This window comes from Saccharopolyspora gregorii (assembly GCF_024734405.1).
In the GTDB taxonomy this organism is placed as follows: domain Bacteria; phylum Actinomycetota; class Actinomycetes; order Mycobacteriales; family Pseudonocardiaceae; genus Saccharopolyspora_C; species Saccharopolyspora_C gregorii.
Map to the genome: position 1 here is coordinate 4984582 of NZ_CP059556.1, position 113476 is coordinate 5098057.

Genomic DNA, 113476 nt, shown 5'->3' on the forward strand with positions numbered 1-113476 from the left:
CTCGGCTCCCGGTGAGCTGCTCTTTGATGTCGTCGAGGAATTGGCGGTCGGCGGGGGTGAACATGTCGCCCTCCAAGGCGTCATGGATTTGCGCTCGCACGTCGTTCATGCTGATCGATCTGTCAGGAGGAGCGAAGCCCGGATCCCACTTCCCGGTCACGGACGTCTCGTAGTGCCCCTTGATCCATTCGGGACCACGGTTCAGGATCTCGCAGATGACCGCACCGAGCTGCACCATCGAATGCCATTGCGCGTCAGTCATGGGATTCGTGCCCGGGTAGACGATCTCGTGTCCCCACACCATCCGGTTGAACACCCCGGTGTCGGGGAATGGCCTGGTTCCCCGCCCTCCGGAGGCGCCCGCGTGGTTGGCGGGATGGGCGGCGACGATGGTGATCGACCCGTCCGAGCACCCCGCGCTGTTGCACAAGGGACCGGAAAGATCCGGTCGCCCGGCGACCAGTGCGGGAAAGGCGTCCCCGTACGCGGTGGCGGTGTGGTGCATGATGCCACCCGCGTAAGCACTGGTCTGCCCATTGCCGTTGCGCCGCCAGTCCGTCCAGTTGTCACTGACGACCACACCGCGCGCCCGGAGGCGTCTGATCACTTCGGTGGCGAATGCGACGCTCATGGCTCGGCCTCCGCAGGGTCGTAGTTCTCGTCCAGGTAAGCAGCCTCCGGTGCGCGGTTGAGTCGACCGATCACCTCGACCACCTGTCCGTCGGCATCGGTGATGTGCTCGATCTCCACCTCGTCGGCAAAACGCCTCTCGTCATCGTCGTGGTCGACGCACGCCGACAGGTTCGCCCGAACCACCGATTCCTGGAAGTCCGCTGTGGATTCGCCGATCTCTCGGGAAAGTCGTCGTGGTCGTCATGGCGTGGGCTCCGCCGGGGCGTTCTCGCCGGAAGGCTGAGAAGGAACCGACACCGTCATCGCCGTGCGCACGGCCTCCCGGGCCTTGGTCACGACCTCGTCGGAGTTGACCGAGCCCGACCGCAACGCGGTGGCCAGCGCACTGATCGCGGCTGCCTGCCCGGCTTCCTTGCCTTCGATCTTCCACGAGTTGGAGGCGAAGCGGATGTAGTCCGTCAGCGTCTCCTTGTTGCCGTTCACGAGGTTCTCCCAACCTGGGAACTGGCCGGGTTGTCTGCTGCCGGAGAACTGCTCTGCGATGTCGATCAAATTGTGCTGATCGCGTTCTGTGAACATGTCGTCTCCTTGGAGAGTGTGCTCGAGTTCCGGTCTCGTGCCGCCGAAGGCATTGACATCGACGGGAGTGTGCCCCGCGATCGTGGACTCGTCGCTGAACTGGAGAACGGCGACGTCGAGACCGCCGTATCCGTTCCAGAATTCGGCGGGAACGCGGCCGAAAATGTGCCCAGGCGCACCCGGAAGATCGTTGACGTAGCGCGAGGACCACAGGGCCGGTGCCAGCCCGCGCAGGTCGGGCCTCCCGATCTGTTCCCACCACCAGCGAGGAAGGTAGAGCAACGGCAGCACGCGCCCACTGGTGCGTAGCCGGTTCGTCACGTCCCAGGTCTTGTGGATGTCCGCTCCTTGCCCGTTCCTGTCTCGCTCGACATCGAGGATCACCGGGCAGGAGGAGGGCACGGTTCGCAGCACGTGGTCGGCGTTGATCTCACCCGTTTCCCACGGCGCGATGAAGTGGTACGCCGCGACCACCATGCCCGCCTCACGTGCGACGCGGAGGTTGCGGTGGAAATGCATGTCGACCGCGTTGGTAGCCCGGTCCCAACAGCGGATGATCGCGAACTCGACGCCTTCGACGCGGGCCCGGTGAAAGTCGACGTTGCCGCCCTGCCAGCGGCTCACGTCCATGCCGAAGATCATGTTCCCGTCTCCTCAGCGCTCGTCCGCGGAGTGGACTCGACAGCCTCGTGGTCGGCACCTGCAGCACCCGCAATGATTCGCGCCGGGAAGCTGCGGGCGGAATGGGCCAGGGGGTTCAGAGTGGATTCAACGGCCTCAACGTCATCTGCGGTGAAGCAGCGGCTTGCGCACCGTCCTAGGAAAAGTGCAGGCGCTCCCCCAACGGGGAGTGAATGAATCTCCGGTGGACCCAGCGGTCCATTGCCCGCGGGGCCTGGTGTGCGCCCTACTGAAATCGACTGCACGTCCGCAGCAGAGCGCACCCGAGAAGGTGCACGGGGAGGGCATCATGGTGGATTGCGACACCTACACTGTGCAGAGGGGCGACACGCTCTCGGAGATCGGTGAGTGGTTCCACGTTCCGTCGAAGGAGCTCCAGTACCTCAACGACATCCGAGACCCGGACTCGATCTATCCGGGTCAGGAGCTCCGCTTGGCCCGCGATCAACAAGTGTGCACGGTCTACACGGTTCGCGAGGGCGACACCCTGTCGGAAATCGGTGAGCTGTACCGCGTGCAGTGGCAGACGCTCGCGCACTACAACCACCTCGCCAATCCTGACGTCATTCGTCCGGGGCAGAAGATCTGCATTCCGCAGCAGGCCGGCGCGTGCTGAGAGCACCGGGGAGATCCGTCCACGGCCCACCGCCGACGGGCGGACGAGCAGGCCGGATGAATCTCGTGGGGGTGGCAGCATGCCGCGGATGGACGTCGCACGCCCGGAGGGACCACCGGGACTGATCGCGGAGGGCATTGCCGGGGAGCCTCGGCTCCGGCGGTTGGTGGTGGGCCTTGATCCGCCCGAAGGGACGCCGCTGGACGACCGGGACCTGGCAAGGCTGCGAGACCCCCTAGCCGTCCTCGTCTTCCACCGTGGGCTCTACCCCGTGACGTTGCGTGAACTGCTGCACGCGCTGGACTCCGCGACCGGTCCCCAGGCCATCCCCGTGCAGCGGACCTTCCTGACCGGTGAGGGCAGTCAGATCCCGTGGACGGCAGCGACCCGCGAGCTCGAGCGCCAGCTGCGGTGCACCGTCACCCGCGGCCCCGATCGGGAGCGCACGGATCTGCTGGTGACCACCTCACCGGACGCGGACTCCCCGACCGCCTTCCTGCAGGTTCTCGCCTGGGATGCCGACCGCCGGGTCTTCAACTACTACCTTCGCGTCGAAGGCACCGGCACCTGGACGTGGGCCGGGGACTCCGACCACGCCCTCACCCCGGCCACGCGTGGGCGGGGACCATTCCTGGCGCACGTCAACGGTGGTCCGGTGATGCGCGAGCTGCGCGAGCCGTGGAACAACTGGCACTCCTCGCGGGCGGGAGTGCACGACGCCATCCCACCGGCGAGCCCTCTGCGCACCGACCCGCTGTGGCGGCGACCGCAGGCCGCTGACGTCTTCGAGAAGGTCACCAAGCGCTGCGTCGAGCGGTGGACCGAAGCCCGACTCCAGCGGATCGTCGAGCGCGGCCGCATCGAGCACCCCGCTCGTCTCCTGCGCCACCTGTTCGACACGACCACGGTGAACCTGCGCACCACGGACACGGAGAGCGCCGCACTCGAGGACTCGACCGAGCTCGCGATGCCCCTGACGTTCTTGTTCAACCTGGAGGCGCTGGAACCCCTCTGCCAGGACCTCCCGGCGCGGGCCCCCCTGATTTCGGGCGGCCACTACCGGAGCGCACTCAGCCACCACCGGTCCCGGCTGGCAGATGACCGGGGGTGGGAACGGCTCGGCGATACGCACTTCGCCTTCCTGTTCCCCGAGCCCGCCCTGGAGGACAACGCGGTGGTGCGCCTTGCGGTGAGGGCGGGCCTGCTGACCGAGCGTTTCGCCGGATGCGCGTTGATGGTCGACTTCCCCAACCCGGTGTACTCACCGCGTCGCGCTGCCCTGCTGCACCACGCACCGGAGGCAGCGACCGTCGACGGGCACGGGTCGAACCTCCCGGAGTGCACGGCGCAGCGGATCGTCGAGGCAGCAGCCGAGCAAGGCAAGGAGAGCGGTCGTGGACTGCGTTCTTCGGAGCGAACCGGCTGGGTTCACTCGCCGTCTCCGCGTACGGTCGGCTGAGTCACCCTGAAACCGACTCGTTGGCGGGCTCATTGCTCGGCTCATTGTCACCGACCGACACGAAAGTTCGAGCTCTGGTCATCTCAGACCTGGCGCTGTCGGCTGCCCGGCACTTGGATCTTGATAGGGCGAGCGGACTAGTGGACGAAGCACTCCCGCTAGCGACGCGCCATGAGGCATCGCTTGCCATCGACCGGCTGTTGGAGATCACGGAGACGCTCCCGCAGTCGACGACAGGAACGTCGGGCCAACTGCGGCAGCGCATCACCGCGGAGCTGCTACCAGCTCAAGCTTGAGTCTCTTCGTCGAGCCAGCTCAGGTAGGCATCGTGTCCCGAGACGATCGGCGTAACGATGATCTCGGGAACGTCATACGTGTGGTGCTTCTTGATGTGTTCGATCAGGAACTCGACGCGGGCCGATGAGGTCTTCACCTGCAGCTGCCACTCGGGGTCGTCCTGAACAGCCCCATCCCACTTGTAGAAGCTCCGGATCGGCACGACCTGGACGCACGCACCCCCGCGAGCATCGACGATGCTCCGAGCGAGCGTAGCTGCGGCCTCTTCGGAGTCTGTTGTCGTCACGACTTGCGCGTAGTCAGCCATGCCTCGCAGGGTATCCAGCACCGCGGACATCTGGTCGGATGCCCGGTCGCGGTTCGGCGATCATGGAGGGCAGGCGGCGGTCGGACGGGTGCTCAGTGGCGGTGGACGCGCTGGTGGAGGCCACTGATGGTGGGTATGCGGTGATGGACGCGTCGGGAGCGGTCGGCGATGTCCGGGACATCGACTGCCCGCGGCAGCATTCGGCGAGCATCCTCGACTGCCTCACTGGGCTTCAGCGCACTTCCCGGGCGGACCTAGATCCGATCGCCGAGCGAGAGCCGTCGATGAGCGTCCCGGGCGCGCTCGTCGGCGAGCGATGCGCCGTAGCGGCGCAGCATCTGCGGCGAGCGCCAGCCCATGAGCCTCATCAGGTCGGACTCATTACCACCGGCGGCAAGCCACTCGTGTGCGTTGGTGTGGCGGAACTGGTGGGCGTGCAGGTTGGCGAGCGGAGGATCGAGTGCCCGGCCACGGCGGCGGAGCATGATCTTGATGCCGTTGGAAGCGAGCGGCCCGCGGTTCTTCTCACCGAGCCAGAGCTGGGACGACTTGGCGAACTTCTCGCGACTGCGCACGCGGAGGTAGCGCGACAGCGCGAGTGACGTGTTGGAGCCGATCGGCAACATCCGGGGCCGGCTGCCCTTGCCGAGCACGAGCACCTGGTCCTGTTCCAAGTCGAGGTCGTCGACCTTGAGGCCGGTGATCTCCGCCAGGCGACCGCCGGTGTCGATGAGCAGCCGGATGATCGCGGCGTCGCGGCGACTCATCAGATCCTTGCCGTCGCACTGCTTGAGCAGCGCCTTGACCGTCGCCAACGGAACTACTGGTACCGGAACCTCGGGAACGTGCGGGGGCTTCATCCGTTGCATCGGCGAGACAGTGATCTCGTCCTCGTCGACCAAGAAGTGGAACCACTGCTGCAAGGCGCGGAATCGGCCGTTGGCGGTCGCGGGTTTGCGGGTCTCCAGCAGTTCCGTGATCCAGTCACCGACGTCGGCGCGAGTGACCGCAGCGACGTCGCCGAGGCGGTCTTGCGTCGCAAGCCAGTCGGCGAACCGGGTCGCCGTCGAGACGTAGAGCTCGATGGTCTTGGAGGACTTGTTCTCGCACTTCAGCGCCTTGCCGTAGTCCCGGATCAGGCCGTCCCACTGCTCCTGCACGGGTCATAATTGAGGGCTCGCTGCGCAAGCGGAGCACCCCTCGACGGAAACCCCGTTTTCGCTGGTCAGTCGACCAAGGTGGGCGCAGCTGGGTTCGAACCAGCGACCCCTTGCTTGTAAGGCAAGTGCTCTTCCGCTGAGCTATGCGCCCCGGGCGCGGCCGTCCGAAGATCGGCCGCGCTTCGGCCGGATCACTGTACCGACCGGGAACCGCCGGGCCTCACGCGGCCAGTTCGGCCAGCGCCTTCTTCCAGACGTTCTGGTCGCGGGCCTCGCCGGGCTGGTTGACCTCGGCGAAGCGGACCTTGCCGTCCTTGTCGATGAGGAAGGTGCCGCGCAGCGCCATGCCCGCCGGTTCGTGGAACACGCCGTAGGCCTTGGCGACCTCGCCGTGCGGCCAGAAGTCCGACAGCAGCGGGAAGGTGTAGCCCTGCTGCTCCGACCACGCCTTCAGCGCGAACGGGGTGTCCACCGAGACGCCCAGCACCTGCACCTGGTCGTTCTGGAAGTCGGCCAGGTCGTCGCGGACCTGGCACAGCTCGCCCTGGCAGACCCCGCTGAACGCGAAGGGGTAGAACACCAGCAGCACGTTCTTGTCGCCCTTGAAGCCGGACAGGGAGACCTGCTCCTTGTTGTAGTCCGGCAGCGTGAAGTCCGGAGCATCGGCGCCGACCTCGACCGTCATGCGCGCACCCTTCTGTTCGGCCTGTGCACGTACGCCGCCGAACCTACACCGATCACGCACACCTGGGCACCGGCGGCAGGTCGCCACCGGTGCCCAGGTGGTGGGTACGGCGATCCGCTCGGCGCTGGGCCGAACTCGTCAGCGCTTGGACTTGGCCTTGCGGTAAGCGAGCCTGGTACCCATCCAGGCTTCCCCCAGACTCGCGTTCGAGGTCTGGGCCAGGTTGGACGTGGACGCTGCCTCAGCGATGTCACTGGGTTCCACGTAGCCGTCCCGACCGGTCTTCGGCGTCAGCACCCAGATCACCCCCTCGTCGGCAAGAGGCGTCATCACGTCGAGGAGCGTGTCCGTCAGGTCACCGTCATCGTCCCGCCACCACAGCAGCACGACGTCGACGACCTCGTCGGCATCCTCATCGAGCAGTTCGCTCCCGCAACGCTCCTCGATCGCGGCACGAACGGCGTCGTCGACGTCCTCGTCCCAACCGATCTCCTGAACGACCATCTCCGGCTCGATGTCGAGCCTGTCGGCGACGTCGACCTCGCTCTTGCCGGCGTCTCCCGCGGCGACCACGGCGTTCTCACTCCTCCAATGCGGTGGTGCGGTGCCTCCACCGCACCCAGGTTGGGCAGATCTGGCCGATAGCGAACACTGCGAACCGCTTCCGGCGCAACTGCTGGGCGCACGACACGCCGGTATCCGGCGTGGAACTCGACTGTAGGCGCCCGCATCCAGGTCAGGCTAGAACGGTACCGCCAAGTAATGACCGCGGTGCACGCAGCGGCCGTGAAGATGGGGGACCATGGGACGTGTCGGGCGTCACCCCAGCCCGCGACAAGCACCGCAAGCAGTCGAGGAGTTCCTTTGCCCGCGCACAGCAACGACGTCGGCGGCACCCCGCAACGGGTGCGGGTCATCCGAGACGGTCTCGCCTCGCATCTCCCGGACATCGATCCGGAGGAGACCGAAGAATGGTTGCAGTCGTTCGACACGATGCTCGGTGAGCACGGCCAGCAGCGTGCCCGCTACCTGATGCTCCGCCTGCTGGAGCGCGCCCGCGAAGGCGGCGTCGGCGTTCCCGCCCTGACCAGCACCGACTACGTGAACACCATCGCCACCGACCAGGAACCGTGGTTCCCCGGCGATGAGGAGGTCGAACGGCGCTACCGCGCCTGGATGCGGTGGAACGCTGCGATGATGGTGCATCGTGCACAACGGCCCGGGATCGGCGTCGGCGGGCACATCTCCTCGTTCGCCTCGTCCGCCAGCCTCTACGAGGTCGGGTTCAACCACTTCTTCCGCGGCAAGGACCACCCCGGCGGGGGCGACCACCTCTACATCCAGGGCCACGCCTCCCCCGGCATCTACGCCCGCGCCTTCCTCGAAGGCAGGCTGACCACCGACCAGCTCGACGGGTTCCGCCAGGAGCACTCGCACGCGGGCCCCGGTGGCGGGCTGCCGTCCTACCCGCACCCGCGGCTGATGCCGGACTTCTGGGAGTTCCCCACCGTGTCGATGGGCCTCGGCCCGATGAACGCGATCTTCCAGGCCCGGTTCGACCGCTACTTGCACGACCGCGGCATCAAGGACACCAGCCAGCAACGCGTGTGGGCGTTCCTCGGCGACGGGGAGATGAACGAGCCCGAATCGCGCGGACTGCTGCACGTTGCGGCGAACGAAGGGCTGGACAACCTGACGTTCGTCGTGAACTGCAACTTGCAGCAGCTCGACGGGCCGGTGCGCGGCAACGGGAAGATCATCCAGGAGTTGGAGTCGTTCTTCCGCGGCGCGGGCTGGAACGTCATCAAGGTCGTGTGGGGCCGCGAGTGGGACTCGCTGCTGCACGCCGACCGGGACGGCGCGCTGGTCAACCTGATGAACACCACGCCCGACGGCGACTTCCAGACCTACAAGGCCAACGACGGCGCCTTCGTCCGCGAGCACTTCTTCGGCCGCGACCCGCGCACCAAGGACATGGTCAAGGACCTCACCGACGACGAGGTGTGGGCACTGCGCCGCGGCGGCCACGACTACCGGAAGGTCCACGCCGCCTACAAGGCCGCCACCGAGCACCACGGGCAGCCCACCGTCATCCTCGCCAAGACGATCAAGGGCTACGGGCTCGGCCCGCACTTCGAGGGCCGCAACGCCACGCACCAGATGAAGAAGATGACCTTGGACGACCTCAAGCTGTTCCGGGACAGCCTGCGGATCCCGATCAGCGACGAGCAGCTCGAAGCCGACCCGTACCTGCCGCCCTACTACCACCCCGGCGAGGACGCTCCCGAGATCCAGTACCTGCGGGAACGCCGACAGCGGCTCGGCGGCTACCTGCCGGAGCGGCGGGTGAAGGCGAAGTCGCTCGTGCTGCCCGGCGACGACGTCTACGACGTGATCCGGCGCGGCTCCGGCAAGCAGGAGGTCGCCACCACGATGGCGTTCGTCCGGCTGCTCAAGGACCTCGCCAAGGACCCCGAGGTGGGACCGCGGATCGTGCCGATCATCCCGGACGAGGCGCGGACCTTCGGGATGGACTCGATGTTCCCGTCGCAGAAGATCTACAACCCGAACGGGCAGTCCTACACGCCGGTCGACTACCGGCTGATGCTCGCCTACCGGGAGAGCGAACAGGGCCAGATCCTGCACGAAGGCATCAACGAGGCCGGGTCCAGCGCCTCGTTCACCGCCGCGGGCACCGCCTACGCCACCCACGGCGAACCGATGATCCCGATCTACATCTTCTACTCGATGTTCGGGTTCCAGCGCACCGGCGACAGCCTGTGGGCCGCCGGGGACCAGATGGCGCGCGGGTTCCTGCTCGGCGCCACCGCCGGGCGCACCACGCTCACCGGGGAGGGCCTGCAGCACGCCGACGGGCATTCGCTGCTGCTGGCGGCGACGAACCCCGCGGTGGTGTCCTACGACCCGGCGTGGGCGTTCGAGGTCGCGCACATCGTCAAGGACGGGCTGCGGCGGATGTACGGGCCGGACGCCGAGAACGTCTTCTACTACCTGACCGTCTACAACGAGCCGTACCGGCAGCCCGCCGAACCGGACGACGTGGACGTGGACGGGCTGCTGCGCGGGCTGTACCTGTTCCGCCGCGGCACCGGTGGCTCCGTCCCCGCGCAGGTGCTGGCCTCCGGGGTGGCGATGCCGGAGGCGCTGCGCGCGCAGCAGCTGCTCGCCGAGGAGTGGGACGTGCGGGCCGACGTGTGGTCGGCGACCTCGTGGACCGAGCTGCGCCGCGAGGCCGAGTCCGTCGACCGGCACAACCTGCTGCACCCCGACTCCGAGCCGAAGGTGCCGTACGTGACGCGCGCGCTGCTGGACACCGACGGGCCGGTGGTGGCGGTCAGCGACTGGATGCGGGCGGTGCCGGACCTGATCCGCTCGTGGGTGCCGGGCGACATGGTGAGCCTGGGCGCCGACGGGTTCGGCTTCTCCGACACCCGCCCGGCCGCGCGCCGGGTGTTCCTGGTGGACGCCGAGTCCACCGTGGTCGCCGTGCTCGCCGCGCTGGCCCGCCGCGGACTCGTCGACCGGTCCCGGGTCACCGAGGCCGCGCAGCGCTACCGGCTGGGCGATGTGCGAGCAGCAGGCCCCCAGACCTCCGACCCGGGTGACGCTTGACGGGCCATCCGCTCAGCTTCGCGCTGACCGGAGAACGACCCGACCCGCTGGGCGAGGTGAGCAGTGGCAGCTGAACGGGCCGTCCCCGCCGCGGGGACGGCTCGTTCGGCGTTTCAGACTCGGGCGGGGGCCAGCTGCTGCGACTTGGCGGTGCGGTTCCAGCTCCACCAGCCGTGCACCACCAGCGCGGCGAACACTACGTAGATCGCGGCGCTGAAGTGCAGCCCGGACGCCAGCTGCAACGGCACCCCGACCGCGTCCACGGCCAGCCACACCAGCCAGAACTCGACCAGACCGCGGCCCTGCGCCCAGAACGCGACCGCGGTACCGACGAAGATCCAGGCGTCCGGCCACGGCGCCCAGGAAGCGTCCAGCGCCGTCAGCAGCAGCGCGAACCCGGTGGTGGCCGCCGCCAGCACGCCCAGCAGCACCAGCCGCTCGCGCGCGGTCCCCTTGCGCACCGCCACCCCGTACACCGGGTCGCTGCGGCGGCTCCACGCCCACCAGCCGTACACCGAGATCAGCAGGATCACGATCTGCCGGACGGCCAGCCCGCCGAGCTGCGCCGACGCGTACACCGCGAACAGCAGCACCGTCGCCGTCACCTGCACCGGCCAGGTCGCCAAGGTGCGGCGCTGCGCCAGGAAGACCACGGCGAGCGCGCACAGCTGCCCCACCAGCTCCGCCCAGGAGATCTGCTGGCCCAGCACGGTGATCCCGTTGCCGAGCAACCATTCCGCCGCAGCGCGCACAACCCACTCCTCCCAGCCGGTCCTGGCGCCGGGGATGGTCGGGAACGCGACGGGCGCCGGTGCCGCGGACGGCGACCGGTTCCGGTCAGGTACCCGTGCGCCGCCTCCCATCCGGACTGTCACCGTCGGTTCCGGAGTTCCACCGGATCGGCCGGGCTCCCCGGGCCGGGTTCGGCCGGGAGGCGCCGGTTCGCGGACTGTCACCGCCGGTTCGGAATCTCACCGAGCCCCGGAGCGCACGACTTCTCGTACTCCTGCCAACATCGTCGACCGCGGGAGTTGTTCCGTCGCCAACTGGTGGCTCGGATCACACCACGGGTGAGTCGTCGCTCAAGTGATCGAACAGACGTGCGTCGCGGGGTACAGTGGCGATCTCCGGTTGAACGGATCTCATCGGCCGGGCGGCGAGCGCTCGACGCGAAGGGGGTGGCGGGGTGAACGACGTCGATCAGGCGATCCTGGCGTTCGAGAGCGAGTTCTGGCGCTACCCGGGCAGCAAGGACCGCGTCATCCAGGAGCGGTTCGGCCTCTCGCCGACGCGCTACTACCAGCGGCTCAACCGGTTGCTGGACGAGCCGGAGGCGCTGGCCCAGCAGCCGGTCCTGGTGAAGCGATTATTGCGGATGCGGGCCGAACGCTCCGATCGTCGAGCGGCGGCCCCCCGGCGCTGACCTCCGCCGAGTTCGACCGCCCACGGCCCGCCCCTCGGCTCCGGGCGCGGGGAACTCGGGCAGCAGAACCGCGGCGGCTTCCTCCCGGAGACCCGGTCTCGGGCACTCCGGCGACTCCCTCCCCGGGGAACCGGCGAAGCACCACCGCGCGCGGGGACGAGCCGTGCGGTTCCGCCCCCACCCAGGCGATGAGCGGCCGAGCGGTGGCCTAAGCGTCCGCGGCGGCCTGCTGCTCCGGGGTGAGCTGGCGCTCCTGCTGGATGCGCACCAGGTCCGCGAGCAGCGGCGCGGCCTGCGCCGGCGACAGCGCGGTGAACGCGGCCTTGATCGACTCGACGTCGCCCGCGGTCTGCGCGGGAGCCGGTGGACCCTGCTGCTGCGGCACGGCGGGCGCCTGCTGCTGCGGGGCGGCCTGCTGCTGCGGCGCGGGGGTCTGCGTGGCGAGCAGCCCGTTGACGAGGTCCACCAGCATCGCCACCGGGGTGCGCGGTCCGAGCGCGGTGTTCCAGCCGGCGATCTGCCCTTCCGGCCCGCGCGGGCCCAGCAGCTCGTTCTCGATGCGGCGCAGGATCGCGTCCTGTTCGGGCGTCATGTCGGCGTTCTCCTGTTCACTCGTGGCGAGTTCGGCCCGGAAACGGTCCAGGTCGACGTGGCCGGGGTCGATCTTGCCGGTCACGCTGGTCTCCTTGTGCCCGCGCGCGGCCTCGGGAGGTGCTCCGATGTGGTCGAGCACGGCCCTGGTCGCGGTCAGCGCTGCGGCGTACTGCTCGGGGCTGGGCCCCTGCTCGACGCCCTGGTAGTCCCATTCGAAGCCGACGTAGAGCACGTTGCCGTCGCCTTCGGGCACCGGCCCGGAGGCCCGCGCCTTCCCAGCGTGGTTGGCGCGCCCGGCGGAGATCAAGTGCACCACGCCGTCGAAGCCGATCAGCCCGTGGCACAGCGGCCCGGCCAGGTCGGACCGCCCGTCGACGACGAGCTGCAGGCTCGGCGCCGGGTCCTCGTAGGAGGCGACCGTGGCGGTGTGGTGCTCCAGCACCCCGACGGGTTCGGGCTGCGCGCCCGAGTTCGCGGTGCGCTCCAGCCAGCCGGGCGTCTCCACGACGGTGAGCCCCGCCGCCCGCAGCACGTCTCCCAGCCACACCAGCGGCAGAGCCATCGCCATCACTCCCCTGGCGGCCGTCGGTGGCCGCGTCGCCTGCTCCCATCGTGTCCCGCGGTGCGCCGCACCGGCCACGCCTGATCGGATGAAATGCCGCTGCGCTGCCGGTTTCCGGGGGCCGAACCGGGCGCGGCGAGCGGGCGACGCCGCGCCGGACTCCGGTCCCGCCTACCTGGTCGCCCGGTCCGCGGTGCACGCGGTGCCCGGCACCGGGCGTCGCGGGGGCGTGCGATTCTGGCGGCATGCATTCCGAAGGCGCAGGTGAACAAGGCGAACGCATTTCCTCGACCACCCTGCGCGCACTGGAGCGGGCTTCCGGTGACCTGGCGACGGCGAGCGTCGGCGCCATGGAGCAGCGGTTGCCGTGGTTCCGCAGGCTGCCCGCCGATCAGCGGGCGAGCGTGCTGCTGGTGACGCAGACCGGGGTGTCGAACTTCGTGGCCTGGATGCAGGATCCGACGGAGGCCATCCGGTTGACGGCGGAGGCCTTCCGCGCCGCTCCGAAGGACCTGTCGCGGTGGGTGAGCCTGCGGCAGACGCTGGACCTGGTGCGCGCGGCGATCGACGTGTTCGAGCAGCGGTTGCCGGAGCTCGCCGAGCAGGAGGCGGAGCGCACCGCGCTCACCGAGTCGATCCTGCGCTACACGCGGGAGATCGCGTTCGCGGCGGCCACCTCGTACGCGGCGGCGGCCGAGGCGCGCGGTGCGTGGGACGCGCGGCTGGAGGCGCTCGTCGTGGACGGCATCGTGCGCGGCGACCCCGAGGAGTCGCTGCTGTCGCGGGCCGCCGCCCTCGGCTGGGAGCCGGGTTCGGAGGCGACGGTGCTGGTCGGCACGGCCCCCTCCGACGACCCGCCGACGATCATCTACCAGGTGCGCCGGAGCGCGGCCCGCGCCGGACGTCCGGTGCTGCTCGGCGTGCAGGGCACCCGCTTGGTGGTGGTGTTCGGCGGCCCGTCCGACGACCACGGCGCGCCGGCGGCGGCGGACAAGCTGGCGGAGGCCTTCGACAGCGGCCCCGTGGTGGTCGGCCCGACGGTGGCGAGCCTGTCCGAGGCGCACCGCTCGGCGGCGGACGCGATGTCCGGCCTGCGGGCGGTGGTGGCCTGGCCGACGGCGCCGCGCCCGGTGCTGGCGGAGGACCTGCTCCCGGAGCGCGCGCTGGCCGGTGATCCGGAGGCGGAGCGCCAGCTGGTCGAGGGCATCGTGCTGCCGCTGGTGGACGCGGGCGGTGCGCTGCTGGAGACGGTGGACACCTACCTGGAGCTGGGCGGGGTGCTGGAGAACTGCGCCCGGCAGCTGTACGTGCACCCGAACACCGTGCGGTACCGGCTGCGCCGGGTCGCCGAGCTGACCGGCCGCACCCCGGCGAACGCGCGGGACGCCCTGGTGCTGCGAGTAGCGTTGTCCGTGGGCCGGCTGGCGCGGGCCCGCGGCCTGTGGTGATCGGCCCCGTTTCGGCACCGGACCGGCACGAGCGACAACGAATCACGGTGCGTGATGCCCGAATCGTCGCTGCCCTTGTAGACACTCCACAAGATTGTGCCTCGGACTTCGTCCGTACCGGCATCACGCCGATCTCGGTCGGCCATGTGTAGTAGCAGGGTGATCGCGCTCCTCGCTCCCGGACAGGGCTCCCAGGCCCCCGGCATGCTCTCCCCGTGGCTCGAACCGGACGGCGCCCGCGAGCGCGTCGAGGCCTGGTCGGAGCACGCCGGCCTGGACCTGGTCCGGTTGGGCACCACCGCCGACGCGGACGAGATCAAGGACACCGCGGTCACGCAGCCGCTGGTGGTGGCGCTGTCCCTGCTGGCGGCCGAGCAGCTGCGCGCCCGCTTCGACGTGCCCGCGGAGACCCCGGTGGCTGGTCATTCGGTGGGCGAGCTGGCGGCGGCGGCGATCGCCGGCGCGCTCTCCCCCGACGACGCGGTCGCGCTGGCCGCGGTGCGCGGCCGGGAGATGGCGGCGGCGTGCGCCCTGGAACCGACCGCGATGTCCGCGGTGATGGGCGGGGACCGGGACGCCGTGATCTCCCACCTGGAGTCGCTGGGCCTGGACCCGGCGAACTGCAACGGTGCGGGCCAGATCGTCGCGGCCGGCCGCAAGCCCGCGCTGGAGGCGCTGGCCGAGGAGCCGCTGCCGGGCACGAAGGTGCGTCCGCTGGCCGTGGCCGGGGCGTTCCACACCCGCTTCATGGCTCCCGCGCAGGACGCGTTCGGCGCGCGGGCGCAGGAGGCGGCGGCGAAGGACCCGGCGTTCCCGCTGCTGTCCAACTCGGACGGCTCGTTCGTCGAGTCCGGCGACGAGTTCGTGCGCCTGCTCGTCGCGCAGATCACCCGGCCGGTGCGCTGGGACCACTGCATGACCGCCCTCGCCGAGCGCGGGGTGACGGCGGTGGTCGAGTTCCCGCCCGCCGGTGCGCTGACCGGCCTGGTGCGCCGCGAGCTCAAGGGCACCAAGACCGTGGCGCTGAAGAAGCCCGAAGACCTCGACAAGGTCGCCGACCTGCTGGCAGCGGACTCCGAGGAGACCGCCCAGGACGCGAACACCTCTGGGAGCGATGCGTGAGCACACCGACCCTGCGCAAGTCCACCGGACCGGCGGCGACCAAGCTGCTCGGCTTCGGTAGCACCCAGGGCAACCGGGTCGTGACCAACCACGACCTGGCCGAGATCGTCGACACGAACGACGAGTGGATCCAGCAGCGCGTCGGCATCGTGCACCGCCGCCTCGGCGACGAGGACCAGACCGTGGTCTCGATGGCCGTGGAGGCCGGTTCGAAGGCCATCGCCGACGCGGGCCTGACCCCGGCGGACGTCGACCAGGTGATCATCGCGACCTGCACGATGCCGGGCGGGATCCCCAACGCGGCCGCGCAGGTCGCCGACAAGATCGGCATCAAGGCGTCCGGCGCGTTCGACCTCAACGCCGCCTGCGCCGGGTTCTGCTACGCGCTCAACACCGCATCGGACATGGTGCTGGCCGGTTCGGCCCGCCGGGTGCTGGTGATCGGCGCGGAGCGGTTCCAGGAGTGGATCGACTGGGAGGACCGGGCGAACTGCATCATCTTCGCCGACGGCGCGGGTGCGGCGGTCGTGGGACCGGCCGACGAGCCGGGCATCGCCCCGGCCGCGCTGGGCAGCGCGGGCGACCTGGTCGACACGATCTACCTGCGCGACGGCAAGTACATCTACCAGGAGGGCCAGTCGGTCTTCCGCTGGGCGACCACCCAGATCGCGCCGGTGGCGATGCGGGCCGTGGAGCTCGCGGGCCTGGAGCTGTCCGATGTGGACGCCCTGGTCGCGCACCAGGCGAACCTGCGGATCGTCGAGGGCATCGCCAAGAAGCTGCAGAGCCAGGGTGCCCGCGACGACCTGGTGGTCGCGCGTGACATCGTCTACTCGGGCAACACCTCGGCCGCGTCTATCCCGCTCGCGATCGACCACATGCGGTCGGCGGGCGAGCTCTCCAGCGGCGATGTGCTGCTCCTGGTCGGTTTCGGGGCGGGATTGTCCTACGCCGGCCAGGTCGTGATCTGCCCCTGAGCGCGTCCGCGCTCACCGGAACCGCCGCGGGCACGTCCGCGGTGACCACCGCAACAACGAAAGGAACCATCGTGGCGAACGAGGAAATCGCGCAGGGTCTCGCCGGCATCGTCGAAGAGGTCGCGGGTGTGGACGCCGACGAGGTCACCGTCGAGAAGTCCTTCGTCGACGACCTCGACATCGACTCGCTGTCGATGGTCGAGATCGCCGTGCAGGCGGAGGACAAGTTCGGCGTCAAGATCCCCGACGACGAGCTGGCGAACCTCAAGACCGTGGGTGATGCGGTGGACTACATCACCAAGAACGCATGACGGCGACCGACGTCGTCATCACCGGGATGGGCGCGACGACACCACTCGGTGGTGACGTCGCGTCCACCTGGGACGGTCTGCTGACCGGTCGCAGCGGGGTGCGCAGGCTGACGGCGGAATGGGTCGACAAGTACGACCTGCCCGCCAAGATCGGCGCTCCGCTGGTCGTGGAGCCCGCCGAGGTGCTGCCCCGCGTGCAGCTGCGCCGGCTGGACCGCTGCCAGGCGATCGCGATCATCGCGGCCCGCCAGGCCTGGAGCGACGCCGGTTACGACATGCCCACCGACGAGCACCAGTCGGTGGATCCGGATCGGCTCGGTGTCGCGCTCGGCACCGGGATCGGCGGTCCGGTGACGCTGCTCGACCAGGACGACCTGCTGGAGCAGCACGGGCTGCGCAAGATCTCGCCGCTGACCGTGCCGATGCTCATGCCCAACGGGCCCGCGGCGCACGTCGGCATCGACCTGCGCGCGCGAGCCGGGGTCCACTCCCCCGCCTCCGCCTGCGCCTCCGGTGCGGAGGGGCTGGCGCGCGGGTGGGACATGATCCGCTCCGGGCAGGCCGACGTGGTCGTGGCCGGTGGCGCCGAGTCCTGCATCCACCAGATCACCGTGGCCGGGTTCTGCCAGGCCCGGACGCTGAGCACCCGCAACGACGAGCCGGAGCTGGCCTCGCGCCCGTTCGACACGGGCCGGGACGGCTTCGTCCTCGGCGAAGGCGCCGGCGTGGTGATCTTGGAGAGCGCCGAGCACGCCAAGGCGCGCGGAGCGCGGATCTACGGCCGGCTGGGCGGGGTGGGCATCACCTCCGACGCCTACCACATCACCGGCAGCCACCCGGACGGCGTCGGCCAGGTCAATGCGATGACGCAGGCCGTGCGCACCGCGGGCCTGTCCACCTCCGACATCGAGCACGTCAACGCGCACGCGACCTCCACCGTGGTCGGTGACGTGGGGGAGGCGGCGGCGATCCGCAAGGCGTTCGGCGACGGGGTCGCGCTGACCGCGCCGAAGAGCGCGCTCGGGCACCTCGTGGGCGGTGCCGGTGCGGTCGAGAGCATCGTGACGCTGCTGTCGATCTACCACGGGCAGATCCCGCCCACCCGCAACCTCGACGAGCTCGACCCGAAGGTGGAGCTGGACGTGGTGACGGACAAGCCGCGGCACGTCGAGGTGTCGGCCGCGGTGAACAACTCCTTCGGTTTCGGCGGGCACAACGTGGCATTGGCCTTCACCAAGGCCTGATTTCCCGGCCGCTCGCGCGAGCGCCCCGCCTCCCGGTGCGAACCGGAGGGCGGGGCGCTCCTCGTCGTGCGGGTGCCGTCAGCAGGGGACGGCGAGCGCGCTGCCCGGCAGGCTGTTGGTGTCGAGCCGGAACCCGCCGCCGTCCACGACCATCGGGTAGACCACGCGCCACCGCAGGCACGCCGACTGCATCCCGGCGGGCGCGTCCTTCGGGTCCTGGGTGCTGACGAAGGTCATCAGGACCCGCACCGAGTCCTCCGGGCCCGGTTCGATCCGGTGGACCTTGATGGCGGCGTCGCGCGTGGTGGCGTACTCGCGCTGCCACTTGTCCTCGGGCAGCTGCTGCTGCTTGGCCGCGACGACCGTGGTCTTCCAGGTCTCGTAGCGGCGCGTGTTGATCGCGTTGAAGTGCATCTGGAGGGTCCAGCGGATGTCCGCGTGGTCCGGGTGCGCCTCCGCGTCCGGGGTGAACTCGATGTTGGCGTACTCGGAGCTCTCCGGCTGCCCCGGCACGCCCGGGTCGATGCCCGCGGGCACCGAGTCGGGGTAGTACTGCTGCGCCGCGACCCCGCCGACGCCCGCCGCGATCAGCACGAGCGCGGCGATCGGCACCCCCCACTTCCACCAGGAGTGCTGCGAACGACCGGCCGGAGAATACGACTGCACGCCGATCAGCTTCCCACAGCCGCACGTCCCGCGACCGCACCGGGCGCGGACCGGACCTCGGTCAGCCCACCCGGTGCAGCCAGCTGACCGGTGCGCCGTCGCCCGCGTGGCGGAACAGCTCCAGCTCCGCGTCCCAGGCGGCGCCGAGCAGCTGGTCGACGCGGTGGGTGAACGATTCGGAGCCGCGGCTGTTGGCGGCGAGCGTGCGCAACTGGTCCTCGCTGACGACGATGTCGCCGTTGGCGCTGGTGCGCGCGTTCCACAGGCCGAGCCCGGGCACGTGGCAGAAGCGCTGCCCGTCGATCCCCGGGCTGGGGTCCTCGGTGATCTCGAAGCGCAGCATCGGCCACGCGCGCAGCGCGGTGACGAGTTTGGATCCGGTACCGGGTTCGCCGGTCCAGGTGAGTTCGGCGCGCAACTGCCCAGGCGCCGCGGGTTGCGCCGTCCAGCGGAGTTCCGCCCGCGTGCCGAGTGCGCCGGCAACGGCCCACTCGATGTGCGGACAGACCGCAGACGGCGACGAGTGGACGTAGATCACGCCACTTGTGCTGCCACGGGTGCTCACTGCTGACCTCCGCTGTTCGACGAGGGACGTCTTCCCCTACGACCTCGTCCTGCGGCGATCCGATCACGGGTGATCGGCGTCATTCTGCACGGGCCTCGACCGCGACCGCCACATGAAGTGGGTGAACTCCCCGTACGGGTCACGCGGTTCGACTACGGTTCGCCGGAGCTTCCCGGCCCACCCGGCGCGGGGTCGTCGCAGTTCCGGGCGCACCCGCGCGACGCAGCGGGCGCCCCGAACGGCGCAACGGAGCAGGTGCGGACGAGTGGCCGATACCACTCGAACGGGGGAGTACGCGGAGTAGGCGAGAATGCCGACCCGGGCCCGGCGGCGGCAGGCCGGCCCGAGCTTCGGGGACGGGAGACGAGCATGCGAGTGGTGCGGCTCGGCGAGGAGCCGACCGAGATCGGCGCGGACATCCGGGCGGCCGTGACGGCCTGGGGGCCGGGCAGCGGCGTGTACGGCGGGGTCGCGGTGTGCGGCGTGCGGCCGCCGGGGGCGCCGCGGGCGCTGGACGCGGTGCTGGTGCTGCCCCGCGGCATCGTGGTGGTCGTCGGCGTGGACCTGCCGGGGTCGGTGCTCTCGCTGGAGGCCCCGGTGCAGACGCCGTGGACGGTGGACGGCTGGCCGCTGCTGCGCCAGGACTCGGCGATGAACCCCGCGCTGGACGCGCTGGAGTCTGCCGCCGCGCTGGCCCGCGCGCTGCAGTCCCGGGGCGCGGAACCGCTGCCGGTGGCCGCGATCATCGCCGTCGGTCCCTACGCGGAGCGGATCATCCAGCCGACGAGCGATCTGCACCGCGGGGTGCGGGTGCTGTACCCGTCCACGACGAGCATGCTCGCGGCGGCCCGCGAGCTCGCCACCTACGAGCGGGCGTGCGGGGTGGAGGCGGCCCGGAAGGTGCTGGGCGTCCTCGACGAGCGCACGCGCCGGATCTCGGTGGCGGAGCTGACCGAGGAGGGCTTCCCGGATTCGGTGGCGCCCGACCTCGCCGTGGCGAGCACGCTGCTCATCCCGAAGGTGACCGACGAGCCGGCGCCCGCTCCGCCCGCGCGCCCGGACGACCTGCGGGAGCGGCTCGCCGCGGTGCCGCGCCGCGCGAAGCTGCTGGTGCTGGGCGCGGTGGCGGTGGTGCTGGCCGGTGCGGTGTCCGCGCTAGTGCTGACCGGTGGTTCGGAGGGGGCTCGGGAGGTCGCGGCGCAGCAGGTGGACGGCGTCGCGTTCACCCGGACCAGCGCCGAGCAGGGCGGCGACTGCACCGAGGCCGCGTTCGGGGACGTGCGGTCGTGGTTCCAGCGGCACCCGTGCGAGGGGCTGTCCCGGCAGGTCTTCGACGGGGAGACGGCGGGCCGCTCGGCGGTCGTGTCGGTCGCGGTGGTGGACCTGGGGTCGGCGACCCCGGCGCGGAACCTGCGGGAGCTGCTGAACACGCCCGGTTCCGGCGGCATCGCCGACTCGGGCGCGGAGCCGGGGATGCCGAGCTCGCCGGAGTTCGCGGACGCCGCGGCGGCGGTGCAGCAGACCGGCGGGCGGCTGCGGGTGGTGCAGGCCGCGTGGGCCGAGGGCCGGTCGGATCCGGACGACGTCGCGCTGCGCGCTCTCGCCGAACGGGGCCTCCGCCTGCGCGCCCCGGCGTAGCGGCCACCCGTTCCGCCCGCCGATGAGCGAATCCACGCGCGGGCCGCCCGGGCGTCCTCGGCTGCTCCCTCGCGCGGCGGACGTCCTCTCCGCGGCGGGAGCAGCCGGCGGTTCCGCCGCACCGGCCGAGCACGTCGGGTGCGGCGGTTCAGCCCCAGAAGGTGGCGGGAGCGGCGGCGCACCCGTCGTCCGAACAGGCCGGTGCGACCGGGCGCACGTCGGTGCCGTCGACGAGCCACTGCCTGCCGTCGCCGACGGACACGAGGTACCGGCCGACGCGGTCCACCGACAGCTGCACCTGCTCGGCGGGGACGTCGCCCCCGGTGCCGAACGGAACACCGCCGCCGATCGCCCGGCCGCTGTCCGCGTCGAGCGTGGCGATCCGCAGCCGCTCCGCACCGCCGCAGTCGGTGGCGGCGAGCACCGCGAGGTCCCGCTCGGTCCAGGCGAGCGCACGCGGCCCGCAGGTCCCGGCGGGCTGCGGCACCGGCGCCCCCAGTTCGCCGGCGCCGGGCGCCACCACGTGGATCGCGGAGTCGGAGGTGAGCACCGCGAGCCGCCCACCACCGCCGACCGCCAGGTCGTGCACCTGCTGCCCGGCCGGAACGGGTATCCGGCGTGCCGGACCGGCTCCGTCGACGACGATCTCGTCGTCGTCGGAGTAAGCGAACAGCCCGTCGCCCGCGGCCAGCGCGGTGCCGCTGCCGGTGCGGTGCGCCACCGGGCGCACGATGCGGTCCGGGCCGAGCACGACGATGTCGCTGCCGCCGTCGGCCGGGACGGTCGCGTACACGCGGTTCCCGTCGGCGGCCAGCGACCCGCGCACCGGCGCGGGCAGGTCGGCGAGCACGTCGTTGCGCTTCCCGGTGAGCACGTCGAACGAGGCGAGCGACGTGGCGGGCGCGGCGACGTAGCTGTTCGGGGCGATGCTGACCGGTTCCGGCGCCCGCGGGCCGGTGGGCACGACCGCGAGGACCACCAGGAACGCGGCGGTCGCGGCGACCGCGATCCCGCCCGCGGCGATCAGCGGGCGTCGCGAGGGCCTGCGGGACCGGCGCTGCCGGGCGGCCAGCAGCCTGGGCAGGGTGTCCCCGCGCGGCTCGACGTCGTCGACGATGGCGTGCAGCGCGCTGCGCAGCTCGTCGACGTCCTGCGTGTCGTTTGGATCCCTCACACCCGCTCCCGCAGCAGATCCGACAGCCGTGCCACTCCCCGCGAGCAGTACGACTTCACCGCACCCTGGCTCACGCCCATCAGCTGCGCGGTGCGCGCTTCGCTGAAGTCGGCGTAGTAGCGCAGCACGACCGCTTCCCGCTGCCTGCGCGGCAGCTGGGTGAGCGCGTCGGCGAGCACCGCCCGGTCCAGTCCGCGCCCGGTGTCGTCCGGACGCGAGTCCTCGGTGGCGATCCGAGGTTGGTACCGCTTGGCGACCATCCGGCGCCGCAGCACCGACCGGGCCCGGTTGAGCACCGCCTGCCGCAGGAACGCCAGCGCCTTCTCCGGATCGCGCAGCCGCGCCCTGGAGTCGAACACCCGCACGTAGGCGTCCTGCACGATGTCCTCCGCGGAGGCGCGATCATCGACGAGCAGCACGGCTATGCGCAGCAGTTGCCGGTAGTTGTCCTGGTAGAGCTCGGTGAGTTTGGTCGTCAGTTCATCCATGGCCGCCAGCCCGTCGCCCGGCCAGGCGGTCACGGGCAATGCGATCGAAACCGTCACATCTCTGCACGACGCCCGAGACCCCCTTCGCGGTTGGCAGCCGACGCGGACCGGATTTCCACCGTTGGCTCCGACCGGCGGAGAGGCGCAGCTTACCGTCCGCCACGAACGGCCTCGCGGAGTGATCGTCCGCCTCGGACGCGACGGCCGGTCCCGGTACCGCGCAGGACCAGCGGAGGCCGGTCCGCGCAGGCCTCGCGGCCTGCGGGGCCACCGCCGCGCCGGGTTCGCCGCATCCGGCCGACCGTTCGGTCCACAGCGGACGGAAGTGGTCGCGACCTGGCTCCAGCAGGACGCGGCGACGAGTGGGAATCGACACATCCAAGATCGTCCTGATGGTGTAACCGCTGGTCAGCCGATCAACGCCGCGCTCACTCGCCCGTTTGGCAGCCGATGCCGCCGGGTGCGCGTTCGACTACCGTCGGCGGCGACACGGGATCTGTTCCGCGTTCGGCATGCGATGGGAGGATAGGCGGCCTCCCGGCCGCCTGAACCGACATGAAGTTCGGCATCTCGACGTTCAACACCGACGAAGGCATCGGGCCCGCGGAACTGGGCCGCGCTCTGGAGGAACGCGGGTTCGACGCGCTGTTCCTCGCCGAGCACACCCACATCCCCGCGAGCCGCGAGACGCCCTACCCGGGCGGAGGCGACCTGCCCCGCATCTACTACCGCACCCTGGACCCGTTCGTGAGCCTCACCGCGGCCGCGGCCGTGACGGAGAAGCTGGTGCTGGGCACCGGGATCGCGCTGATGGTGCAGCGCGACCCGATCACCACGGCGAAGGAGGTCGCCAGCCTGGACCTCGTCTCGGGCGGGCGGGTGGTGTTCGGCATCGGCGCGGGCTGGAACCGCGACGAGATGCGCAACCACGGCACGGATCCGGGCAGGCGCGGCGCGCTGATGGACGAGCGGATCCGGGCGATGCGCGAGATCTGGACCAACGAGCTCGCCGAGTTCCACGGGGAGCACGTCGACTTCGACCCGGTGTACTCGTGGCCGAAGCCGGTGCAGAGCCCGCACCCGCCGATCTACATCGGCGGTGAGAGCGAGCGCTCCTTCGCCCGCGTCGCCGAGTACGGCGGCGGCTGGCTGCCCCGGGCGGGCACCGAGAACCTGGGCGAACTGGTCGAGAAGGTGCGCGAGCGCGCCGGGTGGCGGGTGCCGGTGTCGCTGTACGCCGCGCCGAAGGACGCACCGCTGGAGGAGTACGCGGCGGCCGGGGTGGACCGCGTCCTGTTCTACCTGCCGACGAAGCCGCGGGACGCGACGCTGGAACGGCTCGACCTGCTCGCCGGCGTGGTGGCCCGGCACGGCTGAGCCGCGCGGGGGCGGCCGGTGCCGGCGGCCGCCCCTTACATCCTGGTTACTTCCCGGTCTTGCACTGGACATGGGGGACACCGCAGGCAGATCCTTGCGACTGCTTTGCAGATCGGTGCGATCAACGAGGCATGTTGCGTGCACAACTGCTTGATCGCGGAAACGGAGACCGGGGACGGTGGCGAACACGACGACAACGACGCCGACGGACGAGGCGTCACCACGACGGAAGTGGAGTCCCCGGCAGGTCCTCGTGTGGACGCTGGTGGCAGTGGTGGGGGCCATCGCCTGGGGCGTCATCGCGCTCAGCCGCGGCGAGGAGATCTCCGCGGCCTGGCTGGTGTTCGCCGCGCTGGCCTCCTACGCGATCGGGTACCGGTTCTACGCGCGGTTCATCGCCTACCGGGTGCTGCGGACCGACGACACCCGCGCCACCCCGGCGGAGCGGCTGAACAACGCGGCCGACTTCCAGCCCACCGACCGCAGGGTGCTGTTCGGGCACCACTTCGCGGCGATCGCGGGCGCCGGACCGCTGGTGGGGCCGGTGCTGGCCGCGCAGATGGGCTACCTGCCCGGCACCATCTGGATCATCGTCGGCGTCGTGTTCGCGGGCGCCGTGCAGGACATGGTGGTGCTGTTCTTCTCCACCCGCCGCGACGGGCGCAGCCTCGGGCAGATGGCGCGGGAGGAGATCGGGCCGGTGGGCGGCATCGCCGCGCTCATCGCCGTGCTCGCCATCATGATCATCCTGCTGGCGGTGCTGGCGCTGGTCGTGGTCGGTGCGCTGAAGGGCTCGCCGTGGGGCACGTTCTCCATCGGCATGACCATCCCGATCGCCCTGTTCATGGGCATCTACCTGCGGTTCCTGCGGCCGGGGCGGATCATCGAGACCTCGATCATCGGGATCGCGCTGCTGCTGCTGAGCATCATCGGCGGCAGCTGGGTCGCCGACTCCGCGCTCGCCGGGACGTTCACGCTCTCCGGCAACGAAGTGGTGCTGGCGCTCGTCGTGTACGGCTTCATCGCCTCGGTGCTGCCGGTGTGGATGCTGCTGGCGCCGCGGGACTACCTGAGCACGTTCATGAAGGTCGGCGTCATCGTGATGCTGGCCGTGTCGATCCTCATCGCGATGCCGGTGATGAAGACCGAGGCGATCACCGAGTTCGCGTTCAACGGCCAGGGGCCGGTGTTCGCGGGCACCCTGTTCCCGTTCGTGTTCATCCAGATCGCCTGCGGTGCGCTGTCCGGGTTCCACGCGCTGGTGTCCTCCGGCACCACGCCGAAGCTGATCGAGAAGGAATCCCAGGTCCGGGTCATCGGCTACGGCGGGATGCTCACCGAGTCGTTCGTGGCGATCATGGCGCTGGCCGCGGCCTGCATCATCGACCCGGGCATGTACTACGCGATGAACATGCCCAGCGCGGCGCTCGGCGACACCCTGCAGTCCGCGTCCGACGCGGTCGCCGGGGTCGGGTTCTCCATCAGCCCCGAGCAGCTCGCCGCCGCGGCCGCCGCCGTGGACGAGGAGACGCTGGTGGGCCGCAGCGGCGGCGCCCCGACCCTCGCCCTCGGCCTCTCCGAGGTGTTCTCGCAGGTCCTCGGCGGGGACGCGATGCGGGCGTTCTGGTACCACTTCGCGGTCATGTTCGAGGCGCTGTTCATCCTCACCACCGTCGACGCGGGCACCCGGGTGGGGCGGTTCATGCTCCAGGACACCGTCGGCAACGTGTGGAAGCGCTTCGGCGACGTCACCTGGAAGCCCGGCATCTGGATCTCCAGCGCGGCCATCGTCGGCGGCTGGGGCTACTTCCTGTGGACCGGGGTGAACGACCCGCTGGGCGGCATCAACCAGCTGTTCCCGCTGTTCGGCATCGCCAACCAGCTGCTGGCGGCCGTCGCCCTCGCCGTCGCGACCACCGTGCTGATCAAGTCGGGCCGGGCGAAGTACGCGTGGGTGACGATCGTGCCGCTGGCCTGGGACGCCGTGGTGACGCTGACCGCCAGCTGGCAGAAGGTGTTCTCCGCGGACCCGAAGCTCGGCTTCTTCGCGCAGCGCAGTGCCTACCAGGCCGCGATCGACGCCGGGGAGACCAGCAAGGGCTCGGCGGCCACCGTCGACGAGATGCGGCAGGTCGTCACCAACTCCACCGTGTGCGGCGTGCTCAGCGTGCTGTTCGCCGTGCTCATCCTGGTGGTGCTCGCCGACGCGATCCGGGTGTGGATCAAGGCGCTGCGCAGCACCGCACCGCTGCCCGACACCGAGACCCCGCACACCGAGTCGGCGCTGTGGGCGCCGTCCGGGCTGGTCCCCACCGCCGAGGAGCGGCGGATCATGCGGGAGCGGCGGGAGCCGGAGGACCGGCAGGAAGTGGGCGCGGGGACGTGAGCCCCCGGTCCGCCGCCGCGCGGGCGGTGCTGTCCCGGCTGGGACGCTCCGCCCGCGAGGCCTGGCAGATCGCCCGGGGCATCGTCGGCGAAACCGCCTACGAGCGCTACCTGGAGCACCACCGCGCGCACCACCCCGGCACACCGCCGCTGGGCGAGCGGGAGTTCTGGCGGCGGCACGTGGACCGCGGGGACGTCCAGCCCGGCTCGCGCTGCTGCTGACCGCTGCTGTTCGGGGGCGGAGGACGGGTTCCGCGGGCCTCGCGAGGAGACGGCTGCGGTGGTGCGTGCGAGCTGTTCAGCGGCTCGGCCTCCCCGCGCAGCGGCTCCGCCTCCTCGCGCAGCGGCTCCGCCGGAGCACGAGCGGATCTACCGGGCGAGACCGGAAAGCGGGCGCCGAGGTGCGCGCGGCACTCAGGCCGAGGAACGTCGTCCCCGTCGGATGCAAGCCGACGGCTGGAGGACGCCATGCAGAAGATCACCACGTGCCTGTGGTTCGACGGGCAGGCCGAAGAGGCCGCGCGGTTCTACACCTCGATCTTCCCGGACTCCCGGATCACCGAGGTCCTGCGCCACGGCGAGGCCGGGCCCGGTGCGGCGGGCACCGTGCTCACCGTGACGTTCGAGCTCGCCGGGCAGGAGTTCCTCGGCCTCAACGGCGGCCCCGAGTTCACCTTCAGCGAGGCCATCTCGTTGCACGTCGACTGCACCTCGCAGGACGAGGTGGACCGGATGACGACGCGGCTCACCGCCGGTGGCGAGCAGGGACCGTGCGGCTGGGTGAAGGACCGGTACGGCCTGTCCTGGCAGATCGCGCCCCGCGAGCTCACCGACATGCTGCACGACCCCGACCCGGCCCGCGCCGATCGCGTGATGCGGCAGATGCTCACCATGCACAAGCTCGACCTCGAACCGCTCCGCCGGGCCTACCTCGCGGAGTGAGCGGACCGCGCACCCGTTCCGATCACTCACCTCGGAGGTGGTTCGCCGCGGGCGGTGAGGCGGGCGCGGAGGGCCGCGTTCTCCGCTTCCAGCGCGTCGAGGCGGGCGTGCGTGCGGGCCAGGTCCGCTTCGGAGTAGCGGTGCGGGATGTGCTTCGGGCAGTTCCAGTCGTGCGCCTCGACGTCGATCAGCACCAGCCGCTCGACCCGGCCGCCGGCGCGCGGCGCGTCCAGCCGCGCGGTGAGCCGCGGATCCTCGTCGAGCCCGCGCACCGAGGCCCGCCCGAACAGCTTCAACCGGGTCCGCGTCGCGTAGTCCATGAAGAACAGCGCGACCCGCGGATCGCCGCGCAGGTTCCCGCCGGTGATGTACTGCCGGTTCCCGCGCACGTCCGCGTAGCCGAGGGTGCGGTCGTCGAGGACGTGCACGAAGCCGGGCGGGCCACCGCGGAACTGCACGTAGGGCCAGCCGGTCTCCCCCACCGAGCCCAGGTAGCAGCCGTCGCGGGCGGCGATGAACGCGCGTTCCCGCTCCCCCAGCGGATCGGGTTCGAGCCCCACACCGGCGCCCAGTTCGGCGCGGTGCGCGGGACGGCTGCCCTGCTCGACCTGCATGGCGCGCACCGCCGCGGTGAACGCCAGGCGCGCGTACCGGCTCATCGTGCTCCCTCCGACCCGGTGCTCCCTCCGACTCGGTCCACCCTCACCCGAGTCTCGGGCGACGGGGTCCGCGGCCACGCGGAAAGGAGATCCGCTTTGCCGCGAGGGGAAACGGGCGGCGGTTTTCCGCCCGAGCCCCGCGCGGTCTCGGGACCACGCGCCAAGGCAGACTGAACGGTCCACAACGGAGGAGGATGCTGTGAGCGATCTCAAGGTCGAGGACACCAATGTCGGCGAGGGAACCGAGGCCCAGCCCGGCCACGTCGTGACCCTGCACTACACGGGCACGCTCAGCGACGGCTCGAAGTTCGACTCGTCGCACGACCGCGGCGAGGGCCTGACCTTCGTGCTGGGTTCCGGCCAGGTCATCGAGGGCTGGGACAGCGGCGTCGTCGGCATGCGCGTCGGCGGCACCCGCACCCTGACGATCCCGCCCGCCCAGGCCTACGGCGAGCGCGGCGTCCCGCCGATCATCCCGCCGAACTCCACGCTGCACTTCGACGTCGAGCTCCTCGAGGTCAAGTGAGCCACCCGCCCGCCCGCGCGCCGATCGGTGCGCGGGCAGGTGGCCGGGCCACCTCCGCGACATGAATTTCAACGCTTGAAACGACGGTAGGATCGGCGGGGTGGAGCCTTGGGAGACCTCGCCGCAGCGACGTGCGTGGCGGCCGTACATCGAGACGAGCCTGCTGCTGGAGACCCGCCTCGACGAGGATCTGCGCGCGGCCGCCGGGATGAGCTTGATGGACTACCACGTGCTGCTCGTCCTGTCGGAGTGCCCGGAGCAGCGCCAGCGGATGGGCGAGCTGGCCGCGCGGATGGTGTTCTCGCCGAGCCGGCTGACCTACCAGGTGAAGGTCCTGGAGCGCCGCGGCTGGGTGGTGCGGCACCCGTCGCCCGATGACCGGCGCGTGCACCACGCGGTGCTGACCGCGGCCGGGCTGGAGGCGCTGCGGGCGGCGGACGCCCACCACGTGCGGACGGTGCAGCGGCTGTTCACCGACGACTTGGACGAGCAGGAGCTGGACGTGCTCCGGCGCGTGTTCACCCGCACCCAGGACCGGCTGCGCGGAACCGCGGGCCGCTGATGCCCGCGCATGGCGCTCGTCACCCCCTCGACCTCGCCGGAATACCTCGCGCCGGGCCGTCGTTCGACCGATTAGTTCAGATTTGAAGGAAGTGGTCGAGATGCAGTTCGGAGTGTTCACCGTCGGGGACGTGACCCCCGACCCGACGACCGGGCGCACGCCGACGGAGGCCGAGCGGATCAGGGCGATGGTCGCCATCGCCGAGAAGGCCGAGGAGGTGGGTCTGGACGTGTTCGCCACCGGTGAGCACCACAACCCGCCGTTCGTGCCGAGTTCGCCGACGACGATGCTCGGTTATCTGGCGGCTCGCACCGAGCGGTTGGTCCTGTCCACCTCGACGACGCTGATCACCACGAACGATCCGGTGAAGATCGCTGAGGATTACGCGATGTTGCAGCACCTGGCGGGTGGCCGGGTGGACGTGATGATGGGTCGTGGGAACACGCCGCCGGTGTATCCGTGGTTCGGTCAGGACATCCGGCAGGGGATTCCGCTGGCGCTGGAGAACTACGCGTTGCTGCACCGGTTGTGGCGGGAGGACGTGGTGGACTGGGAGGGCCGGTTCCGCACGCCGTTGCAGGGCTTCACCTCGACTCCGCGACCGCTCGACGGGGTACCGCCGTTCGTGTGGCACGGGTCGATCCGGAGCCCGGAGATCGCCGAGCAGGCCGCGTACTACGGTGACGGTTTCTTCCACAACCACATCTTCTGGCCGCCGCAGCACGCGGCGCGGATGGTGCAGTACTACCGGGAGCGCTTCGCCCACTACGGCCACGGCACGCCGGAGCAGGCGATCGTCGGGCTCGGCGGGCAGGTGTTCCTGCGCCGCAACTCCCAGGACGCGGTGCGCGAGTTCCGGCCCTACTTCGACCACGCCCCGGTCTACGGCGGCGGTCCCTCGCTGGAGGACTTCTCCGCGCAGACCCCGTTGACCGTGGGCTCTCCGCAGCAGGTGATCGACCGCACCCTCGGCTTCCGCGAGTACGTCGGCGACTACCAGCGCCAGCTGTTCCTGATCGACCACGCGGGCCTGCCGCTGAAGACCGTGCTGGAACAGCTCGACCTGCTCGGCGAGGAAGTCGTCCCCGTGCTGCGCAAGGAATTCGCCGACCGCACCCCGGACCACGTGCCGGACGCACCCACCCACGAGTCCCGCGCCCAGCGCGCCGGAAGGAGCGACGCATGACCCGCATCCTGGCGATCTCGGCCGGTCTCTCCCAGCCCTCGTCCACCCGGCTGCTCGCCGACCGGCTCGTCGCGGCCACCCGCCACGAGCTCGGCGAGGAGGCCGAGGTCGAGGTGGTGGAGCTGCGCGAGCACGCCCACGACATCACCGACAACCTGCTCACCGGATTCCCCGGCACTCGCCTGCGCGGAGTCCTGGAACGGCTCGCCGCCGCCGACGGGCTGATCCTGGTGACCCCGACGTTCAGCGCCTCCTACAGCGGCCTGTTCAAGTCGTTCATGGACGTCGTCGAACCCGATGCGCTGCGGGACAAGCCCGTGCTGATCGCCGCGACCGGCGGCACCGAGCGGCATTCGCTCGTACTGGAGCACGCGCTGCGCCCGCTGCTGGCCTACCTCCGCGCGCACATCGTGCCCACCGGCGTCTACGCGGCCGGCTCCGATTGGGGCGGCGGCACCGAACTCGGGCAGCGGATCACCCGCGCCGCCCGCGAACTCGTCGCCGCCGTGCGGCAACGACCGGAGCGGGAGGACACCGACCCGTTCGCGAATCCGGTGCCGTTCGAAGAACTCCTCCGCGGCGGCGCGACCTGACCAGCAGCCCACCGGCACCGACCAGGACCAGCCGGCGGGGCGGTGGGGCTGCTGGTCGCCGGCTCCGGTGGAGCACCCCGCCGAGCTCGACGCCTCGGCATCCGGATCAGGACCGGGGCGGCATCAGACGATCCGGTCGAGCGAACGGACCGCCTCGGTCAGCGCCGCCCTGGCCACCGCCCAGTCGGTGTCCGGCGGCCAAGTGCTCAGCAGCACGACGACGAGATCGCGATCCCCGCCGACCAATCCGGTGGTGTGCAGCACGGTGTTGGTCTCGGTCGACCCCCACCCCTGCTTGATCGCCCAGCGGTGTCCGGGCAGACCGCCGGGAATGCCGAAGTACTGCGGAAATCCGTCCTCCGCGGTGCCGGGAGCCCCTCCCATCGCGCCCAGCAGCAGTTTTCGCGTGCCCGCGTCGGCCTGCGCCGCCAAGTACCGGTAGACCCGCGCGACATCGCTCGCGCTCATCCGGGTGCTCCCCCACTGCCCGGACGAATCCGGCGGCGCGGTGCCCGTCAGCTTCAGCTTCGCCGCCGTGCGCCGGACGATGTCCGGACCGCCGTGGGCGACCCACAACCGGCTCGCCACAGCGTCGTCGCTGGCCGAGAGCATCCGTTCGATCTCATCATCGGTGGTGGCGCCCCCGAGGCGCTCCACCGCGTCGATCGCGATCAGCAGCTTCACCACGGACGCCGTGGGGAAGCCGCTGTCGGCGTCGAGCCGAGCGACCTCCGCGCACGAATCCAGATCCACCACTTCGATCGCCACCGAGGTGTTCTCGGCGAACGACGGCAGCTTTTCCCGCACCGACCGGGCCACGTCGTCAGTCCCGGAACCCCGTGACACACCACCGCTGCACGACGACGTCCACCGAGAGGAATTCGCCAGGCCCACGAGCCCGCCGACCACGCTCAGAACCACGACCACTACCGCCGCGATCCAGATGCTCCTCCGCGCGTCCAACCTCATCGGCCCCCCTCAGACCGGGGGACGGCCGACCCGGACCCTCGTCCGGCGACTCGTGAACCCCCACGTCCGGAGGACGCCCCATCGCGCCGCAGGTTCGGCCGGAACGTCGAACGAGCCGCAATTGCTCCGAATGCAGGAAAGACCGCCGCTCAGGTACGTCGGCAGGCCGATCGGTGCACTCGATCACGCGGAGTGCCTGCTCCTCGAAGCGACCGCGAGCGCCGGCGGGCGCGCTCGCACTACCCGGGGTCTCGCGCCGAAATCGACGAGATCGATCTCGCTTCGAACTTCGCCCGCTGGTCAGGTGGTGGGGCAGGTGGGACTTGAACCCACGGCTGACGGATTATGAGTCCGCTGCTCTGACCAACTGAGCTACTGCCCCCGAAGGCGTGATGAAACGCTCCTCTGGGTGATCGTAGCGAGGCTGGGCGGTGTGGGGCGCGTTGGGTTGCCCGCTCGACCGGGCGAAACCGGGCGGTCGCGGGCTGTCCGGAGCGGGAATTCCGGGCCGTGGCAGCAGAAAGGGCCGGCACCCGGAGGTGCCGGCCCGTGCTCGTCGCGGCGTCACATGAACGATGCGATGCTGAACGCGCCGGTCAGCTGACCGATGATCACGATGGTGGCCAGCAGCGCGCTGATCCCGGCCACCGTCAGCAGCGACAGCATGACCAGGTAGACCAGAGCCCTGATCGGCTTCGGCAGCTGGGCCACCGAGGCCAGATCGGGCAGTGCGAAGTGGTTTTCCTTGCCGATCCCCGGAGCGGACATCCCGATTTCCCCCGTCCTTTAGTCGTCCCCGTTCTTGCACCACTGCTCCGAGGACGGAGAGCAGTGGGAGTTTCGTTGGTCCTCTCGCATCATGAATCGATTTGGTTCATGCCACGTGGCCGGGACCACGGGCTGATCCAGATCGTTCACGCCCGCTATGACCTGCGGGAAAACCTCAGGGGGAAGCGGGGTGTCGCGGCGCTGCACGAATCAGATCGCGGGTCTCGACAGAATCGTTATCCGACTCTGATCAATCCGAGACTGGTTCGCCCGAAAGAGTGCGATCGCGGAAAAGGGGCACCGAATCGGCGCCCCTTCGCGGTTCAGCAGGCCTTCGGCAGGCCGACCGATCTGATTTCCGGTCGTGGCGCGTCGATCCGGTCGCGATGTCCACATCTGCTCATGCGTCACGCACCCTGTTCGACCTGCTGGGACCGGTCCTCAGACCGCGCTGCCAGCATAGCAGCCGCCGCGGACCGCACCGATTCAGCCTCCTCCTCCGCGGCACTCCCCTCAGGAACCGGTTTCTCCCGCCACCGCAGGGCTTTCCGGCCCGCCACCGGCGCTCAGCCCGAGTAGCCGCCCGCCGCGATGTCCGCGATCAACCCGGGCCCGGTCGGCGCCCAGCCGAGCAGTTCGCGGGTGCGGGCGTTCGACCCCGCCGCGTCCGCCCCGAAGAAGCCGCCGATCCAGCCGAAGTGCTCGGCGGCGTCCCGCGGATCGATCGATGCGGTCGGCAGGCCGAGGTGGTCGCCGATGGCGGCGGCGATGTCCCTGGCGAGCAGGCCCTCCTCGGCGACCGCGTGTACCCGCGTACCGGCGGGCGCACCGTCCAGCGCGAGCCGGGCCAGCCGCGCGGCGTCGGAGCGGTGCACCGCGGCCCACCGGTTCGTGCCGTCGCCGATGTAGCCGGCGACCCCGCGCTTTTTCGCGACCTTCACCAGCTGCGCGGTGAACCCGGGGTCGCCCGCCCCGTGCACGGTCGGCGCGAAGCGCAGCGCCACCGCACGGACTCCGCGGTCCACGTAGGACAGCGCCAGGTTCTCGCTGCCACCGCGCGCCGAGCCGGCGCCCTCGTGCGGTGACGGGTCAAGCTCGGTGGGCGGTTCGCCACCGGCCGCGAACCCGGCCAGGCCGGAGGCGAGCAGGAACGGCCGGTCGCTCCCGGCGAGGGCGTCGAGCATGCCCCGGACGGCGGCCTCCTCGGTGCGCCCCGCCGCGGTGAAGGCGCCGAACTCGTGCTTGAAGGCCAGGTGCACCACGGCATCGGCCTTCGCGGCCGCGGCGGCGAGGCCTTCGGGGTCGTCGAGGTCGCCGCGGACCACGTCGGCGCCCGCGGCCGCGACGGCGGCGGCCGACCGGTCGGAGCGGGCCAGGCCGAGGACCTCGTGCCCGTTCGCGAGCAGTTCCGCGGTGACGGCCGAGCCGATCCAGCCGGAGGCGCCGGTGACGAAGACGCGCATGGCGTGCTCCTCTCCCTTGATGTCAGTAACTGTCATCGACAGTAGCACCTGATGTCAGTCGCTGCCATCACTACACTCACCGGTCATGAGCCGCTGGGAACCGGGCGCACGGGACCGGATGACGCGCGCCGCCGTGGAGCTGTTCGCCGAACGCGGCTTCGAGCGGACCACCGCCGGCGACATCGCCGAGCACGCCGGGGTCACCGAACGCACCTTCTTCCGGCACTTCGCCGACAAGCGCGAAGTCCTCTTCGACGGCGGCCGCGCGATGGAGCAGGCCGTGCACGACGGGATCGCGGCCGCCGCCGACGACGTCCCACCGCTGGACGCCGCGCTGCTCGGGGTCGCCGCGAGCACCGCACTGCTCGAAGCGCGCCGCGAGCACGCCGCCCGCCGCGCGGAGATCATCGCCGCCACCCCGGTGCTGCGGGAGCGGGAGCTGCTCAAGCTCGCGGGCATGGCCGAGGCCGCCACGAGGGCGCTGCGCGAGCGCGGGACGCCCCCGCGGGACGCCGAACTCGCCGCGCACGCCGCGATGAGCGTCTTCCAGGTCGCGTTCGGGCGCTGGATCGCCGGCGGCGCACCCGACCTCGCGAGCTGCGTGCGGGAGGACGCCGCCGAGCTGCGCGCCCTGCTCGCCGATCACTGATCGCCGAGGAACACCTGCTCGCGGGTGAAGTAGAACTCGCTGCGGGACATGTCGATGAAGCGCTGCTCGTCCGGCCGGATCAGGTCCCGGTAGTCGGCCGAGGCCGTCAGCGCCGCGAGGTCCTCCGCCGAGTCGAACCACTGCCGCACCACCGCGTCCACGGTCGCCTCGGGGACGCCCGGCACCCCGAGCGGCCGCGGGTGCTCCACCACGTAGCGGCGCACGTACCGGGCGGCGGCGGGCAGCGAGGCGACCAGCGGGGCGTGCCGCTCCCGGTGGTGCCGCACGAACTGCTCGTGGGAGAGCTCCGGCAGGCGGCGCAGCAGGCTCACGAGGATCACCACGCGCTCCACCCTAGTTCGCGCACCGGCCGGATCAACGCGCCTTCCGGGTGGCGCACGCCGCCGGCCGGTGGACCGCGCGCTGCTCCGTCCGCGCGCAGCCACGACCTCGGAATTGCATATTTATGCGCCATGCCTCGCGCATCCCGCGAGCGCCGGAGGTGGCCGCTCGGACAGTCCAGGCACTGCGGAATCCCTGCCCTTCGAGGACCGGAACGACGCCTGTTACGATGAATACATGTCGAAGGTCCTGAATAATCTTCCAGTGGGTGAGCGCGTCGGCATCGCCTTCTCCGGCGGGCTGGACACCTCGGTCGCGGTGGCGTGGATGCGCGAGCGCGGCGCCCTGCCGTACACCTACACCGCCGACATCGGCCAGTACGACGAGCCGGACCTGTCGGACGTGCCGGAGCGCGGGCGCGTCTACGGGGCCGAGCGCGCCCGGCTGATCGACTGCCGCGCCGCACTGGTCGAGGAGGGCTTCGCCGCGCTGGCCTGCGGCGCCTTCCACATCCGCTCCGGCGGGCAGGCGTACTTCAACACCACGCCGCTGGGCCGCGCGGTGGTGGGCACGCTGCTGGTGCGCGCGATGCGCGAGGACGACGTGTCCATCTGGGGCGACGGCTCCACCTACAAGGGCAACGACATCGAGCGCTTCTACCGGTACGGCCTGCTGGCCAACCCGGACCTGCGCATCTACAAGCCGTGGCTGGACGAGGCCTTCGTCGGCGAACTCGGCGGCCGGGACGAGATGTCCGCGTGGCTGGTCGAGCGGGAACTGCCGTACCGCGACTCCGCGGAGAAGGCGTACTCCACCGACGCCAACATCTGGGGCGCCACCCACGAGGCCAAGAAGCTCGAATTCCTCGACACGCCGCTGGAGATCGTCGAGCCGATCATGGGCGTGCGGTTCTGGGACTCCGACGTGGAGATCCCGGCCGAGGACGTCACCGTCGAGTTCCGGCACGGCCGCCCGGTGCGGATCAACGGCAAGTCCTTCGACTCCGACGTGGACCTGGTGCACGAGGCCAACGCCATCGGCGGCAGGCACGGGCTCGGCATGTCCGACCAGATCGAGAACCGGATCATCGAGGCCAAGAGCCGCGGCGTGTACGAGGCGCCGGGCATGGCGCTGCTGCACATCACCTACGAGCGGCTGCTCAACGCGGTGCACAACGAGGACTCGGTGGCCATGTACCACACCGAGGGCCGCCGCCTCGGCAGGCTGCTCTACGAGGGCCGCTGGTTCGACCCGCAGGCGCTGATGCTGCGGGAGTCCATGCAGCGCTGGATCGGCTACCCGGTCACCGGCAGCGTCACCGTGCGGCTGCGCCGCGGCTGGGACCACACGGTGCTCAACACCGAGGGCCCGAACCTGAGCTACCACCCGGACAAGCTGTCCATGGAGCGCAGCAAGGACCAGGCGTTCGTGCCGAACGACCGCATCGGCCAGCTGTCCATGCGGAACCTGGACATCGCCGACTCGCGCAGCATGCTGGAGCTGTACGAGGGCGGCGGGCACGGGGCGCTCACCGCGTGGGGCGAGCTCGTCGGCGAGCTGGCGCCGGGCGGGGCGAGCGCGATCGCCGCGCGCGCCGAAGGCGAGGACGGCGGTGTCGAGTCCGACGCGCTGGACCACGCGGCCATCGAGGTCGGCACGGACTGACCCCGACCGTCCGACGGGCCGGTGCGACCTGGTGTCGCACCGGCCCGTCGCGTTCCTCCGGGGCTCATTCCGGCCACGGGGAATCCCGGATCACCTCGACGAAGTCGCCGCGCACGAAACCGGGCACGAAGTGGGCCAGCACGTCCGCCTTGACGTTGCCGAAGGTCGTCTCCGGACGGTGCCGGATGCCGTCGGTGAACGCGGCGAGGATCCCGTTCTTGAAGTCCGGGCGCGGGTGCGCGCCGACGACCGCGGCCCGCTGCTCCTCCCCCACCTCGTGGTAGCCGAGGCCCAGCACGTCCAGCTCCACGCCGCGGGTGACCAGCGCGATCTCCGGCGCCATGTGCAGCGGGATCTCCGGGGTGGTGTGCAGGGCGATCGCCGTCCACACCCGGTCCGCCGGCTCCCCGTCGACGCCGTGCGCGCGCAGGAAGCGGCGGGCCTCGTCCGCGCCGTCGATCTCGAAGCGCTGGTCGTCGCGGCGGAACCGCTCGGTGAGTCCGAGGTCGTGGAACATCGCCCCCACGTAGAGCAGTTCCGGGTCGAACCGCAGCCCGTCCTGCCGCCCGCGCAGCGCTCCCCACAGGAACACCCGCCGCGAGTGGTCGTAGACCAGCGGCGATGCCACGTCCCGCACCAGCTCGGTGGCCGCCCGGGCCAGCGCGCCGTCCGGGATCTCCACGCCCGCGATGGTCTCGCTCATCGATGCCGCCTCTCGTCTCGGTGCCCGACGAGACCAGGTTCGCCCGGCGGCTACCGTGGCGCCATGTCCTCGCAGCCCGGAACACCACGGATCCGGACATGACGCACCGCGTCGCATTCCTGGTGTTCGACGGGGTGACCATGCTCGACGTCATCGGGCCCGCCGAGGTGTTGCACCAGGCGGGACTGCTCGGCCACCGGTACGAGGTGGTGCTGGTCTCCCCCGGCGGCGGCCCGGTCGCCACCGCCACCGGCCCGGCGCTGGGCCCGACCACCGCGGCCGCCGACGCCGGACCCGCGGACACGGCGGTGATCGCCGGTGGCGAGCGGCTCGTGCCCGCTCCGGTGGACGAGGAACTGCTGTCGGCGGCGCGCACCCTCACCGCGGGCGCGCCGCGGGTCGCGTCGGTGTGCACCGGAGCGTTCCTGCTGGCGGAGCTGGGCCTGCTCGACGGGCGCCGGGCCACCACCCACTGGCGGCACGCGGACGCGCTGGCGCGGCGGCATCCCGCGGTGCGCGTCGAACCGGACGCCATCCACGTGCGCGACGGGCGCTACACCACCTCCGCGGGCATCAGCGCGGGCATCGATCTGGCGCTGGCGCTGGTGGAGGACGACCACGGGGCGGAGGTCGCCCGGCACATCGCGCGGGAGATGGTCGTGTTCCTGCACCGGCCGGGCGGCCAGTCGCAGTACTCGACGGCGACCGCCCCGCCCCCGGCGCGGGCCGCGCAGCTGCGCGCGGTGCTCGACGCGGTGCTCGGCGACCCGGCCGGGGATCACCGCCCGGCGCCGATGGCGCGGGCCGCGGCCGTCAGCACCCGGCACCTGAGCAGGTTGTTCCGCGCGGAGCTGGGGACGACGCCGGCGCGCTGGGTCGAACGCGTCCGGCTGGACCGGGCGCAGCGGCTGCTGCTGGACGGGCACTCGGTCACCTCGGCGGCCCGGGACAGCGGGTTGGGTTCGGACGAGGCGCTGCGCCGCGCGTTCACCCGGCACCTGGGCACCACGCCGACGGACTACCGCAGGCGGTTCGGGTCCACCCGCGGCTGATCGTCAGGGCAGCACCACGGTCATGACCAGTTCGCAGGTCTCTTCGCCCGCGCCGCGGTAGCCGTGCGGGACGTCGGCGTCGAAGGTGGCGGTGCACCCGGCGGGCACCTCGTGCTCGGCGCCGTCGACGACCAGGAGCATCCGGCCGGAGAGCACGGTGACGGTCTCCACGACACCGGCCTGGTGGGGGTGGCTGGGGTAGTCCTCGCCGGGTTCCAGCCGCCAGCGCCAGATCTCGGTGGGCGCGGGGCCGCGCGCGGTGAGCACGAGGCGGGCCTCGCCGCCGCGCTCCCCGGTCCACAGCGGTTCGACGGAGGCGGCGTCCACCACGCGCACGCGGCTCGACGCGGCGCCCTGGACCAGGTCGGACACCGGGACGCCGAGGGTGTCGGCGAGGCGCACCAGGGTGCCCAGGTTCGGGTTGCCCTGCGCGCGTTCCAGGCTCACCAGCGCGCCCTTGCTGACCTGGGCGCGGCGGCCGAGTTCTTCCAGGGACAGGCCGGCGCGGGTGCGGGCGGCCCGGACGTTCTGCGCGACCGTGCGCAGCGCGGCCTCCGACTCGGGCATCTGCTCACCTTCCGGTCGTTTGATTGCACTCACAGGTCGTTCGGTTGACAGGAAGCGGACTGTTCGCTGTACGGTGCGGTCGTTCCGTTGAACCGTAAGGGATGTGCTGTGCTCGCTCTACTGCTGGCCCTCGGCAGCTCGCTCGCGTACGGGTGCGCCGACTTCCTCGGCGGCGTCGGCGCCCGCGGCGCCCACGTGCTGCGGACCGTGGTGATCGCCGCCCCGGCCAGCCTCGCCGTCGAACTCGCGCTGTGGCCGCTGCTCGGCGCCTCCTTCAGCCCCGGAGCCCTCGGCTGGGGCGCCGCCTCGGGCGTCGTGTCGGCGGCCGCGTTCGCGCTGCTCTACCGGACGCTGGCGATCGGGCCGATGAACGTGCTCTCCCCGGTCACCGCGCTCGTCTCGGCCGGGCTGCCGGTCGCGGTGGGCCTGCTGCAGGGCGAGCGGCTGGCGCTCGCCGGTGGGATCGGTCTCGCGCTGGCGCTGATCGCCGTGGTGCTGGTCAGCGCGGGGCCCGGTGCCGGGCGGCCGTCCCGCGGGGCGCTGCTGCTGGCGTTCGGAGCGGGGGCCGCGATCGCGCTGCAGCTGGTGTTCCTGCACCAGGCGCCCGCCGACAGCGGGGTGGCGCCGCTGATCGTCGGCCGCGCCGTGTCCTCGGCGGTCACGCTGACCGCGGCCGGACTGCTGCACCGCAGGCTCGGGTCCCGGCGGCCGGCGTACGCGGTCTCGGCCGCGGCGGGCGCGCTGGACTCGGTGGCGAACCTGCTGTTCCTGCTCGCCGCGCGCAGCGGCGACCTCACCGTCGTCGCCGTGATCGTCGCGCTGTACCCGGCGGGCACGGTGCTGCTGGCCCGCGGCGTCCTCGCCGAACGCGTCCATCCCGGCCAGCTGCTGGGCCTCGGCACCGCGGCCGTCGCGGTCGGCCTGCTGGCCGCCACGTGATCACCGCTTCCGGCGGGGGCGAGCGGCGGAACCCCGCCGGGCCGCGTCCTCCTCCCGCCGGCGGCGAAGCCGCTGAGGTTCCGCCACCCGCCCCCTCCGGAACAGGAGTGGAGCGGAAGAGCGATCAACGGGTCGCGATGGTGTTCTCGATCCAGGTTCGGTGGGCGGTGAGGTCGGTGTAGATCCCGGGGCCGCTCGCGCAGTTCGGGTCGGCGTCGCCGTCGCGGCTGGTCGCCCCGATCAGCTCCCACGCGCCGGGCCGCCCCTTGAGCTGCGGGCCACCGGAATCGAGGATGCAGGCCTGCGCGCCCTCGGTGGGGCTGTCGGTGCACAGCTCGTTCGCCGGGTCGTAGTTCTCACTGCACCGGTCGTCCGCGACGAGCTCGGTGTCCAGCTCCTGCAGCACGGTCGGCAGGTCCGGGCATTCGCTGCCGTCCTCGCAGGTCATGCCCCAGCCGAGGATGCGGGTGGGAGTGCCTGCCGGTCCGGCGTCGGCGGCCAGCTCGATCGGCTGGGCCCGCACCGGGTGGTCGAGCTTCATCACGGCCACGTCGTCGTGGAACGGCTCGTAGGAGAAGTCGGGGTGCGCGATCACCTCGGTGACCTCCGCGGCCTCCCCCTTCGTGCGGTCGTGGTCGCCGATCCGCACCGAGAGCTGCTGCGGTTCGAGGTTCACCGTGCAGTGCCCGGCGGTGACGATCCAGTCGGGCGCGATCAGCGAGCCGCCGCAGTAGTGCTGCCCGTCCTTCTGCACGCTCACCATGAACGGGTAGCCCGCGGTGGCGTCGTGCCCGCCGATGATCGCCGATGCCGCGGGGGTGAACGCCGCGGTCAGCGCGACCGCCCCCGCCGTGCCGAGCAGCGCCGCCTTGCCGAGCTTGACCATGTGGTCCTCCTGGGTGGTCCCGTGTTCCGATCACCCGCAAAGCTAGGGCCCGGCGACGGCCGCGAGATCACCTCGAAGTCCACGGCGAGGTCGTACTTCCGGGCAAGTGCGCCTCGCCCGGAAGTCGCACGACGGGCGCCCCGGTGCCCGGCCACCCGCGCCCGGCAGACGACCCGGCAGCAGCCCGCCGGGGGAACGCGCGGAGCCGCTCACCGGATATCCACGAACGAGTGAACGAAGCGATTCGCACCGCGCGATCTCCGGACGACGAAAGAGCGAAGCCCCAGGCCTGTGACCTGGGGCTTCGCTCGGAAAGCTCCTCCGACTGGACTCGAACCAGTAACCCTTCGGTTAACAGCCGAATGCTCTGCCAATTGAGCTACGGAGGAATATTCGATTTCCATCAGCTCTCGTTCGTGCTGACGGGAACCACTCTAGCGCATCGTTCCGGGCCCGTTCACACCCCCCTCCGTTCAAGAACATCGCAGGTGAGCGGGTCCGGGATCAGGGCTTGTGGGCGACGACGAAGATCCGCCGGAACGGGAACCACGTGGTGCCGTCGGCACGCGCGGGATAACTGGTGCGCAGCCGGTCGGCGAGCGCGGCGCGGAACCGCTGCCAGTCCGGCTCGTCCAGCGCGGCGCGCACCGGGCGCAGCGCCGTGCCGGTCACCCATTCCAGGACGGGGTCGGGGCCGCTGAGGCGGTGCGCGTAGGTGGTCTCCCAGGCGTCGACCTCGGCGCCGAGGTCGGCGAGCACGTCCGCGTACTCCGCGGGCGCGCGCACCGAATCGGCGCGCAGCATCCCGTCGACGTCCCACCCCTGCTCGGCGAGCACCTCGTGGATGGCGCGGTAGGACGGGGATTCGAAGTTCCCGGGCACCTGGAAGGCGAACGTGGCGCCGTCGGGCAACGCGGGCAGCCAGCCGCGCAGCAGGTCGACGTGCTCGGGCACCCACTGCAGCACCGCGTTGCACAGCACCACGTCCACGTCCGGCGCGGGCCGCCAGTCCCGCACGTCCTGCAGCCGGGCGTCGACGCCGTTGCCGCGCGCGGCCTCGACCATCTGCGGCGAGGAATCGGTGGCCTCCACCGCGGCGTCCGGCCAGCGTCCGGTGAGCAGCCGGGTGAGGTTGCCAGCGCCGCAGCCCAGGTCGACGACGCGGCGGGCGGGTCGCTGCGGCACGCGGGCCAGCAGGTCGTGCGCGGGGCGATCGCGCTGTTCACTGAACGACAGGTACTTCCGCGGATCCCACACGGCGCGAACAGTACGACTGTACTGCAAGGATGTCCAGGTCCCGGAGCTCTCAGCGCGACCGGTGCAGCCGCTCCGCCACCTCCGCCGCCACCGGCGCCAGCGACCGCTCGTCGGTGCCCGGATCGGCGCGCACCTGCAGCACCAACCCGTTGCGGCCCGGCACCTTCCGCTGCACGAACCGCGCGCCGCCGCCGGGCAGCTCGCGGTGCTCGGTGCTGCGGATCGACCCGGTCACCCGCGTGTGCACGACCTCCGGCAGCGTCCCCGGTTCGGCGAGCCGCAGGCGCAGCGGGCGCAGGTCCCGCAGCAGCACCGCGTCCCCCGCCGACCCGCACTCCACCGCCTCGACCACGATCAGCACGCCGTCCCGCCAGGTCGCCTTGCTCACCAGGTGCCAGCCCAGCAGCCTCCCCTCCGGCAGCCACAGCCCGAGGTGCGTGGCGACCAGCGGCCCGTCCGCCGCGCGCGCCACCGCCAGCACCCGCTCGTCGGCGCCGAGCGCACCGGCGAAGTCGGCGGGCACCTCGGCGGTGCCGGACAACCGGGCGGCGAACCGGCGCAGCCAGGTCATCACAACGCGCCCGAAGCCTGGTGCAGCAACGACTGCCGGTACTGCTCCAGCGCCAGCATGTCGCCGAACAGCGAGTTGTACTCGTCCGGGTTCTCCGTCGGCGAGGTGCGCTGCACCCGCGACTTGATGTCCGCGATCTGGCGCCCCACCATGATCTCCTGCAGCCGGGCGATCACCCCCGCCACGTAGCGCGGGTCCTCCTCCGACTTCGTGTCCAGCGCCTCCACCGCCAGCAGCGTGAGCAGCCGCCGCGTCACCTCGTCCTGGCACTCGCGGCCCACCGCGTCCACCAGTCCCGCCCCGGACAGGCCGGACATGGTGCCGCCCGCCGCGACGATCGCCTGGTGCAGCTCGGCGTAGACCGGTTCGGTGAACGCCTCCTCCGGCAGCGAGTCGTAGACCGGGCCGGACAGCGCGGGCACCTGCAGCGCCAGCTTCAACGTCTCCCGCTGGCACCAGCGCGGGTCGTCCCGGCGCGGCCGCGGCGGCAGCTCCACGTCCATGCCCAGCGACCCCTGGTCGGGGTTGCGCGGCGCGCGGCGGCGCTGCGGCTTGGCCGGCGCGCCCGCGGACTCGCGGACCCGGCGCACGATCTGGTTCTCGTCGTTCCAACCGACCCAGCCGGACAGCTGCACTGCGTAGCCGTCGCGGCGCTCCACGTCCTTGATCTGCGCCACCAGCGGGACGGTGCGCTTGAGCGCCTCCACCCGGCCGTCCACCGAATCGAGGTCGTACTCGGTGAGCAGGCTGCGGATCGCGAACTCGAACAGCGGCTTGCGCCGCGCCACCAGGTCCCGCACCGCGGTGTCGCCGCTGGCCTGGCGCAGCTCGCACGGGTCCATGCCGTCCGGAGTGATCGCCACGTAGGTCTGGGTCGCGAACTGCTGCTCGCCGTCGAAGGCCTTCAGCGCCGCCTTCTGCCCGGCCGCGTCCCCGTCGAAGGTGAAGATGACCTCGCCGCGGAACGCGTTGTCGTCCATCATCAGCCGCCGCAGCACCGAGATGTGGTCGTCGCCGAACGCCGTACCGCAGGACGCGATCGCCGTCGGCACGCCCGCCAGGTGCATCGCCATCACGTCGGTGTAGCCCTCGACGACCACCGCCTGGTGCCGCTTCGCGATCTCCCGCTTGGCCAGGTCGATGCCGAACAGCACCTGCGACTTGTTGAAGATCGGGGTGGCGGAGGTGTTGACGTACTTCGCCTCGATCGGGTCGTCGTCGTGGATGCGGCGCGCACCGAAACCGACCACGTCCCCGGCCAGGTCCTTCAACGGCCACAGCAGCCTGCGGTGGAACCGGTCCAGCGGGCCGCGCCTGCCCTCCTTCGACAGGCCGCATTTGTACAGCTCGTCGAGCTCGAAGCCCTTGGCCAGCAGGTGTTTGGTCAGCTTGTCCCAGCCGGACGGGGCGAAACCGCAGCCGAAGCGGGTCGCGGCGGCCTCGTCGAAACCGCGCTCGGCGAGGTACTCGCGGCCCGGCAGCGCCTCCGGCGAACGCAGGTGCTCGGCGTAGAACTCGGCGGCGAGGCGGTGCGCCTCCACCATCCGCGCACGGGTGCCGCGGTCCCGCTTCGGGCCCGGCGTCCCGCCCTCGTAGGTGAGCTGCACCCCGGCCCGGTCGGCCAGCCGCTCCACGGATTCGACGAAACCCAGGTGCTCGGACTTCATGAGGAAGGCGATGACGTCGCCGCCCTCACCGCAGCCGAAGCAGTGGAAGGTGCCGTGGCTCGGGCGCACGTTGAACGACGGGGTCTTCTCGTCGTGGAACGGGCACAGGCCCTTCAGAGCACCGCCGCCGGCGTTGCGCAACGCCACGTACTCGCCGACGACCTCGTCGATCCGGATGCGGTCACGAACCTCGGCGACATCGCTATCTCGGATCCTTCCAGCCACCCCGCCAGTCTAGGCGTCGCGCACGACACACCGACGGGTGTCCCCGCGGGGCGCACAATCGGCGCATGGCCAACGCCGGTCCGGAACTCGCCGCCGAGTTCGACGCCCACCGCGCGCGGCTGGTCGCGCTCGCCTACCGGCTCACCGGCGGGCTCGCCGACGCCGAGGACGCCGTGCAGGAGGCCTGGCTGCGGCTGGCCCGCGAACCCGGTGAGATCCGCGACCTCGGCGCCTGGCTGAGCACCGTCGTCGGCCGGCTCTGCCTGGACAAGGTGCGCTCCGCCGCGCACCGGCGGGAGCGGTACGTGGGGCCGTGGCTGCCCGAACCGGTGGTGAGCCCGCTGGGCGCGCCCGATCCGCAGGACGTGGTGACCGGCCGCGAGGAACTGCGGATGGCGGCGCTGCGGCTGCTGCACGAACTGCCCGCCGAGCAGCGGTTCGCGTTCGTGCTGCACGACGGGTTCCAGGTGCCGTTCGGCGAGATCGCCGACCTGCTCGGCTGCCCGGCCGCCACCGCCCGCCAGTACGCGTCCCGGGCGCGGCGGTCCCTGGCCGAGGGCACCCCGCCGCGCGCGCCGCTGCCCCGGCAGCAGGAGGTCGTCGACCGGTTCATGGCCGCGGTGACCAGCGGTGACGTGGCCGAGCTGACCCGGCTGCTGCACCCGCGGGCGGCGCTCTACGGCGACGGCGGCGGGCAGGCGTCCACCGCCCGGCGGCCCGTCGTGGGCGCGGACAAGATCTCCCGGTTCCTGCTGGGGCTGGTGGCCAAGTACGGCACCGCCTCGCTCGCCGGATCGTTCCCGGTGCTGGTCAACGGCGATCTCGGCGTGTTCGTGCCGGGCGACCCGGACGACCCGACCGGACGCACCTCGTTCCGGCGGGTGCTGGTGTTCACCGTGGCCGGTGACCGGATCGCGGAGCTGCACGACCTGGTGAGCCCGGACAAGCTGGCGCACCTCGACCCGGCCGCCTTCGATTCCTGATCGAGGGCCGCGCCCCGCCGGACGGGGACGCGGCCCGCGCCTCACGGCATCGGCACCCGGCACGCCTCGCCGGAGGCGAAGCCCTGCGCGGTGAGGCCCAGCGCGTGGTTCATGCGGGTCCGCTGGTTCTCCAGCGCGATCAGGTAGGTCAGCTCCAGCAGGCCCCGGTGGCCGAGCCTGCGGTCCAGCTCCGCGACCTGCTCGTCGGTCACCCGCACCGGCAGCTCGGTCATCGCGTCCGCGTACTCGACGACCAGCCGGTCCAGCTCGGTGAACCGCGGGGAGGTGCGGTGGTCGTCGATCTCCCGCAGCCGCGCCACGTCCAGGCCCGCGTCGCGCTGCAGCATCGTGCCGAAGTCCACGCACCACGAGCAGCCGATGCGGGTCGCGGTCCGGAACACGGCCAGCTCCCGCAGGCTTGCCGGCAGCACCCGCGCCGCCCGGTCCACCGCCAGTTCCGCGGTGCAGGACGCCAGCAGCAGGCCTCGGTGGTGCCCGAGCACCGCCATCGGGTCCGGGACCGCACCGAAGCGGCGGCGGGCGTAGCGGTAGGCGAGCTTCGTCAGCAGTCCCGCCCGCCGAGCGGGCAGGCGTTCGATCCGCGGCATGATCACTCCCGGTGGTCCCCGCCCGCCGGATGCGGGCGATCCACCACCGGGACGGGCGAGCGACCCGGAACGTGACAGCGCGCAGGGGAACGGCGCCTCCCCGAAGCGGAAGCGCCGTCCACCTCCGGGTCAGGACGGGTCGGTGACGCGGGCGAGGAAGTAGACCGCACCGGATTCGCGGTGGCGGACCAGGAACAGGAACGGGCGGTCCACCCGCACCCGGATCGGGTCGGGTTCGCGGACGATCGCGGTCAGCCGCATCATCGCCGCGGTCGCCGCCGCGCCTTCCAGCCCGGCCTCGTCCACGCGCAGCACCGCCTGGTGCACGATCGCCGAGATCTTCAGCGGTGCCTCGGTGAGCGCGCTGAAGTCCGCGCCCGGGGTGAACGCGGTGCGCACGCCGAGCGCACCGAGCGGTTCGGTGAGCTCCGCTTCCGCGGTGACGTCGAAGCGCGGCAGGAACAGCTCCACTCGCTGGTCGCGGCGCTGCGCCAGCAGTGCGTCCAGGTCGGCGGCGCTCAGCTCCGGTTCCGCGGTGGCGAGGTCCTCGTCGGGCAGCAGGAGCACGGCCTCCGCTCCGCCCGCGGCGGGCAGCGCGATCGCCTGCCAGCCGCCGGCCGCGGCGTACCCGAGGCTGCGAGTGGTGGTCATCGTCGGTACCGCCCGCTGCCCGCCGGGCGCGTGGAACGGCTGCTCGGTGGTCCGCTTCGCGTCGAAGGCCTCCCGCCAGGACACCTTCAGGTAGAGCGCGTTGACCAGGGCGGCGACCGTCTCGGGGTCGACGGCGCCCGGATCGAGCAGCTCCGGGATGAGGTCGCGCGTCGTCTCCGCCACGTCGGCGTTGATCAGTCGCCGGGCGCCGTCGGGGTCGTCGCGGAACGGGGCGGTGCGGACGGCGCTGCCGGACCACTGCCCCAAGGTGCGCAGGAACTCCTCGCGCACCGGGAGCCCGTCGTGCGCCCACAGCGTGTTGGCGACCGCCAGCACCGGCGCTTCCGCCGAGCCGGTCGCGGACAGGTCCGCGGCCGGGGACAGCGCCCCGCGCACGGCTTCCGGATCGGGGGCGCGCAGCGCGGTCAGCAGTTCGTCCCGGGTGTCGCCCGCCGCGGCCGCGGTGGCCAGGCCGAGCGCGCTGGCCACCGAGTACGGGGACCAGGTGAACGATCGGTCCGGCGCGGGGGCGAGCCGGTGGTGCAGGGCCAGGCTGAAGTCGAGGTGCTCGGTCACGGCCGGGTGGGCTCCGTTCGGCGCGGCGGCGGTTCGGGGAGGATCTCCCCCGCCGAGTCTGCCACTCCGCGCGGGCCGCGGGCCGGTCCTGGCGACTTCCAGCGCCCGCCGCTGCGAACGCGTTCGCCGACGGCGGAGTGACCGACCTCGGCCGGCGATCCCTCGCGGGACGGCGTCGTCGCGACCGCGGGCGGAATCGCCGCGGCGCGGTGCCGCGCTTCGGCCGCCCTCGCGGGTCCGGCTAGCTGACGGATTCCTCGATGTCCGACAAGCCCATGAGGCGCAGTTCCTGCGCGATGTACTCGGCCGCCCGGCGCGCTTCGGGGTCGCGCCAGCGCAGGTCGTTCACCCAGTCCGCGAGGTTGTCGGTGTTCACGTAGGGCTCGCCGTCGACGACGAGCTTCTGGATGTAGTGCCGGTTCGGCATCGAGGCTCTCCTTGCGGCGCGGGGACGGGTCGGGGGTCGCGCCACCTGCACAGCAAGTCGGCCGTTCGGGTCGGGGGTCCCGAACGGCCGACACGCTGCGTGAACACTATGCCGGACGACCGGGCGTACGCACCCCCGATCGGACCTATTTCACACAGACTTGGTGTCTCTGTGTACATGGCGTGCATGCCAGGACACCGCCTGCGCATCGGTCAACGACGCCACCTGGTCCAGCACCACCCGCAACCGCTGCGCATCGTCCGACGCCGCCGACCACGCCGGGGCCAACGCCGGGTCCAGCGACTCCGGGGCTCGCGCCGCCAGCACCGCGACCAGCTCCGCCAGCAGCTCCCGCTGCCGCTCCTGCATCCGCAACCGGCGCGGATCGCTGAGCACGAAGTGCACCGCCACCGCCTTGAGCACCGCCACCTCGGCCGCCACCTCGCGCGGCACCACCACGTCCGCCGCGTACCGGGTCAACGGCCCGGCACCGAACGCCTCCACGGTGCCCGTCACCGCCGCCGAGGTGAACCGGCCGACGAGTTCGCTGGTCAACCGCTTCAACGCCACCTGCGCGGCCAAGGTGCCGTCGTAGTCGGCGACCGCGGCCACCGCGGGCAGCACCGCCAGCCCACCCGCCGCCGCGTCCAGCTCACCCGCATCGCCGTCCGCCCAGAAGTGCTTCGCCGCCAGCCGCACGATCTCCGAGCGCTCCTCCGGCCGGGACAGCTCGTGCAGCGAGATGCGGCCCGAGTGCACCCCGTCCTCCACGTCGTGCACCGAATAGGCCACGTCGTCGGCCCAGTCCATGATCTGCGCCTCCAGGCAGCGGCGTTCTCCCACCGCGCCCTGCCGCATCCAGCCGAACACCGCCAGGTCGTCCGGGTAGGCGCCGAACTTCACCTGCCCCGGCCGGCGCGGCCACGGGTACTTCGTCGCCGCGTCCAAGCAGGCCCGGGTCAGGTTCAGCCCGCTGCCCGCACCCGGCTCGCCCGGCAGCTTCGGCTCCAACCTGGTCAGGATCCGCAAGGTCTGCGCGTTGCCCTCGAACCCGCCGCAGGCGCCCGCGAGCTCGTCCAACGCCTGCTCGCCGTTGTGCCCGAACGGCGGATGACCGATGTCGTGCGCCAACCCGGCAGTGTCCACCAGGTCCGGGTCCGCGCCCAGCGTCACCGCGATGCCGCGGCCGATCTGCGCGACCTCCAGCGAATGCGTCAGCCGGGTGCGCGGCACATCGCCCTCTTCCGGGCCCATCACCTGCGTCTTCCCGGCCAGCCTGCGCAGCGCGGCCGAGTGCAGCACCCGCGCCCGGTCCCGGGCGAACGGGCTGCGCGCCTCCCGGTGCGCGCCGGGGAAGGCCGCCTTCGGCGCTTCGGGGGCCGACCGGGCCAGGTCGTGCTCGTCGTAGCCGGGGCACAAGTCGTTCACCGCGCCCAGCTTACGGCCTACCCCCGCCCTGCCAGCCGGAACGCGGCGGCAACGGCCGGTGAACGCCGGGTCAGCTCAAGCGGCCGCTGAGGACCTCGGCCGGGGCGTGCGTCAGCCGGTAGTACAGCAGGCCACCGGTCTCCCGGAAGATGTAGTGGAACTGCGTCGCCCGGGTCTGCACCATCGGCCCCGAACGGGTCGGCGACGCCCACGCGTCCAACCCGAAATCACCGGCCATCGTGCGGGCGCGCAACGAGTGCCACGGGTCGCTGACGATCAGCGCCGAGCTCCAGCCGCGTTCCCGCGCCAAGGTCGCGACCGCCTTCATGCTGCCCAGGGTGTCCGCCCCGGTCTCCACGTCGGTGATCTTGTTCTCGGGCACGCCCTGCTCGGCCAGCCACAGCCGGCCCGTCTCCGCCTCGGTGTACTCGTCGCCGACCTGGCTGCCGCCGACGGTCACCACGTGCTCGGTCAGGCCCTGCTCGTAGAGCTCCAGGGCCTGCTCCAGCCGCGCGCGCAGCACCGGGGTGGGCTTGCCGTGGTACTGGGCCGCTCCCAGCACCACGATCATGTCCACCGGGCGGCGGTCGTCGCTGCGCGCCACCTGCCACACGCGGAAACCGGTACCGCCCAGCAGCAGCAGCACCATCAGCGCCGCACCGAGCACGGTGCGGCGCAGCACCCGGCCGGTGCTGGAACCACGGGGGGCGGTACCGGTCTCAGTCATGGGCTCGTTCCGGTGCCGGGGCCGCTCAGCAGCCGACGAGGCGGACGGCGAGGTACTCCTCCAGCTTGTCCATCGCCACCCGCTCCTGGGACATGGTGTCGCGCTCGCGGACCGTCACCGCGTGGTCGGACAGCGAGTCGAAGTCCACCGTCACGCAGAACGGGGTCCCGATCTCGTCGTGCCTGCGGTAGCGGCGGCCGATCGCACCGGCGTCGTCGAACTCGATGTTCCAGTTCCGGCGCAGCTGCGCGGCCAGGTCCTTCGCCTTCGGCGACAGCTCGGCGTTGCGGGACAGCGGCAGCACCGCGGCCTTCACCGGCGCCAGCCTGCGGTCCAGCTTCAGCACGGTGCGCTTGTCCACGCCGCCCTTGGCGTTCGGCGCCTCGTCCTCGTGGTAGGCGTCCACCAGGAAGGCCATCATCGGACGTCCCACGCCCGCCGCCGGTTCGATCACGTAGGGACGGTAGCGGGAGTTGCTGGCCTGGTCGAAGTACGACAGGTCCACGCCCGAGTGGTTCGAGTGCGTGGTGAGGTCGAAGTCGGTGCGGTTGGCGATGCCCTCCAGCTCACCCCACTCGCTGCCCGCGAAGCGGAAGCGGTACTCGATGTCGACGGTGCGCTTCGAGTAGTGCGACAGCTTGTCCTTCGGGTGCTCGAAGAGCCGCAGGTTGTCGCGGTCCACGCCGAGGTCCACGTACCAGTCGGTGCGCGCGTCGATCCAGTACTGGTGCCACTGCTCGTCCTCGCCCGGCTCGACGAAGAACTCCATCTCCATCTGCTCGAACTCGCGGGTGCGGAACACGAAGTTGCCGGGCGTGATCTCGTTGCGGAACGACTTGCCGATCTGGCCGATGCCGAACGGCGGCTTCTTGCGCGCGGTCGTCATCACGTTCGCGAAGTTCACGAAGATGCCCTGCGCCGTCTCGGGGCGCAGGTAGTGCATGCCCTCGTCGCTCTCGACCGGGCCGAGGAACGTCTTGAGCATCATGTTGAACTCGCGCGGCTCGGTGAACTGGCCGCGGTTGCCGCAGTTCGGGCAGGGGATCTGGGACAGGTCGCCCTCGGCGATCTCCTTGCCGGTGCGCTCGGCGAACTCCTCCACCAGGTGGTCGCCGCGGAAGCGGTGGTGGCAGGAGGTGCACTCGACCAGCGGGTCGTGGAACGCCCCGACGTGGCCGGAGGCGACCCACACGTCGCGGGGCAGGATCACCGAGGAGTCGAGGCCGACGACGTCGTCGCGGCCCTGCACCATGGACTTCCACCACTGGCGCTTGATGTTGTCCTTGAGCTCGACGCCGAGCGGCCCGTAGTCCCACGCCGACTTCGTACCGCCGTAGATCTCCCCGGACGGGAAGACGAAGCCACGGCGCTTGCACAGGTTGACGATCGTGTCGATCTGATCGGCGGGCACGGTCACTCCGGAATCTCAGGTCGAGGGACTCGACGATTGCTTCGGGCCGAGGCTCGACCGCGCGGGTCGGGCTCGGCGGGGGCTCCATCTGCGAGCGGGCCCGGCGGCGCTGCGCCGGTCCCCGCCGCTCGTTCCGGTCGGGGGCTCCGGGGCCTGCACCTCCCCGGGGTCGGTGAGGTCCTCCCGGCATCGGAGTCCGGCTTCCGACGATCTCCGATGCTGCGCAGGCCGCACCTGCGCACGCGTCCCGTTCCTGGGGTTTCCCAGCGTACCGATGAGGTCGCTCGCACCGGCGGCCCCACCCGCCTCCCGCGCGCCGCGGGACGGTCCCGGTCACCCGTCCGGTGCGGTCAGCGGTGCTGCGCTGGCGCGATCGCGCCCGCCCCGGGCCGCTCCCGCGAGGTGCCTACCCGTTTCGCCCGACCCGTAGGATGGGCCGTGGCAGAGGGCACCGCCGCGCCCCGCGCGGGACGCGTCCTCCGCAGCACCGCCGACCGGACCGCCGGTGCGGCAGCACTCCAGGCACGCCGGAAAGGACACCATGCCCGCCGTCAGCCCCGATCCCCTCGCCGGATCGACCGGCTCCGAGCCGGTCGAGATCGCGTCGGCGGCCGGGACGGCGAGCGGCCACCCGGACCGCGCCGAGGAGCACGTGCACTCGCCGGAGCGCGAGGCGCCGCGCCTGGTCCCGGTGCACGACCAGCAGACCCTGGTCGAAGCCGGGGAGCTGCTGCGGGCGCTGGCCGCGCCGGTGCGCATCGCGATCGTGCTGCAGCTGCGCACGGCCGAGCGGTGCGTGCACGAGCTGGTGGAGGCGCTCGGCGTCACCCAGCCGCTGATCAGCCAGCACCTGCGGGTGCTGAAGTCCGCGGGGGTCGTGCACGGGGAGCGGCACGGGCGCGAGGTCGTGTACCGCCTGGTCGACGAGCACCTGGCGCACATCGTCGTGGACGCCGCCACGCACGCGGAGGAGCTCTCCGGAACCCGTCCGCGCGGACGCGGCGCACGTCCGGCCCCCGAGAACGAGGAAACGGAGACAGCGTGACCACCGGTGAGCGTTCCGCGGCCGGCGTGCCGGGCCTGCGGGCAACCAAGCAGCGGGCGGCGGTCTCCCGCCTGCTCAGCGAGGTCGACGACTTCCGGTCGGCGCAGGACCTGCACGAGCAGTTGCGGCGCCGCGGCGAGGGCATCGGCTTGACCACCGTCTACCGCACCCTGCAGACCTTGGCCGACGCCGGCGAGATCGACGTGCTGCGCACCGACTCGGGCGAGGCGATCTACCGCCGCTGCTCCGCCGAGCACCACCACCACTTGGTGTGCCGGCACTGCGGCCGGACCGTGGAGGTCGCGGACCCGCCGGTGGAGGCGTGGGCGGAGCGGATCGCGGGCGAGCACGGCTTCTCGAACGTGGGTCACACCGTCGAGATCATCGGCGTGTGCCCGGAGTGCGCCGCCGAGTGAGCCCCGCTCAGTACTCGTAGGGGTCGTCCGGCGCCGGGATGCCGCGGGCCCCGGTGATGTCGAAGGTCGGCACCTGGCCGTTCGCCTCGGTCGCGCTGCCCGCCCGCAGCGTGCCGGTCGCCTCGATCCAGCTGTCCTGCGGGGTGGTCGCGAGCGCGTCCGCGGCGGGTCCGGCCAGGTCGATCAGCACCGGTGAGGCGTCGGCCGCGCAGCAGCTGATCCGCATCCGCGCGAGCTGGGTCCGCGCCGGGCCGTCCGCCGGGTGCACCACGAAGCCGCGCAGCCGCACGGCCCGCTGCTCCAGCGCACCGCTGCCGTCCCACACGACGCGGGTGATGAACTCCGAGACGCTCAGCTCCGGTGCCGGCCCCGGCGGCAGCTCGTCGAACAGGGCGCTCGCCCCGGTGGGCCGCTCGGGTGCCGCGGTCTGCTGGCCGCGGCCGATGGAGTCGGCGCCCAGCGCGGGCGGGGCGACCAGGAAGATCGCGAACACCGGGAGCAGCAGCATCCACGGGCTCCGGCCGCGGTGCTCGTGCGCGGCGTGCTCGGCCGGCTCGTGCTCGTGCGGTTCGGGCGGGGCGGCGAACGGGTCGTCCGCCCGCGCCCTGGCCCGCGCCGCCCGGATGTCGCGCACGATGGCGACGGCGGCCAGCAGCACCATCACCACCCCGGTGCCGATCAGCCACGGGAACAGCGCCGGTTTGACGTACCGCAGGTAGGTTCCGGTGAGCGCGATCTTGAGCAGGGCGCCGCCGAGCAGCACCAGCAGCAGGTTCTGCGTTTCGCGCCGCATCACGCGCCTCCCAGCAGCAGCAGGCCGACCAGCACCGAACTGGCGACGGCGACCACGAACGTCAGCGGGGCGAACCGGAGGGCGAAGGACCGGCCGAAGGTGCCCGCCTGCAGGGCGATGAGCTTGATGTCCACGGCGGGCCCCACGACCAGGAACACCAGCTTCGGGATCAGCGGCATCCCGGCCATCGCGGCGGCGACGAACGCGTCCGCCTCGCTGCACAGCGCCAGCACCACCGCGAGCACCGCCATCACCAGCACGCCGAGCACCAGCTGCCCGCCCAGCGAGCTCGTCCACTCCGCCGGGACCAGGACGTTGAACACCGCGGAGGTGAGCCCGCCGAGCACCAGGAACCCGCCGGCTTCGACCAGGTCGTGCCGGGCGGTCTCGGCGAACAGCGCCCACCGGCCCGCACCGCCCGGTGCGCGCCGCTCGGCCCGCCGCAGCGCGCGGTCGGCGATCCACTCGGCCTTGCCCACGCGCAGCCACAGCCAGCCCATCGCGCACGCGGTCAGCAGCGACCCGAGGAACCGGGCGAGCACCATCATCGGGTCACCGGGGAACGCGACCGCGGTCGAGACCAGCACGACGGGGTTCACCGCAGGCGCAGCGAGCAGGAACGCCAGCGCCGCGGCGGGTGCGATGCCCTGCTGCATCAACCGGCGGGCCACCGGCACGGAGGCGCACTCGCACCCGGGCAGCGCCACCCCGGCCAGCCCGGCGACCGGCACCGCGGCGCCGGGGCGCCCGGGCAGCATCCTGCGCAGCGCGCTCGGCGGCACGAACGCGGCGATCGCCCCGCTGATCAGCACGCCGAGCACCAGGAACGGCAGCGCCTGCACGCACACCGCGACGAACACGGTCGATCCGGTGCGCAGCCCCGGCACGTCCAGCAGCGCGCTGAGCTGCGCCTGGAACAGCAGCGCGAGCAGCAGCAGCACGCACAGCACTTCCATCGAGGTGACCCGGCGGCGCCGCACCGGACCACCGCTCGGACTCCCCGGGTCGCTCCCCGGGCGGAGGGTCGTGGTCACCGGCTCATCGTGCCAGCCGCACATGACCATCGTTGCCACCTGTCCTGGCCCCGGGGCCACCGGTTCCCACCCGCTCGGGCGGCCGATCACCCGTTCCGGCCCGCGGATCGGCGACCGGAGGTGATCTCCGGTGGCGCGGTTCACCCCGGATCACCCGGGTTCGGCCGTATCCGGCGAAGTCCGGGCCGCCCGGCGCCGACTCGCCGCCCGCGTGTCGGCCGAACCGGCCCCGCGCAGCACGACGCCCCACCCGGAACCGGCGCGGTTCCAGGTGGGGCGTGCGCGGTACGGCGGTTCAGTCGGCGGCCGGGGTGTCCTCTTCGACCTCGGTGAGCAGCTCACCGCGCAGCTGCGACGCGGTCGACACGACCAGCATCAGCAGCGTGCCCAGCGGCTGCTGCTCCATGCCCTCGGCGGGGAACGCGTAGCGCAGCGTCACGTCCATGCCGCGCTCGGTGCGCACCACGCCGAGCGTGCCGAACAGGCCCTGCCCGGCACGTTCCGCGGCCGACTGCGCCAGCTTCTCGTCCAGCGGCAGGTCCCACGCCACGACGCAGGTCAGGCTCAGCACGGTCAGGCCCTCGGCGAGCTGCATCGCCTGCACCGCGCACGGCACGTCGCCGTGCCGCAGCGTCAACGCGCCGTCGTCGTCGACGTTCACCTCGTGGTAGGTCTCCAGCGCCTCTTTCGCCGCGGTCAGCAGTTCCGCGGTAGTGGCGGCCTCCTGGGTCATGAGATGCCCTCCTGGGCGGTTTCAGTGGTGCTCTCGTCCTGCGCGGCACGATCGACGGCGCCGCCGAAGCGCCGGTCTCGGCGTGCGTACTGCTCGCACGCGCGCCACAGGTGGCGACGATCCACGTCGGGGAACAGGGTGTCTTGGAACACCAATTCGGCGTATGCGGACTGCCAGAGCAGGAAGTTGGAAGTGCGTTGCTCCCCGGACGGCCGGATGAACAGGTCGACGTCGGGCATCTCCGATTGGTAGAGGTGCCGGGACACGGTCCGCTCGTCCACCTTCTCTGGATTGATCTTGCCTGCGGCGGCCAGCCGGGCGATCTCACGAGCGGCGTCGCCCACCTCGGCCCGGCCACCATAGTTCACGCACATGGTCAAGTTCATGACTTCGTTGCCACGAGTGCGCTCTTCCGCGGCCTGGAGCGTGTTCACGACGCTGCGCCACAGCCGCGGCTTGCGACCGGCCCAGCGCACCCGCACGCCGAGCTCGTCGAGCTCGTCGACGCGCCGGGCGATGACGTCGCGGTTGAAGCCCATGAGGAACTTGACCTCCTCCGGGCTGCGCTTCCAGTTCTCGGTGGAGAAGGCGTACAGCGACAGCCACTTCACGCCGATCTCGATGGCCCCCCTGGCGAGCTCCAGCACGACCTGCTCGCCCCGCTTGTGCCCCTCGACCCGGGGCAGTCCGCGTTCGTTGGCCCAGCGACCGTTGCCGTCCATCACGATGGCCACGTGCCGCGGCACCAGCTCGGGCGGCAGGGCGGGCGGGGTCGCACCGGAAGCGTGCGGGGCAGGCGCCTTCACGCTCGGGTCGTCGCTACCGCGTCCACGGCGTCGCAGCATGTGTGCCTTCTCCTTTGCTCTGCGGCCGGGCGCCCATTCTCCCGGACCCGCATGTCACCCGTTCAGTGGTGTCCCGTAGCGGACTTCGAGCCGGGTGTCCGACGGCAGCCGGACCATCCCGATTCGCTGGTAGAACGCTTGCGCCCGGGTGTTGCTCGGGTTCACGCCGAGCTGCACGCCCGGTGATCCGGCGCGCGCCAGCTGCTGGAACACCGCCTGCATCAACCGCTTTCCCATGCCCTGCCCGCGGACTCCGGCGACCAGGTTGATGTGCAGGTGCGAGGGGAACCGGTCCAGCTGCGCGGGCAGCATCAGCCGCGGCCGGTGCAGAAACGCGCGCAGCTGGCTGTCCGCGTCGCGGCCGTCCACCACCCGCGAGGAGGGGTGGCTGGCGGCGAACCGCGGTGCCCACTCCAGCTGCCAGCGCGCGTAGAACTCCTCGGTGTGCAGCGCGGCGACGACGTAGCCGAGCACGGTGCCGCGGCCTTCCACGACGAAGGCCAGTTCGGGGTGCAGCAGCAGGTAGGGGTCGGCGAAGACGTGGGCGACCAGGTCGGGCTCCCGCAGGATGTGGTGCACGGGTTCGCCGCCGTCGCCGGTGGCCACGCAGATCCGGTGCACCGCTTCGGCGTCCCGGGGGCGCCAGCTGCGCACGATCAACCGGTGGCCCCGTCCGCCGTTCCCGGGATCGCGGTGGCCCGGTGGACAGGATCCGCTGCGGCCGACTCCCCAGCGACCGGTTCCCCGACGGCCGACTCCGCTCCGGCCGATTCCGCTGCGGCCGATCCGGCAGCGGTCGTTTCCTCGGCGGTGGGTTCCTCCTCCACCACCGCCGCGCGTTCGCGGATGAGCTCGGGCACCACCGGGCGGTGTTCCTGGCGCTCCACCAGCGGCAACGAGCGCAGCTGCCGCTCCAGGTGCCACTGCAGGTGCGCGGCGACGAGCCCGCTGCCCTCCCGGCGCACCTGCTCGGTGGTCCGCTCGGCGGCCGGCCAGTCGCCGTGCATGAGCGCTTCGAGCAGCGGCAGCGTCTGCTGCGCGGGGCGCGCCGAGCCGGTGGGGCGGCAGTTCACGCACATCGCACCGCCGCCCTGCACGTTGAACGCGGCGTGCGGGCCCGCCTCCCCGCAGCGCGCGCACTCGCTGAGCGCGGGGGCCCAGCCCGCGTAGGACATGGCGCGCAGCAGGAACGCGTCGAGCACCAGCGACGGGTCCCGCTCCCGCCCGGACAGCGCCCGCAGCGCGCCGGTGACCAGCAGGTACAGCCGCAGCACCGGTTCGCCTTCCTCGGCGGCGAGCCGGTCCACGGTCTCCAGCACGGCGCAGCCCGCGGTGTAGCGCTGGTAGTCGTCCACGATGTGCACGCCGAACGCGTCCAGCGTCTGCACCTGGGTGATCACGTCGAGGGTGCGCCCGGTGTGCAGCTGCACGTCCACGTGGCAGAAGGGTTCGACGCGGGCCCCGAAGCGCGAGGTGGTGCGGCGCACGCCCTTGGCGACGGCGCGCACCTTGCCGAAGCGGCGGGTGAGCAGGGTGATGATCCGGTCGGCCTCACCCAGCTTGTGGACCCGCAGCACGACGCCGGTATCCCGGTAGAGGCTCACCCCGCCATCGTCCCACTACCGGGCGACCCGGCTGCTCCGGGTGAGCGTCCGGCCGGAACGCCGGGTGCCCGCGGGATCAGGCCCGCAGCGCCTCGAAACCGGGGAGGTTGCGCACCACGCCCCACACCACGGCGGCGGCCAGCACCGCGTTCGCCGCCCAGCGGCCGGGGCGGCCGACCAGCCAGGCCGACGGGATGCCGCGGACCTCCTGGCGCGCCGAGGCGATCAGGAACAGCACCGCCACCGGCAGCACGACCACCAGGGCGAAGGCGTTCAGGTCGACGGCGCGCGCCAGGTCGCCGTGCAGCAGCGCGCCGAGCATCCGGCTGCCGCCGCAGAACGGGCAGTCGAAGCCGGTGAGGAACAGCAGCGGGCAGGGCAGCGGGACGAGTCCGGCGCTCAGCACCAAGCCGAGCGCCCCGGCTCCCGCCGCGAGGCGGGTCGTCCGGGGCGCGCGACGAAGCGGGGAGGTGGCCGCTCGCAGCAGCCCGCTCACTCGATGCTCACCACTGCTGCGGCGGCTGCTGCTGCTGCGGGTAACCGGGCTGCTGCTGGCCCGGGTAACCGCCCTGCTGGGGGTAACCGCCCTGCTGCGGGTAACCGGGCTGCGCCGGGTAGCCGGGCTGCTGCGGGTAGCCGCCGGTCGGCGCGGGGTCGGCCGGGACGACGACGGACTTGACGATCTTGTCGGCCCAGGTCTGGTTCTTCTGCTCCCACAGCGGGGCGAGGAAGCCGATCGAGCAGGGCAGCCCGTCCAGGATGTGGCAGAGCTGGCGCAGGAACGCGCCGCCGAAGCCGAGGGGCTGCCCGGTCTCCTCGCTGACGGTCTTGATCTTGACGATCTTCTGCCCGATGGTCTGCCCGGTGGTCCCGCGCTTGTAGCAGAGGTTCCAGATGTTGAACGCCATCGCGATCAGCCCGAAGATTCCGAGGACCGTGTACACGGTGCTGATCATGGACAGCGCTTCGGCTTCGGTGGTGATCGACGAAGCGGAGCCCATGACGCTCGCGAAGGTGATCCCGTAGACGATCAAGTAGGGCACGCCGACGAGCGCCCCGTCGATCAGGTACCCCAGCACCCGGGTCCCCCACTCGGAGAACGGACCGGGGTGCCCGTAGCCGTAGCCCGGCTGCCCGTACGGCTGCTGGGGCTGCTGCCCGTAGCCCGGCTGGCCGTACGGCTGCTGGCCGTACGGCTGCTGGCCGTACGGCTGCTGGCCGTAGGGCGCGGGCTGTTGCGGCATCGGGCCGGACTGCGGATAGGGCTGCTGGGGCTGGCCTCCCGACTGCGGGTACGGCTGTTGCCCGTAGGGCTGCTGCGGCTGCGGGCCGGACGGCGGCCCGCCATACGGGTTGGTCACGGAGACAATCCTTCGATCGGGTGGAATGGCAGCGCTCTGAGGAGGCCGGGCAGGAAATTACCCGAGCGCAACTCGCCACCGCGGCCGATCCGGGAAATCTTGCGCAGTCCGTTGCGAAGTCGAACTCCGCGGGATCAGAATCCCAGCCTCCGCAGCTGCTTCGGGTCGCGCTGCCAGTCCTTGGCGACCTTCACGTGCAGGTCCAGGTAGATCTTGCTGCCCAGCAGCTTCTGGATGTGCTGGCGAGCGTTGGACCCGACCTCGCGCAGCCGCTCGCCCTTGCGGCCGATCACGATCGACTTCTGGCTCTGCCGCTCCACGTAGACGATCGCGTGCACGTCCACCAGGTCGTCGCGGTCCTTGCGCTGGTTCATCTCCTCGATGCGGACGGCCAGCGAGTGCGGGAGCTCGTCGCGCACGCCTTCCAACGCGGCCTCGCGGATCATCTCCGCGATCAGCGTCTCCTCCGGCTCGTCGGTGAGCTCGCCGTCCGGGTACAGCTGCGGGCCTTCCGGCAGGTGGCCCACCAGCAGGTCACCGAGGGTGTCCATCTGGTAGGAGTCCACAGCGGACACCGGGACCAGATCGGCGAAGTCCATCACCTGCTGCAGGGCGAGCAGCTGCTCGGCGACCTGCTGCTTGGTGGCCAGGTCGGTCTTGGTGATGACGCCGAGCACCGGGGTGCGGCGGGCGACCTTCTTGAGCTGCTCGGCGATGAACTTGTCGCCGGGCCCGACCTTCTGGTCCGCGGGCACGCAGAACCCGACGACGTCCACTTCGGACCAGGTCTCGTAGACGAGGTCGTTGAGCCGCTGGCCGAGCAGGGTGCGCGGCCGGTGCAGGCCCGGCGTGTCCACGATGATCAGCTGGGCGTCGGGCCGGTGCACGATCCCGCGGATCGCGTGGCGGGTGGTCTGGGGCTTGCTGGAGGTGATCGCCACCTTCGAACCGACCAGCGCGTTGGTCAGCGTGGACTTGCCGGCGTTGGGGCGGCCGACGAAGCACGCGAACCCGGAGCGGTGTTCGGCGGGGGCATCTGGAGTGCTGCTCACCCGCCCATTGTCGCCGGACGACGAGGTGAGCGGCCCACCCGCCCCGGCGGAGGCGGCGGGCGGACCGTTCACCAGGTGTTCAGCGCAGCACGCCCCGGACCTCGCCCGCGGCGTCGGCGCGCAGCACCGGCGCGGCGGCGGTGAGGTCGCGGACGGCGGCGACGGAGTCGGCGGAGACCTCGGCGGCATCGGTGACGACGGCGGCCGCCTCCAGCCCTTCGGCACCGCTGGCGGCCGCGGTGGCCACCGCCACCTGCAGCGCGGTCAGCCGCAGCGAGGGCAGCTCGACGGTGCAGGCGGCGTAGGTGCGGCCGTCGGTGTCGCGGACCGCGGCGCCTTCGGCGGCGCCGGTGCGCGCGCGGGCCGACCGGGCCAGCGTCACGATCTTGGCGTCCTCGGCGTCCAGTTCCTGCGGGGGCGCTTGCTCAGCCACGGGTGCTGCTTCCTTCCTGGTCGGCACCGCGGTGCGATGCGGGCTCGCCGTTCGCGCGGCGCACGAGCAGCGCGTTGATGCGGATGCGGCCGCGGTGGTCCTTGCCGCCTTCGGCGCGCAACCGGAGTCCTTCGATCTCGGCTTCGGCACCGGGCAGCGGGACCCGGCCGAGGCGCTGGGCGAGCAGGCCGCCGACGGTCTCCACCTCGGATCCGTCCAGCTCCACCCCGCACAGCGCGCCGAGGTCCTCCACCGGCAGCCGGGAGGAGACCCGGACGGTGCCGTCCTCCAGGTGCTCGATCGGGCGGTGCTCCTCCAGGTCGGACTCGTCGGTGATCTCTCCGACGATCTCCTCGATCACGTCCTCGATGGTAAGCAAGCCCGCGGTGCCGCCGTACTCGTCGACGGCGATGGCCAGGTGGCTGCGGGACAGCTGCATCTCCTTGAGCAGCTCGTCGAGGCGCTTGGTGTCCGGCACGAAGCTCGCCGGGCGCATCAGCTCGCCCAGCTCCGGCCCCGGCTGGTTCAGGTCGCCGCCGTCGGCGAGGGCCTGGGTGAGGTCGCGCAACGTCACCACGCCCACCACGTCGTCCACGCTGTCGCCGATCACCGGCACCCGGGAGAACCCGGAGCGCAGGCACAGCGCGAGGGCTTGGCGGGCGGACTTGGCGCGTTCGATCCAGACGATCTCGGTGCGGGGCACCATCACCTCGCGGGCGATGGTGTCGCCGAACTCGAACACCGAGTGGATCATCTCGCGTTCCCCGGCGGCGACGACGCCGCGCTCCCCGGCCAGGTCGACCAGCTCGCGCAGCTCCACCTCCGAGGAGAACGGGCCCTCGCGGAACCCGCGCCCGGGGGTGAGGCCGTTGCCGATCAGGATCAGCAGCCGGGTCAGCGGGTTCAGCACCCGCGCCAGCACCCGCACCGGCGCCGCGACCAGCAGGCCGACCCCGTACGGGTGCTGCCTGCCGATGGTGCGCGGGCCGACGCCGACCAGCACGTACGAGACCACCAGCATGATCAGGATCGCGAGCAGCGCCGCCAACGCGTCCGACTCCACCACGCGCAGCACCACGACCGCGACCAGCACGGTGGCGCCCAGCTCGCAGGCCAGCCGCAGCAGGATCAGCAGGTTGACGTGCCGCGGACGGTCCTCCAGCACCAACGCCAGCTGCCTGGCCCCGCTGCGGTTCTCCCGCAGCAGCTCCTCCACCCGGGCGCGGGAGGCGCTGCCGACGGCCGCGTCGGCGGCGGCGAACACCCCGGCTCCCAGGACCAGCAGCACAGCCCACACCAGCAGTGCGGCCGAACTCATCTGCGCGTTCCCCCTCAGTCGCGGGGGACCTCGGGCGCGGTGCCCGGGTCCAGTCCCACGGTTCCCAGCACGCGGGAGTCCGCGTCGTGCTGCGCGGCGGCCCGCTCGGCCTCGTCCCGAGCGGTCCGGTAGTCGGCGAGGATCCGGTTCTGCAGCCCGAACATCTCGCGCTCCTCCTCCGGCTCCGCGTGGTCGTAGCCGAGCAGGTGCAGCACCCCGTGCACCGTGAGCAGGTGCAGTTCGTCGATCAGCGGATGCCCGGCCTTGCGGGCCTGGTCCTTCGCGAACGCGGGGCACAGCACGATGTCGCCGAGCAGCGCGGGCCCGGAACCGGCCGCGTCCGGGCGGCGGGACGAGTCGTACTCGTCCATCGGGAAGGCCATCACGTCGGTCGGGCCGGGCAGGTCCATCCAGCGCTCGTGCAGGTCGGACATGACGTTCAGCTCGACCAGCACGATGGACAGCTCGGCGAGCTGGCTGACGCTCATCCGGTCCAGCGCGTAGCGGGCGACGGACACGATGGTGCCCTCGTCGACCTCGACCCCGGATTCGTTGGCGATTTCGATGCTCATGCGTGTTCCCGGAACTGACCGCCGCGGCCGGAGCGGCGCGGGAACTGCTCGGAGTCCGCGTCCTGCTCGGCCTGCCAGCGGTCGTAGGCGTTGACAATGTCGGTGACCAGGCGGTGACGGACCACGTCCCCGCTGTCGAGCACGGCGAAGTGCACGTCGTCGACCCCGTCGAGGATCTCGCGGACGACCTTCAGGCCGCTGCGCTGCCCACCGGGCAGGTCGACCTGGGTGACGTCGCCGGTGACCACGATGCGGGAGCCGAACCCGAGCCGGGTCAGGAACATCTTCATCTGCTCCGGCGTGGTGTTCTGCGCTTCGTCGAGGATGATGAACGCGTCGTTGAGGGTGCGCCCGCGCATGTACGCCAGCGGCGCGACCTCGATGGTGCCCGCCTGGGTGAGCCGCGGCACCGACTCGGGGTCGATCATGTCGTGCAGCGCGTCGTACAACGGCCGCAGGTACGGGTCGATCTTCTCGTACAGCGTGCCCGGCAGGTAGCCGAGCCGCTCCCCCGCCTCGACCGCGGGCCTGGTCAGGATGATCCGGTTGACCTGCTTGGCCTGCAGCGCCTGCACTGCCTTCGCCATCGCCAGGTAGGTCTTGCCGGTGCCCGCGGGACCGATGCCGAACACCACGGTGTTCTGGTCGATCGCGTCCACGTAGTGCTTCTGGTTCAGCGTCTTCGGGCGGATCGTGCGGCCCCGCCGGGACAGGATGTCCAGGCTGAGCACCGCGGCGGGCGATTCACCGCTGTCGGCCGAGAGCATGCCCACCACGCGGCGCACGGCATCCGGGCCGAGCTGGCCGCCCTTGTCCACCACGGTGATGAGCTCGGAGAACACCCGTTCGCCGAAGGCCACGTCAGCCGGGTCGCCGGTGAGGGTGACCTCGTTGCCGCGCACGTGCACGTCGGCGGTGAGGAGTTCCTCGACGACCCGCAGGTTCGCGTCGCGGGTGCCGACCAGCGCGAGCACCGCGCTGTCCGGGACCGTCACCTTCGACCGCACCGAACGGTCGCGCGCGTGCTGCGCGGACAGGTGCTGGGCGGAGAGGTTCGACTGCTCGGGTTCCGGGCCGGTGCCGGTCGGCGTCGTGCCGTTCCGGGCGGTCGTGTCCTGCTCGGTCCCGTCCTGCGGTACGCGGTCCTGCTGGTCGTCCCTGGACTGCTGCTGTCCGGACTGGGCGGATCCACCCGCTGCGATTCCGGCCACGTGTGTTCGGGCCTGCTTTCTGCGCTCGGCGCGCGAAGTCGGTCGTCTTTCCCGCTATCGATGGTAGAGCAACCGGCGAGGCGGTTGCGCCGCCGATCCGGCCGCCCGGCGGCGTCCTAGCCCTTGATCGGGCCGCCGGTGAGGCCGCCGAGCGGTTCGCCGCCCAGCAGGTGCAGGTGCACGTGGAAGATGGTCTGCCCGGCGTCCTCGTTGGTGTTGAACAGCAGCCGGTACCCGGATTCGGCGATGCCCTCGCGCTCGGCGATCTCCCCGGCCACCCGCACCAGCTCGGCCAGCAGGTCCGGCTCGGCGGTGGCGAGCTCGGCGGCGTTGCGGTAGCGGGTCTTCGGCACCACGAGCACGTGGGTGGGCGCCTGCGGGTTGATGTCGCGGATCGCGAGGACCCGCTCGGAGTCGTGGACGACGTCCGCGGGGATCTCGCCGGCGATGATGCGCAGGAACAGGGAGTCCAGGTCGCTGTCGGTCATGCCGGGAAGGCTATCCGCCGGGAACGGCCCCGCGGGCGAACGCCCCTGCTCCGGGACCGCCGCGGGGAGATCCCCCGACCGGATGCCGCGCCGTAGTGGGGCTGGGGGTTGCCCGGCTACGGCGCGGCCTCGCCGGACCGAGGGGGGGTTGTCCGGCGAGCGCCCGGTTGGGCTCGCTCCGCGAGCCACCTAGGGGGTCGACCCGTGACCCCCAGGCGTGTGCTTCACGGTAACCCCACGTCACCCGGCCGCGCTGGAAAACGCACGAACCCGTGATCCCGGCTCCGATCCGGTGAGGCACCACCGCCGGGACGGCGCAGTCCGCGAACACCCGGCGAACCGCCCTGACCAGCACTGGTGCCGTGCGGGGCGGCGGACCGCCCCGCCACATCACGATCCGGACTCGGCCCCGGCCGGGAGCGGGCTCACTTGTGGCCGAAGGACTTGAAGCGGGAGAAGAGGCCCTGGCGCTGCCCGTTCCCGTTCGCGGTCACCGTCGGCTCCGGCTGCTCCTCGCCGCGCAGCGCCGCGAGCTGCCGCAGCAGTTCGGCCTGCCCCTCGTCGAGCCGGGTCGGCACCTGGACGTCGAGGTGCACGTGCAGGTCGCCGTGCCCGCTGACCCGCCCGTTGGAGCGCAGCTTCGGCAACCCGCGGCCGGTGAGCACGTGCTCGGTGCCGGGCTGGGTGCCGGGTTCGACGGTGAGCTCCTCGGTGCCGTCCAGGGTCTCCAGGGTGAGCACCGTGCCCAGCGCCGCCGCGGTCATCGGCACTTCGACGTTGCAGTGCAGGTCGGCGCCGTCGCGGATGAACCGCTCGTGCGGCAGTTCCTCCACTTCGACGAACAGGTCGCCCGCCGGACCGCCGCCGGGGCCCACTTCGCCCTCACCGGCGAGCCGCACCCGCATGCCGTCGCCGACACCCGCGGGGATCTTCACGGTGATGGTGCGGCGTTCGCGCACCCGGCCGTCGCCGCCGCACTGCTGGCACGGGTCGGTGATGACCTCGCCGAAGCCGCGGCACACCGGGCAGGGGCGGGAGGTCATGACCTGGCCGAGGAAGGAGCGCTGCACGGACTGGACCTCGCCGCGGCCACCGCAGGTGTCGCAGGTCGAGGGCGCGCTGCCCGCGCGGGAGCCACCGCCGTCGCAGGAGTCGCACAGCACCGCGGTGTCCACGGTGATGTCCCGGTTCACGCCGCTGGCGCACTCCTCCAGGGTGAGTTCGAGCCGCAGCAGCGCGTCGGATCCGGGCTGGACCCGGCTGCGCGGGCCGCGGCCGCCGCCTCCGCCGCCGGAGCCGCCGAAGAAGGCGTCCATGATGTCGCCGAGACCGCCGAACCCGGCGAACGGGTCGCCACCCATGCCGCCGTCGCCACCGCCCTGCGAGAGCGGGTCGCCGCCGAGGTCCACGACCTGGCGCTTCTTCGGGTCGGACAGCACCTCGTAGGCGGTCGTCACATCGCGGAACCGCTCCTGGGCACCGGCTTCCTGGTTCACGTCGGGGTGCAATTCCCGGGCGAGCTTGCGGTACGCGCGCTTGATCTGCTCCGGCGTAGCGTCCTTGGCCACCCCGAGGGTCCCGTAATAGTCCCTGGCCACCTTGTGCGTTCTTCCTCTGCTCGGTCTGCGAGTTCAGCGGGTGGATCCATTCACCCGGTCAGGCGTCAACGGCCTGCCAGGATCTCACCCACGTAAGCGGCAACGGCACGCACCGCCGCCATGGTTCCCGGATAGTCCATCCGGGTGGGGCCGACGACACCCATGCCACCCAGCACCATCCCATGCGTGCCGTAGCCGGTGGACACCACCGAGGTGGTCTGCATCTCCGCGGCCTCGTTCTCCATCCCGATGCGCACCGTCACGGTCCGCGAGTCGCGGGCCGCCGCGAGCAGCTTCAGCACCACGACCTGCTCCTCCAGCGCTTCGAGCACTTGGCGCAGCGAGTTGGGGAAGTCGGTGACGTTGCGGGTCAGGTTGGGGGTGCCGCCGAGCACCATGCGTTCCTCGGGATGTTCCACGAGGGATTCGATGAGCACGCTGGCGACGCGGGTCATGGCGTCGCGCAGTTCGGGCGGTGATTGGTCGGGCAGTTCGGCCACGGCCGCCGAGGCGTCCGCGAGCCGCTTCTCGGTCATCGCCGAGTTCAGCACGTTGCGCATCCGCGCCACGTCGTCGTCGCTGATCACGTCGCCGAGGTCGACCATCCGCTGGTCCACCCGGCCGGTGTCGGTGATGAGCACCAGCATCAGGCGGGCCGGGGTGATGGTGACGACCTCGACGTGGCGCACCGTGGAGCGGGTCAGCGTGGGGTACTGCACGACGGCGACCTGCTGGGTGAGCTGCGCGAGCAGCCGCACGCTGCGGCGCATCACGTCGTCGAGGTCGAGGGCGCCCTCCAGGAAGGCGCCGATGGCCCGCCGCTCGGCCGCGGTGAGCGGTTTGATCTCGTGCAGCCGGTCCACGAACAGCCGGTACCCGGCGTCGGTCGGCACGCGTCCGGCGCTGGTGTGCGGCTGGACGATGAGGCCTTCCTCCTCCAGGGCGGCCATGTCGTTGCGCACGGTGGCGCTGGAGACGCCCAGGTTGTGCCGGTCGACCAGGGCCTTGGACCCGACCGGTTCGTTCGTCGACACGAAGTCGGCCACGATCGCCCGCAGGACCTCGAACCGCCGTTGATCGGCGTTCACCTCGTCACCTCCGCATCGCGCCACGCCGCGCACCGCTCGCGGTGCTCACCGTCGAGTTTACGGTCCTCGAACCCGTGTTCCGACGCCGCGAGCCGGGCGGGGCCGCACCCGCCGGGCAGCGGGGGTGGGAGAACGGTCACAGCAGGCGCTGGACGACGGCGTCGGCGAGCAGCCTGCCGCGGTCGGTGAGCGCGCAGCGGCCGGCGTCGAGCGCGTCGGCGCGCAGCAGCCCGTCGGCGACGGCCTCCTTCGCGGCGAGCACGCCGTCGGAGGTGAGCGCGGACGTGGGGACGCCTTCGGCGACGCGCAGCTCCAGCATGATCCGCTCGATGCGCCGGTCCTCGTCGTCGAGCAGTTCGCGGGCGTGCGCGGGCGAGCGGCCGTCGGCGAGCAGTGCCGAGTAGCGGCCGGGGTGCTTAACGTTCCACCAGCGCACGCCGCCGACGTGGCTGTGCGCGCCGGGTCCGGCGCCCCACCAGTCGCCGCCCCGCCAGTAGCCGAGGTTGTGCGCGCAGCGCGCGGACTCGCCGGTGGCCCAGTTGGAGACCTCGTACCAGCCCAGCCCGGCGCCGGACAGCGTCGAGTCGATGATCTCGTAGCGGTCGGCGAGCACGTCCTCGTCCGGCATCGGCAGCTCGCCGCGGCGGACCTTGCGGGCCATCGCGGTGCCGTCCTCGACGATCAGCGAGTAGGCGGAGACGTGGTCGACCCCGGCGTCGAGCACCGCGGCCAGCGAGGCGCGCAGGTCGTCGTCGCTCTCACCCGGGGTGCCGTAGATGAGGTCGAGGTTGACGTGCTCGAACCCGGCGGCCCGCGCTTCCTTCGCGGCGTCGGCCGCGCGCCCGGGGGTGTGGTTGCGCTCCAGGATGCGCAGCACGTGCGCGGCGGCGGACTGCATGCCCAGCGACACCCGGTCGTAACCGCCGGCGCGGAGGGCGGCGAAGAACTCGGGCGAGGTCGACTCGGGGTTGGACTCGGTGGTGACCTCCGCGTCGGCGGTGAGCCCGAAGGAGTTCCGGACGGCGGTCAGCACGGCCGCGAGCCGTTCGGCGCCGAGCAGCGAGGGGGTGCCGCCGCCGACGAACACGGTCTGCGCGGCGGGCACGGTCCCGCCGCCCGCGGCGAGCACCCGGGCGCCGAGGTCGAGTTCGGCGCGCAGCGCTTCCAGCCAGTCCCCGAAGCCACCGGCGGGCCCGAGCTCGTCGGCGGTGTAGGTGTTGAAGTCGCAGTAGCCGCAGCGGGTGGCGCAGAACGGGACGTGCACGTACACGCCGAACGGCCGCTCGCCGAGCCCGTTCAGGGCGCTGGCGGGCAGTGACCCGTCCGACGGAGCCGGCTCACCCGGCGGAAGCTGCGAAGGCACACCCCCAGTCTCCCAAACCCCGAGACCACCCCGGCCCAACCCCAGCTGAGAGCACTTCCAGCCTTCCTCTTGTCAGCGGCGAAGCCGCTGAGCAGCGACCACGCACGCAGCAGGACCCCCCGCGGGTTCTCAGCGCTTTCCTCGCGAGGAAAGCGATTTCTCCTGTGGCGGAGCCACCGGTGAAATCGATCCCGCAGCGAGGGAAGCGCTGAGGTTCCGCCACCCGACCAGCTCAGCAAGGTTCCTCGGACAACCCTTTTTAACCCACGTCTCAGTATTCGGTTGATGTTGGACCACAGGGTGGACGCGTGGCACGCTGGCCGTCATGGGTGCGCCTGCGAAGTTGCTGCTGGTCGCTCGTCGCTACGTGGATCTGCGACGAGTCTCCAGCGCGCTGTGCCGTTCCACGGGCTGATCCCGCCGCTGCGTTCCGAACTGTCCAGTCGGCGCCGGGAGCACGCCGACTGCGAACGCCCCTTCTTCCGTGGGCTCCGCGCGGTGTGGTCGCGAGCGCCTCATCCACCACCACGGAGGTCGGGCCATGGTCCCCCCGACGGAAGCTCAGAGCCGCACCGAGCGCCGCACCCCAGCCCGCAAGGGCAAGACGCGTGGTGAGGGGCAGTGGGCGCTCGGCTACCGGGAGCCGTTGAACGCCAACGAGCGGTCGAAGAAGGACGACAACCCGCTCAACGTCCGCCACCGCATCGAGACGATCTACCAGCACGGCGGGTTCGATTCGATCGACCCGGCCGACCTGCGCGGCCGGTTCCGCTGGTGGGGCCTGTACACGCAGCGCGCCGAGGGCATCCCGGGCGCGCGCACGGGCACGATCGAACCGGAGGAGCTCGACGCCTCCTACTTCATGATGCGGGTGCGCGTGGACGGCGGGGCACTGACCACGGAGCAGCTGCGGGTGATCGGCGAGATCTCGCAGACCTACGCCCGGGACACCGCGGACATCACCGACCGGCAGAACATCCAGCTGCACTGGATCCGGGTCGAGGACGTGCCCACGATCTGGGAGAAGCTGGAGGCGGTGGGCCTCTACACGACGGAGGCGTGCGGGGACTGCCCGCGCGTGCTGCTGGGTTCGCCGGTGGCGGGGGTGGCCGCGGACGAGATCATCGACGCCACCCCGGCGATCAAGGAGATCACCGAGCGCTACATCGGGGACAAGTCGCTGTCCAACCTGCCGCGGAAGTTCAAGACCGCGATCAGCGGGTCGCCGCGCTGGGACACGGTCCCCGAGATCAACGACATCTCGCTGGTCGGCGTGGTGCACCCGGAGCACGGCCCCGGTTTCGACCTGTGGGTCGGCGGCGGGCTGTCGACGAACCCGAAGCTGGCGGTGCGGCTGGGCGCGTGGGTGCCGATCGAGGAGGCCGCCGAGGTCTGGCACGCGGTGACCTCCCTGTTCCGCGACTACGGCTACCGCAGGCTGCGGCACCGGGCCCGGTTGAAGTTCCTGGTGGACGACTGGGGCGCGGAGAAGACGCGGCAGGTCATCGAGGACGAGTACCTGGGCCGCAAGCTGCTGGACGGGCCCGCGCCGGAGACGCCGGGCGGCCACCGCGACCACCTCGGGGTGAACCCGCAGGTCGACGGCAACTTCTACGTGGGCGTGAAGTCGCAGGCGGGCCGGGTCAGCGGGTCGACCCTGGTGGAGATCGCGAAGGCCGCGGAGCGCGTCGGCTCGTCCCGGGTGCGCACCACGGTGGAGCAGAACCTGCTGGTGCTGGACGTGCCGCAGCAGCAGGTCGACGGCCTGGTGTCGGACCTGGCGGGGCTGGGCCTGCACAGCGCCCCGACGCCGTGGCGGCGCAACGTGATGGCGTGCACGGGCATCGAGTTCTGCAAGCTGGCGATCGTCGAGACCAAGCAGCGCGCCATCGACCTGATCGGTGATCTGGAGCAGCGGCTGGCGGACGTGCAGGGCGACGTCCGGGACCCGGTGACGATCAACCTGAACGGCTGCCCGAACGCGTGCGCCCGCACGCAGACCGCGGACATCGGCCTCAAGGGGCAGATGGTGCGCGACGACGAGGGCAACCAGGTGGAGGGCTTCCAGGTGCACCTGGGCGGCGGGCTCGGCCTGGACGCCGGGTTCGGCCGCAAGATCCGCGGGCACAAGGTGACCTCGGCGGACCTCGGCGACTACGTGGAGCGCCTGGTGCGCAACTACCTGGGCCAGCGCACGGACGGCGAGCGCTTCGCCCAGTGGGTGGCGCGGGCCGACGAGGACGCGCTCAAGTGACGTCCGGACCGGAAGGCGGGGCCGCCCCGGAGGGCCGGGCGGTCCCGTTCTACTGCCCGTATTGCGGGGACGAGGAGCTGGTTCCGCAGGCCGAACCCGCGGGCGCCTGGAAGTGCGAGGCGTGCCTGCGGGTGTTCACCGTTCGGCTCGTCGGACTGGCGAGCGGCTGAGGAGACGGAGATCCCATGACTGCCGAGACCACCACCGACTTCCCCACCGGCCTGGGCGTGCGCCGCAGCGATGAGGAGCTGCGCGCGCTGGTCGAGGAGGCCGCCCCGCGGCTGGCGGAGGCGAGCGCCGAGGAGGCGCTGCGCTGGGCCGCGGACACCTTCGGCGACGGCCTGATCGTCGCCTCGAACATGCAGGACGCGGTGCTGGTGGACCTGGCGGCGAAGGCGCAGCCGGGAGTCGACGTGCTGTTCCTGGAGACCGGCTACCACTTCGCCGAGACGATCGGCACCCGCGACGCGGTCGCCCAGGTCTACGACGTGAACATCGTCGACGCGAAGGCGGAGCAGTCGGTCGCCGAGCAGGACGCCGCGGAGGGCCCGAAGCTGCACGACCGCGACCCGGGCCGCTGCTGCTTCCTGCGCAAGGTGGTGCCGCTGCGCAACACGCTGGCCCGCTACGAGGCGTGGGTGACCGGCGTGCGCCGGGTGGAGGCCCCGACCCGGGCGGGCACGCCGATCGTGACCTGGGACGACCGCAACGGCCTGGTCAAGATCAACCCGATCGCGCCGTGGAGCGACGAGGAGATGGACTCCTACATCGAGCGGCACGGGGTGCTGGTGAACCCGCTGGTGCCCGCCGGCTACCCGTCGATCGGCTGCGCGCCGTGCACGGCGAAGCCCGCGCCGGGTGCCGATCCGCGCAGCGGCCGCTGGGCGGGCACGTCGAAGACCGAATGCGGCCTGCACGGCTGATCACCGCGCAGCGCCCACTGAGCAAGCACACCCGGAGAGGATGGGTATGACCGCCGAGCCGCAGCTCGACCTGCCGCAGGACCCGGTGTCCACGGGGGCACCTCCGCAGGTCGACAACCTGGACGCCTTGGAGTCCGAGGCCATCCACATCTTCCGCGAGGTGGCCGGGGAGTTCGACCGCCCGGTGATCCTGTTCTCCGGTGGCAAGGACTCGACGGTGCTGGTGCACCTGGCGATCAAGGCGTTCCGGCCGGCGCCCGTGCCGTTCCCGCTGCTGCACGTGGACACCGGGCACAACTTCGACGAGGTCATCGAGTTCCGGGACCGGCTCGTGGCGGAGCACGACCTGCGGCTGGTGGTGTCCTCGGTGCAGGACTACATCGACGACGGCAGGCTCGCCGAGCGCCCGGACGGCATCCGCAACCCGCTGCAGACGACGCCGCTGCTGGACGGGATCACCGAGAACAAGTTCGACGCGGTCTTCGGCGGCGGCAGGCGCGACGAGGAGCGGGCGCGGGCGAAGGAGCGCATCTTCAGCCTGCGCAACGCCTTCGGCCAGTGGGACCCGCGGCGGCAGCGCCCGGAGCTGTGGAACCTCTACAACGGCAGGCACCGGCCCGGTGAGCACGTGCGGGTGTTCCCGCTGTCGAACTGGACGGAGCTCGACATCTGGCGCTACATCCAGCGCGAGAAGATCGCCCTGCCGGAGATCTACTACGCGCACCGCCGCCAGGTGCACCTGCGCGACGGCATGTGGCTGACCTCGGGCCCGTGGGGCGGGCCGCGCGAGGGCGAGACCGTCGAGGAGAAGGTCGTGCGGTACCGCACGGTCGGCGACGGCTCGTGCACCGGCGCGGTGGAGTCCGAGGCGTACACGGTGGACGACGTGATCGCGGAGGTCGCCGCGAGCCGGCTCACCGAGCGCGGCGCGACGCGGGCCGACGACCGGATGTCGGAGGCCGCGATGGAGGACCGCAAGCGGGAGGGCTACTTCTGATGACCGAGACCACGACCCGCACCGCACCGGATTCCGGCACCGAGGTGGTGCTGCCGGTGCACACGGACCTGCTGCGGCTGGCCACGGCCGGTTCGGTGGACGACGGGAAGTCGACGCTGGTGGGCAGGCTGCTGCACGACACGAAGTCGGTGCTGGCGGACCAGCTGGACGCGGTGCACCGGGCCAGCGCGGACCGCGGGCTGCAGACCCCGGACCTGTCGCTGCTGGTGGACGGGCTGCGCGCGGAGCGCGAGCAGGGCATCACGATCGACGTGGCCTACCGGTACTTCGCCACGCCGCAGCGGAGCTTCGTGCTGGCCGACACCCCGGGACACGTGCAGTACACCCGCAACACGGTGACCGGCGCGTCGACGGCGCAGCTGGCGATCCTGCTGGTGGACGCGCGCAAGGGCGTCATCGAGCAGACCCGCAGGCACGCGGCGGTGCTGGCGCTGCTCGGCGTGCCGCGGCTGGTGCTGGCCATCAACAAGATCGACATGGTGGACTTCGACGCCGCGGTGCACGAGCGGATCGCCGCCGAGTTCGCCGGGCACGCCCGCGCGCTGGGCTACGCCGACGACGCGGTGCGCACCATCCCGGTGTCGGCGCTGCACGGCGACAACGTGGTGGAGCGCTCGGCGAACACGCCCTGGTACTCGGGCCCGTCCCTGCTGGAGCACCTGGAGACGGTGCCGGTGGCCCCGGACCCGTTCGACGCGCCGTTCCGGATGCCGGTGCAGTACGTGATCCGGCCGCGCACGGCGGAGCACCCGGACTACCGCGGCTACGCGGGCCAGGTCGCGGCCGGCGTGGTGGCGCAGGGCGACGAGGTCGTGGTGCTGCCCGCGGGCATCCGCACCCGGGTGTCCCAGGTGGACACCCCGGACGGTCCGGCGCCGCGGGCGGCGGCGGGGCGTTCGGTGACGCTGCTGCTGGAGGACGACGTGGACCTGTCCCGGGGCGATCTGATCGCCGCCGCGGACTCGGCGCCGCGGGTCACCGACGAGCTCGACGCGACCGTGTGCTGGCTGGCGGAGAAGCCGTTGCAGCCGGGCGCCCGGGTGCTGGTCAAGCACGGCACCCGCACCGTGCAGGCGATGGTGACCGAGCTGTCGGCGCGCTTCGACGAGCAGGAGCTGGTCGCGGTGGACGCCCCGGATTCGCTGGCGCTCAACGAGATCGGCCGGGTCCAGCTGCGCACCGCGGAGCCGCTGCCGATCGACGAGTACGCGGCGTCGCGGCGCACCGGCTCCTTCCTGGTGATCGATCCGGCGGACGGCACCACGCTGGCCGCCGGGCTGATCGGGCTGCCGCTGGCTCCGCTGGCGGCGGCGGTCGCGAGCTGATCCGGTTGGCACCGGCGCTGGTGGCCGTCGCGCACGGCAGCCGGGACCCGCGTTCGGCGCGCACCGTCCACGCCTTGCTGGACGTGGTGCGCGCCGAGCGCCCGGACCTGGACGTGCGCGCGGCCTTCCTGGACCTGTCCGCGCCGCGGGTGGGCGACGTGCTCGCCGCGGTGCGCGCCGACGGGCACCGCGAGGCGGTGGTGGTGCCGCTGCTGCTGGGCAGCGCGTTCCACGCGAAGGTGGACCTGCCCGCAGTGCTGGCCGAGGCGGGCGCGCGGCTGCCCGGGCTGCGGCTGCGCACGGCGGACGTGCTCGGGCCGGACCCGCTGCTGGAGTCGGCCGCGCTGGACCGGCTGCGGGAGGCGGGCGTCGACGGCGGCGATCCGGAGCTCGGCGTGGTGCTGGCCGGGGTCGGTTCGGCGCACGCCCCGGCGAACCGGCTCGTCGCCCAGGTCGCCGAGCGGTGGCAGGCGCGGCATTCGTGGGCGGGCGCGGTCGCCGCGTTCGCCACCGCCGCCGAGCCGGACGTCCCGGCGGCGATCGCGCGGCTCCGGGAGCGCGGTGCCCGGCGGATCGCCGTCGGGTTCTGGTTCCTGGCGCCGGGACTGCTGACCGACCGGGTCGTGGACGCGGCTCGCGCGCACGCCCCGGACGCGCTGATCGGCGCACCGATGGCGGCGGCGGGAACCGTCGCCGAGCTCGTGCTGACCCGCTACCGCGAAGTGCTCGACCGCACCGAGCTCGGTTCCGGCGCGGCCTGAACCCCGCTGCCCGCGCCGCGTTCGGCGCAGCGCGCACCGCCGGGTGGCGCAGCCGTCCCGCGCGTTCGTGCGGAATTCCGCCGAGTCCGGCCCCGCGCGCCCGTGCGCGGGCAGGATGCGGCCCGTGCGGCCGGCGAGCACGGGCGCACCACAGTCCCGGCGGCGGCGGGAAACCCCGACCTCCGGCCGTCGCCGGGCGGCCCGTTTCGTCCGCTGCCTCCCCGTTCCTCCCACCTCCGGCGGATAGCGGGATCGCTGACTCAGGGTGTTTTGGCGGAACACTAAACTTCACCCCAAGTGGCCATGAGAGAGTGCGGATCAACTACGCGACGGCGGCGCGTCGCAGCGCAGCCGAGCGGAATCGCGGCGCGAAACCACACTTTCGGGTGAGCCAGTGAACCTCGGCGGCAAGGATCAAGGTGCAACGACAAGTCGGGGGCGTGTGCGGGAGATGAACACCCAGCAGCCGAGCCGGCCGGTGATCACGCCGGCCATGCGCGAACAGGCCGCCAAGCAGCCGAACACCTGGCTGTACGTGGTGGATCCGATCTTCAGCGACCCCAGCTCCGAAGTCCCGCCCTGGGGCTTCATCGGCGGCTACCGGGTCGACGCGCGCGGTGAGCTCACCGAGGACTTCTCGTCCAACCCGAACTACCGCCCCTCCCCCGTCGCGCTGCGGCTGCCCGCGCCGACCAACGACGTCGAACGCGCCCTGCAGCTGACCACCACCGGCTACGCGCAGGCGCCCACCCTGTTCGCCGCGCTGCTGGACGCCGAGCTGATCCTGTTCGCGCAGCCGCAGGGCAGCGGGCTGTTCACGATGGACCACGAGTCCGGCAGGCGGCAGCTGCAGCTGTTCACCTCCGAGGGCTACCTGCCCGCGAACTGGACCAGCTGGCAGCGGATGACCGGCAGGCAGCTCGTCGAGCGCGGCCCCACCGGCATGGACCTGCAGATCAACCCGACCAGCCAGGTCAAGGCGCGCATCCCCGGCGAGGACCTGATCAAGGCCGCCGGCGGGCCCAGCACCCCCGCACCGCCCGCGTCCTTCGCCGCCCCGTCCGCGCCCGTCGCGCCCGCCGCCCCCGCGACCCCGCCGACCGCCCCCGCCGCACCGAGCGCCCCCGCCGCACCTCCCGCCGACGTCACGCAGCCCGCGAAGGTTCCCGGGGCCGCGCAGCAGGCCCCCGACCCGATCAGCAGCGACCACGGGCAGCGGTTCCTCGGCAGCATGCTGGCCGCGGCCGCCGGGGACGCGCTGGGCGGCCCCGTCGAGACCTATCCGGTGGAGCGGATCCGCAGCCGCTTCGGCGAGCGCGGCATCACCGACTACGACCGCACGGGCGAGCACTCGGGCGAGTTCACCGACGACACCCAGCTGATCCTGTTCACGCTGGAAGGGCTGATCCGCGGGCACGTCGCCACCCGCGGCGGCGCCACCGGCGGCCCGCTGCCCGCGGTGCAGCTGGCCTATCAGCGCTGGTTGCACACCCAGGGCCACGCGTGGGCGCGCGTGGCGGGCCCGTTCGCCGAGCAGCACCCGGAACCGACCGGCTGGCTCGTCGCCGAACGCGACCTGTTCGCGGTGCGCTCGCCGAACGCCGAGTGCATCACCGCGCTGCGCGAGTTCGCCACGCACGGCCGCCCCGGCACGTTCCAGCGCCCGATCAACGACTCGGACGACAACACCGGCGTGGTGCGCGCCGCGCCGTTCGCGCTGTGGTCCGAGGACCCGCGCGAGGTGTTCCGGCTCGCCGCCGCGGGGGCCGCGCTGACCTGCGCGAAGCCCAGCGGCTACCTGCCCGCCGGGGTGCTGGCGGTGCTGGTGCACCGGCTGCTGCGCGGCGAGTCGCTGCCGGACGCGCTGACCCTGGCCCGCGAGCTGCTCGCCGAGTGCGAGGGGCACCAGCAGACCGAACGGCTGCTGCTGGTCGCCGAAGACCTCGCCGCGCAGGGCGCTCCCACCGCGGAGCAGCTCAAGGACCTGCTCGGCGGTGGCTGGAGCGGGCACGAGGCGCTGGCCATCGCGGTCTGCGCGGCGCTGAGCCACGACGGTGTCGGCCCGGCCGTGATGGCCGCGGTGAACCACTCCGGCGACAGCGATTCGACCGGCGCGATCTGCGGCGCGATCGTCGGCGCCCGGCACGGTGCGTCCGCGCTGCCCGGCGTGTGGCTGCGGGACCTCGGGCAGCGGGAGACCGTCGAGAAGTTGACCGCGGACGCGCTGGTCGAGTTCGGCCCGCAGCCGCGCACCGACGAGACGTGGGCGCAGCGGTACCCGGCGGCGAAGGACTTGATCGACCTGGAGTTCCCGGCGGAGCTGCCGCGCTCGGCGCGGACGGGCACCGCCGGGTCGCCGAGCACGACACCGGAGAAGACCGCCGGGTCGCCGAGCACGGCGTCCGAGAAGAGCGGCGAGCAGTCGAGCACGACACCGGAGAAGACCGGCGAGCAGTCGAACTCGGGGCCGGAGAAGACCGCGGAGCAGCCGGGCTCGGCGCGGGAGGGCGCGACCGAGCGCACCACCGAGCAGCCCGCGATCCGGGACGAGGCGTCGGCGCCGGAGGAGTCCGCGCCGGTGGCCAGGTTCCCGATCCCGGGCGGTGCCGCGCGCAGCGGCGACGAGCAGCCGGCCACGGCCGGGAAACCCGCACCGGAGTCCACTTCGGACGGACCGGCGGGCCTCGCCCCCGGTGGCCGCACCCCGGCGGTGCCCGATGGGACCGCCGAGGACGCCGGCGCGGTTTCGGAGGAGGACGCGCAGCCCGAGCAGGACTCGGCCCCGGAGCGGGCCGACGCTCCGGAGCGGACCGAGAAGCCCGCGCGAACCGGGAAACCCGAGCAGACCCCGAAGCCCGAACAAGCCGAGCAGCCCCAGCAGGACGAGCAGCCCCAGCAGGACGCGAAGTCCGAGCGGAGCACCGCCGACCAGGCCGCGCCGGACGCCCCGGCCGCCGCACCGCTGCCCACGATGGGTTCCTGGCCCGCGACCTCCTCGAACGGCCGCGACGGCGCCGCCGAGCAGGACGGGACCACGGCCGGGAGCGAGACCGCCGAGCCCGGGTCCGCCGACGAGGCCGCGGCGCACGCCCGCGGTGCGGCGCAGCAGCCGGCGGCGCCGCTGACCGAGCGGATCGCGATGCCGCGGTCCGGCCCGGCCACCCGGAACTCCGGCGGTGCGCCGCAGCCGGCCGCGAAGCAGCCACCGGTCACCACCACCCGCGAACTCGCCGAGCCCGCCACCGAACGCGGCGCCCGCATCCTCGGCTGCCTGCTCGGCGGCGCGGTCGGCGACGCCCTCGGCTACCCGGTGGAGGACGACTCCATCGAAAAGATCCGCGCCGACCACGGCGCGGCGGGCGTGGTCGACTTCGCCGACGCGCACCGCCCCGGCGGATCGATCAGCGACGACACCCAGCTGACCCTGTTCACCACCGACGGCCTCATCCGCGCCTCGATCCGCCGCAGGCTCTACGACGAGACCGATCCGGCGCAGCAGGTGCAGCACGCCTACCAGCGCTGGCTGCACACCCAGGGCTTCGACTGGAAGGACGCGGGCGGGCCGATCGCGGTGACGCCGCCGGACGGCTGGCTGATCCGGGAGAAGGGCCTGTTCGTGCGCCGCGCGCCCGGCGCCACCTGCGTGCAGGCGCTGCACGGCTACGCCACCAGCGGGCGGCTGGGCACCTTGACGAACCGGATCAACGACTCGAAGGGCTGCGGCGGCGTGATGCGCGCGGCGCCCGCCGGGTTCTGGTCCGACGATCCGGCCGAGACGTTCCGGGTGGGCGCGGCCACCGCGGCGCTGACCCACGGGCACCCGAGCGGGTTCCTGCCCGCCGGAGCGCTCGCGGTGATCGTGGCGCAGCTGCTCGGCGGCCGGTCGTTGCCGGAGGCGGTGGACCGGGCGCTGACCGAGCTGTCCGGCTGGGAAGGGCACGAGGAGACCACCAGCGCGTTGCGCCGCGCGATCGAGCTGGCCACCGAGGGCACGCCGACGCCGGAGCAGATCCAGCACCGGCTCGGCGACGGCCGGGTCGGCGAGCAGGCGCTGGCCATCGCGGTGTGCGCCGCGCTGGCGCGCCCGTTCTCCTACACCGACGCGGTCGTGCTGGCCGCGAACCACTCCGGTGACAGCGACGCGACCGCCTCGATCTGCGGCAACATCATGGGCACCGCGCACATGGCGAGCGCGATCCCGGAGAACTGGCGGCAGCGGGTGGAGCTCGGCGAGGTCGTCGAGCAGCTGGCGCGGGATGCCACCGAGGAGTTCGGCGAGCACCCGCCGTCGGTGCCGGAGTGGCTGCGCCGCTACCCGGCGGGCAGCTCCCCCGCTGCGGGTTCGGACGGCGCGGCCGCTGCGGGTTCGGACGGCGCCGCCGCTGCGGGTTCGGACGGCGCCGCCGCGAAGCCGGAGCGCGAGTCCGCGCGGCCCGCCCCGGAGACGGCGGCCGAGCAGACCATGGTGATGGCGCCCATCCCCGCCGTGCCCGACGAACCCCCGGCGAGCGCGCCCGCGGCGAAGCCGGCGACCTCGGCGGGGCCGAAGGGGAGCGCATCCGAACCGGCGGCGAGCGCCCCCGAACGGGCCGCGGAACGGGGCGAGGCCGCAGCGCCCGCATCGGCGGCGCCGGTCGCCGCAGCACCGGCCGTCCCCGAGTCCCCGACAGCTTCCGAAACCCCGGCCGAGACCCCCGCCGACCCCGCGGACGAGGATCCCGGCGACGGCCTCAACGACGAGGAGCTGCGGCTGCTCGCCGCGTGGCGCAAGTTCCGCGACGGCGAGGACGACACGCCCAACGACCTCTCCGAGGGCCTGCACAAGCTGCTGCAGGAGGCGTTCGGCCCGGAGCGCGCCGCGCAGCTGGTCGCCGCGAACGAGGCCGACGGCGAGCTGCCCGCGGAGGTCCCCGCCGAGCTGGACCGCCTGGACCGGCTCGCCGGTTGCGCGCTCGGCGTGGTCGCCGGTGACGCGCTGGGCGCCCCGTGGACCTTCCTGTCGCAGCGGGCGATCCTGCGCCGCAACCCGGACGGGGTGCGCGAGCTCGCCGAGCACCTGGGTGGCCGCGGCCTGTCCACCTCGATCGGCCAGCAGTCGGTGTTCCTGCTCGACGGGCTGCTCCGCTCGTCCGTCCACAAGGGACTGAACAGGCCGGGTCCGTCGACCGCCGAACTGGTCCGCGGCACCCTCCAGCACTGGGTGATCGCCCAGGGCGCCCCGGTCGAACCGGCCGTGCAGCCCGCGGAGCTCGTCGGGCAGCCCGCGCTCGGCGCGCAGCGCTTCCCCGACGAAGCGGGCGTCACCGCGCTGGCCACCTGGGACGGGCGGAGCCCGGTGCCGACGCCGAGCACGCCGCCGAACCAGGCCACCGGCGCGGCCGCGGCCGCCCGCGGCGCCGTCGTCGGCCTGCACGCCGACAGCCCGGGCGCGGCAGTCGAACTCGGCATCGCCACCGGGGTGCTCACCCACGGCCACCCGGACGGCTACCTGCCCGCCGCCGCCGTCGCCGGGATGGTCGCCGCGCTGTCCGCCGGGCAGACCCTCGCCGAGAGCGCGCACACCACGCTCACCGAGCTGAAGGCCTGGGAGGGCAGCGAGAACACGGTGCGGGCGCTGCGCGACGCGCTGACCCTCGCCGAGCACGGCCCGGTCCCGGTGCCCGCGCTGGAGAAGCTCGGCGCGGGCAGGCACGCGCCCGCCGCGCTCGGCGTCGCGGTCGCCGCCGCGCTGACGCACCCGGATTCGTTCGCCGACGCCGTCGCGCTCGCCGCCTCCCATTCCGGGGACAGCGCGGCCACCGCGGCGCTGTGCGGCGGACTGCTGGGCGCCGCGCGCGGTGCGGCGGAGATCCCCGCGGAATGGCTCGATCAGCTGGAACTGCACGAGCAGGTGCAGCGGCTCGTCGCCGACGCCGGGCGGGTCGAGACCGATCTCGTCCCGGACGGCACGGCGCCGGACTGGACCCGGCGATACACGCAGTAACGTTGCTCAGGTGAAGGATTCTCGCGACGGGCTCACCGAGGCGGAACGGGCGTTGCTGGCGGCGTACCGGGAGCGGCGCCGGGCGGCGGCGCCGGACGCGCCGCCCGCGACCGCCGCGGAGCCCGGCCCGGAATCCGGCGCGCCGCGCACCGGGCCCGCCGACGCGGACGAGCGGGTGCTGCTGGAGCGGTGGCGCTCCTGGCGCGACCGGCCGTTGACCCGGCCGCCGTGGTTCGCCGCGCTGCGCCAGCGCATCGGCACCGACCCGGCACCGCCGGTGCCCGCCACCGGCCTCGCCGACGACTCCGGTTACCGGCCGGACGCGGCGAGCCGGTTCGCCGGGATGCTGCTGGGCGCGGCGAGCGCCGAGCACGCCGCCACCGGCCGGATCGGCGAGCGCACCACGGCACTGCTGTTCGCGCTGGAAGGCGTGATCCGCGCGCACACCGCGCTGCGCGCGCACGGCGCCACCGACCTCACCACGTTCGTCCTCAATGGACTGCAGCGCTGGTTGCACACCCGGGGCGTCCCCTGGCAGGACTGCGTCGCCGAACCCGCGGGCGAACCCGACGGCTGGCTCGTCGAACAGCGGGAACTGCACGGCGACACCGTCGACGACCGGGCGCTGCTGACGGCGCTGACCCGCATCGCCGCCGGGGGCCGCGCCTCCGCGCACGCCGCCGGCGCCGGTGCGGTACCGCTGGGCGCGGTGGCCGCGCTGTGGTCCGGCAGCGAGGTGTTCGGCACCGCCGCGAACCTCGCCGCGCTCACCCACGGCCACCCCGACGGCAACCGCCCCGCCGGGGCGCTCGGCGTCGCGATCTCGTTGCTGCTGCGGGGGAATCCGCTGACCGCAGCCCTGGACGGCGCGCTCGCCGCCTGGGAACCGGCCGACTCCCGGCCCGCGCTGCTCGACCGCGCCCTGCACCTCGGCAGCACCAGCCCCGTCGGGTTCGTCCCGGGCGCCGCGCAGCTCGACGCGATGAGCCCCGGCCGGACCGGCACCGAAGCGCTCGCCGCGGCGCTGCGCATCACCGCCGCCTGCCCCGACGACTTCACCGCCGCCATCGCCGCCGCCACCGACCACGCCGGCGACACCCGCAGCACCGCGGTGCTGTGCGGCCAGCTGCTCGGCGCCGCGCACGGGCCCGCCGCGATCCCCTTACCCGGCACGGGGAAACCGGCCGTGCTCGCCGCGCTCGAACGGCTCGCCGAGGACGCCGCCGCCGAATTCGGCCCTTACCCGGACGAATCCGAGGAATGGCTGCGCCGCTACCCCGTCGGTGCCCCCGCCCACGAACCCGATCGGCGAAGGAGCCTGCACGCCGTGCCCAGACTCGCCGCGTCCAGAGACCGCTTCCTCGGCGCCGTGCTCGGCTGCGCCATCGGCGAAGCCCTCGGCACCCCCGTCGCCGGGGACAGCTGGGACGAGATCCGGGACCGGCACGGGCCGCAGGGCCTGCGCAACTACGTGCCCGCCGGGCACCCCGCGGGCAGGCTCGGCAGCGACACCCAGCTGCTGCTGTTCTCCCTCGAAGGCACCATCCGCGCCGGGGTGAGCCGCCGCAGCGGCGACGTGCCCGACCCGTCGCGGCACATCCAGCACGCCTACCAGCGCTGGCTGCACACCCAGCACCTCAGCTGGGGCCGCGCCGCGGGCGAATTCCTCAAGCACACCCCCGCGCCGGACGGCTGGCTGGTGGGGCACCGCGCGCTGTTCCAGACCCGCAACCCGGGGCGCACCATGATGCGCACGCTCATCGCCTTCGCCAAGGGGCAGCAGCCGATGGGCACCCCGGAACGCCCGGTCAGCGACTCGCAGGGCAGCACCGCGGTGATGCGCGCCGTCCCGGCCGCGCTGTGGAGCTCCGACCCGTCCGAGGTGTTCCGCGTCGGCCAGAACACCGCCGCGCTCACCCACGGCGACCCGGTCGCCTACCTCAGCGCGGGCACCCTCGCCTTCCTGGTGTCCCGGCTGCTCGACGGGCGCGAGCTCGCGGCCGCCGTCGACGAGGCGCTCGACGAGCTCAGCGGGCACCGCGGTCACCAGGACGTCACCCGCAAGGTCTCCGCGGCGGTCCGCTACGCCGCCTCCGCCGAGACCACGCCCACCCACTTGGAGAGCGGGATCGGCAACGGGTGGAGCGCCGCCGACGCGCTCGGCATCGGGCTGTACGCGGCACTCGTCGCCGACGGGGACATCGACGTGGCGCTGCCGCTGGCGGTGAACCACTCCGGCAACTCGGCCACCACCGGCGCGGTCTGCGGCAGCCTCGTCGGCGCCCAGTCCGGGGCGGCGAAGATCCCCGACCGCTGGCGCACCGAACTGGAGCTGCACGACGTCATCGAGCAGCTCGCGCACGACGCGAGCCTCGAATTCGGGCCGCACCCGCCGGAAGCGGCCGACTGGACCACCCGGTACCCGCCCACCTGACGCACCGCCGGGCCCGCCCGGAACCGCTCGTCTCGGCACGCCGGAACGCCCGCGGCAGGCGGTAACGTGCGGCGCATGGCCGACGAACTCGTGCACCGCAGCACCGCATCCGGCGTCGCGACGATCACCCTCGACTCCCCGCACAACCGCAACGCGCTGTCCGCGCAGCTGCGCCGAGAACTCCGCGAGCACTTGGCGGCGGCGCTCGCCGAGGACGCGGTGCGGGTGATCGTGCTCGACCACACCGGGCCGGTGTTCTGCGCCGGGATGGACCTCAAGGAATCCCGGTCCGCCGACGCCGGCGACCAAGGCGTGCGGGAACTCCCCGAACTGCTCGACACCTTGTGGACCAGCCCGAAACCGGTCATCGCCAAGCTCGCGGGACCGGCCAGGGCCGGTGGCGCGGGCATCGTCGCGGCCTGCGACCTGGCGGTCGCCGCCGACACCGCGACGTTCGGGTTCTCCGAAGTCCGCATCGGCGTGGTGCCCGCGGTGATCTCGCTGACCGTGCTGCCCCGGCTGCAGCCGCGCGCCGCGCACGAGCTGTTCCTGACCGGGGAGAACTTCGACGCCGAACGCGCCGTGCGGATCGGGCTGCTCAACTCGGCGGTGCCCGCGGACCGGCTCGACGCCGAGGTCGCCCGCTACGCCGAGATGCTGGCGAAGGGCGCACCGCACGCGCTGGCCGCGACGAAGGCGCTGCTGCGCCGCCCCCGTTCCGCCGACATCGGCGCGGACTTCGACGAGGTGCTGGAGCTCTCCGCCCGGCACTTCGCCTCCGACGAAGGCCAGGAGGGCATCCGGGCCTTCGCCGAGAAGCGCCCCGCCGCCTGGGTCCCGCGGGACTGAGCGCGGGGCTTCAGTCGCGGGTGAGGACGGTGGCGAAGGCGCGGCCGCAGACGGGCTTGCTCGCCGCGTCCCGCAGCACCGTGTTGATCTTCTCGTAGGCCTTGGGGTCGTGCTGCGCCAGGTTCTGCGCCCCGGCCCAGATGAGGACGTGCTCGCCCTCCGGCAGCCAGGACAGGTCGGTCAGGCAGTCGTAGAGCGCGTCCAGGTTGCGCCCCGCCCACTCCGGGAACGACAGCACCGCCGCGATGCCGTCCAGCGCGGTGCGCTTGCTGACCAGATCGCTCCCATCGAGCACGTGCACGGCCGCGCCGCGCCGCTCGGCGTCCTCGGCCGCCGTCTTCGCACTCACTCCAGGCTGCTCCAGCTCGCTCACCGCCGGCTCCTTCCGGAAGACCTGAGGCTTTTTCGTCGCAAACATCCCACTCAACCACACACGTCAACAACCAGGAACAACGTTCGTTCACCGCAATGCCGCGGCGATGCGCCGCGGCCGGGCCGCCCGCGCCATCACGCGGGCGAGGTGGGCGGTCCGCTTCCGGCGGGAGCCCGCCACGGCGCCGCTCCCGAAGAATCCGGCAGAACGGGCACAGCCTGCCACACGGTCGCGGAGCCACCGGCGGGCGGCATCGCCGTGCCGTGCGCCGCGGCTCCCTGCTGCACGAACCAGCCGATGACCACGAGGGCGATCAGCCCGATGAGAGCGACCGTGATGCGCTTGCGCGAGGTCAACCGGTTCATGGCACGTCCGTTCCGCGCGGGGTCCGCACCGGCGGTTCGGCGTCGCGCACGCGCGTCAGCCGTGCGCCGATCCCATCGATGGCCCGGTCGAGGAAGCGCGCCAGGTACCAGCACACCGGCAGCAGCACGACCAGGACCAAGGTCACCAGCAGCGGGTACCAGAGCTGGACGAGCCACAGCTCGACGCCGTCCCACCACTCGAACAGCCAGTCCATCACGAGGCGCCAGAGTACGCCGGGACTCCGCGGCCTTCACCCCGCCCCGGCCCGGCCGCGCGCGCCCGGGAGGCGCGGGCGCGCGGACCGGCCCGCGGAGGCTCAGGAAGTGCCGGTGACCTCGGTCGACGGGTTCTCGGCGCGCTCGGCCGCCGCCGAGCGCTCCCGGATGGAGCGGATGATCGCGCCGAAGTCGTAGCCGCCGCCGCCCTCCTCGTTGAACCGCTGGTACAGCTCGGTCGCCAACCGCCCGATCGCCGCGTCGGTGCCACTCTGCTCGGCCGCGGACTCGGCCAGCTTCAGGTCCTTGAGCATCAGCGCCGCGGAGAAGCCCGGTTCGTAGTCGTGGTCGGCCCGGCTGGTCTCCACCAGGCCCGGGACCGGGCAGTTCGTGGTCAGCGCCCAGCACTGGCCGGTGGAGATCGACGCGACGTCGTAGAGCGCCTGGTTGCTCAGGCCGAGCCGCTCGCCGAGCACGAACGCCTCCCCCACCGCGATCATCGACGCGCCCAGCACCAGGTTGTTGCACATCTTGGTGACCTGGCCGTTGCCCGGGCCACCGCAGTGGATGACCTTGCGGGCCATCGGCGCCAGCAGCGGTTCCGCCCGCTGGAAGTGCTCCTCCGCACCGCCGACCATGAACGTCAGCGTGCCCGCCTCCGCGCCCGCGGTGCCGCCGGAGACCGGGGCGTCCAGCGAGCCGAACCCGGCCGTCCCGGCCAGCGCGTGCGCGGCGCGGGCGTCGGCGACGTCGACCGTGGAGGAGTCGACCAGCAGCGCCCCCGGCTCCACCGCGGGCAGCACCTGCTCGTAGCAGTCCAGCAGGTGCTTGCCGCCCGGCAGCATCGTGATCACCGCTTCGGCGCCGGTCACGGCCTCGACCGCCGAGCCGACCACGGTCACCCCGTTCGCCCGCGCCGCCTCCAGCGCCGCCGGGGCCAGGTCGAACCCGCGCACCACGTGCCCGGCCGCGACCAGGTTCGCCGACATCGGGCCGCCCATGTGGCCCAGCCCGATGAATCCGATGACAGCCATTGTCATTCCCTCCTGCGGGGTGCGGTGGTCGAGCCGGGCCCGGGGCCCGGCGGCTCAGCCGGACAGGCCGAGCTCGCCCTGCTCGAGCGGGGCGAAGAAGCGCTGGACGTGCTCCTCGGTGACCTCGTCCAGGGCGTTCGGCGACCACTTCGGGTCGCGGTCCTTGTCCACGAGGGTGGCGCGCACGCCTTCCACGAAGTCGCCCGCGGTCAGGCAGCGCAGCGCGATCCGGAACTCCTGGTCCAGCGCCGCCTCCAGCGTCTCCGGCCTGCTGCGCAGCGCGCGCAGCGTCACCTTCAGCGAGGTCGGCGACTTCGTCCCGATCGCGGCGGCGGCGTCCGCGGCGGCCTGCTCGGGGCGGGCGCGCAGCCGGGCGAGGATCTCGGCGACGTCGTCGGCCGCGTAGGCCTCGTCGATCCACTCCCGCTGCGCGGCCACCGGCGACTCCGGCGGGGCCGTCGCGAACCTGGCCAGCGCCGCGTCCACGTCACCGCTGGTGAGCGCCTTGACCAGGTCGTCGATGCGCTCGCTGGGCAGGTGGTGGTCGGCCAGGCCGAGCGCCACCGCGTCCGCGCCGCCGATCGGCGCACCGGTCAACGCCAGGTGCGTGCCCAGCTCACCGGGGGCGTGCGAGAGCAGGAAGGTGCCGCCGACGTCGGGCACGAAACCGATGCCGACCTCCGGCATGCCGACCTTGGAGCGCTCGGTGACGACCCGGTGCGAACCGTGCGCGGAGATGCCGACGCCGCCGCCCATGCACACCCCGTCCATCAGCCCCACCACGGGCTTCGGGTAGTGCGCGAGCATCGAGTTGAGCCGGTACTCCTCGCTCCAGAACGCGGTCGGGAGCTCCGCGTCCCCGGCCTTCGCCGCGTCGTGCAGCGCCCGGATGTCGCCGCCCGCGCACAGCCCGCGCTCGCCTGCGCCCTCGACGAGCACCGCCCGCACCTGCTCGTCGGTGCGCCACCGCCGCAGCGCTGCGGTCATCTCGCGCACCATCTCCAGGGTGAGCGAGTTGATCGCCTTGGGGCGGTTGAGGGTGATGCGTCCGAGCGCGCCCTCGACGCTGAGCAGAACCTGCTCCGGGGCGGGTGTTGTCATGATGCCGACTCCAGCAGTCCACGGGAAATGATCAGTCGCATGATCTCGTTGGTGCCTTCGAGGATCTGGTGCACCCGCAGGTCGCGAACGATCTTCTCGAGGCCGTACTCGGCAAGGTATCCGTATCCGCCGTGGATCTGAAGCGCCTCGTTCGCCACGGTGAAGCCCACGTCGGTCGCGAGCCGCTTGGCCATCGCGCACAGCCGGGTCGCGTCCGGGTCGCGGGCGTCCAGCGCCCACGCCGCGCGCCACAGCAGCATCCGGGCGGCCTCCAGCTCGGTGGCCATGTCGGCGAGCTTGAACTGCAGCGCCTGGAACTCGCTGAGCTTGGCGCCGAACGCGGTGCGCTCCCGCACGTAGCCGAGGCTGCGGTCCAGCGCGTCCCGCGCCCCGCCGAGCGAGCAGGCCGCGATGCTGAGCCTGCCGCCGTCCAGCCCGGCCATCGCGATCTTGAACCCGATGCCTTCGGGACCGAGTCGCTGCGCCGCGGGCACCCGCACGCCGTCGAGCACGACCTGCCGGGTGGGCTGCGCGTTCCAGCCCATCTTCCGCTCGTTCGGGCCGAACGAGAGCCCGGCGGCGTCGCCCTCGACGATGAACGTGGAGATGCCCTTCGCCCCGTCCTCGCCGGTGCGCGCCATCACCACGTACACGTCCGAGCTGCCGCCGCCGGAGATGAACTGCTTCACCCCGGTCAGCAGGTAGTCGTCGCCGTCGCGCACCGCGCGGGTCCGCAGCGCCGCCGCGTCCGACCCCGCCTCCGGTTCGGTGAGGCAGTAGCTGGCGCGGGCGGTCAGCGAGCACAGCGGCGGCAGCCAGCGGGCGCGCTGCTCGTCGTCGCCGAAGCGGTCGATCATCCCGGCGACCATGTTGTGGATCGACAGGTACGCCGCCACGGACGGGTCGCCCGCGGCGAGCTCCTCGAAGATGAGCGCCGAGTCGAACCGGCCCAGGCCGGTGCCGCCGCAGGCCTCGTCGACGTAGACGCCGCCGATGCCGAGCTCGCCCGCGGCGCGCAGCACGTCGACCGGGAAGTGCTTGTCCTGGTCCCACTGCACGGCGTGCGGGGCGAGCTGCTCGGCCGCGAACTCGCGGGCCAGCTGCTGGATGGCCCGCTGGTCCTCGGTCAGCGCGAACGGGGACACCACGCCGGAGGGGCCGGGAACCGCTGCTACCGACACGTCCACTCCTCACCTTCGAGAGTCCGGTCCCGGGCGGGCGCACCGCGGTGGCCCGCCCGGGGCGCGGGGTCAGTTCATCGTGGGGATGGTGAAGCTGGCGCCTTCCTTGAGCCCGGAGGGCCAGCGGGAGGTCACCGTCTTCGTCTTCGTGTAGAACTTGATCGAGTCCGGCCCGTGCTGGTTGAGGTCGCCGAATCCGGACCGCTTCCAGCCGCCGAACGTGTGGTAGGCGATCGGCACCGGGATCGGCACGTTCACCCCGACCATGCCGGTGTTCACCCGGCTGACGAACTCGCGCGCCGCGTCGCCGTCCCTGGTGAAGATCGCGACGCCGTTGCCGTACTCGTTCTCGCTGGGCAGCCGCACCGCCTCCTCGTAGTCCGCGGCGCGCACCACCGACAGCACCGGGCCGAAGATCTCCTCGCGGTAGATCCGCATGTCCGGGGTGACGTGGTCGAACAGCGAGGCGCCCGCGAAGAACCCGTCCTCGTGGCCCTCCAAGGCGAACCCGCGGCCGTCGACGAGCAGCGACGCGCCCTCCTCGACCCCGGCGGCGACGAGCTCGTCCACCCGCTGCAGCGCCTGCCTGGTCACCAGCGGCCCGAAGTCGGCATCCGCGTCGAAGCTGGTGCCGATCTTGAGCTTGCGCACCCGCTCCACGAGCTTCTCCACCAGCGCGTCCGCGGTCGCCTCGCCGACCGGCACCGCCACCGAGATCGCCATGCACCGCTCGCCCGCCGAGCCGTAGCCCGCGCCGACCAGCGCGTCCACCGCCTGGTCCAGGTCCGCGTCCGGCATCACGATCATGTGGTTCTTGGCGCCGCCGAAGCACTGCGCGCGCTTGCCGTGCGCGGCGGCGGTCGCGTAGATGTACTCGGCGATCGAGGAGGAGCCGACGAACCCGACGGCCTCGATCCGCGGGTCGGTGAGCACCGCGTCCACCGCGACCTTGTCGCCGTTGACCACGTTGAGCACGCCCGGGGGCAGGCCCGCCTCCACGAACAGCTCGGCCAGCCGCAGCGGCACCGACGGGTCCCGCTCGGAGGGCTTGAGCACGAAGGAGTTGCCCGCCGCGATCGCCGGAGCGGCCTTCCACAGCGGGATCATCGCGGGGAAGTTGAACGGCGTGATGCCCGCGACCACACCCAGCGGCTGGCGCAGCGAGTACACGTCGATGCCGGTGCCCGCGTTCTCGCTGTACTCGCCCTTGAGCAGGTGCGGCACGCCGACCGCGAACTCGACGACCTCCAGGCCGCGCTGGATGTCGCCCTTGGCGTCGGCGACGGTCTTGCCGTGCTCGGCGGAGAGCAGCCGGGCCAGCGAGTCCATCTCCTCGCCGACCAGCTGCAGGAAGCGCATCAGCACCCGGGCTCGCTTCTGCGGGTTCTGCGCGGCCCACGCCGGCTGGGCCTCGGCCGCGTTCGCGACCGCGGCGGCGACCTCCTCGGCGGAGGCGAGCGGCACCTTGGCCTGCACCCCGCCGGTGTTCGGGTCGAACACGTCACCGAAGTTCCCGGAGGTACCGGCGACCCGTTCGCCGCCGATGAAGTGCTCCAACTCCTGGGACATACCGCACCGCACCTTTCGCCGTTCGCACCGTTGATCCCGGCCTGCCCGCATCGGCCACCGCTACCGCCGGCCGACTCATCCAGTCGGCTTTTAGTCGGGCTTCCAACCTTCGGTGACCCAATCATCAGCGTAGCCGGTGCGGCCGCAACAGGTGCCGCAGATCACAGCGTTCGAACGGGTGAAGCATCGGCCGGGCGGGGCGAGGGCGGTCCACGGCGGGGCCGGTTCCGTTCCCGGCGGACGCCGCTCCCGGGCCGTGCTGTTCCCGGGCGGTGCTGATCCCGGGCGGTGCCGCTCCGGCCGCGTCACTCCCGGTCGGACCGCACCGCCGTCGCGATCGTCTCCGCGACCAGCGCGAACGACAGCGCCCCCGCATCCGGCGTGCCCAGGCCCCGTTCCGCGTTCTCCCGCGCCCGCCCCGCCTTCGGCCGCAGCGACGCCGTCCCGGCCGCCGCCCGCCGCGCCGCCGTCGCCGCCCGCGCCCACGAGCCCGACTCGGCGAACTCCGCGGCGAACGGCGCGATCGCGTCCACCATCGTCTTGTCCCCCGGCCGCGCACCGCCGGTGCGCACGATCGACTCCGCGAACGCCGCCACCCCCGCGGCCAGCTCCGCCGCCGTCGGCGCGCGCTCGTCGGAGAGCTCGCCCGCGAACGCCCGCAACCCGGTGCCCCACAGCACGCCCGAGGTACCGCCCGCCCGCCCGGCCCAGGCGCTGCCCGCCCGCGCCAACGTCGACCGCACCCCCGCACCGGCCCGCACCGCCAGCGCCGCCGCCTCGTGCGCGGCCGCGGTCCCGCGCACCATGCCGCGACCGTGCCCGCCGTCCGCGACCACCGCGTCGACCCGGCCCAGCTCACCGGCGTGCTCCTCGACGGCCCGGCGCACCGCGCCGAACACCGCCACCAGGGCCGCCGCGGTCTCCCGCGAATGCGCGCCGGTGCCGGGGTACTCGGCCCCGCGGGCGAGCCGTTCGAGCACCGCCGAGGGGGCCGAAGGGGCCGGGACCCGGCGGCGGACGCGCTTGCCGTACGCGGGCGTGTCGGCGGAGGCGCGCCAGAACCGCTCCAGCTCCGCGTCCAGCCAGCTCAGCGTGAGCGAGACGCCCGCCATGTCCAGGCTCGTCACCAGTTCACCGGCCTCCGGCTCCACCGGTTCCAACCCGGCGCCGCGCAGCCGCCGCGCCACGTCGTTCCACAGCACGAACAGCTCCTCGCGGCCGGTGCTGCCCAGCCCGTTGAGCAGGACGCCGACCCGGGAACCGGCATCGGCCGGGGCCTCGGCCAGCAGACCGTCCACCAGGAGCTCCGCGAGCCGGTCGGCCGACGGGAGGTCCAACTCGGAGGAACCGGGCTCGCCGTGGATGCCCAGCCCCAGGCCCATCTTCCCGGCCGGCACCTCGAACAGCGGCTCGCGCCCGCCGGGCAAGGTGCAGCCCTCGAAGGCGACGCCCAAGCTGCGGGTGCGGTCGTCGGCCAGCCGCGCGGCCCGCTCCACCTCGTCGAGCGCCAGCCCCTCCTCCGCGGCCGCGCCCGCCACCTTGAACACCGCGAACGCACCCGCGATCCCCCGCCGCGCCGACCTCAGCCCGGCGGGCGCCGAGGCCACGTCGTCGGTGACCACCGCGGTGCGGCAGTCGATGCCGTCCAGCCGCAACCGCTCCTGCGCGGCACCGAACCCGGCACCGTCTCCCGCGTAGTTGCCGAGGACGAACAGCACCCCGGCACCGCAGTGCACCGCGCGGGCGACCGACAGCACCGCCCGCGGCGACGGCGGGGCGAACACGCCGCCCACCACGGCACCATCGGCGAAACCCGGCCCGACCAAGCCGAAGAACGCCGGGTAGTGCCCGGCTCCGCCGCCGACGACCACCGCCACCTTGCCCTCGTCCGCGGGCACCGCCCGCACCACGCCGCCCTCGACCCGGCGCACCTGATCCGCGTGCAGATCGCAGAACCCGGCGAGCGCGTCCTCGGCGAACGAGGCCGGGTCGTCGAACAAGCGCGTCATCGTTCCCTCACTGGGTCACCGGCGGGCGCTCCCGCGCCGGCTACCAGGGTGCGGTGCGCGGACACCGCCGCGCCGGATGACCTTCCCGCCTCACAGCACCAGGTCCGCGGCCAGCACCAGCAGCAGCGCCACCACCGACATGATCGACTGCGCGACCGTGTACACCTGGAACGCGCCGCGGGTGGACAGGCCCAGCATGGTGCGGAACATCCAGAAGGTGTTGTCGCTGACGTGCCCGCCGAAGCTCGCCCCCGCCGCCGCGGCCAGCGCCACCAGCACCGCGGGGGTGTCCAGACCGCCCACCACCGGCGCCAGCAGGGTCGCCGCCGTGATCGCCGCGACCGAACCCGAACCCTGCGCCAGCCGCAGCAGCGCCGCCACCAGCCACGCCAGCAGCAGCGGCGAAGCGCTGCCCGCGTGGAACATCCCGGAGACCACGTCGCCCACGCCGGTCCTGCTGATCACCTCGCCGAGCGACCCCGCCACGCCGGTGAACAGCAGGATCGTGCCGCTCGTGGACGCACCCCTCGTCAGCGCCCGCTCCACGGCATCGCGGGACAGCGTCCACGCGGTCAGCGCGCACCCGATCAGCAGACCGATCAGCAGCGCCACCACCGGATCCGCCAGGAACGAGATCCAGCCGATAGCCGCGCCCGCCGTCTCCGTCACCGTGCCCAGCACGATCAGCGCCAGCGGCACCAGCACCGGCAGCACCAGCACGACCAGCGGCAGGGTGCGGCGTGGCGATTCCTCCGGGGCCACGTCCATGCCCTGGAACCCGTCCCCGGCCGACGCCTCGTCCTTGGCCGGGTCCCAGGTGCGGCGCATCAACCTGCCGTGCAGGAACACCGAGATGATGATCGCGAGCACCCCGATCCCGATGCCGCACACCAACATCGCGCCCAACCCGACGCCGAGCGAGCCGCTGACCGCCAGCGCCGCCGCTCCCGGCAACACCATCAGCAGGCCCACCTCCAGGCCGATCGCCAGCGAACCGCCGACGGCGGCCACGCTCGCCCCGGTGCGCGCCGCCACCGAGCGGGCGATCGGCGCCAGCATCACCAGCGCCACGTCGAAGTAGATCGCCGGGAACACGACACCGGAGGACAGGCCCAGCGCGTACGGCGACCGGGACTTCCCGAACGCCTTCAGGAACAGCTCGACGATGCGCTGCAACGTCCCCGTCGCCGACAGCAGCGATCCGAGCAGCACGCCGAACCCGATGATCAGGCCGACCTCCGCCATCAGACCGCCGAAGCCGTCCGTGACGGCCTTCGCCGTGCCCTCGAACCCGAGGCCGGTGGCCAGCCCCAGGTACAGCGAGCCGAGCACCAGCACGATGACCGGGTTGAGCCGCGCCCCGACGATCAGGGCGACGATGCCGACGACCGCGATCGTCGTGTGCAGCAGCAGGAGGGAGGGGGCCATGTTCGCTCCGTGATCCTCGTCGTTGAGGCGGTGCCGCGGGCGGGACGTGAGCTTCCACGAGCACGTCCCCGCACGTCGCGGCGGGTCGGTCCGGGACGCGTCAGTTGATGTGCGAGCCACCGTTGATGTCGAAGGTGGCGCCGGTGATGTAGCCGACGTCCTCCCCGGCCAGGAACGCGATCGTCGCGGCGACGTCGCCGGTCCGGCCGTTGCGGCCCACCGGCACGTCGGCGATCAGCTCCTCCTTGCGCTCCCCGGTGAGCAGGCCACCGGTGATGTCGGTGTCGATCAGCCCGGGGGTGACGGCGTTGACGACCACCCCGTTCGGCCCGACCTCCCTGGCCAGCGCCCTGGTGAGGCCGAGCACGGCGGCCTTCGCCGCGGAGTAGTGCGAGCCGCCGAACACGCCGCCGCCGCGCTGCGCGCTGACCGAGGACACGTTGACGATGCGGCCGTAGCCCCGCTCGACCAGGCCGGGCAGCACCCGCTGGGTCACCAGGTACGTGCCGGTGACGTTGACCTTGAACACCAGGTCCCACTCGGCGGGCGCGATGTCCAGGAAGCGGGTCGGCCGGGTGATGCCCGCGTTGTTGACCAGCGCGGCGATCGGGGGCAGCTCCGAGTTCTCGACGGCGGTGACCGCGGCGTCCACCGAGTCCTGGTCGGTGACGTCGGCCCGCACGCCCAGGGCGCGCACGCCGTGCTCGGCCGCGACCAGCGAGGCCGTGGCCTCGGCGGCGGCGCCGTCGAGGTCCAGCACGGCGATGTCGAAACCGGCGGCGGCCAGCCTGCGGGCGGTCTCCCGGCCGATGCCGCGCTCCGAGCCGGCTCCGGTGATCAGGGCGGTGCGGGCGGTGTCGGACATGCGGGTCCTCCTGAGTTCGGTCCGGTGCGGCGCCGGGGCCGGTGCCGCGAGTCGTGGGTGCCGCTCGTGCGGCGGGGGGTCGCAGGTGGAGATGGGTTGCCGCGCGTTGCGGCGGATCGGGACGGGGTGCCACGAGTCGTTGCCGGGCGCCCGCCGCGTGGTGGCTCGGTGCCGCGGTCAGAGCAGCGCGGTGATCGCGTCCTTCGCGGCGGCGGCCGCGGCGGGGCGTTCCTGCTCGCGCACGTCGTGCGTTTCGAGTTCCAGCACGTACCGGCCGCCGTAGCCGGCCTTCCGCAGCGCCCGGACCACCCCGGCGAAGTCGGCGCGGCCGCGGCCGATGCTGAGGTTGATGTCGCCGGGCTCGGCGTCGCGCAGGTGCACGTGCTCGATGCGCTCGGCGAAGTCCCCGGCGAACGCGACCTCGTCGAAACCGCCCGCCACCACGTGGCTGACGTCGAACACGAACCCGGCCGACTCGGCGGGAACTCGCTCCAGCAGCGCGGCCGCGCGGTCCGCGGTGTGGCAGAAGCGGAAGTGGTGCAGCCCTTCGACCAGCAGCCGCACCCCGTGCTCCGCCGCGAGGTCGCCGAGCGAGCGCAGGCCGCGCGCGATCCGGTCGAGGTCGGTCCGCTCGTCCGCGAACGGCTCCCGCTGCTGCGCGCCGCAGGGCACGATGACCGCCGCGTCCAGCTCGGCCGCGAGCTCCACGAGCCCCCGCCCGGCGGTGAGCAGGTCCCGCTCGTCGAGCCGCGGATCGTTGAGCGGGCCGGGGTCGACGTTGATCGCCCAGGTGCGCAGCCCGGAACCCCGCACGAGCTCCACGAGGTCGTCCACGGGCCCGGTCAGCGGAGTGGGGATGTGGTCGCACACGCCGGGCAGGCCGCCGAGGTCGATGCCGTCGAAGCCGAGTTCGCGGATGGTCACGAGCGCCTCGGCCACCGGCAGCCGCCGGAACGAGATCGTCGAACAGCCCAGCTCCGGCATCTGCCTCACTCCTTCGTGCGTCAGGTAGCGCACAGTTAACGACGCGTTGAGTCGACTGTCAACAGTCGACCGTTATTCGCCGACCCGGCCGTGGACTACGATGTGCGGGTCAGCGAGCAGAGAGGCGATCCACTGGTGTCCCTGGATGTTCCGGCGCTCGGCGGCGTCGACCGGCAGACCCTGCGCGAGCAGTCGCTGCGCAAGCTGCGCGAGGCGATCAGCAGCGGGCAACTCGAACCCGGCAGGCGACTGATCGAGACCGAGCTCAGCGAAGCGCTCTCCGTTTCCCGCGGGACCCTGCGCGAAGCCCTCCGCCACCTCGTGCAGGAAGGGCTCGTCGTCGCCGACGAACGCGGCAAGCTGCTGGTGCGAGCTCTCAGCGGCGCCGAGGTGCGGGACATCTTCGCGGTGCGCGCCGCCCTCGAATCGCTGGCCGTGGAGACGCTGTGCGGCGCCGACGACCGCGCCGCGATCGTCGGCGAACTGCGCGCGGCCGTCGACCGGCTGCGCGACCTCGGCCAGGACATGGCCGCGCTGGTCGAGGCGGACCTCGCCTTCCACCAGCGGATGTGCGAGCTCACCGGCAACGCCGCGCTCGTGCAGTCCTGGCAGCACATCTCCGGGCTGACCCGCGCGACCATCGTGCGCTCCGGCCCGGAGCTGGCGGTGCGGAACATGGCCTGGCAGCGGCACTCGCCGATCGTCGACGCCATCGAAGCGGGCGACTCCACCCGGGCCCGCGAAGTCGTGCGCGAACACATGCAGGAGACCGCCGAGCGGATCGTGGCGGTGCTGCGGGACTGAGGGGCGCGTTCCCCGCGCCCCCCCTGCCGGTGACCGCCGCTGCGCCTATCCTCCCGGCATGGCTCCAGAGCCGGTGGACGTCTGGGCGATGGCCGACCTGGTCACGCCCTTCGCCGTGCGCACCGCCGCCACGCTGCGCCTGGCCGACATCGTCCAGGACGGCGAGCTCCCGCTCGACGAGATCGCGAAGCGGTCCGGAGCCGAGGCCGACCCGCTCGGCAGGGTGCTGCGGTACCTGGTGCGGCGCGGGTTGTTCACCGAGCCGGAACCGGACGTCTTCGGCCCCAACGAGGCCTCCCGCGCCCTCCAGGCCGACGCCCCGGGCGGCAGCCGCGAATGGCTCGACCTGGACGGCGCCGTCGGCCGCGCCGACCTGGCCTTCGTGGAACTCGTCGAGCAGGTCCGCGGCCACCACGCCGCTTATCCCGCCGCGTTCGGCCGCTCCTTCCGGGAGGACCTCGCGCACGACCCGCAGCTGTCGGACTCCTTCGACGACCTGATGGAGACCAAGTCCGACGAGCTGGCCCCGGCCATCGCCGCGGCGGTCCCCTGGGAGCGGTTCGGGCGGGTGACCGACGTGGGCGGTGGCAAGGGCGTGCTGCTCGCCGAACTCCTGGAACGGCACCCGGACCTGCTCGGGACGCTGGTGGACCTGTCCGGCCCCGCCGGAACCGCGGAGGGGTACCTGGAGTCGCGCGGGGTGCGCGATCGCGCCGAGGTCGTCGTCGGCGACTTCTTCGACCCGCTACCGCCGGGAGCCGACGCCTACGTGCTGTGCGACGTCCTCGGGGATTGGGAGGACGCGGACGCGGTGCGGCTGCTCGGCCGGTGCGCCGAAGCCGCCGGCGCGGACGGCCGGGAGGGCAGCGTGCTCATCATCGAACTCCTGCCGGACCAGGACGGCGAGTTCACCGAGATGGACCTGCGGATGATGGTCTACGTCGGTGGCCGGATGCGCGACCTCGACCGCACCGAGCGCATCGTCGGCGCGGCCGGGCTGTTCATCGCCTCCGTCACCATGCTCGACGACGGTCACGGCGTCATCGAATGCCTTCCGGACCGGTGAGCTCGGCGAGCCCGAGCTTGGCCCGCAACTTTTCCGGCAGGTCGGCGGCGGCCGCGACCACGTGCTCGCGGCGGTCCCGGTCACCCAGGTTCAGCGCGAGCACGTCGGCGACGGTCACCGCGTGCTCCGGCCTGCTGAGCACGTCGACCGGATCACCCGCGGTGATCTCCCCCGGCTGCTCCACCGCCAGGTAGGCGCCGGGGCGACCGACCGCCGCGAACCGCTTCACCAGGCCCTTGACCTCCCAGAACCCCGCGAACACCCGGCACGGGTCGCGCGGTGCGGTCACCCGCAGCACCGCACCGCCGATCCGCCAGCGCTCCCCCACCAGGGCGGTGCTCGCGTCGCAGCCGACCAGGCTCAGGTTCTCCCCCGCGTTGCCGGGCACCAGTTCCCTGCCCAGTTCCGCCGACCAGAACCGCAGGTCCTCGACGTCGAAGGCGTAGGCCGCCTGGTACCAGGCGCCGTGGTGCTTGCGGTCCACCACGGCGTCGCCGTGCACACCGCTCCCGGTGAACCGCACCGGCCCCGGCACCGGTCGCTTGTCGATGCCGGTGCTGCCCATCCGGCCCGTCCACTCGCCGGTCCGCAGGACCGCGATGTTCACTGACTGCACATGGCCCACCCGGTCAACCTATGTTCGTCCCCGGCTCCGGCGCACGAGGTTTTCCGCCACACGGCCGAGCGGACCGGCAGTTCAGCGCAGGCGGGCACCCGCGGCATCGAGCGCGGTCCGAGCCTGCTCGACGAGTTCGCGGACGAGTTCGGCGGCGGGCCGCGGTGTCGCCTGCGCGTAGGTCTGCCCCGCCCACAGCGACATCGCCTCCGGGTCGTCGGCGCGCCCGGCCGCGCCGCGCACCGGCTTGGTCAGGTGGTGCAGCTGCGGGTAGGCGGCCGGGGCGTGCGGCCCGTGCTCCCGCAGGAAGCGGTTGACCAGACCCCGCGCCGGACGCCCGCTGAACGCCCTGGTGATCGCGGTGCTCCTGGTGCCCGCCGCGAGCTCGGCGCGCTGGGTCGGCGCGGTGCCCGCTTCCGCCGACACCAGGAATGCGGTGCCGAGCTGCGCGGCCACCGCGCCGGCCGAGAGCACCGCCGCCAGATCCGCGCCCGTCACGACACCCCCGGCGCCGACCAGCGGCAGGTCGACCGCCCCGGAGATCGTGCGCAGCGCGCCCAGCAGCCCGTACGGCTCCCCGCCCGCGGGCGAGTCCGGATCGTCCTCGAACACGCCGCGGTGCCCACCCGCTTCGGAGCCCTGCACGCACAGCAGGTCGGCCCCGACCTCGGCGGCCAGCCGCGCCTCGTCCGGTGTCGTGACGGTGCAGACCACCTGCGCGCCGACCTCGTGCAACCGGTCCACTGTGGACTTCTCCGGGCGCCCGAAGGTGAACGACACCACCGGAACCCGTTCGTCGATCACCAGCTCCACCTTGGCCTGGTACAGGTCGTCGTCCCAGTGACCGGACCCGGCCTGCACGCCGTAGCGCTCGGCCTCGGCCGCCACCCGCTCCCGGTACTCCGCCAGGTCCAGGTCCCGCCGCGGGCCGGGCACGAACAGGTTCACGCCGAAGGGTTCCGAGCTGAGCTCGCGCACCCGCCGGATCTGCCCCGCCAGGTCGTCTTCTGCGAGGTAGCCCGCGGCCAGGAAACCGAATCCGCCCGCACCGCCGACCGCGGCCACCAGTTCGGGCGTGGAGATCCCGCCCGCCATCGGCGCCGCGATCACCGGTGCGTTCCGCTGCTCGATCATGTCCCGGACCCTAGTGACGGCCCAGATCACGCGCGAGTGGCGCGCTCCGCCGGGTCGGACGGATCACACCTCCTCCCACCTGTTCGCATTCCGGCCGTCCGGCCCGGGAATCCGGGTGGTCCCGGATCGAGGCGTTCCCGCGCCACCACCGAAGGTCTGCGACCCGCGCCACGAGTGCGCCGGGCGTGTACCGAACGCGAAAACGAGCTGTGAACGACCTTGCCCGCGGCCGCCCCGGCGGCGAATCTCTTGGCACAGCAAGCGATCGAGCACGAGAACGGGTGATCCTCATGAACACGACCGCCGAACAGACCACCGCCGCCGAGCCCCGCTCGCACGTCCGCCGCATCGCGTTCGCCGCGATTGCGGTGCCCGCGCTGATGGTCGGGCTGGCGCTGCCCGCGAACGCCGCGGAGCTCACCCCGATCGCCGAAGCCCTGGACACGACCGTGGCCGCCACGCTGTCCTCGCTGGGCGCCGCGCTGGACGCGCTGGGCCTGGCGGCCTGACCCGGAGCCCGGCCGCCCGGCGCGTGGGCGGCCGGGCACCGCGAGCCCCCGGGCACCGGTCCTCATGGCCGCAACCCCGCCACCAGGTCGGCGGGGGTCAACTTGACCGGGAACGGCTGCTGCACCTCGAACACCTCGTCCTCACGCGCGCGGGCGATCCGCTGGTACCCGGACCCGCCCACCAGCTCCCACGCGGTGATCGACGGCTCCTCCAGGTCCGGGTCCACCAGCCAGAAGAACCGAGCGCCCAACCGCGCGTAGACCGCCTTCTTCAACGTCGAGTCCTTGATCCTGCTGCTCGCCGAGACCACCTCGACCGCCAGCACCGGGGCGGTGGGCAGGTTCCGCAGCGTCAGGTCGTCGTGGCGGGCCACCAGGACGTCCGGCCGCAGCTCGGTGAACGGGTCCGGGCGCACCGCGAACGGCGCGGGCAGCACCCGGTACTCCGCGGTGCAGGCGATGTGCAGCTGCGAGGCCAGCTCCACCACCGCCGCCTGGTGCGGCCAGCCGGGCAGCGCGCTCACCATCAGCTCACCGTCGACCAGCTCGTACCTGCGGCCGTCCTCCGGGGAACCGTCCAGGTCGTGCACGCTGAACGGCCGTCCCGCCCCCGTCTCGATCCGCATGATCGCCACCTCTTCCCGCTCGTCGCTGCGCCCCGGCGGCACGAGCGCCACCGGAACCGGTCTGCGATGAAGAGGGGCCAACCCGCCGTTCTGATACAGCGCTCACCGGAAGGTGTGAAAACGCAGTGGGCGGGAGCCCCCGTTCGGGGACTCCCGCCCACTCGCACCATTGCGATCACGCACACCCCGCCACAGGGCCGCTGGTGCGTCTGAGATGAGCGCTCCCGCGACGAGCGCTCAGCCGTGCTGCCGGGTGGGGAACGCGGTTCCGGCCGCCGCGGACCGGAACCGCCGCCCCCCGCCCGTCCGGCGCCTCGGCACCGGATCAGGTCGCGATCAGAACTGCGCGGCCTCGGTCGAGCCGGCCAGCGCGGTGGTCGACGAGTCCGGGCTGACCGCCGTGCTGATCAGGTCGAAGTAGCCGGTGCCCGCCTCGCGCTGGTGGCGGGTGGCCGTGTAGCCCTGCGCCTCCGCGGCGAACTCGCGCTCCTGCAGGTCCACGTAGGACGTCATGCCGTCCGCCGCGTAGCCCTTGGCCAGGTCGAACATGCCGTAGTTCAGGGCGTGGAAACCGGCCAGCGTGATGAACTGGAACTTGTAGCCCATGTGGCCGAGCTCGCGCTGGAACTTGGCGATGGTGCTGTCGTCCAGGTTCTTCCGCCAGTTGAACGACGGCGAGCAGTTGTAGGCCAGCATCTGGTCCGGGTACTTGGCCTTGATCGCCTCGGCGAACTGCTTGGCGACCTCCAGGTCCGGCTTCGAGGTCTCCATCCAGATCAGGTCCGCGTGCGGCGCGTAGGCCAGACCGCGGGTGATGCAGGGCTCGATCCCGTTGGTGACCTTGTAGAAGCCCTCGGAGGTGCGCTCACCGGTCACGAACTTCTGGTCGCGCTCGTCGATGTCGCTGGTCAGCAGCGTCGCGGCCTGCGCGTCGGTGCGGGCGACGACCAGCGAGGGCACGCCCGCGACGTCGGCGGCGAGCCGCGCGGCGTTCAGCGTCTTGACGTGCTGGCTGGTGGGGATGAGGACCTTGCCGCCCAGGTGGCCGCACTTCTTCTCGGAGGCCAGCTGGTCCTCCCAGTGCACGCCCGCGGCGCCCGCCTGGATCATGCCCTTCATCAGCTCGTAGGCGTTGAGCACGCCGCCGAAGCCCGCCTCGGCGTCCGCGACGATCGGGGCCAGCCAGTGCGTCGGCTCCGACTCGGTCTCCGCCGTCTCCGGGTCCAGCGCCTCGGACCAGCTGATCTGGTCGGCGCGCTTGAGGGCGTTGTTGATCCGGCGGACCACCTGCGGGACCGAGTTCGCCGGGTAGAGGCTCTGGTCCGGGTAGGTCTCGCCCGCCAGGTTGGCGTCCGCGGCGACCTGCCAGCCGGACAGGTAGATGGCCTTCAGACCGGCGCGGACCTGCTGGACCGCCTGGTTGCCGGTGAGGGCGCCCAGCGAGTTGATGTAGTCCGTCTCGTGCAGCAGGTTCCACAGCCGCTCGGCGCCGAGCCGGGCCAGGGTGTGCTCCTCCTGCACCGAGCCGCGCAGCCGGACGACGTCGGCGGCGGTGTGGGTGCGCTCGATGCCCTTCCAGCGGGGGTCGGTGTCCCACTCGCGCTGGAGTTCCTCGGCGGCCTTGATCGCCTGCTGGCGGCTTCCGGGCTGGAGGCTCATGGTCTTCCCCTTCCGGGATGTTCGTTGCGGCGTTGCTGGACCCAGTCTTGCCGCAGAACCACCCCGTTCAGCGAAGAAATCCAAGGAAATTTCGGCCCTTTTTCTGCTAGCATCAACGCCATGGCCGAGTTCGCCCCCGAAGAAGACCGCAATTTTTCCACCGACCAAGACCTCCTGGTCTTCGGTCAGAGATTGCGCCACCTGCGCCGCGCCGCCGGGCTCACCCTGGTTGAGCTGGGCGAACGCGTCGGCCGCGCGCCATCTCAGCTGTCCCTGCTGGAGAACGGGCACCGGGAGCCGAAGCTCTCGTTGCTGCGCGCGCTCGCCGACGCCCTGGGCAGCTCGGTGGACGAACTGCTGTCGAAAAAACCGCCGAACCGCCGCGCGGAGCTCGAGATCGCCGTCGAGCAGGCCCAGCTCGACCCGCTCTACCAGCGGCTGGACGTGCCACCGCTGAAGGTGGGCAAGCGGGTGCCGACCGAGGCGCTGGAGCACGTGCTCGCGCTCTACGACGAGCTCAAGCGGCGGGAGACCAAGCAGGTCGCCACGCCGGAGGAAGCGCGCAAGGCGAACGCCGAGCTGCGGCAGATGATGCGCGAGCACGGCAACTACTTCCCGGAGATCGAGAAGGCCGCCTCCGGCATCCTGGAGCGGGTCGGCTACCACGGCGGCGCGCTGTCCGAGGGCGTCATCCAGTCCATCGCCACGCACATGGGCTACGGGCTGCGGTTCGTCACCGACCTGCCGCGATCGGTCCGCTCGATCACCGACATGCGGCACAGCCGGATCTTCCTGCGCCGCGAATCGCTCGGCATGCACAGCCCGCGCACGATCCTGCTGCAGACCCTCGGGCACCTCACCCTCGGGCACAGCCAGCCGCGGGACTTCGCGGACTTCCTGCGCCAGCGGGTCGAGGCGAACTACTTCGCCGCCGCCGTGCTGATGCCGGAGCAGGCCGCGGTCGGCTACCTCAAGCAGGCCAAGGCGGACCGCGACCTGGCGGTGGAGGACCTGCGGGACGTGTTCTCGGTGTCCTACGAGATGGCGGCGCACCGGTTCACCAACCTCGCGACCCAGTACCTGGACCTGGTCTGCCACTTCGTCCGCAACGACGAGACCGGGATCATCTACAAGGCCTACGAGAACGACGGACTGGTGTTCCCCACCGATCCGGCCGGCGCCATCGAGGGCCAGCGGATGTGCCGGCACTGGGCCGGGCGGATGGTGTTCGCTTCGCCGGACCGCTACTCGACGCACTACCAGTACACCGACAAGCCCGGCGCCACCCACTGGTGCGTGGCGCACGTCGACCCCAACCGGGGGCGCGACTTCGCCATCACCCTCGGGGTGCCCTACACGGAATCCCGCTGGTTCCGGGGTCGCGAGACGACGAACCACTCGAAGTCGCGCTGCCCGAACGGCGAGTGCTGCCAGCGCCCACCGACAGAGCTCTCGAACCGGTGGCAGGGCATGGTGTGGCCATCAGCACGGGCCCACTCGCACGTGCTCTCCGCGCTGCCATCGGGGACCTTCCCCGGGGTGGACGAGGCCGACGTGTACGCCTTCCTCGAATCGCACTGATCCGTCCCGGTTCCCGCCGGTGGCCGGCGGGGATCAGGTCCGGGGCCGCGCCGGGATCGGCATCGCCAGCGTGGTGAGATCGGCGTGATCGGCGGAGCGGACGGTGGCCGGCTGCTCGGCACCGCGGAGGTCGAGCAGCAGGTCGGCGCCGATCGCGGTGCTCACCGCGGGGTAGAGCGTGGTCGGCTGGAACCGGACGTCGAGCTCGGGTCCCATCACCCGCGCCGGAACCGGGAAGTCCTTCCCGGATTCGGTGGTCAGCGTGCCCTGCCACTGCGAACCGCCAGTGACAGTTGTTCGGAGGTGCTCTCCTCCAACGCACGGAGGAGAGCACCTTCTCCACCGCCACGCGGGTGGTGACGGCGGGCAACGCGTCGAGCATCGCCCGGTAGTCCGGGAAGGGATCGGCGAGCAGCCGACAGCGCTGCTCCACCGCCCCGTCCAGCACCACTGGAAAACCCTTGCGCGCCACAGTGATCGCGATCCGATGGCTCCGGTGCGAGCCCGGCATCGCGGACCGCAGGTCGTCCGCGTGCACCGTCGCCGACCAGCCGCCCACCGCCGACTCCCCGGGCAGCAGCGTTCGAGTCGCCACCGGTACCGGTCGGTAGCGGGCACCGGCACCGATCCCGGCCCGCACTCGAAGAGCACCCCGTTGAGCACGGGGACTTCGGACTCCCGGGTGGTCGCGGACAGCCCCTGCTCGACCGCGGCGGCGAACACCGGGCTGCGCAAGGTGATCGGCTCCGACGACGGCTCCTCCGCCAACGACGCGGTGGTGATCGCGGCCTGCCGCTGCGAGGCGGCAGCATCACCCAAGGCCTTCCGCACGTGCTCCGCCACCAGGTGCACCGCGTGCTCGGCATCGGTGTCGAGCACGTCCCCGACCGTCGCGAGCGGCATGCCGATCTCGCGCAACCGGCGCAACAGCACGGCTCGCTCCACCTGGCCCTGCTCGTCGAACCGGCAACCCCGTAGAACCGGCAACCCCGTCGAACCGGCAGCCCCGTAGAACCGGCAGCCGGACCCCACGTCGACCCTCGTTGGGGCGAGGAACCCGGAGTCGGCGTAGAAGCGCGACGGCGCTGGCCGTCAGGCCGGTGCGCTGGCGAAGGAACCGATGGACATCACTTCAAAACTGGACACGGCGCCATCATCGAGCTTCGACCGACTTGGGGGTCAACGATGCCGAACCGAACGATCCCGGGACCCGACCGCACGCCAGGACCCAGCCGCACGCCAGGACCCGATCGCACGCCGGACCGCGTCCCGCTACCGGACGCGCTTCTCCCGCGGCCGCGCCGAACTCGTCGCGAGATCGACGAACCGGGACGCGGCGGGCGACAGCGGACCCGGACGCCAGAGCAACCGGCTGCTGCGGACCACCTTCGGCCGCAGCGGGAGCACCGTGGCGCCCTCCTTTGCCGCGCCCACCGCCATCGACTCCGGCAGCAGGGTGACGCCCGCGCCGGCCAGCACGAGCGGGACGACCATCGCGAGGTGCGCGGTCTCCACCGACACCTTCGCGCGGAGCCCGCTGGCGGCGACCACGTCCTCGATGACCGCGCGCGTCGCAGTGCCCTCCGGAGTCGCGACGAAGTCCCGCGCCGCCAGCTCGGACAACCCGATCCGCTTCTGGCCCGGCTCCCCCGGCGGCAGCACCGCGTAGATCTGCCGACCCGGCAGCACGGCCTCGGCCATGCCCTCCGGGTCGGTGCTGGCATCGACCACGCCGAGCTCGCACTGCCCGGCCCGGACGCTGCCGGTCGCGGTCTTGCCCAGCTCCTGGTCGAACACCCGCACGTCGACCTGCGGGTAGTGCCGGAGGAACTCACCGATCAACCGAGCCAGCGGGTCGACCGCGAGCGTCGTCTGCGCGACGATGTCCAGCCGCCCCGATGCCAGCCCGAGCACCTGCCGCACGGAATCCTGCGCCGTGCTCAGGTCCCGCATCACCTGGCGGGCCGGTTCCAGCAACGCCTCCCCCGCCGCGGTGAGCCGGACACCGTGCGGCAGCCGGTGGAACAGCTTGCCGCCGAGCCGGTTCTCCAGCTGCCCGATCGCGGTCGACAACGACGGTTGCGCGACGCGCAGCGACTTCGCCGCACCGGTGAAGCTGCCGTGCTCGGCGATGGCCAGGAAGTACTCCACCTCACGACGCTCCACGACGACCTCCCCTCCTCCGCTCACCGTAACCACCGCGGAGCAGGCGACCAGCGGGAACGCCCGGCCCGACGGCAGCACCGCCGGGCCGGGCCGGGAACCCGCTCAGTCGTGGGCGGCGCGGAACCGCTCCCGCGCCTCGTCGTCCGCCGCGTCGCTGGCCAGGTCGTCACCGAGGTCGAACCGCACCGATCGCAGGCGCCCGGTGAACGCGTTGTCCACCGGTGCGTAGTCGTCCACCACCGGGGACGCCCGGTCCACCCCGACGTCGAAGGTCTCGTCGAAGGCGAAGTAGTACGGAATCGTCGCGTCCACCCGGCCCTCGGCGACCTCGGTGCCGTCCGCGGACAGCACCGCACGACCCCCCTTGCCGACACCGCCGCCGTCGTAGGAGAACTCGAGGCGCACCTCGTGCTCGCCCGGTTCCAGCCCTCGGCCGCTGATCTTGTAGATGTCGGTGCCGAAGTAGTTGTACGCGTAGCTCGGGCGACCCTCGTGGAAGTACAACGACCACCCGCCGAACCGGCCGCCCTGCGCCACGACCACGCCTTCGGCCCCGTCTTCGGGTACCTCCACGCGTGCTGTGATCACGTACGAGCGGTTCTTGATGTTCGGCGCGGTCTCCTCGGTGAGGCGCTTCGCGCCGGCGTGAAAGGTGATCGTGCGGCGGTCGCCGAACAGGTCCAGCCGACCGGCCTCCTTCGGGTTCTCCCGCTCGGTCATCCGGTCGTCCAGCGGGAACACCTGGTGCTTGGCCGCCTCCACCAGGAACAGCTGCTGCAGCTCGCGGAGCTTCCCCGGGTGTTCGGCGGCGATGTCGTGCGCCTGGCTCCAGTCCACGTTGGTGTCGTAGAGCTCCCAGCGGTCGTCGTCGAAGGACCGGCGGGTGCCGTCCTGCACCATCTCCCACGGGGTGCCGTGCCTGGTCACGGCCATCCAGCCGTCGTGGTAGATGCCGCGGTTGCCGACCATCTCGAAGTACTGCACGCGATGGCGGTCCGGTGCGTCGGCGTCGTTGAAGCTGTAGAGCATGCTGGTGCCCTCGATCGGTTGCTGCGGCACGCCCTGCACCGAAGTCGGGTGCGGGATGCCCGCCGCCTCCAGGATCGTCGGCACCACGTCGATCACGTGGTGCCACTGGTCCCGGATGCCGCCGCGTTCCTCGATCCCGCGCGGCCAGTGCACGATCATGCCGTCCCGGGTGCCGCCGAGGTGCGAGGCGACCTGCTTCGTCCACTGGTACGGGGTGTTCATCGCCAGCGCCCAGCCGACCGGGTAGTGCGCGTGGGTCGTGGCGTCGCCGAGCGCGTCGCGGTTCGCGTTGATGAACTCGGCGCTGTCGGGGATCCCGGTGGCGAACCGGTGCTCGTTCAACGTGCCGCCGAGCCCGCCCTCTGCCGAGGCGCCGTTGTCCCCGAGGATGTAGATGAAGATCGTGTTGTCGAGTTCGCCCGTCTCCTCCAGCGCGTCGACGAGCCGACCCACCTGGTCGTCGGTGTGCTCCGCGAACCCGGCGTAGAGCTCCATCAACGAGGCCGCCGCGCGCTGCTCCTCCGCGGACAGCTCGTCCCAGTGCGGCACGCCCTCGGCCCACGGGGCGAGTTCGGTGTCCGGCGGAACCACGCCGAGCGCCTTCTGCCGCTCCAGGGTGATCTCGCGCTGCCGGTCCCAGCCGTGGTCGAACTTGCCGCGGTACTTGTCCCTGTACTCCTGCGGCACGTGGTACGGCGCGTGCGTCGCGCCGAACGGCAGGTAGGTGAAGAACGGGGTGTCCGGCTTCAACGTGTGCCGGGTGCGCACCCAGTCGATGGCCTGGTCCACCAGGTCCTCGGACAGGTGGTAGCCGTCCTCGGGCCGACGGTCCGGTTCCACGGGGTTGGTGCCGTCGAACAGCACCGGGTACCAGTGGTTCATCTCGGCGCACAAGAAGCCGTAGAACTTCTCGAAGCCCTCGCCGGTGGGCCAGCGGTCGAACGGGCCAGCCGGGCTCACGTCCCGCGCCGGGGTCTGGTGCCACTTGCCGAACGCGGCCGTGTTGTAGCCGTTGCCGTTGAGCACCTGACCGAGCGTGGCTGCGCTGCGCGGCCGGATGCCGCAGTAGCCGGGGGCCGCGCTGGACATCTCGGTGGTGACGCCCATGCCCACCGAGTGGTGGTTGCGGCCGGTCAGCAGCGCCTGGCGCGTCGGCGAGCAGATCGCGGTGACGTGGAACCGGGAGTAGCGCAGGCCGCCGTCGGCGAGCCGCTGCGCGGTGGGCATCTCGCACGGTCCGCCGAACGAACTGGACGCACCGAAACCCATGTCGTCGATGAGCACCAGCACGACGTTCGGCGCGCCCGCGGGGGCGTTCAGCGGCTGAGCGGGGGTGAAGGCCGGGTTCTGGTCGCGCGCGTCGAGCGCGGTGACGGCGGTGGGCGGGGCGTCCGGGATCGGCAGGTGTTCACGCGATACGTCGGATGCTCCCATGTGCGACCTCCTGTGCGGTGCGGCGGACGAGCACGGGAGACAGCGAAACCGCAAGCGGCGCAACGGTTTCCGCGTCCCCGCGGTGCGGCTCGAATGCTAGTCGGCGAACCGCCGCGAGCAAGGGTTCCCACGGGCCGGACGCCGCTGGTCAGCGAGTCCCGGACCACATCCGCACAAGATCACCGCAGGTGGCGGAGGTCCGCGGCGGAGGGCAGACCGATTCGCGATGCACGCCATAGCCGGCGGCTATGGGCGCGGCGAACCGACCCCGCCGTCCGCACCACCGCGGAGCGGAGCTCCACCGCGGACGCGTCACTTCTTGGACTTGGACTTGTCGTCCTTCCCGGCCGACTCGTCGGTGGACAGCGCCGCGACGAAGGCCTCCTGCGGGACCTCGACCCGCCCGATGGTCTTCATCCGCTTCTTGCCCTCCTTCTGCTTCTCCAGCAGCTTGCGCTTCCGGCTGATGTCACCGCCGTAGCACTTGGCGAGCACGTCCTTGCGGATGGCGCGGATCGTCTCGCGGGCGATCACCCGCGAACCGATCGCGGCCTGGATCGGCACCTCGAACTGCTGACGCGGGATGAGCTCGCGCAGCTTCGAGGTCATCTTGGTGCCGTAGGAGTAGGCGGAATCCTTGTGCACGATGGCGCTGAACGCGTCCACCGGTTCGCCCTGCAGCAGGATGTCCACCTTGACCAGCTGCGAGCTCTGCGTGCCCGCCTCCTCGTAGTCCATCGACGCGTAGCCGCGCGTGCGGGACTTGAGGTGGTCGAAGAAGTCGAAGACGATCTCGGCGAGCGGCAGCGTGTAGCGCAGCTCGACCCGGCTCTCCGAGAGATAGTCCATGCCTTCGAGGCGGCCGCGCCTGCTCTGGCACAGCTCCATGATGGTGCCGACGAACTCGGACGGGGCGATCACGGTGCACTTCGCGATCGGCTCGTGGATCTCGCCGATCTTGGCTTCCGGCCAGTCGGACGGGTTCGTGACCTCGATGTCCTCGCCCTCTTCGAGCTTCACCTGGTAGACGACGTTGGGCGCCGTCGAGATCAGGTTCAGGCCGAACTCGCGCTCCAGCCGGTCCCGGGTGATCTCCAGGTGCAGCAGGCCGAGGAAACCGCAGCGGAAGCCGAAGCCCAGCGCGCCCGAGGTCTCCGGCTCGTAGGTCAGCGCGGCGTCGTTGAGCTGCAGCTTGTCCAGCGCCTCGCGCAGGATCGGGTAGTCCGAGCCGTCCACCGGGTACAGCCCGGAGTAGACCATCGGCTTCGGTTCGCGGTAGCCACCGAGCGCCTCGGTCGCGCCCTTGCGCTCCGCGGTCACCGTGTCGCCGACCTTGGACTGGCGGACGTCCTTCACCCCGGTGATCAGGTAGCCGACCTCGCCGACGCCGAGCCCGGCGGAGGGCTTCGGGTCCGGCGAGATGATGCCGACTTCGAGCAGCTCGTGCGTCGCGTCGGTCGACATCATCCGGATCCGCTGCCGCGGCGTGATCTTGCCGTCGACGACGCGGATGTAGGTCACCACGCCGCGGTAGGTGTCGTACACCGAGTCGAAGATCATCGCGCGAGGCGGTGAGTCGTGCACGCCCTGCGGGGCGGGGATCTGGCGGACCACCTCGTCGAGGACCTCGCCGACGCCCTCACCGGTCTTCGCCGACACCCGCAGCACGTCGGTGGGCTCGCAGCCGATGATGTGCGCCAGCTCGGCCGCGTACTTGTCCGGCTCCGCCGCGGGCAGGTCGATCTTGTTCAGCACCGGGATGATCTGGAGGTCGTGCTCCATCGCCAGGTACAGGTTCGCCAAGGTCTGCGCCTCGATGCCCTGCGCGGCGTCGACCAGCAGGATCGCGCCTTCGCAGGCGGCCAGCGAGCGGCTGACCTCGTAGGTGAAGTCGACGTGCCCCGGGGTGTCGATCATGTGCAGCACGTGGTCGACGCCGTCCACGGCCCAGGGCAGCCGCACGTTCTGCGCCTTGATCGTGATGCCGCGTTCCCGCTCGATGTCCATCCGGTCGAGGTACTGCGCCCGGTACGCCCGCTCGCCCAACACCCCGGTGAGCTGCAACATCCGGTCGGCCAGCGTCGACTTGCCGTGGTCGATGTGCGCGATGATGCAGAAGTTCCGGATGCGCTCCGGGTCCGTGAAGGTGGTGTCGGCGAAGCTGCTCACTCGGTGTTCCTTGGGATCTCGGGGTCCTCGCGGGGCGCGCGTGCAACCCACATCGTCCCACGCGGCGACCGGCCGCCGGTGCCCAACTCCGGGGGTGGCTCAGCGCGGCCGCTGGTCGGCGCGGATCGGATGGTCCGCCGGCACCTCGACGAGCACGATCCGCGTGCCGTCCGGGTCGACGATCCACGCCTCGTCCAGACCCCACGGCTGCCGGGCCGGTTCGGCCTCCACGGTGACTCCCAGCTCGGCGAGCCGGTCGAACTCGGCGCGCAGGTCCCGCACCTGCATCCACAGCACCTGGTCGGGGCTGGGGCCGTGCTCGCCGCGACCGGAGATCTCCAGGAACCCCTGCCCGAGGAAGAACACCGTGCCACCCGGGAACTCGCGGGAGATCGCCAGCCCGAGCACGTCCCGGTAGAAGCGCAGCGAGCCCTCCGGGTCGCGCGGGTGCAAGATCGTGCGGCTGTTGACGACGTCCATGGCTCCCGTTGTACCGCGCCACCCCGCCCAGGGCCGAAAAAACGGCGGGCCCCCCACCTCGAAGGTGGAGGGCCCGCCGAAGCGGATCACCGCACTCAGACCGCGCGAACGCCGCTGGCCTGCGGGCCCTTCTGGCCCTGGGTGATCTCGAAGGTCACGGTCTGGTTCTCCTCGAGGGTGCGGAAGCCGTTGCCCTCGATGGCCGAGTAGTGGACGAAGACGTCCGGGCCGCCACCGTCGGGGGAGATGAAGCCGAAGCCCTTCTCGGAGTTGAACCACTTCACAGTGCCCTGTGCCATCTCTGTCTCCTCACAGCTGATGAGTAACCGGTGCTCGCACCGCGCGAGCACCGGGGCCTAGTCCAGACGGCGAACTCTCCAGCTTGCGCTCAGGACAGAGTCGCGCCCGCAACTTTCGCGAGCGTGTCGAACACGAACACAAAAATCGGCCGACTCATACAACCACACCCCGGGCGGGATCATTCCCGCGACCCGCCGGTGTTCTCGATCTCACATCACGCCTGACGTGGAGTCTTGACTGATCGCCCCGGAACGGGCTCACAGCCCGGATGCGAGCTTCCAGCCGAGGCTGGCCACCAGCGCCACGACGACGGTGAGGAAGACCTTCCGCACGAACACCGACCCGCGGCTGGATGCCAGCGCGGCACCCAGCACGCTGCCGCTCGCGTTGCTCACCGCCATCACCAGCGCCAACCCCCACAGGATCTTGCCCGCGGCGATGAAGAACAGCAGCGCCCCGAGGTTGGTGGCCACGTTGACGATCTTCGCGGTGGCCGAGGCCCCCACGAACGCGAAGCCGACCAGGCCCACGAGCAGGAAGACCAGGAACGAGCCGGTGCCCGGGCCCGCGATGCCGTCGTAGAAACCGATCACCAGGCCGCCCGCGACCATCACCCAGGTCTGCTGGACGGGCCCGAAGCGCGGCGCCGCGACCGATCCCAGGTCTGGTTTGCGCCACGTGTAGATGCCGACCCCGACCAGGGCCACCAGCACCACCACGGTCAGCACCGTCTGCGGCAGCGACGCGGCGAACACGGCGCCACCCAGGGCCCCGAGGAAGGCGACGGCCGCCATCGGCAACGCGCTGCGCCACGGCACCGGGGTCCGCTTCGCGTAGGTCCACGCGGCCGCCGTGGTGCCCGCGACCGCGGCGAGCTTGTTCGTCCCGAGCGAGTAGATGATGTTGCCGCCTGGCACCAGCAGCAGCATCGCGGGCAGCTGGATCAGGCCGCCGCCTCCGACGATGGCGTCCACCGCGCCGGCCAGGAACGCCGCGCAGCACAGGAAGACGAGGCCGGCCAGCGTCAGGTCGGCGAAGCCGGGCCAGCCCAATGCGGTGAACACGGGGCGCGAGCCTATGCCGCCCACCACCGATCGAGTCCCGGCTTGTGAGCGTCCTCGCACCCGGTGCCGACGCGGGTCGTCGCGAGCGCCGTTGCTAGGATCGTCGACCGTGCCGTGCGGCATTCCGCCAGGGAGGAAAGCTGCGCACGCCGTGGGCCCTCGGCCCCGGTGCGGCAGCGCCGATTCAGCGCGGCACGACTGAATCCGAACGAGGAAAGAGGCGCCCCAGTGGCCAACATCAAGTCTCAGATGAAGCGGATCAAGACCAACGAGCGCAACCGCCTGCGCAACAAGTCGGTGAAGTCCTCGGTCAAGACCGCCATCCGCAAGTTCCGCGAGGCCGTTGCCGCCGGCGACAAGGACAAGGCCCTGGAGCTGCAGCGCGCCGCCTCGCGCACCCTGGACAAGGCCGCCGGCAAGGGTGTCATCCACGCCAACCAGGCCGCGAACAAGAAGTCGGCGCTGGCGCAGGCCGTCAACAAGCTCTGAGCCCGAGCGCGGCCGGACCTTCGTCCGGCACGCGCACCGGCCCGAGACGGGGTCCGTTCCCACGGGAACGGGCCCCGTTTCGCGTTCGGGGCCGAAGCGCCTGGCGGGTTCGCGCTGAGATCGGGCTCTCGGGCGGCTCCGGGCGCTCGGCACCGGGCACCGGGCAGCGGGCACCGGGCACCGGGCACCGGGCACCGGCGGCGATCGTCGCCCTGGTGGCGTGTGCCGGGTCAGTTCCGGGAGGAGTGCAGCTCGACCAGCCGCAGCACCGTGCGCTCCAGCGCGTGGTCCGCGTCGGCGGCCATCCCCTTGACGTCCGCGTTGAGCACGGCGACCGCGCGCAGCGCCTCGGCCACGGTGGCGCTGCTCCAGCCCCTGGCCTGCGCCTGCGCCTTCTTCACCTTCCACGCGGGCATGCCCAGGTCTCCGGCGAGGCGGAACGGGTCCCCCCGGCCGTAGGCGGCGACCCGGCCGATGGTGCGCACCGAGTCGGCCAGCGCGTCCGCGATCAGCACGTGCGCCACGCCGAGCTGCAACGCCCAGCGCAGCGCCTCCAGCGCGCCGGCCAGATCACCGGTGACGGCCTTCTCGGCCACCACGAAACCGGTCACCTCGGCACGGCCGCGGTGGTAGCGGCGCACCTCCGACTCGTCGATCTTGCCGCCGGTATCGGCCACCAGCTGCGAGGCCGCGGAGGACAACTCGCGCAGGTCGAAGCCGACCGTCTCGATCAGCGCGCCGACACCCGCGGCGTCGATGCGGCCACCCGCGCGCCGCACCTCGTCCTTGACGAACGCCTCCCGCTGCGGCCCCTTCGTGATCTTGTTGCACTCGGTGACGCGGGCGTTGAGCTTGCGCAACGCGCTCGGCAGCTCCTTGGCGTTCTTCCCGCGACCGCCGCCGCTGTGCACGATCACCAGCACCACGCCGTCCGCGGGTTGCCGCGCGTGCGACAGGATCGCCTCGGCGATCTCCTTGCCCGCGTCCTGGGCCGCTTCGAGCGCCACCACGCGCCCTTCGGCGAACAGCGAGGGGCTCAGCAGCTCGTCGAGCTCCGGCGGGGTGAGTTCACTCACCTTGATCCTGCGCAGCTCCGTTTCCGGGTCGGCGGCGCGGGCAGCGCCGACCGCCTCCCACAGAGCGCGCTCCACCAGCAGTTCCTCGTCTCCGAGGATCAGGTGCAGCGGATCGCAGACCACCGACGGCGAACTCATGGGGGCATCGTCCCACGACCCTGCGACACCACCGCCGTTCCCGTGCGCCGACCCCGTGCTGGCCAGGACGTGGCGGGCTCCCGTAACGTTGCAGCCACAACCGAATAGCTCATCCAGAGGGGCAGAGGGAACGGCCCGATGAAGCCCCGGCAACCATCTCGACCTTTCGCGGCATTCGCGAGGTAGTCGAAGAAATTGGTGCCAACTCCGACCCGCCCGCGGGACAGATGAGGAAAGGACCTCGCGATGACCGCTGCCGCCCATGCCCCGAACTCCACCGGCAAGACCTACGACCTCGGTCCGGCCGTCGAGCTGGTGTCGAAGGAAGAGGGCCACCGCCAGCCCCTGGCTCCCGAGTTCGTGTCCCTGGAGGACTTCTCGCCGCTGGAGGTCGCCTACGACTTCGGGCGCGTCCGCCGCGAGGACATCGAGGCCGGCCCCCGCTCCATCTGGCGCTACAAGAAGCTGCTGCCGGTGCCGACGA

Annotated in this window: 112 protein-coding genes, 3 tRNA genes and 2 riboswitches (2 of these 117 running past the window's edge); of the genes, 42 read left to right on the forward strand and 73 right to left on the reverse strand. The window is 72.2% G+C overall.

Annotation, left to right across the window (positions count from 1 at the left end):
• The 3 genes in view from H1226_RS21550 to H1226_RS21560 are tightly spaced (at most 57 nt apart) and all read right to left on the reverse strand, a layout consistent with a single transcriptional unit that may run on beyond the window.
• Positions 1-631 carry the 5' portion of a peptidoglycan recognition protein family protein gene (locus H1226_RS21550; protein ID WP_258342278.1) on the reverse strand. 278 nt of this gene lie to the left of the window's left edge, so the window shows 631 of its 909 coding nt (coding positions 1-631); its start codon is at positions 629-631; its stop codon lies off the left edge, out of view.
• Positions 628-816: a hypothetical protein gene (locus H1226_RS21555; RefSeq protein ID WP_258342279.1), complete on the reverse strand. Its 189-nt coding sequence runs from the start codon at positions 814-816 to the stop codon at positions 628-630. The genes H1226_RS21550 and H1226_RS21555 overlap by 4 nt, the downstream gene beginning before the upstream one ends.
• Before the next feature lie 57 nt (positions 817-873).
• Positions 874-1854, reverse strand: a complete 981-nt coding sequence (locus H1226_RS21560) for a glycoside hydrolase family 25 protein (RefSeq protein WP_258342280.1) — start codon at positions 1852-1854, stop codon at positions 874-876.
• 223 nt (positions 1855-2077) lie between these two features.
• Between H1226_RS21560 and H1226_RS21565 the strand changes: the two genes are divergently transcribed.
• Together H1226_RS21565 and H1226_RS21570 are read left to right on the forward strand one after the other, a co-directional pair.
• Positions 2078-2509 (forward strand): LysM peptidoglycan-binding domain-containing protein, encoded by a 432-nt coding sequence (locus H1226_RS21565; protein ID WP_258342281.1) that lies wholly within the window; start codon positions 2078-2080, stop codon positions 2507-2509.
• An 88-nt stretch (positions 2510-2597) separates the two neighbouring features.
• Entirely contained in the window at positions 2598-3968 is a 1371-nt protein-coding gene (locus tag H1226_RS21570) for a hypothetical protein (protein ID WP_258342282.1), read from the forward strand.
• A 286-nt stretch (positions 3969-4254) separates the two neighbouring features.
• Here the strand turns inward: H1226_RS21570 and cutA are convergent, their stop codons facing one another.
• The 5 genes from cutA to H1226_RS21595 all read right to left on the reverse strand — a co-directional run bounded on the left by cutA (position 4255) and on the right by H1226_RS21595 (position 6990).
• The gene (gene cutA / locus H1226_RS21575; RefSeq protein ID WP_258342283.1) at positions 4255-4572 is read right to left on the reverse strand and encodes a divalent-cation tolerance protein CutA; all 318 of its coding nucleotides are present in this window, start codon (positions 4570-4572) and stop codon (positions 4255-4257) included.
• A 254-nt stretch (positions 4573-4826) separates the two neighbouring features.
• Entirely contained in the window at positions 4827-5732 is a 906-nt protein-coding gene (locus H1226_RS21580; RefSeq protein WP_258342284.1) for a tyrosine-type recombinase/integrase, read from the reverse strand.
• A gap of 79 nt (positions 5733-5811) precedes the next feature.
• A tRNA-Val gene (locus H1226_RS21585) sits at positions 5812-5883 on the reverse strand.
• A 69-nt stretch (positions 5884-5952) separates the two neighbouring features.
• Positions 5953-6417 (reverse strand): peroxiredoxin, encoded by a 465-nt coding sequence (locus H1226_RS21590; protein ID WP_224963069.1) that lies wholly within the window; start codon positions 6415-6417, stop codon positions 5953-5955.
• 138 nt (positions 6418-6555) lie between these two features.
• Positions 6556-6990, reverse strand: a complete 435-nt coding sequence (locus H1226_RS21595) for a DUF3052 domain-containing protein (protein ID WP_184477758.1) — start codon at positions 6988-6990, stop codon at positions 6556-6558.
• A 291-nt stretch (positions 6991-7281) separates the two neighbouring features.
• Between H1226_RS21595 and aceE the strand changes: the two genes are divergently transcribed.
• On the forward strand, positions 7282-10050 hold the full coding sequence (aceE, locus tag H1226_RS21600) for a pyruvate dehydrogenase (acetyl-transferring), homodimeric type (RefSeq protein WP_258342285.1): 2769 nt from the start codon (positions 7282-7284) through the stop codon (positions 10048-10050).
• A 113-nt stretch (positions 10051-10163) separates the two neighbouring features.
• Here the strand turns inward: aceE and H1226_RS21605 are convergent, their stop codons facing one another.
• Positions 10164-10802, reverse strand: a complete 639-nt coding sequence (locus tag H1226_RS21605; protein WP_258342286.1) for a nicotinamide mononucleotide transporter family protein — start codon at positions 10800-10802, stop codon at positions 10164-10166.
• Positions 10803-10897: 95 nt separating this feature from the next.
• A riboswitch (FMN riboswitch) is annotated at positions 10898-11042 on the reverse strand.
• A gap of 194 nt (positions 11043-11236) precedes the next feature.
• Here H1226_RS21605 and H1226_RS21610 point away from each other — a divergent pair.
• On the forward strand, positions 11237-11473 hold the full coding sequence (locus H1226_RS21610; protein ID WP_224966353.1) for a DUF3263 domain-containing protein: 237 nt from the start codon (positions 11237-11239) through the stop codon (positions 11471-11473).
• Between the two features lie 208 nt (positions 11474-11681).
• On the opposite strand, the gene H1226_RS21615 is transcribed toward H1226_RS21610, so the two are convergent.
• Complete coding sequence (locus tag H1226_RS21615; RefSeq protein ID WP_258342287.1) at positions 11682-12629, reverse strand: peptidoglycan recognition protein family protein; 948 nt, start codon at positions 12627-12629, stop codon at positions 11682-11684.
• Between the two features lie 245 nt (positions 12630-12874).
• Between H1226_RS21615 and H1226_RS21620 the strand changes: the two genes are divergently transcribed.
• From H1226_RS21620 to H1226_RS21640, 5 genes are all read left to right on the forward strand, one after another.
• Complete coding sequence (locus H1226_RS21620; protein ID WP_225044171.1) at positions 12875-14077, forward strand: PucR family transcriptional regulator; 1203 nt, start codon at positions 12875-12877, stop codon at positions 14075-14077.
• Positions 14078-14221: 144 nt separating this feature from the next.
• Positions 14222-15199, forward strand: coding sequence for an ACP S-malonyltransferase (locus tag H1226_RS21625; protein WP_309148747.1), 978 nt, complete (start codon positions 14222-14224; stop codon positions 15197-15199).
• On the forward strand, positions 15196-16176 hold the full coding sequence (locus H1226_RS21630; RefSeq protein ID WP_224961742.1) for a beta-ketoacyl-ACP synthase III: 981 nt from the start codon (positions 15196-15198) through the stop codon (positions 16174-16176). Before H1226_RS21625 ends, H1226_RS21630 begins: the two co-directional genes overlap by 4 nt.
• A 71-nt stretch (positions 16177-16247) precedes the next feature.
• Positions 16248-16487, forward strand: coding sequence for an acyl carrier protein (locus H1226_RS21635; protein WP_373689974.1), 240 nt, complete (start codon positions 16248-16250; stop codon positions 16485-16487).
• Positions 16484-17731, forward strand: coding sequence for a beta-ketoacyl-[acyl-carrier-protein] synthase family protein (locus tag H1226_RS21640; RefSeq protein ID WP_258342289.1), 1248 nt, complete (start codon positions 16484-16486; stop codon positions 17729-17731). Before H1226_RS21635 ends, H1226_RS21640 begins: the two co-directional genes overlap by 4 nt.
• Positions 17732-17809: 78 nt before the next feature.
• On the opposite strand, the gene H1226_RS21645 is transcribed toward H1226_RS21640, so the two are convergent.
• Positions 17810-18397, reverse strand: a complete 588-nt coding sequence (locus tag H1226_RS21645) for a hypothetical protein (protein WP_258342290.1) — start codon at positions 18395-18397, stop codon at positions 17810-17812.
• Positions 18398-18458: 61 nt separating this feature from the next.
• Positions 18459-18962, reverse strand: a complete 504-nt coding sequence (locus tag H1226_RS21650) for a DUF3145 domain-containing protein (protein ID WP_224961748.1) — start codon at positions 18960-18962, stop codon at positions 18459-18461.
• Positions 18963-19331: 369 nt separating this feature from the next.
• Here H1226_RS21650 and H1226_RS21655 point away from each other — a divergent pair, with 369 nt between their 5' ends.
• On the forward strand, positions 19332-20600 hold the full coding sequence (locus H1226_RS21655; RefSeq protein WP_258342291.1) for a hypothetical protein: 1269 nt from the start codon (positions 19332-19334) through the stop codon (positions 20598-20600).
• Positions 20601-20748: 148 nt separating this feature from the next.
• On the opposite strand, the gene H1226_RS21660 is transcribed toward H1226_RS21655, so the two are convergent.
• Entirely contained in the window at positions 20749-21774 is a 1026-nt protein-coding gene (locus tag H1226_RS21660; RefSeq protein ID WP_258342292.1) for a hypothetical protein, read from the reverse strand.
• Entirely contained in the window at positions 21771-22295 is a 525-nt protein-coding gene (locus H1226_RS21665; RefSeq protein WP_224961753.1) for a SigE family RNA polymerase sigma factor, read from the reverse strand. The genes H1226_RS21660 and H1226_RS21665 overlap by 4 nt, the downstream gene beginning before the upstream one ends.
• Before the next feature lie 522 nt (positions 22296-22817).
• On the opposite strand from H1226_RS21665, the gene H1226_RS21670 reads away from it, so the two are divergent.
• From H1226_RS21670 to H1226_RS21685, 4 genes are all read left to right on the forward strand, one after another.
• On the forward strand, positions 22818-23639 hold the full coding sequence (locus tag H1226_RS21670) for an LLM class F420-dependent oxidoreductase (protein WP_258342293.1): 822 nt from the start codon (positions 22818-22820) through the stop codon (positions 23637-23639).
• A gap of 265 nt (positions 23640-23904) precedes the next feature.
• Positions 23905-26025 (forward strand): carbon starvation CstA family protein, encoded by a 2121-nt coding sequence (locus H1226_RS21675; RefSeq protein ID WP_258342295.1) that lies wholly within the window; start codon positions 23905-23907, stop codon positions 26023-26025.
• Complete coding sequence (locus H1226_RS21680) at positions 26022-26246, forward strand: YbdD/YjiX family protein (RefSeq protein WP_258342296.1); 225 nt, start codon at positions 26022-26024, stop codon at positions 26244-26246. Before H1226_RS21675 ends, H1226_RS21680 begins: the two co-directional genes overlap by 4 nt.
• A 246-nt stretch (positions 26247-26492) precedes the next feature.
• Positions 26493-26966, forward strand: a complete 474-nt coding sequence (locus tag H1226_RS21685; RefSeq protein ID WP_224961761.1) for a VOC family protein — start codon at positions 26493-26495, stop codon at positions 26964-26966.
• 26 nt (positions 26967-26992) lie between these two features.
• Here H1226_RS21685 and H1226_RS21690 read toward each other — a convergent pair whose 3' ends face one another.
• Positions 26993-27625 carry a pyridoxamine 5'-phosphate oxidase family protein gene (locus tag H1226_RS21690; RefSeq protein ID WP_258342297.1) on the reverse strand — a complete coding sequence of 211 codons (633 nt, stop codon included), beginning with the start codon at positions 27623-27625 and terminating at the stop codon, positions 26993-26995.
• 199 nt (positions 27626-27824) lie between these two features.
• Between H1226_RS21690 and H1226_RS21695 the strand changes: the two genes are divergently transcribed.
• From H1226_RS21695 to H1226_RS21710, 4 genes are all read left to right on the forward strand, one after another.
• Entirely contained in the window at positions 27825-28151 is a 327-nt protein-coding gene (locus H1226_RS21695) for an FKBP-type peptidyl-prolyl cis-trans isomerase (protein WP_224961765.1), read from the forward strand.
• A gap of 100 nt (positions 28152-28251) precedes the next feature.
• Positions 28252-28713 carry a MarR family winged helix-turn-helix transcriptional regulator gene (locus H1226_RS21700; protein WP_258342298.1) on the forward strand — a complete coding sequence of 154 codons (462 nt, stop codon included), beginning with the start codon at positions 28252-28254 and terminating at the stop codon, positions 28711-28713.
• A gap of 100 nt (positions 28714-28813) precedes the next feature.
• A complete protein-coding gene (locus tag H1226_RS21705; RefSeq protein WP_258342299.1) occupies positions 28814-29899 on the forward strand; it encodes an LLM class flavin-dependent oxidoreductase in 1086 nt (361 codons plus the stop codon).
• Positions 29896-30492 (forward strand): FMN reductase, encoded by a 597-nt coding sequence (locus tag H1226_RS21710; RefSeq protein WP_258342300.1) that lies wholly within the window; start codon positions 29896-29898, stop codon positions 30490-30492. The genes H1226_RS21705 and H1226_RS21710 overlap by 4 nt, the downstream gene beginning before the upstream one ends.
• Positions 30493-30615: 123 nt before the next feature.
• On the opposite strand, the gene H1226_RS21715 is transcribed toward H1226_RS21710, so the two are convergent.
• From H1226_RS21715 to H1226_RS21730, 4 genes are all read right to left on the reverse strand, one after another.
• Positions 30616-31299 carry a class A beta-lactamase-related serine hydrolase gene (locus H1226_RS21715; RefSeq protein WP_258342301.1) on the reverse strand — a complete coding sequence of 228 codons (684 nt, stop codon included), beginning with the start codon at positions 31297-31299 and terminating at the stop codon, positions 30616-30618.
• A 467-nt stretch (positions 31300-31766) separates the two neighbouring features.
• Positions 31767-31843 (reverse strand) — tRNA-Ile (locus H1226_RS21720).
• A gap of 182 nt (positions 31844-32025) precedes the next feature.
• Positions 32026-32229 carry a hypothetical protein gene (locus tag H1226_RS21725; protein WP_224959405.1) on the reverse strand — a complete coding sequence of 68 codons (204 nt, stop codon included), beginning with the start codon at positions 32227-32229 and terminating at the stop codon, positions 32026-32028.
• Between the two features lie 566 nt (positions 32230-32795).
• Positions 32796-33692 carry an SDR family oxidoreductase gene (locus H1226_RS21730; RefSeq protein WP_258349473.1) on the reverse strand — a complete coding sequence of 299 codons (897 nt, stop codon included), beginning with the start codon at positions 33690-33692 and terminating at the stop codon, positions 32796-32798.
• Between the two features lie 85 nt (positions 33693-33777).
• Here H1226_RS21730 and H1226_RS21735 point away from each other — a divergent pair, with 85 nt between their 5' ends.
• Positions 33778-34341: a TetR/AcrR family transcriptional regulator gene (locus tag H1226_RS21735; protein ID WP_258342302.1), complete on the forward strand. Its 564-nt coding sequence runs from the start codon at positions 33778-33780 to the stop codon at positions 34339-34341.
• On the opposite strand, the gene H1226_RS21740 is transcribed toward H1226_RS21735, so the two are convergent.
• Complete coding sequence (locus H1226_RS21740; RefSeq protein WP_258342303.1) at positions 34335-34685, reverse strand: EthD domain-containing protein; 351 nt, start codon at positions 34683-34685, stop codon at positions 34335-34337. The genes H1226_RS21735 and H1226_RS21740 overlap by 7 nt on opposite strands.
• Positions 34686-34920: 235 nt before the next feature.
• Between H1226_RS21740 and argG the strand changes: the two genes are divergently transcribed.
• The gene (gene argG / locus H1226_RS21745) at positions 34921-36348 is read left to right on the forward strand and encodes an argininosuccinate synthase (protein ID WP_258342304.1); all 1428 of its coding nucleotides are present in this window, start codon (positions 34921-34923) and stop codon (positions 36346-36348) included.
• 64 nt (positions 36349-36412) lie between these two features.
• Here the strand turns inward: argG and H1226_RS21750 are convergent, their stop codons facing one another.
• Positions 36413-37051, reverse strand: a complete 639-nt coding sequence (locus H1226_RS21750; RefSeq protein WP_258342306.1) for an HD domain-containing protein — start codon at positions 37049-37051, stop codon at positions 36413-36415.
• A gap of 98 nt (positions 37052-37149) precedes the next feature.
• Here H1226_RS21750 and H1226_RS21755 point away from each other — a divergent pair, with 98 nt between their 5' ends.
• Positions 37150-38103: a GlxA family transcriptional regulator gene (locus H1226_RS21755; protein WP_258342308.1), complete on the forward strand. Its 954-nt coding sequence runs from the start codon at positions 37150-37152 to the stop codon at positions 38101-38103.
• Between the two features lie 3 nt (positions 38104-38106).
• On the opposite strand, the gene H1226_RS21760 is transcribed toward H1226_RS21755, so the two are convergent.
• Positions 38107-38670, reverse strand: a complete 564-nt coding sequence (locus H1226_RS21760) for a helix-turn-helix domain-containing protein (RefSeq protein WP_258342309.1) — start codon at positions 38668-38670, stop codon at positions 38107-38109.
• A 108-nt stretch (positions 38671-38778) separates the two neighbouring features.
• On the opposite strand from H1226_RS21760, the gene H1226_RS21765 reads away from it, so the two are divergent.
• Positions 38779-39609, forward strand: coding sequence for an EamA family transporter (locus H1226_RS21765; protein WP_258342311.1), 831 nt, complete (start codon positions 38779-38781; stop codon positions 39607-39609).
• 124 nt (positions 39610-39733) lie between these two features.
• On the opposite strand, the gene H1226_RS21770 is transcribed toward H1226_RS21765, so the two are convergent.
• The 5 genes from H1226_RS21770 to dnaG all read right to left on the reverse strand — a co-directional run bounded on the left by H1226_RS21770 (position 39734) and on the right by dnaG (position 44215).
• Entirely contained in the window at positions 39734-40495 is a 762-nt protein-coding gene (locus H1226_RS21770) for a S1 family peptidase (protein WP_258342312.1), read from the reverse strand.
• A 316-nt stretch (positions 40496-40811) separates the two neighbouring features.
• Positions 40812-40884 (reverse strand) — tRNA-Asn (locus tag H1226_RS21775).
• A gap of 115 nt (positions 40885-40999) precedes the next feature.
• Positions 41000-41752, reverse strand: coding sequence for a trans-aconitate 2-methyltransferase (locus tag H1226_RS21780; protein WP_258342313.1), 753 nt, complete (start codon positions 41750-41752; stop codon positions 41000-41002).
• Between the two features lie 49 nt (positions 41753-41801).
• Positions 41802-42323 carry a hypothetical protein gene (locus H1226_RS21785; protein ID WP_258342314.1) on the reverse strand — a complete coding sequence of 174 codons (522 nt, stop codon included), beginning with the start codon at positions 42321-42323 and terminating at the stop codon, positions 41802-41804.
• Complete coding sequence (gene dnaG, locus H1226_RS21790) at positions 42323-44215, reverse strand: DNA primase (RefSeq protein ID WP_258342315.1); 1893 nt, start codon at positions 44213-44215, stop codon at positions 42323-42325. Before dnaG ends, H1226_RS21785 begins: the two co-directional genes overlap by 1 nt.
• A 65-nt stretch (positions 44216-44280) precedes the next feature.
• Here dnaG and sigJ point away from each other — a divergent pair, with 65 nt between their 5' ends.
• Entirely contained in the window at positions 44281-45198 is a 918-nt protein-coding gene (gene sigJ, locus H1226_RS21795; RefSeq protein WP_258342316.1) for an RNA polymerase sigma factor SigJ, read from the forward strand.
• Between the two features lie 41 nt (positions 45199-45239).
• On the opposite strand, the gene H1226_RS21800 is transcribed toward sigJ, so the two are convergent.
• The 6 genes from H1226_RS21800 to H1226_RS21825 form a co-directional block, all read right to left on the reverse strand.
• Positions 45240-45806 carry a carboxymuconolactone decarboxylase family protein gene (locus H1226_RS21800; RefSeq protein ID WP_258342317.1) on the reverse strand — a complete coding sequence of 189 codons (567 nt, stop codon included), beginning with the start codon at positions 45804-45806 and terminating at the stop codon, positions 45240-45242.
• Between the two features lie 129 nt (positions 45807-45935).
• Positions 45936-47033, reverse strand: coding sequence for a serpin family protein (locus H1226_RS21805; protein ID WP_258342318.1), 1098 nt, complete (start codon positions 47031-47033; stop codon positions 45936-45938).
• Between the two features lie 241 nt (positions 47034-47274).
• Positions 47275-47460: a hypothetical protein gene (locus H1226_RS21810; protein ID WP_224959429.1), complete on the reverse strand. Its 186-nt coding sequence runs from the start codon at positions 47458-47460 to the stop codon at positions 47275-47277.
• A 150-nt stretch (positions 47461-47610) separates the two neighbouring features.
• On the reverse strand, positions 47611-48879 hold the full coding sequence (locus tag H1226_RS21815) for a deoxyguanosinetriphosphate triphosphohydrolase (protein WP_258349474.1): 1269 nt from the start codon (positions 48877-48879) through the stop codon (positions 47611-47613).
• A 79-nt stretch (positions 48880-48958) separates the two neighbouring features.
• Positions 48959-49615, reverse strand: coding sequence for a YdcF family protein (locus tag H1226_RS21820; protein WP_258342319.1), 657 nt, complete (start codon positions 49613-49615; stop codon positions 48959-48961).
• A 25-nt stretch (positions 49616-49640) separates the two neighbouring features.
• The gene (locus tag H1226_RS21825) at positions 49641-51026 is read right to left on the reverse strand and encodes a glycine--tRNA ligase (protein ID WP_258342320.1); all 1386 of its coding nucleotides are present in this window, start codon (positions 51024-51026) and stop codon (positions 49641-49643) included.
• 541 nt (positions 51027-51567) lie between these two features.
• Between H1226_RS21825 and H1226_RS21830 the strand changes: the two genes are divergently transcribed.
• On the forward strand, positions 51568-52071 hold the full coding sequence (locus tag H1226_RS21830; protein WP_224959432.1) for an ArsR/SmtB family transcription factor: 504 nt from the start codon (positions 51568-51570) through the stop codon (positions 52069-52071).
• The gene (locus tag H1226_RS21835; protein ID WP_224959433.1) at positions 52068-52487 is read left to right on the forward strand and encodes a Fur family transcriptional regulator; all 420 of its coding nucleotides are present in this window, start codon (positions 52068-52070) and stop codon (positions 52485-52487) included. The genes H1226_RS21830 and H1226_RS21835 overlap by 4 nt, the downstream gene beginning before the upstream one ends.
• A 7-nt stretch (positions 52488-52494) precedes the next feature.
• Here the strand turns inward: H1226_RS21835 and H1226_RS21840 are convergent, their stop codons facing one another.
• The 17 genes from H1226_RS21840 to hemW all read right to left on the reverse strand — a co-directional run bounded on the left by H1226_RS21840 (position 52495) and on the right by hemW (position 67980).
• On the reverse strand, positions 52495-53280 hold the full coding sequence (locus tag H1226_RS21840; protein WP_258342321.1) for a TIGR03943 family putative permease subunit: 786 nt from the start codon (positions 53278-53280) through the stop codon (positions 52495-52497).
• Complete coding sequence (locus H1226_RS21845) at positions 53280-54236, reverse strand: permease (RefSeq protein ID WP_258349475.1); 957 nt, start codon at positions 54234-54236, stop codon at positions 53280-53282. Before H1226_RS21845 ends, H1226_RS21840 begins: the two co-directional genes overlap by 1 nt.
• A gap of 373 nt (positions 54237-54609) precedes the next feature.
• On the reverse strand, positions 54610-55047 hold the full coding sequence (locus tag H1226_RS21850) for a hypothetical protein (RefSeq protein ID WP_224959436.1): 438 nt from the start codon (positions 55045-55047) through the stop codon (positions 54610-54612).
• On the reverse strand, positions 55044-55892 hold the full coding sequence (locus tag H1226_RS21855; RefSeq protein ID WP_224959438.1) for an isoprenyl transferase: 849 nt from the start codon (positions 55890-55892) through the stop codon (positions 55044-55046). Before H1226_RS21855 ends, H1226_RS21850 begins: the two co-directional genes overlap by 4 nt.
• A 54-nt stretch (positions 55893-55946) precedes the next feature.
• Positions 55947-56546 (reverse strand): GNAT family N-acetyltransferase, encoded by a 600-nt coding sequence (locus H1226_RS21860; RefSeq protein ID WP_224959440.1) that lies wholly within the window; start codon positions 56544-56546, stop codon positions 55947-55949.
• A 2-nt stretch (positions 56547-56548) separates the two neighbouring features.
• Entirely contained in the window at positions 56549-57496 is a 948-nt protein-coding gene (recO, locus tag H1226_RS21865) for a DNA repair protein RecO (protein WP_373689975.1), read from the reverse strand.
• Positions 57497-57572: 76 nt separating this feature from the next.
• Complete coding sequence (locus H1226_RS21870; RefSeq protein WP_258342322.1) at positions 57573-57992, reverse strand: DUF2752 domain-containing protein; 420 nt, start codon at positions 57990-57992, stop codon at positions 57573-57575.
• 7 nt (positions 57993-57999) lie between these two features.
• Complete coding sequence (locus tag H1226_RS21875) at positions 58000-58857, reverse strand: RDD family protein (RefSeq protein ID WP_258342323.1); 858 nt, start codon at positions 58855-58857, stop codon at positions 58000-58002.
• A 134-nt stretch (positions 58858-58991) separates the two neighbouring features.
• Entirely contained in the window at positions 58992-59909 is a 918-nt protein-coding gene (gene era / locus H1226_RS21880) for a GTPase Era (protein WP_258342324.1), read from the reverse strand.
• Between the two features lie 79 nt (positions 59910-59988).
• The gene (locus H1226_RS21885) at positions 59989-60342 is read right to left on the reverse strand and encodes a cytidine deaminase (protein WP_225045091.1); all 354 of its coding nucleotides are present in this window, start codon (positions 60340-60342) and stop codon (positions 59989-59991) included.
• Positions 60335-61660 carry a hemolysin family protein gene (locus H1226_RS21890; RefSeq protein ID WP_258342325.1) on the reverse strand — a complete coding sequence of 442 codons (1326 nt, stop codon included), beginning with the start codon at positions 61658-61660 and terminating at the stop codon, positions 60335-60337. Before H1226_RS21890 ends, H1226_RS21885 begins: the two co-directional genes overlap by 8 nt.
• A 14-nt stretch (positions 61661-61674) precedes the next feature.
• Positions 61675-62232: an rRNA maturation RNase YbeY gene (gene ybeY / locus H1226_RS21895; RefSeq protein ID WP_224959451.1), complete on the reverse strand. Its 558-nt coding sequence runs from the start codon at positions 62230-62232 to the stop codon at positions 61675-61677.
• Positions 62229-63269 (reverse strand): PhoH family protein, encoded by a 1041-nt coding sequence (locus H1226_RS21900; protein WP_258349476.1) that lies wholly within the window; start codon positions 63267-63269, stop codon positions 62229-62231. Before H1226_RS21900 ends, ybeY begins: the two co-directional genes overlap by 4 nt.
• A 290-nt stretch (positions 63270-63559) precedes the next feature.
• Positions 63560-63931, reverse strand: a complete 372-nt coding sequence (locus H1226_RS21905) for a histidine triad nucleotide-binding protein (RefSeq protein ID WP_224959452.1) — start codon at positions 63929-63931, stop codon at positions 63560-63562.
• Positions 63932-64356: 425 nt separating this feature from the next.
• Positions 64357-65529 carry a molecular chaperone DnaJ gene (gene dnaJ, locus H1226_RS21910; RefSeq protein ID WP_258342326.1) on the reverse strand — a complete coding sequence of 391 codons (1173 nt, stop codon included), beginning with the start codon at positions 65527-65529 and terminating at the stop codon, positions 64357-64359.
• 65 nt (positions 65530-65594) lie between these two features.
• Positions 65595-66617: a heat-inducible transcriptional repressor HrcA gene (hrcA, locus tag H1226_RS21915; protein ID WP_224962658.1), complete on the reverse strand. Its 1023-nt coding sequence runs from the start codon at positions 66615-66617 to the stop codon at positions 65595-65597.
• Positions 66618-66753: 136 nt separating this feature from the next.
• Positions 66754-67980, reverse strand: a complete 1227-nt coding sequence (gene hemW / locus H1226_RS21920; protein WP_258342327.1) for a radical SAM family heme chaperone HemW — start codon at positions 67978-67980, stop codon at positions 66754-66756.
• Between the two features lie 325 nt (positions 67981-68305).
• Here hemW and H1226_RS28380 point away from each other — a divergent pair, with 325 nt between their 5' ends.
• The 10 genes from H1226_RS28380 to H1226_RS21970 all read left to right on the forward strand — a co-directional run bounded on the left by H1226_RS28380 (position 68306) and on the right by H1226_RS21970 (position 83527).
• Positions 68306-68395 carry a putative leader peptide gene (locus tag H1226_RS28380; RefSeq protein ID WP_358434363.1) on the forward strand — a complete coding sequence of 30 codons (90 nt, stop codon included), beginning with the start codon at positions 68306-68308 and terminating at the stop codon, positions 68393-68395.
• 126 nt (positions 68396-68521) lie between these two features.
• Positions 68522-70234, forward strand: a complete 1713-nt coding sequence (locus H1226_RS21925) for a nitrite/sulfite reductase (RefSeq protein ID WP_258342328.1) — start codon at positions 68522-68524, stop codon at positions 70232-70234.
• On the forward strand, positions 70231-70404 hold the full coding sequence (locus H1226_RS21930; RefSeq protein ID WP_224962664.1) for a hypothetical protein: 174 nt from the start codon (positions 70231-70233) through the stop codon (positions 70402-70404). The genes H1226_RS21925 and H1226_RS21930 overlap by 4 nt, the downstream gene beginning before the upstream one ends.
• A 15-nt stretch (positions 70405-70419) precedes the next feature.
• The gene (locus tag H1226_RS21935) at positions 70420-71157 is read left to right on the forward strand and encodes a phosphoadenylyl-sulfate reductase (protein WP_258342329.1); all 738 of its coding nucleotides are present in this window, start codon (positions 70420-70422) and stop codon (positions 71155-71157) included.
• A 46-nt stretch (positions 71158-71203) separates the two neighbouring features.
• Positions 71204-72154 carry a sulfate adenylyltransferase subunit CysD gene (gene cysD, locus H1226_RS21940; RefSeq protein ID WP_224962668.1) on the forward strand — a complete coding sequence of 317 codons (951 nt, stop codon included), beginning with the start codon at positions 71204-71206 and terminating at the stop codon, positions 72152-72154.
• On the forward strand, positions 72154-73500 hold the full coding sequence (locus H1226_RS21945) for a sulfate adenylyltransferase subunit 1 (RefSeq protein WP_224966322.1): 1347 nt from the start codon (positions 72154-72156) through the stop codon (positions 73498-73500). The genes cysD and H1226_RS21945 overlap by 1 nt, the downstream gene beginning before the upstream one ends.
• A 5-nt stretch (positions 73501-73505) precedes the next feature.
• Positions 73506-74261 carry a sirohydrochlorin chelatase gene (locus H1226_RS21950; RefSeq protein ID WP_258342330.1) on the forward strand — a complete coding sequence of 252 codons (756 nt, stop codon included), beginning with the start codon at positions 73506-73508 and terminating at the stop codon, positions 74259-74261.
• A gap of 451 nt (positions 74262-74712) precedes the next feature.
• Positions 74713-80244: a type VII secretion system-associated protein gene (locus H1226_RS28200; RefSeq protein WP_309148748.1), complete on the forward strand. Its 5532-nt coding sequence runs from the start codon at positions 74713-74715 to the stop codon at positions 80242-80244.
• A 10-nt stretch (positions 80245-80254) separates the two neighbouring features.
• Positions 80255-82678 carry an ADP-ribosylglycohydrolase family protein gene (locus tag H1226_RS21965; RefSeq protein WP_224978418.1) on the forward strand — a complete coding sequence of 808 codons (2424 nt, stop codon included), beginning with the start codon at positions 80255-80257 and terminating at the stop codon, positions 82676-82678.
• Positions 82679-82753: 75 nt separating this feature from the next.
• A complete protein-coding gene (locus H1226_RS21970; protein ID WP_258342331.1) occupies positions 82754-83527 on the forward strand; it encodes an enoyl-CoA hydratase-related protein in 774 nt (257 codons plus the stop codon).
• 10 nt (positions 83528-83537) lie between these two features.
• On the opposite strand, the gene H1226_RS21975 is transcribed toward H1226_RS21970, so the two are convergent.
• The 11 genes from H1226_RS21975 to H1226_RS22025 all read right to left on the reverse strand — a co-directional run bounded on the left by H1226_RS21975 (position 83538) and on the right by H1226_RS22025 (position 94652).
• Entirely contained in the window at positions 83538-83900 is a 363-nt protein-coding gene (locus H1226_RS21975) for a barstar family protein (RefSeq protein ID WP_224962550.1), read from the reverse strand.
• Between the two features lie 134 nt (positions 83901-84034).
• On the reverse strand, positions 84035-84265 hold the full coding sequence (locus tag H1226_RS21980; protein WP_224962548.1) for a hypothetical protein: 231 nt from the start codon (positions 84263-84265) through the stop codon (positions 84035-84037).
• Positions 84262-84480, reverse strand: coding sequence for a hypothetical protein (locus tag H1226_RS21985; protein WP_309148749.1), 219 nt, complete (start codon positions 84478-84480; stop codon positions 84262-84264). Before H1226_RS21985 ends, H1226_RS21980 begins: the two co-directional genes overlap by 4 nt.
• 102 nt (positions 84481-84582) lie before the next feature.
• Positions 84583-85515 carry a 3-hydroxyisobutyrate dehydrogenase gene (gene mmsB, locus H1226_RS21990; protein ID WP_224968500.1) on the reverse strand — a complete coding sequence of 311 codons (933 nt, stop codon included), beginning with the start codon at positions 85513-85515 and terminating at the stop codon, positions 84583-84585.
• Positions 85516-85569: 54 nt separating this feature from the next.
• Positions 85570-86616: an enoyl-CoA hydratase/isomerase family protein gene (locus tag H1226_RS21995; RefSeq protein ID WP_258342333.1), complete on the reverse strand. Its 1047-nt coding sequence runs from the start codon at positions 86614-86616 to the stop codon at positions 85570-85572.
• Complete coding sequence (locus H1226_RS22000) at positions 86613-87797, reverse strand: acyl-CoA dehydrogenase family protein (protein WP_258342334.1); 1185 nt, start codon at positions 87795-87797, stop codon at positions 86613-86615. The genes H1226_RS21995 and H1226_RS22000 overlap by 4 nt, the downstream gene beginning before the upstream one ends.
• Positions 87798-87866: 69 nt before the next feature.
• A complete protein-coding gene (locus H1226_RS22005) occupies positions 87867-89366 on the reverse strand; it encodes a CoA-acylating methylmalonate-semialdehyde dehydrogenase (RefSeq protein WP_224962538.1) in 1500 nt (499 codons plus the stop codon).
• 305 nt (positions 89367-89671) lie between these two features.
• Positions 89672-91375 (reverse strand): dihydroxyacetone kinase family protein, encoded by a 1704-nt coding sequence (locus H1226_RS22010; RefSeq protein ID WP_258342335.1) that lies wholly within the window; start codon positions 91373-91375, stop codon positions 89672-89674.
• 90 nt (positions 91376-91465) lie between these two features.
• Complete coding sequence (locus tag H1226_RS22015) at positions 91466-92803, reverse strand: GntP family permease (RefSeq protein WP_224960341.1); 1338 nt, start codon at positions 92801-92803, stop codon at positions 91466-91468.
• A 100-nt stretch (positions 92804-92903) separates the two neighbouring features.
• Complete coding sequence (locus H1226_RS22020; RefSeq protein ID WP_224960342.1) at positions 92904-93668, reverse strand: SDR family NAD(P)-dependent oxidoreductase; 765 nt, start codon at positions 93666-93668, stop codon at positions 92904-92906.
• 177 nt (positions 93669-93845) lie between these two features.
• A complete protein-coding gene (locus tag H1226_RS22025; RefSeq protein ID WP_258342336.1) occupies positions 93846-94652 on the reverse strand; it encodes a sugar phosphate isomerase/epimerase family protein in 807 nt (268 codons plus the stop codon).
• A 135-nt stretch (positions 94653-94787) separates the two neighbouring features.
• On the opposite strand from H1226_RS22025, the gene H1226_RS22030 reads away from it, so the two are divergent.
• Positions 94788-95456, forward strand: a complete 669-nt coding sequence (locus tag H1226_RS22030) for a GntR family transcriptional regulator (protein WP_224967933.1) — start codon at positions 94788-94790, stop codon at positions 95454-95456.
• 58 nt (positions 95457-95514) lie between these two features.
• Positions 95515-96522 (forward strand): methyltransferase, encoded by a 1008-nt coding sequence (locus H1226_RS22035; protein WP_258342337.1) that lies wholly within the window; start codon positions 95515-95517, stop codon positions 96520-96522.
• Here the strand turns inward: H1226_RS22035 and H1226_RS22040 are convergent.
• A complete protein-coding gene (locus H1226_RS22040) occupies positions 96497-97129 on the reverse strand; it encodes an MOSC domain-containing protein (protein ID WP_258342338.1) in 633 nt (210 codons plus the stop codon). The genes H1226_RS22035 and H1226_RS22040 overlap by 26 nt on opposite strands.
• A 90-nt stretch (positions 97130-97219) precedes the next feature.
• Positions 97220-98272 (reverse strand): nitronate monooxygenase, encoded by a 1053-nt coding sequence (locus tag H1226_RS22045; RefSeq protein ID WP_258342339.1) that lies wholly within the window; start codon positions 98270-98272, stop codon positions 97220-97222.
• Between the two features lie 290 nt (positions 98273-98562).
• Between H1226_RS22045 and H1226_RS22050 the strand changes: the two genes are divergently transcribed.
• Positions 98563-98781 (forward strand): hypothetical protein, encoded by a 219-nt coding sequence (locus tag H1226_RS22050; protein WP_224960352.1) that lies wholly within the window; start codon positions 98563-98565, stop codon positions 98779-98781.
• A gap of 62 nt (positions 98782-98843) precedes the next feature.
• Here H1226_RS22050 and H1226_RS22055 read toward each other — a convergent pair whose 3' ends face one another.
• Positions 98844-99407: a Uma2 family endonuclease gene (locus tag H1226_RS22055; protein WP_258342340.1), complete on the reverse strand. Its 564-nt coding sequence runs from the start codon at positions 99405-99407 to the stop codon at positions 98844-98846.
• A 336-nt stretch (positions 99408-99743) separates the two neighbouring features.
• Positions 99744-101066 (reverse strand): isocitrate lyase, encoded by a 1323-nt coding sequence (gene aceA, locus H1226_RS22060; RefSeq protein ID WP_224960354.1) that lies wholly within the window; start codon positions 101064-101066, stop codon positions 99744-99746.
• Between the two features lie 120 nt (positions 101067-101186).
• On the opposite strand from aceA, the gene H1226_RS22065 reads away from it, so the two are divergent.
• Positions 101187-102647: an XRE family transcriptional regulator gene (locus H1226_RS22065; RefSeq protein ID WP_224960355.1), complete on the forward strand. Its 1461-nt coding sequence runs from the start codon at positions 101187-101189 to the stop codon at positions 102645-102647.
• Between the two features lie 33 nt (positions 102648-102680).
• Here H1226_RS22065 and H1226_RS22070 read toward each other — a convergent pair whose 3' ends face one another.
• Positions 102681-102863, reverse strand: a complete 183-nt coding sequence (locus H1226_RS22070; protein WP_258342341.1) for a hypothetical protein — start codon at positions 102861-102863, stop codon at positions 102681-102683.
• 639 nt (positions 102864-103502) lie between these two features.
• Between H1226_RS22070 and H1226_RS22075 the strand changes: the two genes are divergently transcribed.
• Complete coding sequence (locus H1226_RS22075) at positions 103503-103625, forward strand: hypothetical protein (RefSeq protein ID WP_258342342.1); 123 nt, start codon at positions 103503-103505, stop codon at positions 103623-103625.
• A 294-nt stretch (positions 103626-103919) separates the two neighbouring features.
• On the opposite strand, the gene H1226_RS22080 is transcribed toward H1226_RS22075, so the two are convergent.
• From H1226_RS22080 to H1226_RS22105, 6 genes are all read right to left on the reverse strand, one after another.
• Positions 103920-104837, reverse strand: a complete 918-nt coding sequence (locus H1226_RS22080; protein ID WP_258342343.1) for a LysR family transcriptional regulator — start codon at positions 104835-104837, stop codon at positions 103920-103922.
• A 78-nt stretch (positions 104838-104915) separates the two neighbouring features.
• Positions 104916-107276 (reverse strand): arylsulfatase, encoded by a 2361-nt coding sequence (locus H1226_RS22085; RefSeq protein WP_258342344.1) that lies wholly within the window; start codon positions 107274-107276, stop codon positions 104916-104918.
• 312 nt (positions 107277-107588) lie between these two features.
• The gene (lepA, locus tag H1226_RS22090; protein ID WP_224960359.1) at positions 107589-109445 is read right to left on the reverse strand and encodes a translation elongation factor 4; all 1857 of its coding nucleotides are present in this window, start codon (positions 109443-109445) and stop codon (positions 107589-107591) included.
• A 99-nt stretch (positions 109446-109544) separates the two neighbouring features.
• Positions 109545-109925, reverse strand: coding sequence for a VOC family protein (locus tag H1226_RS22095; protein ID WP_224960360.1), 381 nt, complete (start codon positions 109923-109925; stop codon positions 109545-109547).
• Between the two features lie 95 nt (positions 109926-110020).
• Positions 110021-110224, reverse strand: coding sequence for a cold-shock protein (locus H1226_RS22100; RefSeq protein WP_224960361.1), 204 nt, complete (start codon positions 110222-110224; stop codon positions 110021-110023).
• A 258-nt stretch (positions 110225-110482) separates the two neighbouring features.
• Complete coding sequence (locus H1226_RS22105; protein ID WP_224960362.1) at positions 110483-111289, reverse strand: TSUP family transporter; 807 nt, start codon at positions 111287-111289, stop codon at positions 110483-110485.
• A gap of 228 nt (positions 111290-111517) precedes the next feature.
• Between H1226_RS22105 and rpsT the strand changes: the two genes are divergently transcribed.
• On the forward strand, positions 111518-111778 hold the full coding sequence (gene rpsT / locus H1226_RS22110) for a 30S ribosomal protein S20 (protein WP_224960363.1): 261 nt from the start codon (positions 111518-111520) through the stop codon (positions 111776-111778).
• Positions 111779-112008: 230 nt separating this feature from the next.
• Here the strand turns inward: rpsT and holA are convergent, their stop codons facing one another.
• A complete protein-coding gene (holA, locus tag H1226_RS22115; RefSeq protein ID WP_258342345.1) occupies positions 112009-112992 on the reverse strand; it encodes a DNA polymerase III subunit delta in 984 nt (327 codons plus the stop codon).
• A gap of 106 nt (positions 112993-113098) precedes the next feature.
• Positions 113099-113226, forward strand: a riboswitch (SAM riboswitch).
• Between the two features lie 12 nt (positions 113227-113238).
• On the opposite strand from holA, the gene thrC reads away from it, so the two are divergent.
• On the forward strand, positions 113239-113476 hold the 5' portion of the coding sequence (thrC, locus tag H1226_RS22120) for a threonine synthase (protein ID WP_224978268.1). Its footprint extends 1031 nt past the window's final position; 238 of the gene's 1269 nt are visible here — the first part of the coding sequence; the start codon lies at positions 113239-113241; its stop codon lies off the right edge, out of view.

Bases quoted from the DNA above. Each gene is read 5' to 3' on its own strand.
- H1226_RS21560 (WP_258342280.1), bottom strand. From the start codon at position 1,854: ATGATCTTCGGCATGGACGTGAGCCGCTGGCAGGGCGGCAACGTCGAC.
- H1226_RS21570 (WP_258342282.1), top strand. From the start codon at position 2,598: ATGGACGTCGCACGCCCGGAGGGACCACCGGGACTGATCGCGGAGGGC.
- cutA (WP_258342283.1), bottom strand. From the start codon at position 4,572: ATGGCTGACTACGCGCAAGTCGTGACGACAACAGACTCCGAAGAGGCC.
- H1226_RS21590 (WP_224963069.1), bottom strand. From the start codon at position 6,417: ATGACGGTCGAGGTCGGCGCCGATGCTCCGGACTTCACGCTGCCGGAC.
- H1226_RS21615 (WP_258342287.1), bottom strand. From the start codon at position 12,629: ATGGCTCTGCCGCTGGTGTGGCTGGGAGACGTGCTGCGGGCGGCGGGG.
- H1226_RS21620 (WP_225044171.1), top strand. From the start codon at position 12,875: ATGCATTCCGAAGGCGCAGGTGAACAAGGCGAACGCATTTCCTCGACC.
- H1226_RS21625 (WP_309148747.1), top strand. From the start codon at position 14,222: ATGTGTAGTAGCAGGGTGATCGCGCTCCTCGCTCCCGGACAGGGCTCC.
- H1226_RS21640 (WP_258342289.1), top strand. From the start codon at position 16,484: ATGACGGCGACCGACGTCGTCATCACCGGGATGGGCGCGACGACACCA.
- H1226_RS21655 (WP_258342291.1), top strand. From the start codon at position 19,332: ATGCGAGTGGTGCGGCTCGGCGAGGAGCCGACCGAGATCGGCGCGGAC.
- H1226_RS21670 (WP_258342293.1), top strand. From the start codon at position 22,818: ATGAAGTTCGGCATCTCGACGTTCAACACCGACGAAGGCATCGGGCCC.
- H1226_RS21685 (WP_224961761.1), top strand. From the start codon at position 26,493: ATGCAGAAGATCACCACGTGCCTGTGGTTCGACGGGCAGGCCGAAGAG.
- H1226_RS21690 (WP_258342297.1), bottom strand. From the start codon at position 27,625: ATGAGCCGGTACGCGCGCCTGGCGTTCACCGCGGCGGTGCGCGCCATG.
- H1226_RS21705 (WP_258342299.1), top strand. From the start codon at position 28,814: ATGCAGTTCGGAGTGTTCACCGTCGGGGACGTGACCCCCGACCCGACG.
- H1226_RS21710 (WP_258342300.1), top strand. From the start codon at position 29,896: ATGACCCGCATCCTGGCGATCTCGGCCGGTCTCTCCCAGCCCTCGTCC.
- H1226_RS21725 (WP_224959405.1), bottom strand. From the start codon at position 32,229: ATGTCCGCTCCGGGGATCGGCAAGGAAAACCACTTCGCACTGCCCGAT.
- H1226_RS21730 (WP_258349473.1), bottom strand. From the start codon at position 33,692: ATGCGCGTCTTCGTCACCGGCGCCTCCGGCTGGATCGGCTCGGCCGTC.
- H1226_RS21735 (WP_258342302.1), top strand. From the start codon at position 33,778: ATGAGCCGCTGGGAACCGGGCGCACGGGACCGGATGACGCGCGCCGCC.
- argG (WP_258342304.1), top strand. From the start codon at position 34,921: ATGTCGAAGGTCCTGAATAATCTTCCAGTGGGTGAGCGCGTCGGCATC.
- H1226_RS21750 (WP_258342306.1), bottom strand. From the start codon at position 37,051: ATGAGCGAGACCATCGCGGGCGTGGAGATCCCGGACGGCGCGCTGGCC.
- H1226_RS21755 (WP_258342308.1), top strand. From the start codon at position 37,150: ATGACGCACCGCGTCGCATTCCTGGTGTTCGACGGGGTGACCATGCTC.
- H1226_RS21760 (WP_258342309.1), bottom strand. From the start codon at position 38,670: ATGCCCGAGTCGGAGGCCGCGCTGCGCACGGTCGCGCAGAACGTCCGG.
- H1226_RS21770 (WP_258342312.1), bottom strand. From the start codon at position 40,495: ATGGTCAAGCTCGGCAAGGCGGCGCTGCTCGGCACGGCGGGGGCGGTC.
- H1226_RS21785 (WP_258342314.1), bottom strand. From the start codon at position 42,323: ATGACCTGGCTGCGCCGGTTCGCCGCCCGGTTGTCCGGCACCGCCGAG.
- sigJ (WP_258342316.1), top strand. From the start codon at position 44,281: ATGGCCAACGCCGGTCCGGAACTCGCCGCCGAGTTCGACGCCCACCGC.
- H1226_RS21800 (WP_258342317.1), bottom strand. From the start codon at position 45,806: ATGCCGCGGATCGAACGCCTGCCCGCTCGGCGGGCGGGACTGCTGACG.
- H1226_RS21810 (WP_224959429.1), bottom strand. From the start codon at position 47,460: ATGCCGAACCGGCACTACATCCAGAAGCTCGTCGTCGACGGCGAGCCC.
- H1226_RS21820 (WP_258342319.1), bottom strand. From the start codon at position 49,615: ATGACTGAGACCGGTACCGCCCCCCGTGGTTCCAGCACCGGCCGGGTG.
- H1226_RS21830 (WP_224959432.1), top strand. From the start codon at position 51,568: ATGCCCGCCGTCAGCCCCGATCCCCTCGCCGGATCGACCGGCTCCGAG.
- H1226_RS21840 (WP_258342321.1), bottom strand. From the start codon at position 53,280: ATGCGGCGCGAAACGCAGAACCTGCTGCTGGTGCTGCTCGGCGGCGCC.
- H1226_RS21845 (WP_258349475.1), bottom strand. From the start codon at position 54,236: ATGGAAGTGCTGTGCGTGCTGCTGCTGCTCGCGCTGCTGTTCCAGGCG.
- H1226_RS21850 (WP_224959436.1), bottom strand. From the start codon at position 55,047: ATGACCCAGGAGGCCGCCACTACCGCGGAACTGCTGACCGCGGCGAAA.
- H1226_RS21855 (WP_224959438.1), bottom strand. From the start codon at position 55,892: ATGCTGCGACGCCGTGGACGCGGTAGCGACGACCCGAGCGTGAAGGCG.
- H1226_RS21890 (WP_258342325.1), bottom strand. From the start codon at position 61,660: ATGAGTTCGGCCGCACTGCTGGTGTGGGCTGTGCTGCTGGTCCTGGGA.
- ybeY (WP_224959451.1), bottom strand. From the start codon at position 62,232: ATGAGCATCGAAATCGCCAACGAATCCGGGGTCGAGGTCGACGAGGGC.
- H1226_RS21905 (WP_224959452.1), bottom strand. From the start codon at position 63,931: ATGACCGACAGCGACCTGGACTCCCTGTTCCTGCGCATCATCGCCGGC.
- H1226_RS28380 (WP_358434363.1), top strand. From the start codon at position 68,306: ATGGGTGCGCCTGCGAAGTTGCTGCTGGTCGCTCGTCGCTACGTGGAT.
- H1226_RS21925 (WP_258342328.1), top strand. From the start codon at position 68,522: ATGGTCCCCCCGACGGAAGCTCAGAGCCGCACCGAGCGCCGCACCCCA.
- H1226_RS21935 (WP_258342329.1), top strand. From the start codon at position 70,420: ATGACTGCCGAGACCACCACCGACTTCCCCACCGGCCTGGGCGTGCGC.
- cysD (WP_224962668.1), top strand. From the start codon at position 71,204: ATGACCGCCGAGCCGCAGCTCGACCTGCCGCAGGACCCGGTGTCCACG.
- H1226_RS21945 (WP_224966322.1), top strand. From the start codon at position 72,154: ATGACCGAGACCACGACCCGCACCGCACCGGATTCCGGCACCGAGGTG.
- H1226_RS28200 (WP_309148748.1), top strand. From the start codon at position 74,713: ATGAACACCCAGCAGCCGAGCCGGCCGGTGATCACGCCGGCCATGCGC.
- H1226_RS21970 (WP_258342331.1), top strand. From the start codon at position 82,754: ATGGCCGACGAACTCGTGCACCGCAGCACCGCATCCGGCGTCGCGACG.
- H1226_RS21980 (WP_224962548.1), bottom strand. From the start codon at position 84,265: ATGAACCGGTTGACCTCGCGCAAGCGCATCACGGTCGCTCTCATCGGG.
- H1226_RS21985 (WP_309148749.1), bottom strand. From the start codon at position 84,480: ATGGACTGGCTGTTCGAGTGGTGGGACGGCGTCGAGCTGTGGCTCGTC.
- mmsB (WP_224968500.1), bottom strand. From the start codon at position 85,515: ATGGCTGTCATCGGATTCATCGGGCTGGGCCACATGGGCGGCCCGATG.
- H1226_RS21995 (WP_258342333.1), bottom strand. From the start codon at position 86,616: ATGACAACACCCGCCCCGGAGCAGGTTCTGCTCAGCGTCGAGGGCGCG.
- H1226_RS22005 (WP_224962538.1), bottom strand. From the start codon at position 89,366: ATGTCCCAGGAGTTGGAGCACTTCATCGGCGGCGAACGGGTCGCCGGT.
- H1226_RS22010 (WP_258342335.1), bottom strand. From the start codon at position 91,375: ATGACGCGCTTGTTCGACGACCCGGCCTCGTTCGCCGAGGACGCGCTC.
- H1226_RS22015 (WP_224960341.1), bottom strand. From the start codon at position 92,803: ATGGCCCCCTCCCTCCTGCTGCTGCACACGACGATCGCGGTCGTCGGC.
- H1226_RS22020 (WP_224960342.1), bottom strand. From the start codon at position 93,668: ATGTCCGACACCGCCCGCACCGCCCTGATCACCGGAGCCGGCTCGGAG.
- H1226_RS22025 (WP_258342336.1), bottom strand. From the start codon at position 94,652: ATGCCGGAGCTGGGCTGTTCGACGATCTCGTTCCGGCGGCTGCCGGTG.
- H1226_RS22035 (WP_258342337.1), top strand. From the start codon at position 95,515: ATGGCTCCAGAGCCGGTGGACGTCTGGGCGATGGCCGACCTGGTCACG.
- H1226_RS22045 (WP_258342339.1), bottom strand. From the start codon at position 98,272: ATGATCGAGCAGCGGAACGCACCGGTGATCGCGGCGCCGATGGCGGGC.
- H1226_RS22050 (WP_224960352.1), top strand. From the start codon at position 98,563: ATGAACACGACCGCCGAACAGACCACCGCCGCCGAGCCCCGCTCGCAC.
- H1226_RS22055 (WP_258342340.1), bottom strand. From the start codon at position 99,407: ATGCGGATCGAGACGGGGGCGGGACGGCCGTTCAGCGTGCACGACCTG.
- aceA (WP_224960354.1), bottom strand. From the start codon at position 101,066: ATGAGCCTCCAGCCCGGAAGCCGCCAGCAGGCGATCAAGGCCGCCGAG.
- H1226_RS22065 (WP_224960355.1), top strand. From the start codon at position 101,187: ATGGCCGAGTTCGCCCCCGAAGAAGACCGCAATTTTTCCACCGACCAA.
- H1226_RS22070 (WP_258342341.1), bottom strand. From the start codon at position 102,863: ATGGGACCCGAGCTCGACGTCCGGTTCCAGCCGACCACGCTCTACCCC.
- H1226_RS22085 (WP_258342344.1), bottom strand. From the start codon at position 107,276: ATGGGAGCATCCGACGTATCGCGTGAACACCTGCCGATCCCGGACGCC.
- H1226_RS22095 (WP_224960360.1), bottom strand. From the start codon at position 109,925: ATGGACGTCGTCAACAGCCGCACGATCTTGCACCCGCGCGACCCGGAG.
- H1226_RS22100 (WP_224960361.1), bottom strand. From the start codon at position 110,224: ATGGCACAGGGCACTGTGAAGTGGTTCAACTCCGAGAAGGGCTTCGGC.
- holA (WP_258342345.1), bottom strand. From the start codon at position 112,992: ATGAGTTCGCCGTCGGTGGTCTGCGATCCGCTGCACCTGATCCTCGGA.